The organism is Stappia stellulata, from assembly GCF_020176715.1.
Taxonomy (GTDB): Bacteria; Pseudomonadota; Alphaproteobacteria; order Rhizobiales; family Stappiaceae; genus Stappia.
The window spans coordinates 454824-570166 of the sequence record NZ_JAIVMF010000001.1; the positions used below are offsets into that span (position 1 = coordinate 454824).

The window sequence follows — 115343 nt, forward strand, 5'->3', positions numbered from 1 at the left end:
ACCCACGGCGTGACCGTCGCCCGCGCCTTCGGCCCGTCCGGCCTGCTGCGCGAACGCATCGAGGGCGGCGAGGCGGCCGAGGTCTATGCCTCGGCCAACATGAAGCACCCGACGACCCTTGCCACGGCCGGCAAGGCCGGTCCCGTCGCACTCTTCGCCCGCAACCGGCTTTGCGCGCTGGCGCAGGCGGATCTGGCGGTGGAGACGGAGACGCTGCTTGCCACCCTGCTCGATCCGCAAGTGCGCGTCGGAACCTCCACCCCCAAGGCGGACCCGGCCGGCGACTATGCCTTCCAGGTGTTCGACAAGGCGGAGGCCTTCTCAAGCGGTGCAACCGAGGCGCTCAAGGCCAAGGCGTTCCAACTGACCGGCGGCAAGGACAGCGCCAAGGCTCCGGAGGGGCGCAACCCCTACGGCTGGGTGATGGAGAGCGACAAGGCGGATCTCTTCCTGACCTATTGCACCAATGCGGTGCTGGCGCAGCGCGATGTGCCCGAGCTGAAGATCGTCGCCCTTCCCGAGGCGCTGAGCGTCGGCGCGAACTACGGCCTGACGGTGGTGAACGACGCGCCTCAGGCCGCCTGGCAGCTCGCGGTCTTCATCCTGTCCCCGGCCGGTCAGGAAATCCTGGCCTCCTACGGTTTCACCGCCGCCGGCGCCCTCTGAGTGGCGCAACCCCGGCCTTGCGCGCCCCAAAACCTGCGGAAACCAGGGGGTGCGCGCGGCCGAAACCGTTGAAAAAAGGCCGCAGACAATAAAAAATTCAAACGATCACGAAAACGTGACGTTTACCATGTCACGATTGCGCCTCATGTCCGTCACATTCCCGCCTTTGAAAAATATCTTTCGATATCAATTCGTTACCTGACCGCTCTCGACACTGGTAAACAGTTCCCTAATGAAATCCGTTCGGTTTGTGATCCATATTACGGTTTCGTCAGGATGTTTGAGCGAGTGTCGCCAGTGTCGCGTCTAGACTATCTGGACGTTGGACACCAAATCTTAACGGTATCGACATTCAGGCGCTCACCGATGCGTAAAAATCGGGTTCGCCAGGCCGTGGGAGGCGCGAATGTTTGGCTTGAAGCGACTTGGGCGACGAACGGCACTTGCGGCCGCACTCGCCATGACAGTTACCGGCGGCAGCGCCCTCGCGCTCGACGCCGCGGCGGACACCACGCTCCAGAAGGAAGACAGGGAAACCTTTCTCCTTCCAAGTGACCGGCTCGCCGTCACGCTTGGAACGCCGGTGGGCGCATCCTCCGGCTCGGACGATTATGCGATCTGGGTCGGCGAAGTCGAGCTCAACGGACGCACCGCCGTCTGGGTCGAGCTGATCGACGAGCACGGCGAGGTCATCTACGACAGTGAAGTGGCGCATAACGAGACCCACCTCCTGCCGAACGGCCGGGCGGTGGTCGTGCGCGCCCTTCTCGACGACAGCCAAGGCGCGACCCAGACGGTCGCCAAGACCGACGAGTCGCGGGTTGCCCCCGATGCCCGGCTGGTCGTGACCCGCCGGGTGGTCGATGCTCCGTCCGTGCAGACGGCGATCGAGTTCATCGAGCAGACGCCGACCGAGGAGCCCTCCGCCATGGAGCGGATCGCCTCCTTCGGCGAGCGGATCTGGAGCGCGATCGTGGCAAGCTTCACCGCCGCAACCGACGGCGTGCGTGTCGCGTGGACCTGGCTGACGGAACCGTTCCGCGCCTGACCCGTTCTTGCTGTATCAGACGCTGCGACAAACCGTCCGCGACCCTCGCGGACGCATGAGACATACAGGTTCCGGCGCGGGCAAGCTTCCCCGCATTCCGACGCCGGCCTCCCGTATCGGGCCACCCGTTTCCGCAGCACCGCGCGCGGCGACGGTTGGCCCGAAACTTTTCCGCCTCCCGCGCGAAAAAACGCTAATCCATCAAGGACACACGGGCGTAAGAAGAAATTGCAAGCGCCCCTGGATCCGGACTTTCATGGATAATGATTGAAAAAGAAATTTCCGCCGCAACCCTCGTCTGGTTCCGTAACGATCTGCGCATAGATGACAATCCTGCCCTGACGGACGCCCTGAATGGCGAGGGTCCCGTCCTCGCGCTTTATGTCCTCGACGACGAGACCGAAAACCTCCGGCCGCTCGGTTCCGCAAGTCGCTGGTGGCTGCATCACTCGCTGACCGCCCTTCGCGACGATCTCGAAAAGCTCGGCGTTGCGCTCATCCTGCGCCAGGGCCCTGCGGCATCGGCAATCGACGATGTCCTGCGCGAGACCGGGATCACCCGCGTGGTCTGGAACCGACGATACGATCCGGGCGGCGTGGCGGCCGACACCTCGATCAAGGCGGAGCTGAAACGCCGGGGCGTGGAGACGGCGAGCTTCAACGCCGCCCTTCTCATCGAGCCGTGGGAGGTGAAGACCGGCAGCGGCGATCCCTACAAGGTGTTCACCCCGTTCTGGCGCGCCGCGCGCGCCCTCGGCGCGATGCAGGCCCCGACCGGCAAGCCCGAGGCCGCGCCGTGTACCACCACCGGCCATGACGATCTCCCCCGTAGCGACCGTCTCGAGGACTGGGCGCTCCTGCCGACCCGGCCCGACTGGGCCGGCGGCCTGCGCGAGACCTGGACGCCGGGCGAGGCTGGCGCCTTCGAGCGGCTGGACGCGTTCCTGTCGGACCGGCTCGCAGATTATGCCGGCCACCGCGACGAGCCGGGTGCCGCCGTCACCTCGATGCTGTCGCCCCATCTCCGGTTCGGCGAGATTTCGCCGCGACGGATCTGGCAGGCGGCGGAGCATCGCGCCGACGACGGTCGCACCGCGGTCGGCGACCAGACGCTGGCGAAATTCCAGGCCGAGCTTGGCTGGCGCGAGTTTTCCCACCACCTGCTCTTCCACTTCCCCGCCCTGCCGCACGACAATTTCCAGCCAAAGTTCGACACCTTCCCCTGGCGCGAGGATGAGGCGGAGTTTCGCGCCTGGACCAGGGGCCAGACCGGCTATCCGCTGGTCGATGCCGGCATGCGCGAGCTCTGGCACACGGGCTACATCCACAACCGGGTGCGCATGGTGGTCGGCTCCTTCCTCGTCAAGCACCTGCTGATGGACTGGCGCAAGGGCGAGGCCTGGTTCTGGGACACGCTCGTCGATGCCGACGACGCCAACAACACGGCCAGTTGGCAGTGGGTCGCCGGGTCCGGCGCGGATGCGGCCCCCTTTTTCCGCATCTTCAACCCGACCACGCAGGGCGAGAAATTCGACGGCGCCGGCGCCTATACCCGTCGCTGGGTGCCGGAGCTGGCGAAGATGCCCGACAAATATCTCTACAAGCCGCAGGACGCGCCCTCTTCCGTGCTGGAGGCGGCCGGCGTGCGACTGGACACGACCTACCCGCGCCCGATCGTCGATCACGGCAAGGCGCGCCAGCGTGCCCTTGACGCATTCCAATCCATAAAAAACTCCGCATAAGAAAAGGACACGCCATGCGCATTGCCGTCATCGGATCGGGCATCGCCGGAAACAGTGCCGCCTGGGCCTTGAGCGAGAGCCACGACGTGACGCTCTACGAGAAGCGCGACCGCCCTGGCGGCCACAGCGCGACCGTGGACATCGACCATGGCGGCACGCCCCTGTCCGTCGACACCGGCTTCATCGTCTACAACGAGTTGAACTATCCGAACTTCACGGCGCTGCTCGATCACCTCGGCGTGGGCACCGAAGCAAGCGACATGAGCTTCGCCTTCTCGCTGGATCGCGGCGTGCGCGAATGGTCTGGCATCAATTTGAACACCGTCTTCGGACAGCGCCGCAATGCCGCCTCGCCACGCTTCCTGTGGATGCTGCGCGAGATCCTGCGCTTCAACAAGCTGGCGGTGCTCGACCGCGCCTCCGGCATGCTGGCCGGGCTGTCGCTGGAGGCCTATCTCGCCAAGCGCCGTTTTTCCAAGAGCTTCACCGGCGACTACCTGCTGCCGATGGGGGCCGCGATCTGGTCGACGCCGCCGGCCGACATGCTGGCCTTTCCGGCGGAGAACTTCATCGCCTTCTTCGAGAACCACCGGCTGGTCAACCAGGACCGGCCGATCTGGCGCACCGTGTCCGGCGGCAGCCGCAGCTATGTGGAGCGGCTGGTCTCGCCGTTTCGCGACCGGATCCGGCTCGCAACCCCGGTCGCCGAGGTCACCCGCCGCGCCGGCAAGGTGCATGTGCGTGATGTCCACGGTCACGAGGATGTCTTCGACCGCGTCGTCATGGCCGCCCACACCGACCAGACGCTGGCGATGCTGGGCGATGCCACGCCGGAGGAGCGCAATATCCTGGGGGCGATCCGCTACCGGCCGAACGCGGTCTATCTGCATCGCGACCGCGCGCTGATGCCGCGCCGGCGGCGGGTATGGGCGTCGTGGAACTATCTCGCCTCCAGCGATTCCGATGCGCCGTTCCGCGATGCCTCGGTCACCTACTGGATGAACCGGCTGCAGAACCTGCCCGAGGACAAGCCGGTGTTCGTCAGCCTCAACCCGGTCGAGCCGCCGCACCCCGACCTCACCTTCGCCACCTTCGAATACGATCATCCGCAGTTCGACGGTGCCGCGATTTCCGCGCAAAACGCGCTCGGCCAGATCCAGGGCAGCGGCAACACCTGGTATTGCGGCGCCTGGTGCGGCTACGGGTTTCACGAGGACGGTCTCAAGGCCGGACTGGCCGCGGCGCAGGCGATCGGTGCGGAAATCCCGTGGCGCATCGACGCCGAAGGCACCGCTCGGGCGGCAGAGGCAGCGGAGTGACCATGCGTCATGTGGCAACGACCTGGCCGGCGAACGGCCCCCCGCCACCGGAAGCGGCAGCGCTTTATCCCGGCAAGGTCATGCATGCGCGGCTGAAGCCCTTCGGCCACCGGTTCAGCTACACCGTCTTCACCCTGCTGATCGATCTCGACCGCTTGCCGGAGGCGGCTGCAAGATCCTGGGCGTTTTCCATCGGGCGCTTCAATCTGCTGAGCTTTCGCGAGGCCGATCACGGCCCGCGCGACGGAACGCCCTTGCGCGCCCATGTCGATGCGCAACTGGCCGCGCACGGTCTGACGATGCCCGCCGCGCGGGTGCTCCTGCTGTGCTATCCGCGCGTTTTCGGCTTCGTCTTCAATCCGCTGTCGGTCTATTTCGCCTATGACGCGACCGACCGGCTGATCGCGCTGGTCTATGAGGTGCGCAACACGTTTGGCGACATCCACACCTATGTGGAGCCGGTGACGGCGGGCCAGAGCGGACCGGAAGGCATCCGCCAGACCCGGGACAAGGCGTTTTACGTCTCGCCCTTTCTCGACATGCAGCAGACCTATCGCTTCCGCATTCTCCCCCCTGGCGAAGCCGTGCGCGTGCGCATCCTTGAAAACGACGCGGAGGGGCCCATTCTCTCTGCAAGTTTCGCCGGCAGATATCGGCCCCTGACGTCGCGGAACGTGGTCGCGGTCTGCTTGAAAATTCCCTTCATGACACTCAAAGTGGTGGCAGGCATCCACTGGGAGGCCCTGAAACTTTGGTGGAAAGGGGCACCATTTCACTCGCCGTCAAAACGCCCAAGCGCCGTTTCGCGCACCACCGCTTCCCCCAGGGCCTGACCGCCCCGGCCGTTTGACGAGGTTTGACCATGTCGACTTCAATTCATCTCACCCCCGACAACGCGCGCAATGCGCTCGCAGGCCTTCCGCGGCTGGCGCGCCTCGGCATGCGCGTCGCGCTCAACCTGAGGGTCGGATCGCTGACCATCGAAACGCCGGAGGGCCACCGCTATCTGGTGCGTGGCGAAGAGGCGGGTCCGGATGCGGACGTCAAGATCCATTCCTGGCGCTTCATCCGCCGCCTGCTGAGCGGCGCGGATGTGGGCGTCGGCGAGGCCTATATGGCCGGGGAATGGACCAGCTCCGACGTCACCACGTTTCTGGAGTTGTTTTGCCGCAACCGCGACGCCACCGCCGACATGCTGCGCGGCACCCGGGTCTACCGCATGCTGATCCGCCTGCGGCACTGGCTGAACCGCAACACCAAGTCCGGGTCGCGGCGCAACATCTCCTCCCACTACGATCTGGGCAACGCCTTCTATCGCGAGTGGCTGGACCCGACGATGACCTATTCCTCGGGGCTGTTCGACGGCGGCGTCAACGACCTGGAGCAGGCCCAGCGGCTCAAGTACCAGGCACTTGCCCGCGAGACCGACATTCGCGCCGACCACCATGTTCTGGAGATCGGCTGCGGCTGGGGCGGTTTCGCCGAATATGTCGCGCGCGAGATCGGCGCGAAGGTCACCGGCCTGACCATCTCGCAGGAGCAATACGACTTCGCCTGCCGGCGCATGCAGGAAGGCGGCCTCAACGACAAGGTCACCATCAAGCTGCAGGACTACCGCGACGAGACCAACCAATACGACCGGATCGCCTCCATCGAGATGTTCGAGGCGGTCGGCGAGCAGTACTGGCAGACCTATTTCCACAAGGTCGCGGGCTGCCTGAAGGACGGCGGGCGCGCCGGCCTGCAGATCATCACGATCCAGGACAATCTGTTCGACGATTATCGCAAGACGCCGGACTTCATCCAGAGACATGTGTTCCCGGGCGGCATGCTGCCGCCGCCGTCCACGCTCGACGAGCTCGGCTCGCGCAGCGGCATGACGCTGGCCGCACAGCGGATCTTCGGCCATGACTATGCCCGCACGCTGGAAGAATGGCGGCATCGTTTCTGGGCCGCCTGGCCGCGCATCCGCCCGCTCGGCTTCGACGAGCGCTTCAAGCGGCTTTGGGAGTTCTACTTCCACTATTGCGAGGCGGGGTTTCGCTCCGGCAACATCGACGTGCGGCAGATGATCTACGTGAAGGCGCCCTGATCCGTGGCAGGACGCCCCGCGGATCGCGGCCTCACCCTCGCGCAGCTTGCGGCCTACGCCGGACCGGCGTTGCCGCTGGCCGCGCTCACCCTGCCGCTCTACGTGATCCTGCCGACCTTCTACGCGGAGAGCATCGGCCTGCCGCTGGCGCAGGTCGGGCTGATCCTGCTGGCCGTCCGGCTGATCGACGCGCTGTCCGACCCGGTCGTCGGCGTTTTGTCCGACCGCTTCCACCCGCCGCTCGGACGCCGCAGGGGCTGGTTTCTCGCAGCCTCCCTGCCAGCGGCCGTTGCCGCCTATATGATCCTCACCCCGCCGGAGGGGGCGAGCGGGCTCTATCTGCTGGGTTGGGGCATCGCGCTGTCGCTCGGCTACACTGCCTGCGTCATTCCCTACACGGCCTGGGGCGCCGATCTCGTCTCCGACTATCACGGGCGCAGCCGGATCGCCGGCGCGCGCGAGGGCATGGTGCTGGTCGGGACCGTGCTTGCGGTCTCGGTTCCGGGGATCGCCGAGGCGCTCGGCGCGAAAGGCCAGGCGCTGTCGCTTCATATTCTCGCGCTGTTCGTTGCCGTGGCGCTGCCGGTGCTGACGCTTGCCGCCGTCTGGCGACTGCCGGAACCGGCCGACACCGGCCGGCCGCCGCCCGCCTTGCGCGCCGGTCTTGCCCATGTGCGCGCCAACCGGCCGTTCCTGCGCCTGCTCGCCGCTTTCGTGCTCAACGGTTTTGCCAACGGCCTTCCGGCAACGCTCTTCCTGTTCTTCGTTGCGCGCGTGCTCGAAGCCCCGCAGATGCAGGGGCCGTTCCTGTTTCTCTATTTCCTGTGCGGGGTGGCGGGCGTTCCGCTGTGGCTGGCGGTCAGCCGGCGTTTCGGCAAGCACCGCACCTGGTCGGTCGCGATGCTCGGGGCTTGCGCGATCTTCATCACCGTGCCGCTGCTCGGCCCCGGAGACCTCTGGGGCTTTGCCGCGATCTGCGTGCTCACCGGTCTGGCGCTCGGCGCCGATCTTGCCCTGCCCTCGTCGATCCAGGCCGACGTCATCGACGTTGACACAGTCTCCTCGGGCGCGCGGCGCTCGGGGCTTTATTTCGCGCTGTGGGGACTGGCGACGAAACTGTCGCTGGCGCTCGCCGTCGGCCTGGCGTTTCCCGTGCTGGAGCTGGCCGGCTTCAGAACCGATGCCACCGGCGGCGGCGCGGCGGGCCTTGGCATGCTCGTCGCGCTTTACGCCATTGTTCCGGTGGGGCTGAAGCTTGCGGCGATCGCCCTGATGTGGCGGTTTCCGCTCGACGCGGGCGAACATGCCCGCCTGTCGGAGAAGATCGCCGCCGCTCAGGCGCGCGTCTGAGACAAACGCCGCCTATTGGGCCGCTTCAGCCACAGTGTCGCGCGGCCTGGCCTCCGGCGGCCCCTTCTTCGACCAGCCGGTCGAGCGCCCAAGAAGCGCGAAATACCAGCGGTAGGGCAAAAGCTGCAGCGCCTTGAGCTGCCAGGTGAAGCGGCGCGGGAAGGTGATTTCGAAATTTCCCCGCCGCTTCAGCCCGTCATGCAACCGGCTGGCCGCGTCCTCGACCTGCATCAGATGGGGCATCGGGAAGGGATTGTCCTTCGTCGCGGGCGTGTCGACGAAGCCCGGCGAGACGATCTGGATGCGCACGCCAATGCGGTCGAGATCGAACTTCAGCGCCTCGGCCAGATTGATCAGTCCGGCCTTCGTCGCGCCATAGGCGGCCGACGTCGGCAGCCCGCCATATCCGGCAACGGAGGCGACAAGGGCAACCTGCCCGCGGCCATGACCGCGCATCGCCTCGAGCAGCGGCACCAGGCAATTGACCGTGCCGCCCAGATTGACGTCGAAGGATTTTTGAAACGCCCTGAGGTCGGGCGCCGTGCCATCGACCGGCAGATAGACGCCGGCATTCAGCACCGCCAGGGCAATCGCGCCGGCATCGGCCTCGATGTCGGCGACGATCTGCGCCATGCGCGCTTCGTCGGTCGTGTCGCCCGGATGAACCAGGATCTTGCCCGGCAGGCCGGCGCACTCCTCGGCAAGCGCGCGCAGGTCGTCGGCCGAGCGGGCCGTCACCGCGACGCGCCAGCCCTTTCCGGCAAGCTTGCTCGCAAGGGCGGCGCCTATGCCGGAACTCGCACCGGTGATCCAGGCCACGCCGTCATCGGGCGTTGCGACGAAGTCGGATGGATTGGGCATTGTTCGGTTTCCTCGCTTCATACTCTTTGTACGAATACGCGCGAGTGCGGATCGTTTCCGATCAGGTGCGAGGTGCGAAAATCGGGCTGAAATCCGGGCTGCCTCGCGTCAACCGCGCAGGAAAGGGGCGAAGAACCGCCCGACCGGACCGGTAAGACGGAGGCTTCCCTCGGTCACCGCGAAACACAGACAGTCCTCGCCCTCGTCGGCGATGGGGCGATGGTCGACGTCGTCGTCGGCATAGGCGACATCGCCGCGGACGAAATGGCCGGAAGAATCGCTGAAGCCGCCCTCGAGAACCAGCGTCAGCTCGGTTCCATGGTGGGTGTGGGTCGGCATCGCCTGCCCGGCGCGAATCCAAAGCAGGCTGGCGTTGCAGCCGTCGATCTCGCCGATACGATATTCGCGCAGACCCGGAAGCTTGGTCTTCCAGGGAAGCTCGTCAAAGTCCTTGCCGATGAAATCGACCAGGGTCGCCGGCAGGCGCGTCTTGGCTGCGGGCTTCGGCGTCACGGAAATGCGCTCTTCCTCGGGACTTGCGAAGATCGCCTCCAGCATTTTATCGCGGTCGGTGAGAGGCATCGGCGCCACGTCTTCGAGCATGCGGCCTCCGGTCGCCTCCAGATCGCGCACGAAGGCGCGATTGACCGGCGACAGGTCGAGATGAGACCGCACCAGGAGCCGGGCCGGCTCCGCCAGCGTTCCTGCGACATAGCCCGCAAGCAACGCATCGAAATGCTGATGTGACTGGTCCATTCCCGCAAACACCCTTGTCTCAAGCGCACACGCACCCCAAAACACACAGTCTCGTGCGGGACCCGTCATAACGGATCGTGGGCATTGCGCCAAATTCCAATTCGCACGGCGACTGACTGGGCTTGTAGCCTGGACTTCGCGCCGTTCTCAACCCGTGCTACGCTCTTCACCTCACGCTAGATCAGCGGGACGTACCTTAATTTCGCAATTCTATGGATTGAATGATCATTGATCGACCGGATTTGAAGAATAGCCAGCCGACCATTGTCAACAAGAGACCGGCCAATCGCCACCTGGCTTGAGACGGGGCGCTCCACCCCCTATCTTCCAGGCCAAGCGCAGACACGGATCCCGCCAGGCGGCATTCCTCCGCCGGCCAAACCGGAATGACGATACGCATGAACATCAAGGCTTCAGTCATCGACGCCATTGGCAACACCCCGCTCATCAGGCTCAACCGCGCCTCGCAGATGACCGGGTGCGAGATCCTCGGCAAGGCGGAGTTCCTCAATCCGGGGCAGTCGGTGAAGGACCGCGCGGCGCTCTACATCATCCGCGATGCGGAAGCGCGCGGCGCGCTGAAGCCTGGCGGCGTGATCGTGGAAGGCACGGCCGGCAACACCGGCATCGGGCTGGCGCTGGTCGGCAATGCGCTCGGCTACCGCTCGGTGATCGTCATTCCCGAGACGCAGAGCGAGGAAAAAAAGGACATGTTGCGTCTTGCCGGCGCGGAACTCGTCCAGGTGCCGGCCGCGCCCTACAAGAACCCGAACAACTACGTGAAGATTTCCGGTCGCCTGGCCGAACAGATGAACCAGAGCGAGCCGAACGGCGCGATCTGGGCCAACCAGTTCGACAATGTCGCCAACCGGCAGGCCCATATCGAGACCACCGGCCCGGAAATCTGGCGCCAGACCGACGGCACGGTCGACGGCTTCATCTGCGCGGTCGGCTCCGGCGGCACGCTCGCGGGCGTCGGCATGGCGCTGAAGGAGAAAAACCGCGACATCAAGATCGGCATCGCCGACCCGATGGGCGCCGCGCTTTTCAACTACTATGCCCATGGCGAACTCAAGGCCGAGGGCTCCTCGATCACCGAGGGCATTGGCCAAGGCCGGATCACCGCCAACCTGGAGGGCGCGCCGGTGGACATGCCCTTCCAGATCCCGGATGCCGAGGCGCTTCCCGTCGTCTTCGACCTTTTGGAACACGAGGGCCTCTGCCTTGGCGCCTCCTCCGGCGTCAATGTCGCCGGCGCGATACGCATGGCGCGCGAGATGGGCCCCGGGCACACCATCGTGACCATCCTGTGCGACTACGGCACCCGCTATCAGTCCAAGCTGTTCAACCCGGAGTTCCTGCGGTCCAAGGACCTGCCGGTCCCCGCCTGGCTGGAGCGCGAGAGCAAGATTTCCGTCCCCTTCGAGCCGGCACCGTGAGCCGACCCCGGTGACGCGCGACTTTGACCTGATCGCTCTCTTTCTGGACAATCTGCCGATCATTGCCGCCCTTACGCTGGCGATCTATGCGCTTGCGGCCGTCTGCGCGGTGCGCGAGGTGCTGCATTCGCGTACGGCGCAAGGCTCCATCGGCTGGCTGTTGTCGCTGCTCTTCCTGCCGTTTCCCACCGCCTTCATCTATCTGGTGTTCGGCTGGAAGCACTTTGGCGACTACGAGGAGGTGCGCGCCTACGCGGGACGCGAAACCCGCGCGGAACGCGCCCGCAACATGAAGCTCGCCGACGCCGACACCAGCACTAGTTGGCCGGTCCTGACCAAGATCGCGCAGATCCCGTTTCTGGCGGGAAACAAGGTGGAAGTGCTGATCGACGGCGTCGACACCTTCGAGTCCATCCTCGCCGGCATCGCCGCGGCCAAACGCACCGTGCTCGTGCAGTTCTTCATCGTGCGCGACGACGGCATCGGGCAGCGGCTCGCCGACTGCCTGATCGAGCGGGCCAAGGCGGGCGTGCGCATCCACCTCCTCTACGACGATGTCGGAAGCAAGGGCCTGTCGAACGGCTATATCCGGAGATTGTGCGACGCCGGCGTCCATGTCGCCGGCTTCAACGAGCGCCACAAGCTGTTGCGCCTCAGCGGACCGATGCGCCTCAACTATCGCAACCACCGCAAGATCGTCGTCGTCGACGGCGAGACCGCCTGGGTCGGCGGGCACAATGTCGGCGACGAGTATCTCGGCCTTTCGCAGACCTTCGGCCATTGGCGCGACACCCATGTGCGGGTCGAGGGACCGGCGGCCAGCGCCTGTGCGCTGTCCTTCGGCGAGGACTGGCACTGGGCGACGGGACAACCGATCGACCCCTGCCTGCCCGATCCGATCCCGCAACCCGGCGACGAGCCGGTGCTAACCATGCCGACGGGCCCGGCGGACACCTTCGAGGATTGCGGCATCGCCTTTGCCGAGGTCATTGCCCGCGCCCGCAAGCGGCTTTGGATCGTCAGTCCCTATTTCGTGCCCGAGCAGGCGATGCAGACCGCGCTGCTTGCCGCCTCCATGCGCGGCGTCGACGTGCGCATCCTCCTGCCCGAGAAGGCCGACCACCGGCTCGTCTGGCTGGCAAGCTATGCCCATGCCGACGACATGACGGAATACGGCATCAAGGTCTATCGCTATACGGCCGGCTTCCTGCACCAGAAAGTGATCCTGGTCGACGACGCCCTGGCCGGGATCGGCACGGTCAATTTCGACGCCCGCTCCTTCCGCATCAACTTCGAGATCATGCTGTGGTTCACCCATCAGCGCACGATCAGCCGGGTGGAAGAAATGCTGGTCGAGGACTTCTCCCGCTCGCGCGAGGCGACGCAGGAGGATCTGGCGTCGCGCTCCTACGCCTTCCGCTTCGTCGCGCAGGCGGCGCGGCTGTTTTCGCCGATCCTGTGACCGCGCTGCCCATCCACGGCATTTGATTGGCGAAAGCGATCGGCTAGTCTGACGGCTCATTCCGGAATCGACTTGGGGATTTCATGACAGAGCTGCTATTCCGCGACGATGCCTATCTGCGCAGCTGCGAGGCAACCGTCACCGCCATCAACGACCGTGGCGGCATCGTGCTCGACCGGACGGTGTTCTATGCCACCGGCGGCGGACAGCCCGGCGATAGCGGCACGCTGGAACGCGCGGACGGTGAGGTGGTGACGCTGGCAACCGCCGTCTATGGCGAGGATCGCTCCCAGATCGTTCATGTTCCGGCGGAAGGCAGCACCCTGCCGCAGGTCGGCGAGAAAGTCGTCCTCCACCTCGATTGGGCGCGGCGCTACCGCTTGATGCGGGTGCATACCGCCTTGCACCTGCTTTCTGTCGTGCTGCCCTATCCGGTCACCGGCGGGCAGATCTCCGACGGCGACGGCCGGCTCGATTTCGACCTCCCCGAGGCCGCCCTCGACAAGGAGGAGATTGCCGCGAAAGTGAACGAGATCTCCGCCGGCGACCATGCCATCACCAGCGAATGGATCACCGACGCGGAGCTTGAGGCCAATCCCGATCTGGTGAAGACCATGAGCGTCAAGCCGCCGATGGGATCGGGCCGCGTGCGCCTCATCCGCATCGGTGCGGATGTCGATCTCCAGCCCTGCGGCGGCACCCATGTCAGCCGCACCTCCGAGATCGGCCCGATCGAGGTTCCCAAGATCGAGAAGAAGGGCCGGCAGAACCGCCGCGTCCGCATTCGCCTTCTCGACTGATCCGCCCTGTCTGTCCGCCGCTTTTTCCGGAGCCCGCCCTTCATGACCCGTTCCCCCCTTGTCTCCCCCGCCTGGCTTGCCGGCAAGCTCGCCTCCCCGGATGTCGTCGTGGTCAACGCCTGGCTGCCGCCGGTCGGCGAACCGGACGCACAACCGGAATACGGCTCGGGTCATATCCCCGGTGCCGTGTTCTTCGACGTGAACGCGATCAGCGATCCGGCGAGCGACCTGCCGCATATGCTGCCGCCGGCGCATATCTTTTCCTCCATGATGCGCAAGCTCGGCATCGGCGACGGCCAGACCATCGTCGTTTATGACGGCGTCGGGCTTTATTCCGCCGCCCGCGTCTGGTGGATGTTCCGCGCCATGGGCGTGGAGGATGTGTATGTGCTCGATGGCGGACTGCCCGCCTGGGTGGCCGCAGGCCATCCGGTCGAGGACATGCCTCCCGCGCCGCGCGGCGACCGGCATTTCACCGCGCGCCTCAACCACGGGCTGGTCGCCGACCACGCCAAAGTCTCCCGCACGCTGGAGGCCGGCGGACAGGTGCTCGACGCGCGCTCGCGCGGCCGCTTCGCCGGCACGGACCCGGAACCGCGCGCCGGCCTTCGCGGCGGCCACATGCCGGGCGCGATGAACCTCCCCTTCACCGAGCTGATGAGCGACGGACGGCTCAAGGATCGCGACCAGCTCGCCGCCGCCTTCGATGCCGCCGGCGTCGACCGGGCCAAGCCCGTCGTCACGACCTGCGGGTCCGGCGTGACAGCGGCGATCCTGTCGCTCGCGCTCTCGGTCACCGGACAGGACAAGGCGCCGGTCTACGACGGCTCCTGGACCGAATGGGGCGGGCGCGACGACACGCCGGTCGCCACCGGCGACAGCTGACCCCGCACGCCTGCCGCGCCTCTCCCGTTCGGCTTGCAAGGCACGGGCAAGCCCGCCACGTCGATTGTGGAACAAGGGCGCGTCGCAATTTCAACACCGCCGGCGCGCCACGTCTTCTAGCCTCGCGTCGGCTCTCACAAAGAAAACCGCCGGGCCCTGTCAAAACCCGGCCGCAGGAGGATTGGGGTTATGGCGAGCGATATCGAGATTGCGCGCGCGGCGACGACACGGCCGATTGCCGAAATCGGCGAAAGGCTCGGCATTCCGTCCGAGGCGCTTGAAAGTTTCGGCTCGACCAAGGCCAAGGTGCGCTCCGACTTCATCAAGGGTCTCGCCGACAAGCCCGACGGCAAGCTCGTCCTCGTCACCGCGATCAATCCGACGCCCGCCGGCGAGGGCAAGACGACCACCACGGTTGGCCTCGGCGACGGCCTCAACCGCATCGGCAAGAAGGCGGCGATCTGCCTGCGCGAGCCCTCGCTCGGTCCCTGTTTCGGCATGAAGGGCGGGGCCGCCGGCGGCGGCCATGCCCAGGTCGTGCCGATGGAGGACATCAACCTCCATTTCACCGGCGACTTTCACGCCATCACCTCGGCGCACAATCTGCTGTCGGCGCTGATCGACAACCACATCTACTGGGGCAATGCGCTCGGCATCGACGTGCGCCGCATCACCTGGCGCCGGGTGATGGACATGAACGACCGCTCGCTGCGCCAGATCGTCTCCTCGCTCGGCGGCGTCGCCAACGGCTATCCGCGCGAGGCCGGCTTCGACATCACCGTCGCCTCGGAGATCATGGCGATCCTGTGCCTGTCCGCCGATCTCGCCGACCTGCAGGAGCGGCTTGGCAACATCATCGTCGGCTACCGCCGCGACCGCACCGCCGTCACCGCCCGCGACCTGGAAGCCGATGGCGCCATGACGGTGCTCCTCAAGGAAGCGATGCAGCCGAACCTCGTGCAGACGCTGGAGAACAACCCCGCCTTCATCCACGGCGGGCCCTTCGCCAACATCGCCCATGGCTGCAATTCCGTCGTCGCGACCAAGACCGCGCTGAAGCTTGCCGACTATGTGGTGACGGAAGCCGGTTTCGGCGCCGACCTCGGCGCGGAGAAATTCTTCGACATCAAGTGCCGCAAGGCGGGCCTGGCCCCGTCCGCCGCCGTGATCGTCGCCACCATCCGCGCGCTCAAGATGAACGGCGGCATCGGCAAGGACGACCTCGGCAAGGAAAACGTCGAGGCCCTGAAGAAGGGCTGCGCCAACCTCGGCCGCCACATAGAGAACGTGAAGCAGTTCGGCGTTCCGGTCGTCGTGGCGATCAACCACTTCGTCACCGACACCGATGCGGAGGTCACCGCGATCCAGGACTATGCCCGGGAACAGGGCGTGGAGGCCATCCTGTGCCAGCATTGGGCCAAGGGCTCGGAAGGAACCGAGGAGCTTGCCCGCAAGGTGGTGGAGATGGTCGACGGCGACAGCGCGCAATTCGCCCCGCTCTATGACGACGACCTGCCGCTGTTTGAAAAGATCCAGACCATCGCCCGGCGGATCTATCGCGCCGACGAGGCGATTGCGGAAAAATCGGTGCGCGACCAGTTGCACAAGTGGGAGGCCGACGGCTTCGGCCACCTGCCGGTGTGCATGGCCAAGACCCAGTATTCCTTCACGACCGACCCGAACCTGCGCGGCGCGCCGACGGGGCATACCGTGCCCGTGCGCGAGGTGCGGCTGTCCGCCGGTGCCGGCTTCATCGTCGCGATCTGCGGGGAGATCATGACGATGCCGGGCCTGCCGAAGGTCCCTTCCGCCAACCACATCCGGCTCGACGATAGCGGGCTGATCGAGGGGCTGTTTTAAAAAAACGCTACGTCAGACAGGGAAAAAGGGTGGCCGAGGCCGCCCTTTTTGCGTTCGGATGCCGGAAAACCCGCGCCGTTCCTTCGGCCTATTCGCAGCGATGAATTCACCCTGACATTTTTATCAATCATACAATTGCCAATTAATCGCCGAGTCCACATTTTTATTTTTGATAAGAATTTTATTCTTATATTTTTCTTTAAAATACATTGAACCTGACAATTCTTGCGATGTTTATCGCGCATTAACCCCCTTCAATCCAAGATTTTGACGATTCGATTTCTTTCGAAAGGCTTGAAGATGCGCTTCCGACTCGCTGCTGTTAGTTTTGCGGTGTTGACCCAAACCGTCCTTGCCGTCGACACGGCGCCGGACGCCTCCGCCCTGATCACGCCGACCGTGGTCGCCGAGGTGCGCTCCTGGCTCGCCAATCCGATCGTCGCCCTTTCGGTGAATGCGCAGAACGACCTGCGCGGCCAGCTCGCCCAGAGCGAGATCGACGCGCTCGACACCCAGTGGCGCAGCGAACGTGAGGCGGAAGACAAGCCGCTGATCGCGGCAACGCTCTCCGCGCCGCTGTCGATCTATCTGCTGCGCATCCAGGCGAAATCGGTCGGCCTCTACCCCGAGATCTTCATCATGGACGCCAACGGGCTGAACGTCGGCCAGAGTTCCATCACCGGCGACTACTGGCAGGGCGACGAAGCCAAGTTCCAGAAGACCTTCCCGAATGGTGCCGACGCGGTGTTCATCGACGAACCCGAATGGGACGACGACAACAAGATCTGGCGCGCCCAGATGAACATGTCGATCGCCGATCCCGAGAACGGAAAGACGATCGGTGCGGCGACCATCGAATTCAACCTGACCGAACTCCAGCGGCGCACGTCCACCGGCTCATAAGGCGATAGCAGACCATGTTTCGAAACTTATCCGTAAGCAAAAAGGGCGCGACCGCCTTTTTCGCCCTCGCTCTCATCGGCGCGGTCTCCGGGATCGTCACCGCCGTCAACACCTCCGGCGCGCTCACGGAAGTGGGCAAGGCCAATGAACTCTCCAACCTCAGCTCCAAGGCCTATTCGCTCGACGCGCTGATCGTGGAACAGGCGCTGGCGGTCAAGACCTTCCTGCTGACCGGCAACCGCGACTGGCTCGCGGAGGCCGACAAGCACCGCTCGATGATCAAGACCGAATTCACCAACATCGGCACGATGGTTGCCACCGACCTTCCGTCGGAACAGGCACGGCTTGCCGATGTCCAGAGCGCCTGGACGGCCTGGAACGACGGGATCGCGGCGAAGCAGATCGAGTTCATGCGCAAGCCCGAGACGGTCGATCTGGCGCGCGCCATCGAGGTCACCAGGGGCAGCACGGAGTTGCTCGAAGCTGTGCGCAACCGCAGCGAGGCCTTTTCCAGCGCCATCGCCGGCCATCGTACGGCCTCCGTTGAATTACAGAACTCCGCGCTTTCGCTTGTGTGGATGATCGCCGTCGCCAGTGCTGCGCTGATCACCACCGTCGCCGTGCTTCTCGGCTTCCTGAACCATGCGCTCGTTTCCCGGCCGCTGACCCAGCTTTGCGACATCACGCAGAAACTGGCGCAGGGCGACACGGATCAGTCCGTCGACTTCGGCAAGCGCTCCGACGAGATCGGCTCGATGGGCCGCGCGCTCGACGTGTTCCGCGACAACCTGATCCGCACCCGCCAGCTTGAGGCCGACACCAGCCAGCAGCGTCTCGACGCCGAACGCCAGAAGCGCGAGGAGATGGAGCAGGTCGCCAGCGACTTCGAAGCCACGGTGATGACGATCTCCGACGAGATCATCGCCATGCTCGACCAGTTGAACGGGTCCTCGACGTCGCTGTCCGACATCGCCAACCAGACCAACGAACAGGCTGTCTCCGTGTCGGCGGCCGCCGAACAGGCGACCACCAACGTCAACACGGTCGCAAGTGCCACCGAAGAGCTGTCCGCCTCGATCCGCGCCATCACCGAGCAGGTCCGCACCTCCTCTGAGATCGCGAGCAAGGCGGAGGTCGAGGTCGGTCGCTCCAGCGAGGCCGTCGGCACGGTGCAGCGGGTCGTCGCGCGCATCGGCGACGTCACCAAGCTGATCACCGACATCGCCGAGCAGACCAACCTGCTGGCGCTGAATGCCACCATCGAGGCGGCGCGCGCCGGAGAAGCCGGCAAGGGCTTCGCCGTCGTCGCCTCCGAGGTCAAGGCGCTCGCCGAGCAGACAGCAAAGGCGACCGAGGAAATCGATCGCCAGATCTCCGAGATGCGCGACGCTGCCGACGCCTCGACCTCCGCGTCGGACGTCGTCGCCGGCCTGGTGCAGGAAATCTCGGAAAACACCAACGCCATGTCGGGCGCTGCCGAAGAGCAGAATGTCGCGACCACGGAGATCGCCCGCAGCGTCGCCGAGGCCGCGCAGGGCACGGCCAGCGTGTCGGAATCGATCGCCCAGGTCAGCCATGGCGCCGGCGAGACCGGCAAGCTCAGCGATGACATGAAGCACTCGGTGGTGCAGCTCCACGAACGCTCCGACAACCTGCAGCGTGCGATGCGCGAGTTCCTGACCAAGGTCCGCGCGGCGTAATTTCCCCGCGCCTCACCCCCGAAGACGACAAAAGGCGGAGCCCCCGGCTCCGCCTTTAAGTTTATGATAAGAATAAGAGAAATTGTCATCCCGGACGCAGCGCAAGCTGCGATCCGGGATCGAGGAGGCACGGTTTCGCGGCGGTCAGCCGATCAACAGGCCAGGCTTCTGGCTCTCCGATACCGGGTCGCGCTTGCGCTTGCCCGGCATGACGCGGGAGAGCATCCCCCTTCGTCATCACTCTCAGGCCGAGCCCCCGCTCCGCCATTTTTGTTTGTGCCCGCGATCCGGACGGTTTCCGCGCAGATGCCCGTCTCACCGCCCGAGACTGGCGCTCACAACGAGATCGGCGGCCGCCGGTGAACAGGCGATCGGTGTGTCGTGCAGGATGGCAAGCCGCGTCAGCGCCATCAGGTCGACGTCGCTGGCATGATGGCCGTGCGGGTCGGCGAAGAAGATTACCGCATCGAGTTCGCCGGTCGCGATCAGCGCGCCGAGCTGCTGGTCGCCGCCGTGCGAGCCGCGTTGCAGCCGGTGGATAGCAAGATCAGGCACGGCCTCCATCAGCATCGCGCCGGTTCCTCCGGTCGATACCAGCTTCTGGTGACGCAAGACGTCGGCATGGCGCGAGACCCAGGCGCGCAGATGCGTCTTGCGCGCGTTGTGCGCCACGAGCGCGATGCGTCGCGGCGCGGTCGAGTGCGCGCGCGCTTTCAGCGTCAGCGCCAGGATCGCGCGCACCTGGGCCGTCAGGCCCTCTTCGGGGGCTGCGAACTGGCCCTTGAGCGCCGCCGTACCGACGGTAAAGCCGGCGGCCCCTGCTTCCGCCACCGCCTCGATGCGCTCCGCCCGGTCGATGCTGCCGGCCATGATCACCGGCTTGTCGACGGCCGCGCAAACGCTGACCATCAGCTCGCGCACGTCGCCGGCAAAGCGATAGGCGAGCAGATCGAGCCCATGCACGCTTTCCAGATCCGCAAGGCGGCGCGCGCTGTCGGTGATCGTCTCCACGGTGCCGGCCAGCACGCTCGGATGGCCGACGATATCGCCGGGAAAGGGGTAGTAGCGCACCGGATGGGGCTTCAGCATCGGCGCGATCTCGGCCGCGCGCGTGCCGCCGAGCAGACAATCCACCTCCAGGTCGATGGCCGCGCGCGCCGAGCGCCGCTCGCTGTCGGCATCGAGGCTGACGACCTCCAGATAGGCGCGCCCGCCGGCGGCGCGGATCTCGCGCGCCAGCGCCTTCAGCTCGGCAAAGGGCAGCCCCACGTCCTTGAACCCGATGTGCCGCGCGCCGCCGGCCAGCACCTCCTCCAGCCGGCTGCGCGCATCCGCAACGGTGCTGTCGTCTTCCGTCAGCATGAAAATGAAATCGAAGGCCATCCGTTCTCCGGTTCTCTCCCCACGTTGCCGGTCGCCGGCGCCATTGGCCGCTGTCGCACCGGCGACCGCGCATGTCGGTTTGACGATATCGGCGCGGGCCGGCTGCACTCACAGTATAGCGACCTTGAATTACATGTCCCTCCCGCATGTGGAGCGCCGAATGTCGGAAGAAGAAGACCTCGATCTCGCGTCCCTGTCCGACGATGACCTCGTCGAGCAGATGCATGACGACCTCTATGACGGCCTCAAGGACGAAATCGTCGAGGGCGTCAACATCCTGCTGGAACGCGGCTGGACCCCTTACGAGGTGCTGACCAAGGCACTGGTCGAGGGCATGCGCATCGTCGGCGTCGACTTTCGCGACGGCATCCTGTTCGTGCCGGAAGTGCTGATGTCGGCCAATGCCATGAAGGCGGGCATGCACATCCTGCGCCCGCTTCTGGCGGAAACCGGCGCGCCCAAGGTCGGCAAGATGGTGATCGGCACCGTCAAGGGCGACATCCACGACATCGGCAAGAACCTCGTTTCCATGATGATGGAGGGCGCGGGCTTCGAGGTGATCGACATCGGCATCAACAACCCGGTCGAGAACTATCTCGCCGCGCTGGAAGAGCACAAGCCGGACATCCTCGGCATGTCGGCGCTTCTGACCACCACCATGCCCTACATGAAGGTGGTGATCGACGCGATGGTCGAGAAGGGCATTCGCGACGACTATATCGTCATGGTCGGCGGCGCACCGCTGAACGAGGAGTTCGGCCAGGCCGTCGGCGCGGACGCCTACGGGCGCGATGCCGCCGTCACCGTCGAACTCGCCAAGGACCTGATCGCACGGCGGCACAACCAGCTGGCGGCGCGGGCCGGATAGGACGCAAGGCTCATGGGCGCGCCCGCACCCGAGATGGTTCCGCCCGGCCCCGTGCCGGGCGATCGCGTTCTGGTCATCGCCTGCGGCGCACTCGCAAACGAGGTGCTGGCGATCACGCGCCAGCACGGGTTGACCCACATCGACCTTCAGTGCCTGCCCGCCCAGCTTCACAACCGGCCGGAAAAGATCCCGGACGCCGTGCGCCGGGCCATCCACGTCGCCCGTCACGACTATGAGCGCATCCTGATCGGCTACGGCGATTGCGGCACGGGCGGGCTGCTCGACAAGGTGCTCGCGGACGAAGGCGTGGAGCGGCTTCCCGGCGCGCATTGCTACGCGTTCTTCGCCGGTCTTGAGGTCTTCGATGCGGAGGCCGAGGCGGAACCCGGCACCTTCTATCTCACCGATTTCCTGGCCCGCCACTTCGAGACACTGGTGATCCGGCCGCTCGGTCTCGACAGCCACCCGGAGCTGCGCGACGCCTATTTCGGCAATTACACGCGATTGCTCTATCTGGCCCAGACCGACGATCCCGACCTCGACGACCGGGCACGGCGGGCCGCCGACCGCCTCGGCCTTGCCTATGCCCGGCGCCGGACCGGCTACGGGCTGCTGGAAACGCGGCTCGGCGCGCTTTCCGCCTGAACGCCTCCGCCATTGCGTCGCGCCCGCGATGGGCGTTTCCGCCCGAGCGACACACCGAAGGGTGCCGGCCGGACCTATTTCCCAAGTGTTCCCACCCCGGTTTTACGGCGGTTTACGGACCACGCGCCTCCCAATACATGGCACCCAAGAAAAACGGCGACGTCATCCTGTCGCATTCAGGATTACGCGTGTCGTCTGTGCGCCGATGAACCGTCGCGCCGAAGGCATCATGACGGGAACGCAATGAGGCGCATGGAGCGGCCCGGTGGCGCAGAAGACAATCGTCTATTGGCGGGATATTCCCGCCCAGGTGCTGGTCAAGGCGGGGCGCAAGACCGCGCGGCGCGAGCTGCCCGCGCGCTTCATCCAGGCCATCGACCGCTGTGCCATGTCCATCGGGGCGAAGGACAGCGACGCCTATCTGGCCGAGTGGCGGCGCGGCGACCCCGAAAGCGTCGGCGACGATCTGGAACACGAGGCCGATGCCGCGGCTGCGAAACTGGAAGCGGACTACACCCCGGAGCGTTTGAAGGCGCTCGTTACCGCCGGAGGGCATGCGACATGACCGACCCCCGTCTGAATGCCCAGGGGCGCTTCACCGCCTCCACCGAAGTCTCGCCGCGCCAGGTGCTGGAAAAGCCGGAGATCCTGGCGCTGGTGCCGCGGCTGACACGGGTCTATCTCACCGATCTCGGCAATGCGAGCGAGGACGACATCGTGCGGGCCGCCCTTGGCATACACGATCAGGGGCTGGTGCCGGTGCCGCATATGGCCGCGCGCCGCTACCAAAGCCTTGCGGCCTTCGACCGGCGGCTGCGCCGGCTGGTGACGGAGGCCGGCGTGCGCGAGGTGCTGGCCATCGCCGGCGAGGCGGAAACGCCGGGTCCCCTCACCTCCTCCGTCGCCATGCTGGAGACCGGCCTTTTCGACGAGCTCGGCATCGAGCGCATCGCCGTTGCCGGGCACCCGGAGGGCGCGCCGGACATTCCCTCCGACACGATCCGCGCCTTCCTGATGCGCAAGCACGAGCTTGCGGCGCAAAGCGACGCGCATTTCCATATCGTCACCCAGTTCGGCTTCGATCCGCAGCGGGTGAACATCTGGCTCGACGAGATCGCCGCCTGGGGCAACCGCTTTCCGGTGCATATCGGCGTCGCCGGTCCGGCGAAGATGACGACGCTTCTGAAATACGCGGCCTTCGCCGGCGTCGAGAACTCGCTCGCCTTCCTGAAGAAGCGCGGCGGCGCGGTGGTCTCGCTTCTGTCGGGCTACGATCCCGAAAGCATGATCGGCCCGCTGGAAACGCGCATCGAGACGCGCCCGCACACGCAGCTCGAGCAGATCCACGTCTTTCCCTTCGGCGGCCTGACCAAGACGTCCGAATGGCTCCTTCAGCGCGGGAGCTGGTCCTATCAGCCCATCCCGCTGCGTCCCTTCCCCGCGGAGATAGCGCAATGACACGCACCATCGTGGCCTCGGCCACAAAAGAGATCATCATCGGCTTCGACCAGCCCTTCTGCGTCATCGGCGAGCGCATCAACCCGACGGGGCGCAAGAAGCTCGCCGCCGAGATGATCGCCGGCGATTTCTCCACCGTCGAAAAGGACGCGCTGGCGCAGGTCGCAGCGGGTGCAACCATGCTCGACGTCAACGCCGGCGTGACCGCCGTCAATCCGAACGAGACCGAGCCGCCGCTTCTGGTCAAGACGCTGGAGATCGTCCAGGCGCTCACCGACGTGCCGCTGTCGATCGACAGTTCCGTAACGGCGGCGATCGAGGCGGGCCTGCGCGTCGCCAAGGGGCGTCCGCTGGTCAATTCCGTCACCGGCGAGGAGGAGAAGCTGGAAGCGATCCTGCCGCTCATCAAGAAATACAATGTGCCGGTGGTCGCCATCTCCAACGACGAGACGGGCATTTCCGAAGACCCGGACGTGCGTTTCGCGGTGGCGAAGAAGATCGTCGAGCGCGCCGCCGACTACGGCATTCCCGCTCATGACATCGTCGTCGATCCGCTGGTCATGCCCATCGGCGCCATGGGCACCGCCGGCAAGCAGGTGTTCCAGCTGCTGCGCCGGCTGCGCGAGGAGCTGAAGGTCAACACCACCTGCGGGTTGTCGAACATCTCCTTCGGCCTGCCACATCGCCACGGCATCAACGCCGCCTTCATCCCGATGGTGATCACAGCCGGCATGACCAGCGCGATCATGAACCCCTGCCGCCCGCAGGAAATGGAAGCGGTGCGCGGCGCCAACGTGCTGACCGGCGCCGATCCCAATTGCCACGACTGGATCATGGCCTACCGCGATCACACCCCGGGCGCGGTGACGGCCGCAGCCCCTTCGGGCGACGCCGGCGGCGGACGCCGCCGCGGCGGGCGCGAGGGGCGCCGGCGCGCAAGCGCGTGACCCCCTTGGCCGGGACAGGAACAGCGACGACAGACATGGCGAAACAGGAGCCGGCCGGCCCGGCCGCGACACAGGATGCCCGCATCGTCTTCCAGCCGAGCGGCCGGCGGGGCACCTTCCCGCTCGGCACGCCGCTGCTCGATGCGGCGCGCGCGCTCGGCGTCTATGTGGAATCCGTGTGCGGCGGGCGCGGCATCTGCGGCCGCTGCCAGGTCTCCGTGTCCGAGGGCGCCTTCGCCAAGGAGAAGCTGACAAGTTCCGCCGATCATCTCGGCCCGGTGACCGAGGCGGAAACCCGCTACGCCCGCTTGCGCGAGCTCAAGTCGGACCGGCGTCTGTCCTGCCAGGCGACGATCCAGGGCGACATGGTGGTCGACGTTCCGACCGATGCCCAGACCAACCGCCAGGTGGTGCGCAAGCGCGCGGAAGCGGTGAAGCTCGACGCCGACAGCGCCATCCGCCTCGTCACCGTCTCGATTGCCGAGCCGGACATGGACATGCCGCTTGGCGATGCCGACCGGCTGCTTGCAGCACTTGCAGCCGAAACCGGCCTTGCCGGACTGACCCTCGACACGCCGCTTCTGTCGCGCGTGCAGTCCGTTTTGCACGTCGGCAACTGGCGGGTGACGGCCGCCATCTGGCAGGACGATGCGGCCCCGCCCTGCGTCATCGCTTTGTGGCCGGGCGAAAAGCGCACCGCCTACGGGCTGGCGGTCGACATCGGCTCCACCACCATCGCCGCGCATCTCTGCGATCTGTCGACAGGCCGCACGGTGACGTCGGCCGGCACCTCCAACCCGCAGATCCGCTTCGGCGAGGATCTGATGTCGCGCGTCTCCTATGTGCAGATGAACCCGGCGCGTCTGCCGGACCTGATCTCCACCGTGCGCGCCGCCGTCGACGCGCTGGTCGCCAAGCTCGTCGCCGATGTCGGCGCGACCCGCGACGATGTGCTCGACGCCGTCTTCGTCGGCAATCCGATCATGCATCACCTGTTTCTCGGCATCGACCCGACGGAGCTTGGCGGCGCGCCCTTCGCGCTGGCCGTCTCCGGCGCGGTGCACACCACGGCGCGCGCGCTCGATCTGGAACTGAACCCGGGCGCACGCGCCTACATCCTTCCCTGCATTGCCGGTCACGTCGGGGCGGATGCGGCGGCCGCCACGCTCTCCACCCGTCCGTTCGAGGCCGAGGCGCTGACGCTTGTCGTCGACATCGGCACCAACGCGGAAATCGTGCTCGGCACCCGCGAGCGGCTGCTTGCAGCCAGTTCGCCGACCGGCCCCGCCTTCGAGGGCGCGGAGATTTCCTGCGGCCAGCGCGCCGCCCCCGGCGCCATCGAGCGCATCCGCATCGACAAGGACACGCTGGAGCCGCGCTACAAGGTGATCGGCCTCGACGAATGGTCGGACGATCCGGCTTTCGCGGAGAAGAAGGATCAGGTCGGCGTCACCGGCATCTGCGGCTCCGGCATCATCGAGGCGGTGGCCGAGCTTTATCTCGCCGGCGTGGTCACGCAGGACGGGCGCATCGACGGGCGGCTTGCCGCCAAAAGCCCGCGCATCGTCCAGAAGGGCCGCACCCACGCCTATGTGGTGGCGAGCGAGGGCATCGAGCTCGTCATCACCCAGACCGACATTCGCGCGATCCAGCTCGCCAAGGCGGCGCTCTATGCCGGCGTGAAGCTCCTGCTCGACAAGCTCGGCAATCCGGAGATCGCGCGCATTCGGCTCGCCGGTGCCTTCGGCAGCTACATCGATACCAAATACGCCATGATCCTCGGGCTGATCCCCGATTGCGAGCTTTCCGAGGTCTCCGGCGTCGGCAATGCGGCGGGCACCGGCGCGCGCATGGCGCTGATCAACCGCGGCGAGCGGCGCACGGTCGAGCGGGTCGTGCGCGAGATCGAGAAGATCGAGACCGCACTGGAGCCGAAATTCCAGGAGCATTTCGTCAACGCCATGGCCTTCCCCAACAAGGTCGACCCCTTCCCGCGGCTGCGCAGCGTCGTCACCCTGCCCGAGCCGGCCGGGGAGGACGACCCTCCCCAGGACGAAGCCGACACGGGCCGCCGGCGTCGTCGACGCCGGGCCTGAGCGGCGTCTACCAGCCGCGCCGGATCCAGATCTTTTCGCCGATGAGGCAGTCGTAGGGCGGCTGGAAATTGAACTGCGCCGGCATCACGCGGGCGTTGCCATCCGGCACGCCCGGCGGCATCAGCCCGCCGATCTCGAGCACCAGCTTGCGACGCACTGCCTCGGCGAACTGGTCCCAGTCGTTGACCGGGATCATGAAGGCGCCCGGCCCGCCGATCACGCAGCGGCGGTAATATTCGTCGAGATCCGGGATATTGAACTGCGAACCGTAACCGCCCTCGGTCATCAGCGGCAGGCCGTTGATGGTGATGCCCTTGGCGACCGCCGCGTCGCGCGCCATCGTCACCGGCAGGCCCTGATTGTTCGGCCCGTCGCCGGAGACGTCGATCACCCGCCGGTCGGGCAGGAACGGAACGGCCTCCAGCAGCTTTACCGCATGCGCGATCCCGCCGGAGATCGATGTCCTCCGTTCGCTCTGGCTGTATTCGCTCAGCAATGTCGCCGCGACGGCTTGCGCGTCCTGCGGACCGCCGATCACCGTCCAGCCGACGATCTCGCGCGCATGATGATCGCCCGCCCATTCAAACAGCGTCACCGCGATGCGCCCGTGCGGTCCTTGCGCAATCGCGCGCAAGACCTGCGAACTGGCAATCGCATCCGCATAGCCACGCCGCTGGATGCGCATTTCCTCATGCGACATCGACCGCGACACGTCGACGGCGAGCACCAGCGCCACATCCACGGCGACCTCGGAGCGTGCGGCAGGGACAATCGCCGCAGACACGATTGCGGTAAGGAAGAAGGCCCGCAGCACCGGGCCGAACTGGCCGAGCATTCGCATGCCCCAAGACTACCGCAACGTCAGTCTGACGCCAGAGCCGATTGACGTTTGCGTGGAACAAGCGGCGCGCGATCCTTGACCCGTCCACCACTCAATGCCCGCCCGCAAGCCCGCTTGAGAGCTGGAAGACGGCGATGCCGAGGCACAGGAGCGCGGCGAAAGCGCCCCACCAGCGAAAGCGGGCAAGGCCCGGATCGTCCAGCTTGGTGGCAAGAGAAAAGAGCGACAGGTTCACCAGCGTGAAGACGCCGAGCGTAACGAGGCTCGTCAGTTCGGCAAGCCGCACCAGCGGGAAGGCCAGCGCCAGCAGCAGGATCAGCGCCGCCACCGTCAGCGTCGCGCGCGCCGGCGTGTGCCTGCGCGCGTCGACCGCCCCGAACCAGCGCGGCGCGATGCCCTCGCGCGCCATGCCGTAGAGCACGCGGCTTGCCATGACGATCTGCACCAGAATGCCGTTGATCATGGCAATCGCGGCCCCCGCCGCGACCGGAGCACCGGGAAGACCCGTGATCTGCTCGAAGAGAACCGCGAGCGGCGCGCTCGACCCGGTAATCGCCGCCCTGTCGGGCGCAAGCACCGCGATCACGGCGAGCAGTACATAGATCCCGACGGTGATCCCGAGCGTCCAGAAGACCGCGCGCGGCGACGCGGTTTCGGGATCGATGGTCTCCTCCGCCATGTTCTCGATGTCCTCGAAGCCGATGAAGGCGAAGAAGGCGATGACGCTGCCCGAGAGGATCGCACCGATCAGCGCCGCGTCGCCCGGCGGCGTGAAGGCCGAGGCGATTTTTGGCGCATCGCTCATGAGCGGCACGCCGAAGGCGATCACCACAAGCAGGATGCCGATCTCGATGCAGGTAATCACGGCCGCGAAAGTGACGCTCTCGCGCACGCCGACCCAGGCAATCGCGGACAGAAGCGAAATCAGCCCGACAAGCAGCAGCCAGCCGGGAACGGGAAGGAGCGCCTGCACATAGCCGACGAAGGCGAGCGCGATCACCGCGCTCGAGACGATTCCGGTAGCGGCAACGCCATAGCCTGCGACCCTGCCCCAGCCGTGCCCGAGACCCCGATTGACGAAGACCGCCTCCCCGCCCGCGCGCGGAAAGCGCTTGACCAGCAGCGCATAGGACAGCCCCGTCGCGCCGGCGATGGCGCCGGCAATCAGGAAGGAGAGCGGCGCCTTGTCGCCGGCAAGCCGCAGGATTTCGCCGATCAGCGCGAAAATCCCCGCCCCGACGGTGACGCCGACACCGTAGAACACCAGCCACGGCAAGGTCAGCGTGCGCCGCAGGTGCGGCGCGCCGTCCGGCGATACATCGGGACGCCTGATGTTTTTCATGACGCCAGACTAGCTGCCTCGACAGCCCCCGCCCATCCGTGGTGTTGCGGGGGCGGTTAGTCCATTTTGGACGGCGTTGCCTCTCCCCCGCCCCCATCGTCTCCGGTCGGCACAGCCGCGCTCCCGTCGCCTGCGGCTTGCCGGATGGTTTCCCTGGAACGTTGCAGATGCTCGGCGATCCTCTCCATCGCCGAATCGATGACCTGACGATAAGTGTCGTCGATGAAGCCGAAGACCTTTTCGTAATCGGCAAATCCGCGCTCGATCTGACCTTGCAGGAAGGCCATCGCGCGCGTCACGGCCTCGTCGTCGGGGTCGCCCAACCGACCGTGCGAGGCCTGAATGCAGCCGAAGGCGGTTCCAGGCGTTCGCGAAAAGCCGAAAGAGCGCGCATCTTCCACCAGGAGGATCGACGGTTTGCGGTTGCGAAGAAAATGGATGTGGCCGTGGAGCCTGTAGCCGATGTGAAGATCGATCTCCGCATAAGCGCCGAGGTTCTCGGCCGGTCCGGCAAGCCGCAGGGAGTGGAAGCCGAGTTGCTTGGCGCGTGCCTCGAGTATCGACAGCAACGGCCCGCCAACGCTGTGGAGAGACACATAACGCGGCGAATCCGGGAACCGTTTCCTAACCGACTTGAGCAACTCGACGCTCTGCTCCAGGTAGCTGACGCCGTGCTGGAGACTGACGACAATGCTCGGCACCTCGGGAACCGGAACCGGGTCCCTGCCAATGCGATCGGCATCGAAGAGCGCCATATCGCCGGAGTAAATGGCGGGAATCCCGTTTCGTTGAAGCCGTTGGACAATCATTTCGTCGCGACAGGGGAACGGACCATGACGTTCGGCCATCCTGCCGAGAAAATTGCGTGTTGCGGCATCCATGGCCACATCGAAAAACGCCGCCGGCGATGCGTCCACATGCTGATAGGCGCAACCGAGCGGAAAGAACCCGTCGATCCTGTCGAGGTCGTCGAACAGCGAATAAAGTCCGGGGTATGTCTTGTTCGTGACCGCAAACCCCGGCGCTATGACGTTGTGGCGGACCTTCTTGGTGAACCCGTTCAGGCTCTTTTCCCGAAAAAACAGAATCGGGTCGAAGTCCGGCCATTTGTTGCGGACGAGCGCAAGGGTTGATGCGGTGATCAGCGCGTCGCCGACGTTTTGAGACTTGTGCTCCGGATAGGTCGTCAGAAGGATGTCGGTCATGGCGCTTTCGTGAAGTGAGGAAACGAATCCGCGCCATCATAGCGCCCAGCACGGCCCTGTCGCCGACAAGCCGCGGCAACGCGCAGTCCGGCGCTGGGAATCTCTCCCCGACGGGGGGGAGTGTAGCGTGGATGGGAGGTTGAGCACCAAAGACGGGCTCCCCCATACACACCGGCCATACAACCTATTGACGAAATGTGTGAATGGTCGACAATTTGGAATCTCAAAACATTTGAAGATTGAGGAGTTTTAAGGTGCGTTGGTTTTTCACAGTCATTCTCGTAACGCTGAGTGTTTCTTCATGGCCGGTCAACGCCGGATTTGATCGCTGGACCGCTGACAAAAAGTCCGACCCGTTTTCGGGAGGCCAGAAGGTTACGGTCACAAACATGTCTTCAATGCGCTCAGGAATTGTCATTTTCTGCGATAGCGCCGAAACCGGGCTGACAGTAAGAGCGATACCCGGCTACGCTTATCAAGCCGCCTTGGCCCTGATCGAGCCGGACATTCAGTTTGCCTTCGACGGCAAGAAGATGCTCAGCCAGAAGGGGGAAACAGGGACCGTCGGCGATAACCTTGCCGTATCGCAAGTCACGCTGTCTCCTGAAAATTCAAGAATTTTTGCGAAAGCGTTCGCCGGAGCTGTCAAGCAAGTCGCTATCCAGGATGGTATCTCGGATCAGCCCCATTTGATGACGGCGCGGGGGTCAACCAAATCCGGACGTGCCCTTATCGAATGCATGCAAAGTCAAGAATAGTCGCCCCCCCTTACACCCGCCTGCGTCTCCCGCGCCGCCCGGCGCCGGTGTCGTCGCCGCTCTCCGCCGCCGGCGGGGAGACGAGCGGGCCGATGCGCGCGACGACCTCGTCGACGCTGGGGCGGGTGCCCGCCTCATGCGCGTCGATGGCTGCACGCATCGCGGCCAGATGGGCGTAGGAGGTGCCGCAGCAGCCGCCGATGATGCGCGCGCCGGCATCCATTGCAAGCCGCGCATAGTCGCCCATCAACTCCGGCGTGCCGGTGTAGACCACCGCGTCGCCCTGAATGACCGGAATGCCGCAGTTCGCCTTGGCGATCACGACGGCCTCCGGATAGGTCTGCGTGATGTCCAGGATCGCGGCGAGCAGATCCGACGCGCCGACCCCGCAGTTGGAGCCGTAGGCCACCGGCGTGCAGGCGAACTCTCCGGCAAGCGCGCCGAGACCGGCCGGTTTCAGCCCCATCATCGTGCGCCCGGCGGTGTCGAAACTCGCCGTCACCACGAAGGGCATGTCGACGGCAGCCGCCGCCTCGGCCGCTGCGCGCATTTCCTCCGCAGCCGACATGGTCTCGATCCACAGCACATCCGCGCCGCCGTCCTTCAACCCTTGCGCCTGTTCGGCGAAGGCTGCGACCGCATCCTCATGGGTGAGCGCGCCGAGCGGGACGAAGAGCTCGCCCGTCGGGCCGATGGAACCGCCGACGATCACCGGACGCCCGGCACTCTCGGCCACCTCGCGCGCCAGACGCGCGGCGGCGGCGTTCAGCTCATTCACCCGCCCCTCCAGCTTGTGCAGCTTCAGCCGGTGACGGTTGGCGCCGAAGGTGTTGGTCAGGATGATATCGGCGCCGGCCTCGACGAAATTTCGATGCAGCGCGCGGATCTTGTCGGGCTCGGTGACATTCCACTCCTCCGGCGGATCGCCGGACGTCAGCCCCATGTCGAAGAGATTGGTGCCGGTCGCCCCGTCGGCGAGCAGCGTGCCCTTCTCCGCCAGAAGATCCTCAAGTCTGTTCACTGGCCTGTTCCTCACGTTTCCACGCGGCTCTGCATCCCGCCGCCGCCACACACGCCACGCAACACAAACTGCGCATGTGCCCGACCCCACACACCGACGTCACCCACGGCTCGACCGGGGTCCATTCCACGGCGCCGCCCAACCCGGGGCGCGTGGAGGCGCAAACGCATTCGCCACCGCTCCGGCCTCCACTCCTGCCGGGGTTGCCAATGGACCCCGGATCTTCGGCTGCGCCTGCGTCCGGGGTGACGTCGGGGGAGATGGCGTCCATTGCGCCCCGCCCGCCGACACCCCAACCACGCACGCACCCAAGGCGGAAGCAGATCGCAAGCCCTGCCTCCCCGCACAACCGGCCTCCCGGCGGAGGAGGCGGGCATGCCCTTCGGCCCACACAGTCCCTGTGCCGCCCCCAGAACCGGGTACGAGCTTCGCCGCACACACCGATGTCATCCCGGCCCCCGAGCCGGGATCCATTCCACATCGCTGCCCAACCTGGCGCGCGCGGCACCGCGACTCCACCCGCCACCGCGCCCCGCGTCCCTCAGCTCCTCGGCTTCAGGTTCTGCGGATCGTAGAGCGGCGCGTAGCCGACGCCGGCGACCTCGACGGGGAAGGTTTCGGAAAAATACTCCACGGTGAGTTCGCGTCCCACTTGCGCAAAGTCCGCCGGCAGATAGGCGAGCGCGATGTTCTTCCCCACCGTCGGACCATAGGCAATCGACGTGGTGTAGGAGCGACGGCCCAGCGCATCGACCAGCGTCTCGCCGGTCGCCGGATCGATCACCGGCAGCGTGCCGACCGGATAGCGAGCCGTGCCGCCTGCATCGGTGTTGTCGGTCATCACCAGCGTGCAGAGCATGGCCGGCTGGCGGTCGCGGGCGCGGTATTCCAGGTGCTTTTGCTTGCCGCGGAAGTCGGCCTCCTTGACCTTGGGCCGGGCGAGATCGGCCTCATAGAGATTGTATTGGGTGAGAAGATCGGCGTTTTGCAAACGCAGCGACTTTTCCAGCCGCCGGGAATTGGCATAGGTCTCCACCCCGACCGCCGTAATGCCGAGGCCACGCAGCGCGTCCCAGACCGCGAGACCGTCCTCATAGGCCATATGCAGTTCCCAGCCCTGCTCGCCGACATAGGAGAGGCGAAGCGCGGTCACGGATTTGCCGGCGATCTCGATCTGGCGGATCGCTGCAAAGGGGAAGTTTTCAGGATCGAGGCCGGCCGGATCGGCCACCACCTTCTTCAGGTTTTCCCGCGCATTCGGCCCCCAGATGCCGATGGTGGTGAATTGCTCGCTGACGTCGGTGACCGTGACGTCGAAGCCCCTGTCCTCGGCCACACGCTTCACATAATGGAAGTCGCGCGGGCCGGCATCGGCGCCATCGACGATGCGGCAGCGGTCGGCCATGCGAAACACCGTGAGGTCGGCGCGCACCATGCCCTCGTCATCGAGGAAATGGGTGTAGATCCCCTTGCCGATGTTGCCGTCGCCGCCGATCTTCGCGGCACACAGCCATTCCAGCAGCGCCACATGGTCCGGCCCCGCAACATCGAACATGTAGAAATGCGAGAGGTTGATCACCCCGCAATCCTCGCTCATCGCCAGGTGCTCGGCATTGGAGACGCGCCAGAAATGGCGGGCGTCCCATTCGTTCTCGCGGACCGGGATGCGGTCGGCGTATTTTTCCAGCAGATGCGCGTTGGCGGCATAGCCATGGGCGCGCTCCCAGCCGCCAAGCTCCATGAAGTGGCCGCCTAGCTCCACCTCGCGTTCGTAGAAGGGCGAGCGCTTGACGCCGCGCCCGCTGGCATAGGGCTCGCGCGGGTGGATCGCGGGAAAGTAAATCTTCTGCGCCGCCTCGTAGCAGCGCCCCTCGATGAAGGCTTCCTCCATCTGATGCGCATAGAAACGGGAATAGTCGATGGCCGCGTGGTCGATCTCCGTGCGCCCGTCGGTGATCCAGTCGGCGAGAAGCTTGCCGTAGGCCGGCGCGTCCTTCACCCAGATGGCGACGCAATACCACAGCCCGCGCACCTTCTGGCTTTCGCCGCAGGACGGCCCGCCGGCGGCGGAGACCTGCAGGAGGCCGTTGAACGACCAGGTCTCGTTATAGCCGAGTTCGCCGAGGATCGGCGTCAGCTCCATGGCGCGCTCGAGCGGTTCCATCACCTGCTCCAGCTCCAGATCGCGTTGGGAGGGCGACAGCCGCGCCTCCTCCTTTTCCAGCAGGTCGCGCGGATGGCACAGGCGCGGATTGTCGGTCTCGTAATAGCCCCACTCGATCTGACCGCCCTCGGTGGTCTTCGGGTCGCCGGTGTCGCGCATATAGGCGGAGTTGCCCTGGTCGCGCATCAGCGGATAGCCGATGTCCTTGCCGGTGCCGGCGAACTCGGTGAAGGGACCGAAGAAGGTCAGCGGATGGTCGACCGGCATCACCGGAAGGTCCTCGCCGACCAAATTGGCGATCAGCCGGCCCCAGAGGCCGGCGCAAACGATGACGTGATCGGCCCGGATCGTGCCGCGATGGGTGACGACGCCCGTGATGCGTCCGCCGTCCACGATCAGCGATTTCGCAGGCGTATTGGCGAAGGCCTTGAGCGCGCCCGTCTTTTCCCCCTCGTCGACGAGTTTGCCGGCGACGGCCTGCGAGCGCGGCACGACAAGGCCGGCATCGGGGTCGTACAACCCGCCCTGGACCTGATCCTCCTCGATCAGCGGGAACTTTTCCTTGATCTCGGAGGGTGTGACGAGGTGCGCGCGTGTCCCGAAGGCCTTGCCCGAGGAGACCTTGCGCCTGATCTCCTCCATCCAGGTGTCGTCGCCGGTGCGCGCCACCTCGAAGCCGCCGCAGCGCTCGTAGTTTCCCATTATGTCGAAGAAATCGATGGAATAGAGCGACGTCCAGGTGGAGAGGAAGTCGTGGCTCGTCGAATAGCAGAAGTCGGAGGCATGCGCCGTCGAGCCGATGTCGGTCGGAATGCCGGACTTGTCGATACCGACGATATCGGTCCAGCCGCGCTCGATCAGGTGATGCGCGACCGACGCGCCCACGATCCCGCCCAGTCCGACGATGACGATCTGTGCCTTGTCAGGAAAAGCCGACATGCTTCAACCCCTTCACTCCCCGCCGGCGCGCGGCGGATCCTGCGTTTCGTGCCGGCAGTATCGCGGGAATTTTCCGGGCCAAGTTGTCCAATTGCGTCATCCTTGTATCGCCGCGCCGACAAGGCGGCGCAAAAGCGGGTCGCCGGATCCATGACGCTTTTAGAGAAGCCGACGACGCTTTCGGGCATCAGCCTCTCGCCCATTGCGCGCACAGTACGCTGGGCGTTCGCAGGAAGACGCGACGAAATCCGGGTGGAGTGCAGGAATGAGCGAACAGGCAGAGCGCGCGGGACGACGCGGACGGGCGGCCCGAACGGAAAAACGACGCGGCGCGGAAGCAGGCGCCAGCATTCCCTATATCTCGCGCAACCTCCCGCTTCTCAACATCCTGAGCGACGAGGGTGCGGAGGTCATCGAGGCCAACGCCGACCGGCTGCTCGCCGAGATCGGCCTGGAGTTTCGCGACGATCCGGAAACGCTGAAGATCTGGAAGGACGCCGGCGCGGATGTCGACGGCGAGCGGGTGCGCTTTCCCAAGGGGATGCTGCAGGAGCTGGTGAAGACCGCGCCGGCGCAGTTCACCCAGCATGCCCGCAATCCGGCCCGCAACGTGGAGATCGGCGGCAACAACACGGTGTTTGCGCCCGTCTACGGCCCGCCCTTCGTCACCGATCTCGACCGCGGCCGGCGCTATGGCACCATCGAGGATTTCCGCAATTTCGTGAAGCTCGCCTATGCCTCGCCCTGGCTGCATCATTCCGGCGGCACCGTGTGCGAGCCGGTCGACCTGCCGGTCAACAAGCGCCATTTCGACATGGTGTATTCCCACCTGAAATATTCCGACAAGCCGTTCATGGGCTCGGTAACCGCACCGGAACGGGCGGAGGATTCCGTCGCCATGGCGCGGCTCGTCTTCGGCGATCAGTTCGTCGACGAGAACTGCGTGATGATCCAGCTGATCAACGCCAACTCGCCGCTGGTGTTCGATGCGACGATGCTCGGCGCGCTGAAGGTCTATGCGGCGGCGAACCAGGCCTGCATCGTGTCGCCCTTCATTCTCGCCGGCGCGATGAGCCCGGTCACGGTCGCCGGCACGCTGGCGCAGGTGCTCGCCGAGGCGCTGGCCGGTTGCGCGCTGACCCAGCTGGTGCGCCCCGGCGCGCCGGTGGTCTTCGGCGCCTTCGTTTCCTCCATCTCCATGCAGTCGGGCGCGCCGACCTTCGGCTCGCCGGAAGGCACGCTGCTGCTCAACGGCGCGGCGAAGCTTGCCCGGCGCGCGGGCCTGCCGTTCCGCTCGGGCGGATCCTTCACCGCCTCCAAGACGCCGGACGCGCAATCGGCGCAGGAATCCACCCAGACCATCATGGCGACCCTGCTGTCGGGCGTGAATTTCGCGCTGCACGCCGCAGGCTGGCTGGAGGGCGGGCTGTGCTCGTCTTATGAGAAATTCGTGATGGACGCCGACCAGCTCGGCATGATGCATGTGCTGGCGAAAGGCATCGACCTGTCGCAGGAGGCGCAGGCCATGGATGCGCTGGCGGAGGTCGGGCCCGGCGGGCATTTCCTCGGCGCCGCCCACACCCAGCGAAATTTCGAGACCGCCTTCTATCGCTCCGCGATCGCCGACAACAACTCCTACGAACAATGGAGTTCGGACGGCGGGCTGGATGCCGGCATGCGGGCGAATCAAAGGTGGAAACAGATGCTTGCTTCCTATGAAGCTCCTCCGCTCGACCCGGCGGTCGACGAGGCGCTGATCGCGTTCATGGCACGGCGAAAGGCGGAATTCCCGGACAGCAACATTTAGCCGAAGGCGCGTCGCAGATCGGGCGGAATACCCGTTCCACCCGCCTTGCGAAAAGCACACTGCATCTGAATGCTGCAGTGCTGAAGTATTGGGCAAACCGTGCAGGCACCCGCCTCACGCAACAGCATGGCTTTGTTTTTCTTTGCAATTTTAATAATTTTTCCGCTCACCCCCTTTCATTGTGAGTCAAATTTTGCTTAGCTGACGCGACTTTCAGGGTCTTGAAACGAACCATAAAGAGTTCGTGGCAGGGGAACAGCGCGTTACGCTCCGTCTTTCAGCCGGAAGAGCGTGCCCCTTGCTATGCATTGCTTAGGGGCACAGATGACAGAGACCAAGGGCGCTGCAGTCCGCTACGAAAACGTACAGAAGAGCTACGATGGCGAGACACTCGTCGTAAAAAACCTGAACCTCGACATTCCGCCCGGCGAGTTCCTCACCATGCTCGGGCCGTCAGGATCGGGAAAGACCACCTGCCTGATGATGCTGGCGGGGTTCGAGCCGGCCACGCACGGCGAAATCTTCCTCAACGATCGTCCGATCAACAACGTGCAGCCGCACAAGCGCGGTATCGGCATGGTGTTTCAGAACTACGCCCTGTTCCCGCACATGAGCGTTGCGGAAAACCTTGCGTTTCCGCTGCAGGTGCGCGGCATGGGCAAGGCGGAACAGGAAGAGAAGGTCAAGCGGGCGCTGGAAATGGTCGAACTCGGCCACTTCGGCTCGCGCCGCCCGGCGCAGCTTTCCGGCGGCCAGCAGCAGCGTGTCGCCGTGGCCCGCGCCCTGGTGTTCGAGCCGGAGTTGGTGCTGATGGATGAGCCGCTGGGCGCGCTCGACAAGCAGCTGCGCGAGCAGATGCAGTATGAGATCAAGCACATCCACGACAACATCGGCGTGACCATCGTCTATGTGACGCACGACCAGACCGAGGCGCTGACGATGTCGGACCGGGTCGCGGTGTTCAACGACGGCGTGATCCAGCAGTTGTCACGCCCGGATGTGCTTTACGAGGACCCGCAGAACTCCTTCGTCGCCCAGTTCATCGGCGAGAACAACAAGTTGAGCGGAACGGTGGAATCCATCGACGGCGAGACCTGCGCGGTGCGCCTGGACGACGGAACAATGCTCAAGGCGGATGCCGTCAATATTGACGGTGTGGGGTCTCGCACCACGATTTCCTTGCGTCCGGAGCGCGTCGAATTCGACACGCATGACGCGATGGACAACCTGGTTTCTGGTCAGATCGAGGAAATGATCTATCTTGGAGACCATATCCGCGTGCGGATGACTGTTGCCGGCAACAACGAATTTGTCGTCAAGGTCCGCAACCGCGGCGAGAAGCGCGATCTGAAGACCGGACAAACGGTCGAGATCGGCTGGGCCGCCGGCGACTGCAAGGCGCTCGACGCCGTCGCATAAGCCGACACGGGCCCGAACGAAGATTGCGGCGCGCGGCACCGCGCCCGCAGCCCTTCCCGGGGCATCGCCTCGGGCGAACACCAAAACGAGGGGACTTACTCCATGAAGTTCAAGACACTCCTGCTTGCAGGCGCGGCCTCCGCGATGATGACGTCGGGGGCCATGGCCATCGATCTCACCATCGTGTCGTGGGGCGGAGCGTACTCCAACTCGCAGAACGAGGCCTATCACAAGCCGTATATGGCCGCGAACCCGGGCGTGAACATCATCAACGATGAATCCTCCGCCGAGGCCGTCGCCAAGCTGCGCGCGATGAACGAGGCCGGCAACGTGACCTGGGATCTCGTCGATGTGGTGGCGTCCGACGCCATCCGCCTGTGCGACGAAGGCCTGGCCGAAGAGATCAACTTCGACGAAGCCCTGGCCCCGGCGCCCGACGGCACCCCGGCCTCCGAGGACTTCGGCGACCTGATCGTCTCGGATTGCTTCATCCCGCAGATCGTTTATTCGACGACCTTCGGCTATCGCAGCGACGTCGAGGCCTGGAACGGCCGCGAGCCGGACGACATCTGCGACGTCTTCGACCTGGAAAACTTCCCGGGCAAGCGTTCGCTCGAGAAGCGCCCGATCAACAACATGGAATGGGCCCTGCTTTGCGACGGTGTCGCGAAGGACGACGTCTATGACGTGCTGGAGACCGAGGAAGGCGTGAGCCGCGCCCTCGCCAAGCTCGAGACGATCAAGGACCAGACGATCTGGTGGACGGCCGGCGCCGAAACGCCGCAGCTTCTCGCCGACGGCGAAGTCGTGATCGGCTCGACCTACAATGGCCGCCTGTTCTCGCTCATCGAGGAGCAGGACCAGCCGGTGAAGATGCTGTGGGACGCCCAGGTGTTCGACCTTGACGGCTGGATCGTTCCCGCCGGTCTTTCGGACGAGCGCAAGGCGGCCGTGATGGACTACCTGAAGTTCGCCACCGACACGCAGCGTCTGGCGGACCAGGCCAAGTACATCTCCTACGGTCCGGCCCGCAAGTCGTCCGCGCCGCTCGTCGGCAAGCATGCGGAGCTCGGCATCGACATGGCACCGCACATGCCGACCGACCCGAAGAACGCCACGAACACCTTCCTCTACAATTACGAGTGGTGGGCTGACTATCGTGACGATCTGGACGCCAAGTTCCAGGCATGGCTTGCGGGTTAACACCCGTCCGGCGGCGGAGCACGCGCTCCGCCGCCTTTTTCACGCTGACGACTTCCGGGCCCTGTGCGCCCGTCAAGACACTCCGAATTCGAGGTGCCCGCACGACAGGGCACCCTGCCAGGCCGGCCGGGGCCGGTTGGCGCGGACAACACACGGCGGTTTCGCGCCGGAGACGCCGGGGGTCCGGTACGGCTTCGACGCCAAGACGCTGATAACAGAAAACTTCCTTCCGACGGGGCGTCCCGATGAACACCCAGAACCCTGCAAGCACTGACACCGGTCCGGATGAGAATCCGCAGGTGCTCACCACCCGCGACGGCATACCGCTCAAGGTCAGCCTGGCGAGGGCGCTTCGACGCGAGAAACTGCGGGCGCTCGTACTGATCGCGCCGCTGCTTCTGTTCGTTCTCATCACCTTCGCCGCACCGATCGCGGACATGCTGTTCCGGTCCGTGGAAAACGGCATCGTCTCCGAAACGCTGCCGAAGACCGTCGAGGTTCTGGCGACGTGGGATCCGGAGTCGGGAGAGATTCCCGACCAGGCGGCCTTTACCGCGCTCTACGAGGACCTCAAGGTCGCGGTGGAGGAGAAGACGCACACCCGCCTCGGCTCGCGGCTGAACTACGAGGCGTCGGGCATGTCGAGCCTGTTCCGCAAGACCGGGCGACGCATCGGCCGGATGGAACCGGCAGACGCGACGGTCGAACGCTTCATCGACATCGACAAGGACTGGGGCACCGTCGAAACCTGGGCTGTGCTCAAGCGCTATTCACCCACGATCACGCCCGGCTACTTCCTGAACGCGGCCGACATGCAGCTCACCGCCGAAGGCGTCGAGATGAAGCCGGAGAACGAGCGGATCTACCTCTATCTGTTCTGGCGCACGCTGTTCCTGTCGCTGACCATCACGTCCACCTGCCTGTTGCTCGGCTATCCGGTGGCCTTCCTTCTGGCCGCCCTGCCCGCACGCTCGGCGAACCTTCTGATGATCCTGGTGCTCCTGCCGTTCTGGACGTCGCTGCTGGTGCGCACCTCGGCCTGGAAGGTGCTGCTGCAGCAGCAGGGCGTGATCAACGACTTCCTCGTGTGGACCGGACTGGTCAGCGACGCGGGCCGACTGGTAATGATCAACAACCAGACCGGCACGATCATCGCGATGACGCACATCCTGCTGCCCTTCATGATCCTGCCGCTCTATTCGGTGATGAAGACCATCTCCCCGTCCTACGTGCGGGCGGCGAAGAGCCTTGGCGCGACCGACTGGACGGCCTTCTGGCGGGTGTATTTCCCGCAGACGGTGCCGGGCATCGGCGCGGGCGCGATCCTCGTCTTCATCCTGGCCATCGGCTACTACATCACGCCGGAACTGGTCGGCGGCACCGACGGCATCTTCATCTCGAACCGCATCGCCTATCACATCTCGACCTCGCTCAACTGGGGTCTGGCGGCGGCGCTCGGCGTGATCCTGCTGCTCGCGGTGATGCTGCTCTTCTATGTCTACGACAAGATCGTCGGCATCGATAACGTCAAGCTGGGCTAAGGAGAACACAGACCATGTCAGCCCTTCCCGCCTATGCATCCACCGGCCAGCGCGTCTGGCACTACAGCTTCCGCACGATCTGCGGCCTGATCTTCTTCTTCCTGATCTTTCCGATCCTGGTGATCCTGCCGCTGTCGTTCAACGCCGAGAACTTCTTCACCTTCACCAAGGAAATGCTGGCCTTCGATCCGGCCGGCTATTCCTTCAAGCACTATGAGGACTTCTTCACCAACCCCGACTGGCAGCAGGCGATGCGCAATTCCTTTGCCATCGCGCCGGTCGCGACGCTGCTGGCGACCTCCTTCGGAACGCTGGCGGCCATCGGGTTGTCGCAGCAGCATGTGCCCTATCGCTCCGCGATCATGGCCATCCTGATCTCGCCGATGATCGTGCCGCTGATCATCTCGGCCGCCGGCATGTATTTCTTCTACTCGCGCATCGGCCTGCAGGGGACCTATATCGGCGTGGTCCTGGCGCATGCAGCCCTTGGCACGCCCTTCGTGATCATCACCGTCACGGCAACGCTGGTCGGCTTCGACCGGAGCCTGGTGCGGGCGGCGGCAAGCCTTGGCGCCAACCCGGTCACCACCTTCTTCAAGGTGCAGATGCCGCTGATCATTCCCGGCGTCGTCTCCGGTGCGCTGTTTGCCTTCATCACTTCCTTCGACGAGGTCGTGGTGGTGCTGTTCCTGGGCTCGGCGGGTCAGAAGACGCTGCCCTGGCAGATGTTCACCGGCTTGCGCGAACAGATTTCTCCGACCATCCTGGCGGTTGCCTCGTTGATGGTGGCGATCTCGGTCGTGCTGCTGACGGTGCTTGAGCTCCTGCGCCGCCGCTCCGAGCGGTTGCGCGGCCTGACGCCGTCCTGACGGCACGGCCCGGCTGTCCGCCCCGGCGGCGGATGGCCTCACATACAGCGGAGCGCTCCGCTTTCCCGAACGGGAACCGGTGACGGAACGCCAGTCACCGGACGGTCAGGACAGGGCCCTCGCCCCTCCCGACCCGGCGAAGCGCAACGCACCGAGTTTGGCCTGGCGGGCCGGTTCCGATGGAGCCGGCCCGTTTTGCGTTTCAACCGCCGTTTCCGGCAAGCCCGAGAGGAACCCGACGTGTCCGACGATCTCATCCGCACCACCCGCTGGCACAATGGCGAGAAAGCCTGGTCGCCCTTTTCGGATGCCGAAATGACCCGCCGCAAGACCGCGCTGCGGGCAACGCTCGCGAAGCGCGCCATCGATGCCGCGCTTTTCACCTCCTATCACAACATCTGCTACTACTCCGGCTTCCTCTACTGCCAGTTCGGCCGCCGCTATGGCCTCGTCATTGACCAGGAGCAGGCGACGACGATCTCCGCCGGCATCGACGGCGGGCAGCCCTGGCGCCGCTCCCATGGCGATGCAGTGACCTACACCGATTGGCGCCGCGACAATTATTTCTTCGCCCTGCAAGGGCTGACGAAGGGGGTCCGCCGGCTCGGGATCGAGTTCGATCATGTCTCGCTGGAGCTGCGCGCCCTGCTCGCCGACGCCCTGCCCGGCGTGGAGTTCGTCGACATCGCCGCCGACGCAATGAGCCAGCGCACGATCAAGTCAGCCGAGGAACACGCGCTCATCCGCGAAGGCGCGCGGATCTGCGACATCGGCGGTGCGGCGGTGGCCGATGCGGTCGCGCCTGGAGTCGCCGAGCACGAGGTCGCCATCGCCTCGACCAATGCGATGATCCGCGAGATCGCCAGAAGCTTTCGCCAAGTCGAGCTGATGGACACCTGGACCTGGTTCCAGTCGGGCATCAACACCGACGGCGCGCATAACCCGGTCACCAACCGGATCGTCGAAGCCGGGGATATCCTGTCGCTCAACTGCTTTCCGATGATCTTCGGCTATTACACCGCCCTGGAGCGGACGCTGTTCTGCGATCACGCGCCGGACGCGCATCTGAAGCTCTGGGAGATCAACTGCGAGGTGCACCGGCGCGGGCTGGAGCTGATCCGTCCGGGCGCGCGCTGCTGCGACATCGCGGCCGAACTCAACGCGATCTACCGGTCGCACGGGCTGCTGCGCTACCGCTCCTTCGGCTACGGCCATTCCTTCGGCGTGCTTTGCCACTATTACGGGCGCGAGGCATCGGTGGAGCTGCGCGAAGACGTCGAGACGGTGCTTGAACCGGGCATGGTCGTCTCGATGGAACCGATGATCATGATCCCGGAGGGGGAGCCGGGGGCGGGCGGCTACCGCGAGCACGATATCCTCATCGTGACAGACGACGGCGCGGAAAATATCACCGGTTTTCCCTATGGCCCGGCGCACAATGTGATCGGCTGATTTTGCGTGCAAGCCGATCAATATTGCCAAGTTCGAGATCAATATCGCTTAAATTTTCGCGATATTGCCTCCGAACTCGGACAAAATCGGCAAAATCGCAGGCGGCGTCTCACCGCCTGCGGGCGCCGGTCAGGATGCGGGACGCGGAACCGCATGGTCGATCGGGTCGCCGACACGGTAGCCGAATTCGGCCGCCGCATCGCGCAGCCAGCACAGGAAGGCATCGGCGAGGCTGGAGGAGACCAGCAGGTCGAAACTGTCTTCGCTGCGGCGCAGGATGACGACCGGAACCTGATCGATCACGGCCTGCGCCAGCGACCCCGGCGGAAACGCCTTGAGGTCGAAATCGATGGCGACTTGCTTGTTGAGCGTATCGATCGCCGCCGCGCCCGACAGGCGCACGCCCCGGCGGGCCGATCCGAGGTCGACCACGGCGGCGTCATTGGTATCGAGCGCCTCGCCGAGCCGCGTCGCATCCTCCTCGGCGTCGGACAGCCACAGGAAGCGGCCGAAAGCGAGCCAGCCGAGCAGCGCCGCATCGCCTTGCGAGAACCGCCCCGGCCGGCCCGGCGGGTCCGCCTGACACAGCGTCGCCAGCGTCTCCGTCACCGCCTCAAGGCGGTTCGGCCAGGCCCCGATTTCGAGCACGGCGGCAAGCTTGAGCTCGCACAGGGTCACCGCCGGATCTCCGGCGCCAACGGTTTCTCCGGGCGTCAATTCGCCGCTGGTCGGTTCAACGTGAAGCTCGGACGGAGCATCGGACATGCAGGCGGCTCCCGTAAGATGATGAAAAGGCGATCATGGCCGACCTGTCCGGGCCTTTCACTTGCCCGGGCGCCGAACGGCATCAGGTGCGACACCGGCGCGTATCGGCCAAAGGTCTGGCCAGCCACGGAAAAGACGTTCGGCACCGGCGAACCGGCACAGGCCGCATCACCCCAGACTCGCCCGTCGCGTCGTCCCGGTCAAGGCCCACCGCGCGGCGCGACGACCGGCGAGCTGCCGACAAGCTCCGCCACCGAGCAACCGCGCAATCGCGCCAGAACGGCAAGGGCATCGGGGTTCGCAAGGCCGGCACGCGACGTCGCCAGCCCGAGCACGGCGGCAAGACGCTCGTCGCCGGGCCCGGCAAAACCGGCCCGCTCGGCGCGCTCCAGATCCTCGACCGTGACATCGTGGCGCAGGTCGAGGAAGCGCTTGCCGCGGCCCTGCGCCGGCACCTCGACCACGCCCAAAGGCAGGTCCGCCGGCTCTCCGGCCTCGACCTGCGGGCAGGCAGGCGCTTCCCCCAGCTCGCCGCCGCAGGCGCGCACCGCCGCCGCGCCCGCCGCGCGGCCGCTGTCGAGGTCGTCGTTGAGCGCGAGAAGGCCTGCGGCGGCGCCGCAGATCGTCCAGTCCCTCGCCGTCTCACTCGGCACAAGGGCGTTGAGCCGCGCATCAAAAGTGGCCGTGGCGCCTGCTGGCAGGCACGGGATCCAGCCGCCCGAGACGAGCAGCGCGTCGCAGGAGGGATGCATGACATTGGGGCCGAGCTGCCCCGAACGCGGATCGAACCCGCGAATGTCGACCCCCTTGATCGCCCGCCGCCCGCGTGCGGCGGCGACGACCGCACCGGCTTCCAGACGAATTCCGCGCACCGCGAGCGCCGTCACCAGCGCGGGGTCGGGACGGCTGCGCATGTCGACCACGGCTTTCACGCCGACGCCGGCCTCATGCAGCGCAAGCGCCGTGCGCGCCCCGCCATCGTTGTTGGCAAAGACAATGACCTTGTGGCCGACAGCAACGCCATGGCGCCGCGCGCAGCCAAGGCCGGCGGAGGCGAGCATCACGCCGGGCAGATCGTTTCCGGCGAAGATCAGCGACCGCTCCCGCGCCCCTGCCGCCCAGACGACATGGCCGGCGGCAATCCGCCAGTCCCGCCGCCCCGACACGCCCTGTTCGACGGCGCGCAACACGCCCCCTTCGCCTGCGGAGCAGACCCGGGTGCGCGGCAACATCGTGACATTCGGGAGAGCACCGAGCGCACGGGCGGTGGCCTGCGCCCAGTCATGGGGTGCCGCTCCATCAAGCCGGCCGGAGGTCTCGACCAGCCGTCCGCCGGCCCGCCGGTTCTCATCGACCAGCAAAACGCGCAGGCCGGCGGCAGCCGCGACCTTGGCCGCCATCAGGCCCGCCGGTCCGGCACCGACCACCAGCACGTCGCAGGCGGCCTCCAGCGTGCCTGTGTTTCCTGTATCCGTCGTCTCCGCGACGCCATCTCCCTCACCGGGGCAAGAGATGCGACGAGGCCCGCGCAAGGCTTCGGCTCCGATCAGGGCGAATGGCAGTGACAGCCAGCCGCGCGATGGACGCCAGACCTCCAGATCCGCTTCAAGATCGACCTCCCGGGCAGCCATGTCCAACGCCCGCGCAGGGCGCCCTGCCCGCGCCACGCGCAGGTCGGTCAGATCATCGTCGGCGCCGAATACGCCGCGCGGCCGGCGATAGCGGGAACTGCGTCCAAACCGCAAAACGCCTGAGGCAAGGAGCGCCGAGGCGAGCGTGTCGCCGAAGAATCCAGTAGCGTCACGCCCATCGACACGAAACCGGATCTCTCGCCCCCGGTCGATCCACACGCCGCCGTCCTTCAGCCGATAGCCGCTCACGAAAACTCCTCAAGGTGACCCTGCTCGGCGAAGCCGCGAGGCCGTCGGCTAACCAGTGGCCGAAACGCCGCGGCCCGTTATGGACAGGGCCTGCCGGGGATGCCAACGAAAAACCGCGCCGGATCGCTCCGGCGCGGCGAAGTTGCTGACAAAACCATGGAGAAAGGCGTCCTCCCGGACGCAGCGTTAGCTGCGATCCGGACACCGGGAGGCACGGTTTCGCGGTGAGCACCCCACAAGACCATAAGCTTCTGGCTCTCCAATACCGGGTCGCGCTTCCGCTTGCCCGGTATGACGCGAGAGAACATGCGCACCCCTCGTCAGCAGTCTGAACCGCGCCGGGTCGCTCCGGCACGGTGCGGTTGCTGGCAAAGCCACGGAAAAGGCGTCATTCCGGACGTAGCGTAAGCTGCGATCCGGAATCGGGGAGGCACGGTTTCCCGGTGACCACCCCACAAGACCATAAGCTTCTGGCTCTCAGATACCGGGTCGCGCTTTCGCTTGCCCGGTATGACGCGGCAGAGCATGCGCCCCCTTCATCAACCGTCCGCACCGCGCCGGGTCGCTCCGGCGCGGTGCGGTTTCTGGCAAAACCTCGGAAAAGGCGTCATTCCGGACGCAGCGTTTGCTGCGATCCGGAATCGGGGAGGCACGGTTTCCCGGTGACCACCCCACAAGACCATAAGCTTCTGGCTCTCCGATACCGGGTCGCGCTTCCGCTTGCCCGGTATGACGCGGGAGAGCATGCGCACCCTTCGTCAACCGTCCGCACCGCGCCGGATTGCTCCGGCGCGGTGCGGCTTCTGGCAAAGCCACGGAAAAGGCGTCATTCCGGACGCAGCGTTAGCTGCGATCCGGAATCGGGGAGGCACGGTTTCGCGGTGAGCACCCCACTAAGACCATAAGCTTCTGGCTCTCCGATACCGGGTCGCGCTTTCGCTTGCCCGGTATGACGCGGGAGAACATGCGCAATCTTCATCAACCGTCCGCACCGCACCGGATTGCTCCGGCGCGGTGCGGTCTCGTGAAGAGCCCCGGCTTTGAGAAGCCGGTCAGGCAAGGCCCGCCTTGGAGAGCGGCAGGACCGACGGGACGCTGCCGGTCGCGGCGCGGATCGCATTGGCGACGGCCGGGCCGATGGGCGGGGTGCCGGGCTCGCCCGCACCGGTGGGCGCGGCCGCCGAGGCGATCACCTCGACCTCGACCGCCGGCATGTCTTCCATGCGCAGCGGACGGTAGGTGTCGAAGTTTTCCTGGTCGACGTGGCCATCGGTCAGCGTGATCTCGTCGAAGAGGATCGCGCCGAGCCCGTAACCGATGCCGCCCTCCATCTGCGCCTTGACGTTGTCGGGATTGACGGCGACGCCGCAGTCGACCGCACACCAGACCTTCTCGACCTTGAAGGTGCCGTCGTCGCGCCGGCTGACCTCCGCGACCTCGGCCACATAGCTGTTGAAAGACTTGTGGACGGCAACGCCGCGGAAGCGGCCTTCGGGCGCACCCTCGCTCCAGCCGGACATCTCGACGACCTTGTCGAGCACGCCGAGCTTGCGGGCGTTGTCGGCATCATGCGCGTCGCTCCCGGTCTTGCGGGTGAGATGCGCCCGGCGGAAGGCGACCGGATCGGCACCGGCCGCCTCGGCGGCGCGGTCGATCATGGTTTCCACCACATAGGCCGTCTGGGTGTGGCCGACAGACCGCCACCACAAAACCGGCACGCCGACCTTCGGCGAATGCAGCTCGCCGTGGAACGCCGACACCGCATAGCTGAAGTCCTCGACGCCCTCGACGGAGGTGGAATCGATCCCGTCCTTGACGGCGAAGGATTCAAACGCCGTTCCGCTCATCAGCGACTGCTGGACGATGCGATGGTGCCAGCCGACCAGATTGCCATCGGCATCGAGACCGACACGCACCTTGTGAACGCCCATCGGCCGGTAGTAGCCGGCGCGCGTGTCATCCTCGCGGGTGTAGACCAGTTTGATCGGCTGGGACTTGCCCCAGATCTTCGCAATGGAGGCCGCCTCGACGATGTGCTTGGCGTCAAACGAAGTGCGCCGGCCGAAGGAGCCGCCGCCGTAGAGCGTGTTGATCGCGACATTTTCCTGCGGGATGCCCAGCACGGAGGCCGCCGTTGCCTGGTCGACCGTCTGGAACTGCGCAGGATACCAAAGTGTCGCCCGGTCTCCCTCGACATGGATGGTGAGCACCATCGGCTCCATCATGCCATGGGCGAGATAGGGAAACTCGAAGGTCTCCTCGACCACATTCGCCGCGCCCTCAAGCTGCGCCGCCGCATCGCCATCGTGCCGGAACACCGGCCCCTCGGCTTGCGCCAGCGTGCGGTATTCGTCGAACAGGGCATCGGAGGACCGGGTTTCGGCCTTGCTTTCGTCCCACTCGATCTCCAGCAGGCCCTGCGCCTTGATCGCCGGCCAGGTGGAGGTCGCAAGCACCGCAACGCCGTGGCCCGGCACATCGATGACGTCGACGACGCCCGCGACCTTGCGCGCCTCGTCGGCGTTGAGCGAAGCGACCGTCGCGCCGAAGGCCCGCGGACGGGTCAAAACGGCAACCAGTTGGTCGTCGCGCTGCACGTCCATGCCGTAGGTATTGGGCGCGCCGACCGTCTTGTTCGCCACGTCGAGCCGCGGGAAGCCCTTGCCGATATAGACCCACTGGTCCGGCGTCTTGAGGGTGACGTCGCCCGGCACGTCCAGCGCCGCTGCCGCCTCGGCCATCTCGCCGAAGGTCGCCGACTTGCCCGAGGGATGCGACAGGGTGCCGGCCTTGACGGAGATCTCGGAGGCTGCAACGCCCCAGGCCTCGGCGGCGGCCGCCACCAGCATGGCGCGCGCAGTGGCGCCGGCCTTGCGATACTGCTCGAAGGAGTTGGCGATGGCGGTCGAGCCGCCCGTCCCCTGAACGCCGAAGAGCAGATTCTGGTACTTCGCATTGTCGGCGGGCGCGAATTCCGCCCGCATCTGCTCCGTCGAGGCATCGAGTTCCTCGGCGACGAGGGTCGCAAGCCCCGTGGCGTTGCCCTGCCCCATGTCGAGATGCTTGTTGAGCACGGTGACAAGATTGTCCGGCGTGATGCGCACGAAGGGCGTGAACATCTGGTCCGAGGCAGCGCCTTCCGCGGCCTGCGCCAGGGAACCCGGCAGCTTGACGCCGATCAGCAGCCCGCCGGCAGCGCCGGCGGAGAGCTTCAAAAAGGAGCGCCGGCTCGGGCGCGGGGCCGCATTGGCCATTCGTTGCATGAGATGCAGCATCGGCTCAGCCCTCCATCGTTTCGGATGCGCGGTGGATCGCCGCGCGGATGCGGTGGTACGTGGCGCAGCGACAGACGTTTCCGCTCATCGCGGCGTCGATGTCGTCGTCGCTCGGCTTCGGCGTCTCGGCCAGAAGCGCGGTCGCCGCCAGAATCTGCCCCGACTGGCAGTAGCCGCATTGCGGAACGTCGAGCTCGCGCCAGGCGGCCTGCACGGCGCTGGCCGCCTTGCCGTCGACACCCTCGATGGTGGTGATCTTCGCGCCTTCGACATCCGACACCCGCGTCTGGCAAGACCGGGTGGGAAACCCGTCCATCTGCACGGTGCAGGCGCCACAGGCTGCAATGCCGCAGCCGTATTTCGTTCCGGTCAATTGCAACTCGTCGCGCAAAACCCACAACAGCGGCGTCTCGGGATCGACATCGACCTCTCGATCCTCGCCGTTCACATTCAAACGGATCATGAAAGCCTCCTGGACGCGGGACCGGCGACTTGCGCGCCGGCCTTTCGAAAACGGAACCCGATTGTATCTGGGGCAGATGCCGTCTATCGTCCAATTGATTTTGGGTATCCTGTGACATTCACCAGATGAATATATCAGCCATCGACCTCAATCTTCTCGTCGCCTTCGACGCGCTGTTCAGCGAACGAAATGTCACGCGCGCGGCGCGCCGGGTCGGCCTGTCGCAACCGGCGATGTCGAACGCGCTGTCGCGCCTGCGCGCGCTGCTCGACGACGAGCTGTTCGTGCGCTCCGGCCGGGGCATGGAGCCGACGGCCCGGGCGCAATCGCTTGCGCTGCCCGTGCGCGAGGCGCTGGCGCGGATCGAGGAGGCGCTGGCCCCGGCACTGGCCTTCGACCCGGCCCGGCTCGACCGGGTGGTGAGGATCGCCATGACCGACAATTCCATGGCGGTGCTCCTGATCGACATGATCGAGCGGGTCCGGGAGACGGCTCCCAGTCTCGATCTTCACATCAAGAACACGCGGACCGTCGGCATGGCACCGATGCTGGACGACGGCGAGATCGATCTCGCCATCGGGGTCGTCGGCGATCTTGAACCCCGCCACCGCGCCGCGCCGCTCTATGCGGATCGCCTGGTCGGGATCGCCCGGCGCGGGCGGTTCGGACCCGACGGTCCGACACTGGAGCAATTCGTCGAAGCCGAACACGCGCTGGTCGCCCCGCGCAACGGTCCGGGTGGCGCGATCGATGCAGCGCTTGCAGCGCGCGGGCTGAAGCGGCGCGTGTTCCTGACCCTGCCGCAGTTCATCTTCGCGCCTTATGCGGTCGCGAAAGCCGATCTGGTCGCCTGCCTGCCGGCGCGCATCGCGCTCGCCAAGGCGGAGCTGCTGGACCTGGAGATCTTCGAACCGCCGATCGAGATGCCGGAATTCACCGTCAAGCTGATCTGGCACAGCCGCGACGACGCGGATCCCGCCCACCAGTGGCTGCGCACGACCATCGCCGCAGTGGCGCAGGACGTCACCCGCCACAATGAAGACGCGCTCTGGGGGATGTGCCGGCCGCAGGTCCGCGCGCCGGCGCGCGAGATCGCGGACACGCCGGCCTGAGCAAGGTGATGCAAAACGGCCGGTCGCGGGATCGCAACCGGCCGTGTTCAGTCGATCAGAAAGCGCAGCGCCTTACGCTACGTTGCGGCGGCGGCCGGCGATGAGGTCGAGCACCGAGCGGGCGGCGTCGAGCACGTTGGAGCCGGGGCCGAAGATCGCCGCGACGCCGGCCTCTTTCAGGAACTCGTAGTCCTGACGCGGGATGACGCCGCCGCAGACGACGATGATGTTGCCGGCGCCGCGTTCCTCCAGCGCCTTGACGAGCTGCGGCAGCAGCGTCTTGTGGCCGGCGGCAAGCGACGACACGCCGACCACATGGACCTTGGCGTCGATGGCGGCCTTGGCCGCCTCCTCCGGCGTCTGGAACAGCGGGCCGGCGAGCACCTCGAAGCCGACATCGCCGAAGGCCGAGGAAATCACCTTGGCACCCCGGTCGTGACCGTCCTGCCCGAGTTTCGCGACCATCACGCGCGGCTTTTCGCCAAGCTCGGCGGCGAGATCGGAGAGACGCGCGACCAGCGTCTGGTACTCCGGCTCGTCCTTGTATTCGCCGGCGTAGATGTCGGTGACGACTTCCGGGGTCGCCGCATGGTCGCCGAAGACGGCGCGCATGGCGTCGGAAATCTCGCCGACGGTGGCCCGCGCCCGGGCCGCTTCGACGGCGCGCTCCAGGATGTTGCCCTTACCGGTGCGCGCGGTTTCCTCAAGCGCCTTGAGCGTTTCGGCCACCGCGTCGGGATCGCGGGTCTCGCGGATCTTCTCCAGCCGGCGGACCTGCGACTTGCGCACCGCCGCATTGTCGATCTGCAGGATGTCGAGCGCGTCCTCGTCGTCGCGGCGGTACTTGTTGACGCCGACGATCACCGCATCGCCCTTGTCGACGGCGGCCTGACGGCGGGTGGCCGCTTCCTCGATCATGCGCTTGGGCAGACCCTTGTCGACGGCGGCCGTCATGCCGCCTTCCGCCTCGATGCGCTCGATGATCTCCCAGGCGCGGGTGGCGAGCTCGTCGGTCAGGCTCTCGACGTAATAGGAGCCGGCCAGCGGATCGACGACATTGGTGACGCCGGTCTCATGGTTGAGGATGAGCTGGGTGTTGCGGGCGATGCGGGCGGAAAACTCCGTCGGCAGGGCAATCGCCTCGTCGAAGGAGTTGGTGTGCAGCGACTGGGTGCCGCCGAGCACCGCCGACATCGCCTCGAAGGCCGTGCGCACGATGTTGTTGTAGGGATCCTGCTCGGCCAAGGACACGCCCGACGTCTGGCAGTGGGTGCGCAGCATCTTCGACTGCGGCTTCTTCGGCTCGAACTCGTCCATGATGCGCGACCACAACAGCCGCGCCGCGCGCAGCTTCGCCGCCTCCATGAAGAAGTTCATGCCGATACAGAAGAAGAACGACAGTCGGCCCGCGAAGGCGTCGACGTCGAGGCCCTTCTTCAGCGCCGCGCGCACGTATTCGCGTCCGTCGGCGAGCGTGAAGGCCAGTTCCTGCACCAGCGTCGCGCCGGCTTCCTGCATGTGGTAGCCGGAGATCGAGATCGAGTTGAAGCGCGGCATTTCCTTGGCCGTATACTCGATGATGTCCGCGACGATCCGCATGGAAGGCTCCGGCGGATAGATATAGGTGTTGCGGACCATGAACTCCTTGAGGATGTCGTTCTGGATCGTGCCGGAAAGCTCGGCGCGCGTCGCGCCCTGCTCCTCGCCGGCGACGATGAAGCTTGCAAGCACAGGGATGACCGCGCCGTTCATGGTCATGGAAACGGACATTTCCTTCAGCGGGATGCCGTCGAAGAGGATCTTCATGTCCTCCACGCTGTCGATGGCGACGCCGGCCTTGCCGACATCGCCGACGACGCGCGGATGGTCGCTGTCGTAACCGCGATGGGTGGCGAGGTCGAAGGCGACCGACAGGCCCTTCTGGCCGGCGGCGAGCGCCTTGCGATAAAACGCGTTGGACTCCTCGGCCGTCGAAAAGCCCGCATACTGGCGGATGGTCCATGGGCGACCGGCATACATAGTCGCGCGCGGCCCGCGCAGGAAGGGATCGAAGCCGGGGAGCGTACCGAGATGGTCGATCCCCTCAAGATCCGCTTGCGTGTAGAGCGGCTTGACGGGGATCCCTTCCGGCGTCTGCCAGACGAGATCCTCCGCGCTCTGGCCCTTGAGTTCCCTGGACGCCAGGTCCATCCAGTCGCGTACGGTCTTTTCTGTCATCTTGTCATCCCTCCGCGGGCCTGTCCTGCCAGGACATGCTCATTCTCGGAAAATGGCTTCAATCTCAGGCGACAGCACCTGTCACCCTGCGTTCTCCGGACGGCCAGTCCCTCACCACGAACAGCCCTGCGACCGCATAGCCGGCCAGAAAAAGATACCCCAGCGACACCGAGGACACGATGCCGAGGATGGCGAGCTGTCCGCCAATCGCGACAGCAGCCAGGCCGAGGCCGAAGAGCAGCGCAAGCCGGCCGATCCGCACGGACCCGAACAGCATCCGCATGCAAAGCCCGTAGGCCAGGCCGCCCCAGGCCCCCCACACACCGGCGTTGAACAGATGAACCCAGAAGGGTCCGCCGCCGAACGCCGGAATTCCCACCAGAGCCGCCTTGGCGAAGAACATTCCGGCTGACCCCGTCGGCGGAAACCGGACCCAGATCGCGCCGTGGGCCACCATCGCCACGCTGGTCGCAAGGGCACCTGCAAGTACGCAACACAGAATCCGGATCTCCTTGCCGGGGTCTATCCGCACTATTCGAATTCCATGATCAGCTCGTCGACGGCGAGACTGTCGCCGGGCTTGGCGTTGACGCTCTTCACAACGCCCTTGCGTTCCGCCTTCAGGACATTCTCCATCTTCATCGCCTCGACGGTCGCAAGCGTCTGGCCTTCTTCCACCGCCTGACCGGCTTCGACCGAGATCGAGACGATCAGCCCCGGCATCGGGCACAAGAGCATCTTGGAGGTGTCGGCCGGGATCTTCTCCGGCATCAGCCGCGCGGCCTCCGCCTGGCGCGGCGTGAGGCAGGTGACGGTGAGATCCGCGCCGCGCATGCGCATGCGATAGCCCTGGATGGTGCGGGCGATCTTGACCGCGCAGGAAACGCCGTCGACCACCGCCTCCACCAGCGGCATGCCCGGACGCCAGCCGTTGAGCGAGACCGCCATCGGCGCGCCATTTGCGCCCTCGATGCGGAAACCGTCGCTCGTCTCGAGCACCTTGACCGCATGTTCGACTTTGTCGAGGGTCACGACCCAATTGGGATTGACCACCCGGCGATGGTTGTCCATCGCGCCGGAAATGCCGGTGGCCCGGGTCTCGGAGACAAAATTGCAGGCGGCCGCGATGGCGACGAGACGCGCGATGCTCGCGTCATCGAGCGTCGCGCCGGCAAAGCCGTCCGGATATTCCTCGGCAATGAAGGCCGTGGTGATGTTGCCCGAGCGGAACCGCTCGTGATCCATCACGGCGGAGAGGAACGGCAGATTGTGGCCGATGCCCTCGACCTCGAAGCGGTCGAGGGCCGCCGACATGGCGTCGATCGCGGTCAGCCGGTCCGGCGCCCAGGTGCAGAGCTTGGCGATCATCGGATCGTAGAACATGGAGATCTCGCCGCCCTCGAAGACGCCGGTGTCGTTGCGCACGACGATGCCGTCCGCGTTGCGGCCCTCCTGCGGCGGACGATAGCGCGTCAGCCGGCCGATGGAGGGCAGGAAGTTGCGGTAGGGATCTTCCGCGTAAAGCCGGCTTTCGATGGCCCAGCCATTCAGCTTGACGTCGTCCTGGGTGACGGAGAGCGTCTCGCCGGCGGCGACGCGGATCATCTGCTCGACAAGGTCGATGCCGGTGATCAGCTCGGTCACCGGGTGCTCCACCTGCAGGCGGGTGTTCATCTCCAGGAAATAGAAATTGCGCTCCCCATCGACGATGAATTCCACCGTGCCGGCGGAGGCGTAGCCGACGGCTTTTGCAAGGGCGACCGCCTGTTCGCCCATGGCCTTGCGCGTCTCGGCGTCGAGGAAGGGCGACGGCGCCTCCTCGATGACCTTCTGGTTGCGGCGCTGGATGGAGCATTCGCGCTCGCCGAGATAGATCGTGTTGCCGTGCGTGTCAGCCAGCACCTGGATCTCGATGTGGCGCGGCTGGGTGACGAACTTCTCGATGAAGATGCGATCGTCGCCGAAGGAACTGGCCGCCTCGTTCTTCGACGACTGGAAGCCCTCGCGGACCTCGCCCTCGCTCCAGGCGATGCGCATGCCCTTGCCGCCGCCGCCGGCCGACGCCTTGATCATCACCGGATAGCCGATCTCGCCGGAGATTTTCACCGCCTCGTCGCCGTCCGCGATCAGGCCCATGTAGCCCGGAACGGTGGAGACGCCGGCTTCCGCCGCGAGCTTCTTCGACGTGATCTTGTCGCCCATCGCCTCGATGGCGTTCGGCGGCGGGCCGATGAAGGCGACGCCCTCCTTCGCGAGCGCCTCGGCAAATTCCGCGCGCTCCGACAGGAAGCCGTAGCCGGGGTGTACCGCATCGGCGCCCGACTGGCGGATGGCGTCCAGGATCTTGTCGATCACGATATAGGACTGGTTCGCCGGCGGCGGGCCGATGTGGATCGCCTCGTCGGCCATCTTCACATGCAGCGCGTCGCGGTCGGCGTCGGAATAGACGGCGACGGTCGCGATGCCCATCTTCTTGGCGGTCTTGATGACGCGGCAGGCGATCTCGCCGCGGTTCGCGATCAGGATTTTCTTCAGCATTCTGTGTCTTTCCGATCTGAATGACGTGCCCGCATCATGTGTGACGCCACCTTCAACTTCGTCTTTTGCTGTCAGGTGGAAGTTGCGCGAGAACCGGGCAACGGATTTTCCACCCTCGAAACTACTCAGCCGCCTCCGCCGGAGGCGTCGCGCCAGGGGCCTTACGGCCCTTCAGCATCCCCTCAATGCTCAGGTCCTCGTCGATCTCCGGCCAATGCACGCCGAAGGGCGACAACTCGATCACGCGGCGCTGCTCCGGTGTCGCCTGGAGGAGCCGCGGATACCACCACAGGGGCGTGACGAGACGAACTCCGTCGGCAAGCGTGACCACGAGTTCGCTCTCGGTGCAGTGAGCCGCGACCGGCTCGAGAAGATCATGATCAATCTCCAAAATATTCATGCCACCTCTCCACGAAAGCGTCTCGGTTTCGGGTCACGACTTTCAGGATCGCCGAAATATCCTGATCGCTACACCGCCTGTTTTTCGCGACCGCAAGGCTCTCCAGCCAGATTTTGACTTCCTTGCGATCCTTGCGAACATGAACATGCGGCGGTTCATGGCCATCGAGACTGTAGAACAGAAACTTCCATCCCTTCCATTCGAAGATCGTCGGCACCCCGGACGCCTCCCCGCCTCACAGCGGAATGTTGTCGTGCTTCTTCCACGGGTTCGTCAGCGTCTTCTTGCGAAGCGCGGCGAAGGCGCGGGCGACACGTTTGCGCGTCGACTGCGGCATGATCACATCGTCGATGAAGCCCTTTTCGGCCGCGACGAAGGGATTGGCGAAACGGTCTTCATATTCCTTGGTGCGCGCGGCGATCTTCTCGGCATCTCCGAGTTCGGAGCGGTAGAGGATTTCGGTCGCGCCCTTGGCGCCCATCACCGCGATCTCGGCCGTCGGCCAGGCGTAGTTGATGTCGCCGCGAATGTGCTTGGAGGCCATGACGTCATAGGCGCCGCCATAGGCCTTTCGGGTGATCACCGTGACCTTGGGAACCGTCGCCTCGCCATAGGCGAACAGCAGCTTGGCGCCGTGCTTGATGACACCGCCATATTCCTGGGTCGTGCCCGGCAGGAAGCCCGGAACATCGACAAGTGTCAGGATCGGAATGTTGAAACAGTCGCAGAAGCGCACGAAGCGCGCCGCCTTGCGCGAGGCGTTGATGTCGAGCACGCCGGCCAGCACCATCGGCTGGTTGGCGACCACGCCGACCGTCTGCCCCTCGATGCGGATGAAGCCGGTGATGATGTTGCCTGCAAACGCCTCCTGGAGCTCGAAGAAATCGCCCTCGTCGGCGATCTTCACGATCAGCTCCTTCATGTCGTACGGCTTGTTCGGATTGTCCGGGATCAGCGTGTCGAGCGAGGGCTCGACGCGCGCCGGGTCGTCGAAGAACGTGCGCACCGGCGGCTTTTCCCGGTTGCTCGCCGGCAGGAAATCCATGAAGCGGCGCAGCGCGATCAGCGCTTCCACATCATTGTCGAAAGCGCCGTCGGCGACCGAGGACTTGCTGGTGTGGGTCTTGGCGCCGCCGAGTTCTTCCGCCGTCACCACCTCGTTGGTCACGGTCTTTACCACATCCGGGCCGGTGACGAACATGTAGGAGGTGTCGCGCACCATGAAGATGAAATCGGTCATCGCCGGCGAATAGACCGCGCCACCGGCGCAGGGCCCCATGATGACGCTGATCTGCGGCACGACGCCGGAGGCCATGATGTTGCGCTGGAAGATTTCGCCATAGGCGGCGAGCGAGGCCACGCCCTCCTGGATGCGGGCGCCACCACTGTCGTTCAGCCCGACGACGGGTGCGCCGTTCTGCATCGCCATGTCCATGATCTTGCAGATCTTCTGCGCGTGCGTCTCCGAAACCGAGCCGCCGAAGACGGTGAAATCCTGCGAGAACACATAGACCTGGCGGCCGTTGACCGTGCCCCAGCCGGTGATGACGCCGTCGCCCGGCATCTGCGTGCCGCTCATGCCGAACTCGACGCAGCGGTGGGCGACGAACATGTCGTATTCCTCAAACGACCCTTCGTCGAGAAACACGTCGATGCGCTCGCGCGCGGTCAGCTTGCCCTTTGAATGCTGGGCGTCGATCCGGCGTTTCCCGCCGCCCATCCGGGTGGCGGCGCGGCGGTTTTCCAGCTCCTGCAAAATCTCCTGCATGGACGGGCCTTTCAGCTACGAGGACGAGGGGTCAGCGCCACGGCAATGGCGGCGGCGAGAAGCGACTTGACGATACCGCCAAGAACGAAGGGATACAGCCCCCAGGCGAGAACCGGCTTGTCGAAACCGAGAAGCAGGCCGAGCCAGAGCAGGCCGGGGACAAAGACAACCGCCTGGGCGATCAGCGCGGCCGGCACGGCGCGCCACAGGTTTTGCGTCCAGCCGCTGAGCGCGAACCAGCCCGCAAGCCAGGCGGAGGCGAGGAAACCGACGAGGAACCCGCCCGTCGGGCCGGCCATATAGGCAAGGCCGATGCCCTTGGCCGGCGTCCCGGAGAAGACCGGCAAACCGGCCGCGCCCTGCGCCAGATAGAGCAGCACGGCGGCGGCGGCGCAGCGCGGGCCGAGCGTGAAGCCCAGCACCAGCAGCGCCAGCGTCTGCAGCGTCATCGGAACGGGATAGAAGGGGATGCTGACCTTGGCGGAGACGGTGAGAAGCAGCGATCCGGCGAAAGCGGTGGCGAGCGTCGCGACAAGGCCCTTCGGCGCGAAGGACAGCGAAGCGCGTGTCGATCCGGCATGTTGCGTCATTGCGAAACCTCCCGATGCAATCGTCCGTGCTCCTACCCGTTTAACGCGGCGAAGTCAGAGTTGAAAAAGCCGCAAAGCGAATTTAATCTGTTTGCAAATTCAATTCTGCAAATTTGCAAACTCGCCGGACAGGCCGTCACGGCGGATCGGGAGACGGACACGCCGGAATGAAAAAACTTTTCCTCGGCCGCCAGATCCGCAGTCTGCGCGAGAAAGCGGCGCTGACGCAACGGGATTTCGCCGAAAGGCTCGGCCTGTCGACCAGCTACGTCAACCAGCTGGAGAACAACCAGCGCCCGGTCTCCGCCCCCGTGCTCTTGTCGCTCAGCGAGAAATTCAGCCTCGATATCTCCTCGCTGTCGGTGGACGACAACGACCGGCTGCTTGCAGCGCTTCAGGAAGTCTTCGCCGATCCGGTGTTCGCGGGCAACGTGCCGGGGCTGCAGGACTTCAAGATGGTGTGCCAAAACGCACCGGACATCGCCCACGGGCTGGTGCGGCTGCATCAGGCCTACCGCCAGACCAGCGAGCAGCTCGCCACCCTCGACGACACGCTGGCGCGCGACGAGAGCCTGGCGCGGCCGACGCCTTACGAGGAAGTGCGCGATTTCTTCCACTTCGAGAACAATTACATCCACGACCTCGACCTGGCGGCGGAAGCTCTGTCGCAGACAATCGCGCCGGCCGGACGGATCTTCGCCCGCGATCTGGTCGACCACCTGGAAACCCGGCATGGCATCACCGTGCAGCGCCGCCGCTCGGGCGAGGACGCGGGCCAGATCCGCACCTATGACAGCGCGGCCAAACGGCTGGTGCTCAACGAGGCCCTGCCGGAATCGACCATCGTCTTTCAGCTCGCCCACCAGATCGCCCTGCTGGAGGCGACCGGGATCATGGACGGCGTGTTGAAGGATGCGAAGTTCCAGTCGGACGACGCCATCCATGTCGCGCGCATCGGGCTTGCCAATGCCTTCGCCGGCGCGCTGGTGCTGCCCTATCGCGCCTTCCTGCGCGCGGCGCAGGAAACCCGCCACGACCTCGACCTGATCGCCGACCGCTTCGGCGCGAGCCTCGAACAGGTCGCGCATCGCCTGTCGACGCTGCAACGGCCCCGCATGAAGGGCATCCCGTTCTTCTTTGCCCGCGTCGACCGGGCCGGCAACATCACCAAGCGGCACTCCGCCACAAAGCTGCAGTTCGCCCGCTTCGGTGCCGCCTGCCCCTTGTGGAACGTCCATCGCGCCTTCGAGACCCAGGGCACGATCATCCGCCAGTTGGCCGAGACGCCGGACGGCTCGCGCTACATCTCGCTCGCCGCGCATGTGATCAAGAAATCGGGCGGCTACAGCGGGCCGGTGCTGCATTACGCCATCGCGCTCGGCACGGAGATCGCCCATGCCCGCGACATCGTCTATTGCGACGACCTCGACCTGACCCGCGCCGCCGCCTTCGAGCCGATCGGCATCTCTTGCCGCATCTGCGAGCGGCTGACCTGCCCGCAACGCTCCGTGCCGCCGCTCAACCGCGCCATCACCATCGACAGCAACGACCGCCGGCTGATCCCCTATACGATTGCCTAAAAGCAGGCGCACCCCGCGAGAACGGACAAATTGAATGGGAGCGCCCGCGATTCGTCGGTATTATCGACGAATCACCGGACCGGAACACGGATTTCATGGCCTCTCCCCGCGATTCCCTCGACAAGAAGCTCCTTGCGCTGCTGCAGATGAACGCGCGCATGCCGACTTCCGAGCTTGCGCGCAAGCTCGGCGTCGCCCGCTCAACCGTGCACGAGCGGATCGCGCGACTGGAACGGACGGGTGTGATCACCGGCTATACGACCGTGCTGTCGCGCCCGGCGCAGGACAATCCCGTGCGCGCCCTGGTGATGCTCGCCGTCGAGCAGCAGCAGGTGCGACAGACGCTCAAGCGTCTGGAAACCTTTCCGGAAATCCGCTCCTGCCTGACGGTCTCGGGCGAATTCGACATCTGCCTCGTCGTCGAGGCGCCGCAGCTTGAGGATCTCGACGAGGCGCTCGACGACATCGCCGGCATTCCCGGCGTGCAGCGCTCGCGTTCCTCCATCGTGCTCGCCACCAAGTTCGACCGCAGCCCCGTGCCGACGCTCGCCGGCGGCTGATCCGGCAAATCGTCGGAAGTTCTGTCAAATCAACGAAAAACCGGCAACATCCGGCGGAATGGGCCCTCCCCGGCGAACGGACACGGACGTAACCTCCTCGAAATCAAGGCTTTTGAGGAGGATTTACGTCATGAGCACATGGCCGGTACTGATCGTGGGCGCAGGCAAGATCGGGCGCGCGCTTGCCGCGATGCTCGCCGATACGGGCGACTATGCCGTCACCATCGCCGACCGCGATGCCGCCGCGCTGGCGAATGCCGCCCGGCCGGGGGTCGCCACCGAAGTGGTCGACGTCGCCGACGAGGATGCGCTGGTCGCAGCGCTGTCGGACAAGAAGGCGGTTCTCTCCGCCGCGCCGTTCTTCCTCACCGAAACGATTGCCCGCGCCGCAAAACGCGCCGGCGCGCATTATCTCGACCTGACGGAGGACGTCGCCTCGACCAAGGCCGTGCGCGCGCTCGCCGAGGGCGCGGAGACGGCCTTCGCGCCGCAATGCGGTCTGGCGCCGGGCTTCGTTTCCATCGCCGGTCACGACCTCGCCAAGCGCTTCGACACGCTCGACACGCTGACGATGCGCGTCGGCGCGCTGCCGCGCTTTCCCACCAATGCGCTGAAGTACAATCTCACCTGGTCGACCGACGGGCTGATCAACGAGTATTGCGAGCCCTGCGAGGCCGTCGTCAACGGCAAGCCGACGCTGGTCCAGCCGCTTGAGGGCTACGAGAACTTCACCCTCGACGGCGTGACCTACGAGGCGTTCAACACCTCCGGCGGTCTCGGCTCGCTGAGCGAGACGCTGGCCGGCAAGGTCCAGAACCTGCGCTATCTCACCACCCGCTATCCGGGGCACCGCGACATCATGCGCATGCTGCTGCAGGACCTCGGCATGAAGGATCGCCGCGACCTGATGCGCGAGGTGCTGGAAACCGCCGTGCCGATGACCCGGCAGGATGTGGTGCTGATCTTCATCACCGCCTCGGGAACCAAGGGCGACCTGCACGAGCAGGATTCCGCCGTCTACCGGGTGACGGCGCAGGAATTTGCCGGCGACACCTGGTCGGCGATCCAGTGCACCACATCGGCCGGCGTCTGCACCGCGCTCGACCTGATGCGTGCGGGCAAGATCGCGACGCGCGGCCTGATCAAACAGGAAGATATCGCGCTCGACACCTTCCTTGCGAACCGCTTCGGCCGGATCTTTGCAAGCGGCGCGGCAACGCCGGCAAGCGTCGCGACGACCGCACCGCGCGCCGCCGCCTGAGGCGACCGCAATTCGGGCTCAAATTGCCGTATAGTCGGGGGAATTGCACGATTCCCTCGACACGCCCCGACACGGGGCAGGGCCCCGCTGAATGCTCGAAACGCTGAACCTCGTGATCCTGATCGCTGCCGGTCTCGTCGCCGTGTCGGTGTTCACGTCGCTCGTCAGCTTTCGGGTCGGGGCGCCGCTGCTTCTCGTGTTCCTGCTGGTCGGCATTGCCGCCGGCGAGGACGGTCCCGGCGGCATCGCCTTTTCCGACGCGCGCGCGGCCTATTTCATCGGCTCCATCGCGCTTGCCATCATCCTGTTCGATTCCGGTTTTCGAACACGACTGTCGACCTTTCGGCTCGCCGCAGCCCCTGCCCTCGTGCTGGCGACGCTCGGCGTCGGCATCACCTCCGCGGTGGTCGGGACGGCGGCGCATCTGCTGTTCGACTGGTCCTGGGTGGAGGGGCTCCTGCTCGGCGCCATCGTCGGCTCGACCGACGCGGCGGCGGTGTTCTTCCTCCTGCGCGTCGGCGGGGTCCACCTGCGCGAGATGATCTCCGCCACGCTGGAGGTGGAATCGGGATCGAACGACCCCATGGCGATCTTCCTCACCATGACGCTGGTGAGCATGATCACGGCCGGCGCGCTCGACTTCGACAGCGGCACCGCCGGCGGACTTGCCCTGCAATTCGTCCAGCAGATGGGCATCGGCCTGGCCGCGGGTCTCGCCGGCGGCTATGCCATCGTGCAACTGGTCAACCGGGTCAACCTGGAGCCGGCGCTCTATCCGATCGTCGTGCTGGCGCTGGCCCTGGCGCTTTCCGGCGCGACCTCGCTTGCCGGCGGCAGCGGGTTCCTCGCCGTCTATGTCGCCGGCATCACCTGCGGCAATGTCCGCATCCGCCAGCAGCCGGCGCTGAAAAACTTTCAGGGCGGCATGACCTGGCTCGGGCAGATCGGCATGTTCGTGACGCTGGGTCTTCTGGCGACACCCTCGCAATTCGGTGACGTCGCGCTCCCCGGACTGGTGCTCGCCGCCGTGCTGATCTTCGTCGCCCGGCCCGTCGCGGTCTGGCTCTGCCTGCTGCCCTTCGGCTTTACCCGCGCGGAGATCGCCTTCGTCTCCTGGGTGGGCCTGCGCGGCGCGGTCTCGATCCTGCTCGCGATCCTGCCGCTGATCGCGGGACTGCCGAATGCCCAGGCGATCTTCAACGTCACCTTTCTGATCGTGCTGACCTCTCTCGTCCTTCAGGGCTGGACAATCCGCCCGATGGCGAAATGGCTGAAGCTGATCGTGCCTGCAAGGCGCGGCCCCGTCGAGCGGATCGAGCTGGAACTGCCGGGCGGGCTCGATCATGAAATCGTCTGCTACACGGTGCATCCGGCAAGTGCGGTGGCGCGCGGGGCCCGCATTCCCCGCTGGGCCAGGCCGACGCTGATCCTGCGCGACGGCAAGACCATCCGCCTGCAAAAGGCCGGACGTCCCGAGGCCGGCGACCGGGTCTATATCCTCACCAACGCGCGTCAGGTGCCGGTGCTCGACGCACTCTTCGCCGGCGCGCCGGAAGACGAGCACGACCCGGCGCTGTTCGGTGACTTTCCGCTCGATCCGGCAACGCGCATCGCCGACGTCGGCGCGGCCTACGGGTTTCGCGTCGAGCGGCGCGATGCCGAACTGACGCTCAAGCAGGTGATGGAACGCGAGCTTGGCGACGACATCGAGCCGACCGACCGCGTGCCCTACGGCGACATCGACCTCGTCGTGCGCGACATCAACGACGATCACGGAATCACCGCCGTCGGGCTTGCGGTGGAACATGTCGAACCGGAAGAACCCGTGCTGCCGTTCTTCTTCTCGCGGCAGGATCTCGGCAAGGTATCGCGGCGGGCAATGAACAAGGTCAAGATGAGACGTGCGCGCAAGAAAGTCACGGCGCGCAGGCTCAGTTCCTTTGACACTCCGCGCAAGGATGCAGCCCCGGATGGCCCTACCGAGCCCGGGACTGCAGCGAAACCGGACCAGGTGCCGGATGACACCACCCGGCGGTCACAGCCCTGAAGGCAGTTGGCATTATTCCTTGCCGCGCTTCTTGCCGAAGCGCTTTTCCAACGCCGCGCAAGGGTCGCCGCGCTCCGCCCCGCGTCCGGGCGTGAACCAGACATAATCGTAAAGCGCCGCGTCACCGTCGCCGACCGCCGCATAGTCCTGCGGCTGCGTCGCATCCGCGCGCACCTCGACAAACCCGACCGTGACGACGGTGGCCGTCGCGTCGCGCCATGCCAGATAGCGCGGCACGCCGAAATCGGCGCGCACATGCCCGGCACCGGCGATCAGCACCGCGCCGTCGGCGCCATCTGCCGCGATCATCGCATCGGCCAGCGTCGCATCGCGCAGCCGCTGGACCGCGACCAGCGGCGCCAGCGCCGCGCGCGGCATCAGCCCGCAATGACCGTCGAACAGCGTGTCGAGAAGCCTGGCCTCCTCCGCCACACCGAGCGGGGCGTCCAGCGACAGCGTCGCGACCGTCTCCGCGCCAAGGCTCTCCGGCCCCTCCCGTGCCAGCGCGCGGCGATCCGCGCGCGGCGCGTCGCCCGCAACCACGCTCAGGCCGGCCCCCAGGGCGGTCTCAAGGATCGGCCGGTAGATCGCATAGTCGGGCCAGCCAAGCTCGGACCAGCCGACGGCCGCGCCGAACCCGGCCGCATCCGCCGGCCTTGCGGCAAGATGCGCCTCGATCCGGTCCTGCCGGTCGCGCGGGATCATTTCCAGCACCACAGCCGGGCGGCGGCCGTTTGAGGCCGCCTGACCCAGCAAATAGGCCTGCAGGGCATGGTGGTCCGGGTTGTCGTGGATCTCGCCGAGAAGCACATAGCGCGCGTCGCGCACCGCCGTCCCGACCGCGTCGCCCGACACAAAGCCGCCATCCGCGCGCGACCAGACCTTGCCCGAAAGCAGGTGATCCGCGCCGGCCTGCAGCGTGAAGGACGGAGGCTCCGCCCGCGCAGCCTGAACAGGCATCATCGCGAGGCAAACCAGGCCCCAGCCAAAAACAAGCGCGTTTGCCAACCGCATTTCGGCTTCCGTTCGTTGCGTGAGTGTCTCTACCAGTAGATAGGCAGCCAACCCACCCTGACGAGCGGCGGCCCACCGCGCCCGTCGAACGCGCGAGCGAAACGAAAGAAGGCCCGCCAAAGGGCGAGCCTTTCTCCGTTCGGTCAGCTCGCCCGCCTCACGCCGCGCTGAGGTTTTCCAGTGCCAGCGCGATGCCCTGCCCGCCGCCGATGCACATGGTCACCAGCGCATAGCGCCCGCCGGTGCGCTCCAGTTCGTACATCGCCTTGACGGCAAGGATACAGCCCGTGGCGCCGACCGGGTGACCGAGCGCGATGGCGCCGCCGTTCGGGTTGACCCGATTGGAGGGCAGGCCCAGTTCGCGCATCACCGCGCAGGCCTGCGCCGCGAAGGCCTCGTTGGATTCGATCACGTCGAAATCCGCCGCCGTCATTCCGGTCTTTTCAAACAGCTTCTGCACCGCCGGAACCGGACCGATGCCCATGATATCCGGCGACACGCCGGCATGGGCATAGCCGATCAGCCGCGCCATCGGCGTCAGGCCGCGCGCCTCCGCCGCCGATCGTTCGGCCAGAACGACGGCCGCCGCTCCATCGTTGATCCCCGAGGAATTGCCGGCGGTTACCGAGCCATCCTTGCGGAACACGGCCCGCAGGCCGCTCAGCGTCGAGGGCGAGGTGTCCGGGCGCGGATGTTCGTCGGTCGCAAAGGTCACCGTCTCGCGCCCGGCGCGGACCTCGATCGGCAGGATCTGGTCGACGAACCGGCCGTCGCGAATGGCGATCCCGGCCCGTTGCTGGCTGTCGACGGCCAGCGCATCCTGCGCCTCACGGCTGATGGTGTAGCGTTCCGCGACGTTTTCCGCCGTCACGCCCATGTGCCCGCCGCCGAAGGGATCGTTCAGCGCACCGAGCATCATGTCATGCAAGGCGGCATCGCCCATCTTCACGCCGAAGCGTGCACCCGACGAGGCATAGGGCGCGCGGCTCATCGATTCCGCGCCGCCGGCGAGCGCGTAGTCGGTATCGCCGAGAAGGACCGACTGGGCGGCCGAGACGATGGCCTGCGCGCCCGATCCGCACAGGCGGTTCACGGTCAGCGCCGGCGTCTCGACCGGAATGCCCGCCTCAACGGCGGCAACGCGCGCAAGATACATGTCGCGGGGTTCGGTGTTGATCACATGGCCGAACACCACATGGCCAATGTCGGTTGCGGCGACACGCGAGCGCCGGATCGCCTCGGCGGCCACCTTCGCCCCCAGTTCACTGGGCGGCACGCTCTTCAGCGACCCTCCGAAACTGCCAATTGCCGTGCGCACACCCGAAACGAGAACGACTTCACGCTGCGTCATCTAACCCTCTTGGACTGTTGACCTTCCGCGGTCGCGGCGGCCCCGATTTTCGGGGCACAGTATCGGGACTTGCGCGGAACCGCAAACAGGACCGCAACCGAAGGGCTCGCAACCGGCAGATCCGGGCGGCAGACACGAAAAAGCCGGGACGCATGTCCCGGCTGAGGCTGATGAGAAAACCGCGAAAACGTCGTGATCCCTGACGCTGCGTGAGCTGCGGCCCGGAATCGGTGAGGCCCGGTCTTCCGGCGGACAAGTCAGAAAAAGGATAGGCTTTTGGCTCTCCGATACCGGGTCGCGCTTGCGCTTGCCCGGTATGACGCGGGAGAGCTTTCGCCGCCCTCGTCATCGGTCTGGGGCCGGCTGCGGATGCGCAGCCGGCCTTCCCAATTCTGTTTCAGCCAGACCGCGTTCGCCCGACCGGATTGCAGTCTCGGACCACGGGGCTGACGCCCGCTTACCCTCGAGGCGCGTTCGCCCCTTCGATCATGCCACTGGCATGATCGATCCGGCCCTGACGGGCCGGACCGGGTTGCGGTCTCGACGCGGGTTGCGCCCGCTTACTCTCGACTCGCGTTCGCCCCTTCGATCATGCCACTGGCATGATCGATCCGGCCCTGACGGGCCGGACCGGGTTGCGGTCTCGACGCGGGCTGCGCCCGCTTACCCTCGACTCGCGTTCGCCCCTTCGATCATGCCACTGGCATGATCGATCCGGCCCTGACGGGCCGGACCGGGGCTCACTTCATCGTCGGGATGACGAATTCGGCGCCGTCCTTCAGGCCCGACGGCCAGCGCGAGGTGACCGTCTTGGTGCGCGTGTAGAACTTGAACGCGTCCGGGCCGTGCTGGTTGAGATCGCCGAAGCCGGAGCGCTTCCAGCCGCCGAAGGTGTGATAGGCAAGCGGCACCGGGATCGGCACGTTGATGCCGACCATGCCGATGTTGATGCGGCTGGCGAAGTCGCGGGCCGTGTCGCCATCGCGCGTATAGATCGCCGTGCCGTTGCCGTACTCGTGGCTCATCGCCAGATCGATCGCCTCGTCATAATCGGGAGCGCGGACGACCGACAGGACCGGGCCGAAGATCTCTTCCTTGTAGATCGACATGTCCCTGGTGACATTGTCGAACAGGCAACCGCCCATGAAGTAGCCGTTCTCATAGCCCTGCATGGTGAAATCGCGGCCGTCGACGGCAAGTGTCGCGCCTTCCTTCACGCCCTGCTCGACGAAACCGAGTACGCGGTCGCGCGCCTGCGCCGTCACCAACGGGCCGAAATCGACGTCGTCGCCGGCCGTATAGGGACCGATCTTCAGCGCCTCGACACGCGGGATGAGCCGCTCCATCAGCGCGTTGGCGGCTTCCTCGCCAACCGGAACCGCAACCGAGATCGCCATGCAGCGCTCGCCGGCCGCACCGTAGCCCGCGCCGATCAGCGCGTCGGCGGCCTGATCCATGTCGGCATCCGGCATGATGATCATGTGGTTCTTGGCGCCGCCGAAGCACTGCACGCGCTTGCCGTTGGCGCAGCCGCGCGAATAGACGTATTCGGCAATCGCGGTGGAGCCGACGAAGCCGACGGCCATGATGTCCGGATCGTCGAGAATGCCGTCCACGGATTCCTTGTCGCCATTGACGACGTTGAGGATGCCCGCCGGCAGGCCGGCCTCGAGCATCAGTTCCGCCAGCATGATCGGCACGGAGGGGTCGCGCTCGGACGGCTTCAGGATGAAGGCGTTGCCGGCGGCGATCGCCGGGCAGAACTTCCACATCGGGATCATCGCCGGGAAGTTGAACGGCGTGATGCCGGCAACGACGCCAAGCGGCTGGCGCATGGAGTACATGTCGATGCCCGGGCCGGCGCCTTCGGTGAACTCACCCTTCAGCAGGTGCGGCGCGCCGATGCAGAATTCCGCGACTTCCAGGCCACGGATGACGTCGCCCTTGGCGTCGGGAATGGTCTTGCCGTGCTCGCGCGAGAGCGCCTCGGCGAGCTTGTCCATGTCGCGGTGCAGGAGCGCGACGAACTTCATCAACACGCGGGCGCGCTTCTGCGGGTTCTGCGCGGCCCAGGCCGGCTGCGCGGCGGCAGCGTTTTCGACGGCGGCGCGCAGCTCTGCCTGCGAGGCAAGCGCAACCTTGGCCTGCACTTCGCCGGTCGCCGGGTTGTAGACGTCGGCATGACGGCCGGAGGTGCCTTCGACGTGCTTGCCGCCGATGAAATGTCCAATTGTCTTCATGGGTCGTTTCTCCCTTTTGGCCAAGCCGCGGCTTTCGCGCGTGCGGTCCCCTCGTCACTGAGCGGAACGAATTGGCTGAACCTGTATTGCCTTCGTTTTTTGTCGGATGCAATGTGAGGAAAGCCGCATCCGTTGTGCAAAAATCGAAACTCGCGCCTTTTTTGCGATCCAGACCGGAGCCTACATGAACTGGGACGACACGCGCATCTTCCTTGCTGTCGCACGCCATGGCCAGTTGCTGGCCGCCGCCCGCGCGCTTGGCGTCAATCACGCGACGGTTGCCCGCCGGCTGTCGGCGCTGGAGGCGGATCTCAAGGTAAAGCTTGTCGACCGGCGCACCACCGGGTCGGCGCTCACGGAAGCCGGCGAACGGTTTCTCGCCACGGCCGAGCGGGTCGAGGCGGAGATGCTGGGCGCCCGGGCGGAAATCGGCGACGCGGATGTGGCCGTTTCCGGCACGGTGCGCATCGGCGCGCCCGACGGCTTCGGCGTCGCCTTTCTGGCGCCGCGGCTCGGCGAACTGACCGAGCGGCACCCGGAACTGACGCTGCAGCTCGTGCCCGTGCCGCGCGCGGTGTCGCTGTCGCGCCGCGAGGCGGATATCGCCATCACCGTCGAGCGGCCAGACCACGGCCGGCTGGTCGCCAAGAAACTCGTCGACTACACGCTCGGCCTCTATGCCTCAAAGGCCTATCTGGCCCGCGCCGGCAAACCGGACACGCCGCAGGATCTCAAGCGCCACGCACTGGTCGGCTATGTGGAGGACCTCGTCTATTCCGCCGCTCTTGCCTATGCCGACGAAATCGACCGCAGCTTCCGTCCGCGTTTCGAGATCGGCTCCGCACTCGGACAGACGGAAGCGGTGCGTTCGGGAGCGGGCATCGGCATTCTGCACGCCTTCATCGCCCGCAATCACCCGGAGCTTGAGCGCGTGCTGGAGGATCAAAGGATCGACCGAAGCTACTGGCTGGTGCTGCATGAATCCTCGCGCGACCTGCGCCGGGTGCGTGTCGTCGCCGATTTCATCGCCGAACAGGTCGCCCGCGACCGGACGATCTTCACCTGATCAGGCGACCTCCACCCATCCGCCGACCTCGAAAGACCGCGCTGCCGCATGCACCGCACGCTCGATCTCCAGCCCGTCGGCGAAGGAAATCACGCTCGCCGGTTCGCCGGCGATGGCGCGCAGCAGCTCGCGGCACTCGATCACCTTGAGATCGTTGAAACCGAGGCCGTGTCCGGGCGCGGGGATAAAGCGGTCGTAGGGCGGGTGCTGCGGCCCGGTCAGGATGCGGGCGAAGCCCTGCTGGCGCGCGTCGCCCTCGGCGCGGTAGAGCTCGACCTCGTTCATCCGCTCCTGATCATAGAGGATCGAGCCCTTCGAGCCGAAGACCTGAAGCGCGATCCGGCCCTTGCGCCCCCAGGCGCAGCGGTTGACCTGCAGGCTTGCCTGAAGCCCACCCTCTAGGCGCATCAGCAAGTTGGCCATGTCATGGGTCTCGACCGCACGCGCCTCGTCCCCGCCGTCCGGTCGGGTCGCATAAGGCATCGCCATGTCGCAGAAGACTCGCTCGACCCGCCCGAACAGGCGCTGGATCAGCGACAGCGGGTGGACCGCGAAATCGTCGAGCGCGCCATAACCGGACGAGGATGCATTCTTCCAGAAGAACGGCGTGTCCGGATCGGCCATGAAATCCTCGTCCATCTCGGCGCGGATCTGGAACGGCGTGCCGATGGCGCCCTCGCCGATCAGCCGGGCGATCTCCCGAAACGCCGGGTTCTGGATGTAGTTGTACCCCAGCACCGCAACGCGGCCGCTCTCCTCGGCCGCAGCCTTCATGGCGAGCGCATCGGCGAAGTCGGGCGCCATCGGCTTTTCGCACCACACGTGCTTGCCGGCTTTCAGCGCGGCGATCGCCATCTCGGCATGGAACGCGTTCGGCGTGGTGATCGAGACAACATCGATGGCGGGATCCGACACCAACGCGTGCCAGTCGCTGGTTGAACGGGCAAAGCCGAACTCCTCGGCCCGCGCGCTTGCATAGGCCTCGGAGGTTTCGCACAGAAGCTCGAGCCGGGGCCGCGCGACGTCTCCGAACACGGGTTTCACCGCATTCCAGGCCAGCGCATGGCACTTGCCCATATAGCCCGTTCCGATCAGCCCGACACCGAGCGGCGCATTCGAGTTTGCCATGACTTCCTCTTTTCCGGCTTGCGCGGCAGGGTGCGCAGGTGCGACGCCAGTCCCGCCGCGTCTCTCGCCAGGCCCCGTTCAGACGCCGGCAGCGACCTTGCGCGAGTGAAACGTAAATTCTATGCTGCGGTCAATATGGAACATACATTCTCTTTGAAAGGACCAGACGTGCTTTCCATCGCAATCATCGGAGCCGGACGGATCGGGCAGATCCATGCAGCCAATCTTGCCGCACGCGCAGCCGACCACAAGGACGTGGCGCTGGCCGGCATATGCGACGCCAGCGAGGCGGCCGCGCGCACGCTCGCGGGCCGTCTCGACGCACCGGTCATCGATCTCGACGAGGCGCTGGAGGGAAGCGGGTCCAATGCGGTGCTGATCGCCTCGCCCACCGACACGCATTCCGACTTCATCGAGCGCGCGGCCAGGGCCGGCAAGGCGATCTTCTGCGAAAAGCCGGTGGACCTGTCGGCCAAACGCATCGAAGGCGTGCTGAAGACGGTGAAGGCCGCCGGCGTGCCGCTCTTCATCGGTTTCAACCGGCGCTTCGATCCGAATTTCGCCAGCGTCAAGGCACGGATCGACGACGGCCAGATCGGCGAGGTGGAACTGGTGACCATCCTGTCGCGCGATCCCTCCCCGCCGCCGGTCTCCTACATCGAACGCTCGGGCGGCCTGTTCCGCGACATGATGATCCATGATTTCGACATGGCCCGCTTCCTGCTCGGCGAGGAGCCGGTCGAGGTGCATGCGGTCGGCTCCAGTCTGGTCGATCCGGCGATCGGCGCGGCCGGCGATGTCGACACTGCCGCCGTGCTTTTGAAGACCGCAAGCGGCAAGATCGCACAGATTTCCAATTCCCGCCGCGCCACCTATGGCTACGACCAGCGCATCGAGGTGCACGGCCAGAAGGGCCTGCTGCGGGCCGGCAACCAGCATGAAACCACCGTCGAGCTGGCAACGGGCGCGGGTTTCACCGCCGATCCCGCGCAGAATTTCTTTCTCCAGCGCTACGCAACCGCCTATCGGCTGCAACTGGACGCATTTCTGGCGGCCGCCCGCGGCGAGCAGGCGCCCAAGCCGGACGGGCATGACGGGCTGATGGCACAAAGGCTGGCGGACGCGGCAACGGAGTCGGCCAAAAGCGGGCAACCGGTCCGTTTTTGAAATCAGGTCGTTGAGCGGCGGCGCGGCATCAAAGGTCGCCGCCACCGTCTTCGCCGCGCCGCAGCTCGGCGGCAGCGACACAGAGCGCCATCGCCAGGCACAAGGTGCCGGAGAGCGAGCGAAAGGCACCGAGATCGGCTTCCACCACCTCGATCACGGCGCGGGCCGACTGGATCAGCGGCGAGAACGGGGAATCGGTCAGCGCCAGCACCGGCACGCCGCGCTCGGCCGCCGCGTTGGCGACGTCCACTGTGAGCGAGGTATAGGGGGTGAAGCTCACGGCGACCAACAGATCCTCGGGGCCGGCCGCGCCCGCCTGCTCCGGACCGAGCGAGGCCAGATTGTCGACCAGCACCGCCGGCATGCCGAGCTTGGCAAGCGCGTAGGACATATAGGCGCTCACCGGAAACGCGCGGCGCTGGCCGACCAGATAGATCACCCGGGCATCGGCCATCAGCCGCGCCGCCTCCTCCATCGTGTCGCCGGAAATGGAATTGCGCAGTCTGAGCAGCGAGGCGACCGCCGTGTCGACGAAATCGCCGAACAGCGCATGGGCGCCCCGGCTTTCGCCTGACCGCCGCCGCAAGGCCTCCAGCCGTTCGTCATAATCCGGCCAGCGCTCGCGCAGCCTGGCCCGAAACACGTCCTGGAACTCCGAAAATCCCTGATAGCCGAGAGACTGGGCGAAGCGCACCAGCGTCGAGGGCTGGACGCCCGCCTGCTCCGCGATGACGGCCACCGTTCCGAAGGTGACATCGTCGGGACGGTCGACGGCGAAGGCCGCTACCTGCGCAAGCCGCTTGGGCATGGACGGCCGGCGCGCGATCAGGAGCGCACGCAAACTGTCGTAGTCCCGCGGGGCCTCCTGCACATCGCTCATTCCGCATCCCTCTCCTGTCCACATTTGCCGGCGCACAATCGCCGATCTTGTCAAAAACCGCAAAGCCTCCCGACACATGTCGCGTCCGCCGCCGGCCGTTTCGGTTTTCAGCTTGACACCGGCGAAGCGAAAATGGAATAAAAATTCCAGATGTCGATTTTTGGAATGCGACATTCCGGCCGCTTCGATGCCATTGCAATCCTGCACCCGTTTGGGAGCGGGCTGGATTGTCGGTCCGGCGCAGGGATGCGTCCCGGGCGAGGGCATCGCACAGGCGGCCGTCAAGGGAGAATTGCCTGAAATCCCGTTCAACGGGGTCCCCGCTGCGGGGAAACTGGGAGGAAACCAAATGAATCGCTTGTTCACACGCTTGCTGTCGGCGGTCGCCGTCGTGGGGCTGACCGCGGTGGCTCCGGTCGCCCCGGCCTCGGCCGAGGACATCAATATCATCGTGGTCAGCCACGGGCAGGCCTCCGATCCGTTCTGGTCGGTGGTCAAGAACGGTGTGGCCCAGGCCGGCACCGACATGAATGTCGCGGTCGACTACCGTGCGCCGGAAACCTTCGACATGGTGGCGATGGCCCAGTTGATCGATGCCGCCGTCAACCAAGAGCCGCACGGGCTGATCGTCTCGATCCCGGATGCGGATGCGCTCGGCGATTCCATCCGCAAGGCGGTCTCCGCCGGCATTCCGGTGATCTCGATGAACTCCGGCTCCGACGTCTCCGCCTCGCTGGGAGCGGCCCTGCATGTCGGCCAGGAAGAATATGACGCCGGCAAGAAGGCCGGCGAAGAGCTCGCCGCGATGGGCGGCAAGACCGGCCTTTGCGTCAACCACGAGGTCGGCAATGTTTCGCTCGACCAGCGCTGCGAGGGCTTTTCCGAAGGCTTCGGCGGGTCGGTGACCATCCTGCCGACGACCAACGATCCGGGCGAGATCCTGTCGAAGGTCAAGGCGGCAATCGCCTCCGACGGCGACATCGACACCATCATGGCGCTTGGCGCGTCGCTCGCCGGCGAGCCGGTGGTGCAGGCGGTCAAGGACAGCGGTATGATCGGCAAGATCAATGTCGCGACCTTCGATCTCTCGGCCAACTTCCTGCAGTCGGTCGCCGACGGCGAAGCCGCCTTCGCCATCGACCAGCAGCAGTACCTGCAGGGCTACCTGCCGGTGGTGTTTCTGGCCAATCACGCCCGCTACGGCCTGATGCCGGGCGGAAATGTGCCGTCGGGTCCGAACCTGATCACCAAGGACAAGGCGGCCCAGGTGGTCGACCTTTCGGCCAAGGGCATCCGCTGAGCGGATGATCGACCGTTGACCGCCCGGGGGCGCGGCCTTGCGCCGTGCCCCCGTTTCGTTTCCGCTACCGATCGCGGCCTGAGCCGGCGCACCCTGGCGCCCCCCCCCGCGACGTAGGCTTGCGAGGCCACACGATGAGCGATGCAGACGCGGTGCCTGCCACGCCGGCACAGCCGGATGAACGGCTCAAGCAAACCACCCTGATGACCCGACTGCTGCGGCGCCCGGAACTCGGCGCGCTGGCAGGGCTCATTCTGGTGACGGCGTTTTTCATGACCGTCGCCAATCCGGCGATGTTCTCGCTCGCCGGCATCATGAACTTCATGGCGCCCGCAGCCCAGCTCGGCATTCTCGCCATCGGCGCGGCGCTGTTGATGGTCGGCGGCGAGTTCGACCTCTCGGTCGGCTCCATGGTTGCCTTTGCAGGCCTTGCCTTCGGCACGGTGCTCGTGACCTGGGAGATGCCGCTCATCGTCGCCATCGTCGCCACGCTGATCTTTGCCGGCGGCATCGGCGCGATGAACGGCCAGATCGTGCTGCGCACCGGCCTGCCCTCCTTCATCGTGACGCTGGCCTTCCTGTTCATCCTGCGCGGGTTGACGCTGGTCGGGCTGAAATGGGCAACCGACGGCGCCACCCAGTTGCGCGGCGTCAAGGAAGCGGCCGGCGACAGCCCGATCCTCGAACTCTTCTCCGGCGAGGCCTTCGAGGGGCTGTTCGCCATGCTCGCCGCCAACGGCTGGATCGACACCTTCCGAAACGGCACGCCAAAGGTGACCGGCATGCCGGTGGAGATCCTCTGGTTCGCAGGTATCGCGCTGGTCGCCACCTGGGTGCTCTTGCGCACCAAGTTCGGCAACTGGATCTTTGCTGCCGGCGGCGACGCCAATGCCGCGCGCAATTCCGGCGTACCGGTGCGCCGGGTGAAGACCATCCTGTTCATGGCCACGGCGATGTGCGCGGCGCTGGTCGCGATCCTCACCGTGCTCGACGCCGGATCGACGGATGCCCGGCGCGGCTTCCAGAAGGAATTCGAGGCGATCATCGCCGCCGTCATCGGTGGCTGCCTGCTGACCGGCGGCTACGGCTCGGCCATCGGCGCGTTCCTCGGGGCGATCATCTTCGGCATGGTGCTGATCGGCCTGACCTACACCGACATCGACCAGGACTGGTATCTGGTGTTCCTCGGCGGCATGCTGCTGCTGGCGGTCCTGTTCAACAACTTCATCCGCAAGCGGGCGACGGGGGAGCGCTGAGGCCATGACCGAATCCAACTCCACACCGCTGATCGAGGTGCGCGACCTGGTCAAGCACTTCGGCTCCGTGATCGCGCTCGGCGGCGTCTCGATGAAGGTCCATGCCGGCGAGGTGCTCTGCCTGCTCGGCGACAATGGCGCCGGCAAGTCGACGCTGATCAAGACGCTGTCCGGCGTCCATGCGCCGACGGAAGGAACCTTCCACGTCGAAGGCCGGCCGGTCTCCTTCCAGAGCCCGCGCGACGCGCTCGACGCCGGCATCGCCACGGTCTACCAGGACCTGGCGATGATCCCGCTGATGTCGATCACCCGCAATTTCTTCATGGGCCGGGAGCCGCTGAAGGGATTCCCGCCCTTCCGCCACATGGACATGGCCCATGCCGACACGGTGACGCGCGAGGAGATGCGCCGCATCGGCATCGACGTGCGCGATCCGCAACAGGCGGTGGGCACCTTGTCCGGCGGCGAGCGCCAATGCGTCGCCATCGCGCGGGCGGTCTATTTCGGCGCCAAGGTGCTGATCCTCGACGAGCCGACCTCGGCGCTCGGCGTGGCGCAAACCTCCATGGTGCTGAAGTATATCAACCAGGTGCGCACCAAGGGGCTGGGGGTGATCTTCATCACCCACAACGTGCGCCATGCCTTCGCCGTCGGGAACCGCTTCACCGTGCTCAACCGCGGCAAGACCCTCGGTACCCACGCCAAGGACGAGATCACCATCGACGAACTGCAGAACCTGATGGCCGGCGGCAAGGAACTGCAGGACCTCGGCGCGGAACTGGGCGGGACGGTCTGATCGAAGGGGCCGGCCAACGATGCCCGGAATCGTCACGGCCTTCAGATGGCTGAACGGTCCTGGCGAGAGCGCGCGAGATCGTTCACCCAGACCATACAATCCGTCTTGCGAACGGAGGCTGGAACCGGGCGCGGGATGGATTATCCTTTGAGACAGGACGGGCGCCCGACGCGCCCGACACACCTGCCGAGGAGACAGCCATGACGTGGATGCCCGATCTCGACCCGACGCCCGGCGACGCAAAATCCTGCGACATGATCGACACGATCATCGTGCCGCGCGCCCGCGATCTCGGCGGCTTCGAGGTGCGCCGCGCGCTGCCCTCGCCCAAGCGGCAGATGATCGGCCCCTTCATCTTCTTCGACCAGATGGGACCAGCGGAGTTCCTGCACACCGGCGGGATCGACGTGCGCCCGCATCCGCACATCGGCCTGGCGACGGTGACCTATCTGTTTGAGGGCGAGATCCACCACCGCGACAGTCTCGGCTCCGACCTGCCGATCCGGCCCGGCGAACTCAACTGGATGACGGCCGGCTCCGGCATCGTCCATTCCGAGCGCGAGGACCCGGAGCAGAAGGCGCGCGCCCGCAAGCTCTTCGGCATCCAGAGCTGGGTGGCCTTGCCGAAACACGCGGAGGAAACGGCACCCGCCTTCGAACATGTCGGCAAAAGCGACCTCCCGGTCCTCACCGATCAGGGCGCAACGGTGCGGGTGATCGCCGGGGAAATCTATGGCGCGCGCTCGCCGGTGAAGACGGCGTCGGAGACGATCTATGCCGATGTCACGTTGGAGGACGGGCGCCGTCTGCCGGTCGACGCCACCCATGAGGAACGGGCGATCTACACCGTCGGCGGCACCATCGAGATTGCCGGCGACACCTTCGAGGAAGGGCAGCTTCTCGTCTTCAAGCCGGGCGACGCCATCACCGTGACGGCGCGCGGACCGGCGCGGTTCCTGATCCTCGGTGGCGAGCCGATGGACGGGCCGCGCCATATCTGGTGGAATTTCGTCTCCTCGTCGAAGGAGCGGATCGACCAGGCCAAGGAAGACTGGAAGCAGATGCGTTTCGACACGGTTCCAGGCGATGCGGAAGAGTTCATTCCCCTTCCCGGCCGCTGACCCCGCGGGTATCGCGCGTCTGCGGGTCTGCCCCGCCGACCGGCCGGTTGCGCCGGCGCTCGCCCGCCCTCTCCGCCTCCCAGGCGAAGGGGGCGAAGAGTTCCGCAGGCGCCACAAGGTCGACGACGGGGAACTCGACGATGACATTGACCCGCACCACGCCGGGCAGGTCCCCGGTCAGGTCCGGGTCCTCCGGCAGGATCGTCACCGTCATGCCGTATTGCTCGAATGTCGCCGCGCGATTGTCCGTCACCGCCTGCTGCACCCCCTCCGGCCAGGGCCAGCCGTAGCGCGAGCCGACCGCATCCAGAACCCGCAGCAGCGAGGCCCGCGCCCGGCTCACCGTTGCCGGGTTTTCCGCATTCAGCTTGACGCGCACGGTGTTGAGCGACGTTTCGCTTTGCCCCCGCAGATTGACGAAAAGCGTGGCGTGCCGTCCGTCCGGCGCGGTGCGTCCAAGCACGACCAGCTCGCTCGCGCAGTACCAGAAACCGGCGACAAAAGGGTCCGGCTTCCAGTCCGACATCGGCACGCCGAGACCGGAGATCGCCGCGCAGAGATCCGCCGGATGACCGCCATAGACACGCTTGAAGACCGCGGGCCGGTCGAGCATGGGGCGCAACAGCCGCATCCGTTCCTCCGGCGGAAGACCGGCCAAGGCATCGGCCGGCAGGTCCACGGCCCTCTCGCCGGTAATCGGCAAGGGCGGCGCGTCTCCCATGATCATGCGGGCAATCGCGAGGGCAAAGGCAACGGCTACGAGCACGCCGAAAAGCCCGAGAAGACGGCGGCCCATCTGCAGCCGATGCAGGCGGGCGAGCGCCTGGCGCCCGCTTCCGCCATCCGTCGGGGACGCCCCGGACCTGCCTGACGCGGCGTCTTCGGTGTTTTCCCAAATCGTCTTCGGCACGTCCCGCCCTTCGATCCGCAAAACGCCGTCAGCGCGCTGGAAAGTCGCCGCCCGGTGGTGCACCATGTGCACGGACAACCGGTGCAAGTTCGTGGTCGCCCGGCTCTGTCCTATCACGGGAGGCGACATGCTGGAGGCGCTTTTTCGGCGCGTCGACGACAAGCGCGACGAGCTTGTGCGGTTGACCCAGGACCTGATCCGCATACCGACCGTCAACCCTCCGGGCGAAGCCTACACGCCCTGCGCGGAGTTCATCGGCACCCGGCTCGCCCGGCGCGGCTTCCAGGTGAGCTACATGCGCGGCGAGGACACGCCGGGCGACAGCGCCCGCTATCCGCGCACCAATGTGGTGGCCCGCATCGAGGGCCGGCGCCCCGGCCCCTGCGTTCATTTCAATTCCCACATCGATGTGGTCGAGGCCGGTCACGGCTGGAGCGTCGAGCCTTTTGCCGGCGTCGTGCGCGACGGCAGGGTTTACGGGCGCGGCGCCTGCGACATGAAGGGCGGACTCGCTGCCTCCATCATCGCAATCGAGGCTCTTCTGGAAGCCATGCCGGAATTTCCCGGCGCCATCGAGATTTCCGGCACGGTCGACGAGGAATCCGGCGGCTTCGGCGGCGTCGCCTATCTGGCCTCCAAAGGGCTGTTCTCCAAGCCGCGCGTCGACCACGTGATCATACCCGAGCCGCTCAACAAGGATCGAATCTGCCTCGGCCATCGCGGCGTGTGGTGGGCGGAGATCGAGACGCGCGGCTCCATCGCGCATGGCTCCATGCCGTTCCTCGGCGATTGCGCCGTGCGCCACATGGGAGCCGTGCTGGAGCGCTTCGAGCGCGATCTCTACCCCAAGCTTGCCGCCAAACACACCGACATGCCCGTGGTGCCCGAAGGCGCGCGCTCCTCGACGCTCAACATCAACTCGATGCATGGCGGCCAGCCGGAAGGCTTCGACGGTCTGCCCTCGCCTTGCGTGCCCGACAGCTGCCGGATGGTGATCGACCGCCGCTACCTGATCGAGGAAAGCCTGGAGGAGGTGAAGGGCGAGGTGATGGACATTCTCGACGACCTCGCCCGCACGCGGGAAAAATTCGACTACCGGATCCGCGACCTGATGGAGGTGATCCCGACGATGACCGACCGGGACGCTCCGGTGGTGCGCGCGGTCGCCGACGGCATTCGCGATGTGCTGTCGAAGGCGCCCGACTATGTGATCTCGCCCGGCACCTACGATCAGAAACACATCGCCCGCATCGGCCATCTGCACGATTGCATCGCCTATGGCCCGGGCATTCTCGACATGGCCCACCGGCCGGACGAATTCGTCGGCATCGACGACATGGTCGACAGCGCCAAGGTGATGGCGCAGGCGACCGTGGCGCTTTTGACCGCCGGGCGCTAGGCTCGCACGCACGCGCGACGCAGTCATGCGACGGCACGGCGCCCGACCTCGGGCGCCGCACGAAAACGGGAGGTTTTTCGATGATGGCATTCTTCAACCGGCGCGCGGCACTCGCCGCCGGCCTCGTGATCGGCGCGGCAGCGGCCTTCGCCCCGCTGCCCGCCGAGGCGGCCCGCACCGATATCGTGCTCGGCGTCCAGCTGGAGCCGCCGCATCTCGACCCCACGGCGGGCGCGGCCGCGGCAATCGATGAAATCACCTATGCCAACATCTTCGAGGGCCTGACCCGCATCGACAGGAACGGCGCCGTGCAGCCCTTGCTCGCCAAGAGCTGGACGATCTCCGAGGACGGACTGACCTATACCTTCCAGCTTCAGGACGGCGTGACCTTCCATGACGGCACGAGCTTTGACGCGGAGGATGTGAAGTTCTCGCTCGACCGCGCCCGCGCGGAGGACAGCACCAACGCGCAAAAGCCGCTGTTTGCCGGCATCGAAGCCGTCGAGGTGGTCGATCCCGCGACCGTCCGGATCACGCTTTCCAAGCCGAACGGCGGTTTCCTCTTCAACCTCGGCTGGGGCGACGCCGCCATGGTGGCGCCGGAAAGCGCGGAGACAAACAAGACGAAGCCGGTCGGCACCGGTCCGTTCCGCTTCTCCAACTGGGCCCAGGGCGACAACGTCGAGATCGTGCGCAACGATGCCTATTGGGGCGACCCGGTGGCGTTGGAGAAAGCCACCTTCAAGGTGATCGCCGATCCGGGCGCAGGGCTTGCCTCGCTGCTGGCCGGCGACATCGATGCCTTCCCGGTCTTCCTGGCGCCGGAAAACCTGCCGATGCTGGATGCCGATCCGCGCTTCACCGTCGCCGTCGGCACCACCGAGGGCGAAACCATCCTGGCGATGAACAACAAGGCCGGACCGCTCGCCGACCTGCGGGTGCGCCGGGCGATCTCCCATGCGATCGACCGCCAGGCGATCATCGACGGCGCGATGTTCAGCATCGGCACGCTGATCGGCACGCATTTCGCCCCGCATCATCCCGCCTATGTCGACCTCACCGACACCTATCCGCTCGACCTCGACAAGGCGAAGGCGCTGCTTGCCGAGGCCGGCTATCCGGACGGTTTCAAGGCGACGATCAAGCTGCCGCCCCCGGTCTACGCCCGGCGCGGCGGCGAGCTGATCGCCTCCGACCTGAAGAAGATCGGCATCGAACTGGAGATCGTTCCGCTGGAGTGGGCGCAGTGGCTGTCGGAGGTGTTCAAGGGCAAGGACTTCGATTTCACCATCGTCTCCCACACCGAGCCGATGGACATCGGCATTTACGGCCGCAAGGACTATTATTTCCAGTATGACAGCGCCCGGTTCGACGAGACCATGGCCAAGCTGGACACCGCTTCGGCGACGGACGAACGCTATGCTCTGATGGGCGAGGCACAGCGGATCATCACCGAGGATGCGGTGAACGTCTATCTGTTCCAGCTCGCCAAGGCCGGCGTCTGGGCCTCGGGCCTGAAGGGCTTATGGGTCAATTCCCCGATCCAGGCGAACGACCTGACGGGCGTTTCCTGGGAGTGAGCGGGCCTCGGCCTGCATGACAAGCGATCAGGGAGCCGGGGCAAGACGCCGCCGCTCTTCTGATGTGTGAAGCCAGGTGTTCAAGGGACGCGGGAGCGAGCAACTTGCAGGAACGAAACCGTCCCGCGCCCTGTCGTCCTTCCGGCCACTTGGCCGGTACCCAATCCACGTCGCAGCAGGCGCTGATCCTCGGCATTCCGAACTGATCGGCCGCACCGCGCCCGACACCGGCTGAGGGTGCCAATGGATCCTTGATCGAGTCGGAGATGACGGCTGCGGCGGGTGGAAACGCCCCAGCAGAAACAATCCCGGGATCGCCTGGGGTTTGCAAAGCGCAGCGAGACCGCGCCACTCTCCGCCGTCATCCCGGGCCCCGACCCGGGATCCAATCCACGCCACCAAGCGCTCGGGCGCGCGCAGGAGGCATTGCGTTTCCCAACCGTACCGCGTCTCACTCCGGCCAAGGGCACCAATAGACCCCGGCTCGCGCTGTCGCTTGGCCGGGGTGACGGCGGTGCGTGCGGCGGAGGGCCCTGCACGACGCGAAATCGGCACGGTGAGCGTTTCTTCGCTTCACCGTCCCTCACACGAAGAGCAGCACCCCGCCGCCGGCGACAAGTACGGCGCGCAGCAGCGGGCTGAGCGGGGCGATGACGCCGAAGGAGATCGCGCCGAGGCCCGCCCCGGACTTGAGGGCGGCGAGAAGTGCGGCGACGGGCGTATCGGCGAGCGCGATCAGCGCCGGATTGGCGATCATGCCGAGCGGCACGAGATAGAGGCCGAGGCCGAGCGCCATGGCGGAGAACGCGACCTTGAGCCAGTTCTCGCCGACCATGCCGGCGGCGATGAAGACCGCGCCGCAGACCGGGGGCGTGATGGTCGACAGGAGCGCGTACCAGAAGACGAAAAGATGCGCCTGCAAGGGCTCCAGACCGAGCGCGATCAGCGCCGGTCCCGCGACCGATACGCAGATCACATAGGCGGCCGTTGTCGGCACCTCCATGCCGAGCACCAAACAGGCAACCGCCGTGAGCAACAGCGCCGGCCACAGGTAGCCGCCGGAGCCGGAGAGAATGAGCGAGGTGATCTTCACGCCGAGCCCGGTCATGCCGAGCACGCCGATGATGATCGAGGCGCAGAGGATGATCGCGGCGATGGTGCCGATCTGCTTGCCGCCGTTGATGCAGGCCTCTTCCAGCCGGAGCAGCGTGCGCTTCCAGTCGAGCGTGAGATTGGCGTCGAGCGCCAGAAGCGCCGCACCGGCGAGGATCGCAAGCGAAGCGGCATATTGCGGCGTCACCCCGGTGACGAACATGCCCCAGAGCAGCACGGTGAAAGGCACCAGGAAAAACGCCGAGGTGATCGCGACCGCGCGCAGGGACGGCCGGTCCTCCACCGCCAGCCCCTTGAGCGAATGGCGCAGCGAGAAGGCGTCGATGCCGATCCAGACGGCGAAGAAATAGAGGAACGCCGGCAGCAGCGCCGCCATGACGATGTCGGAATAGGGCGTGCCGGTCAGCTCGACCATGACGAAGGCGCCCGCCCCCATCAGCGGCGGCATGATCTGCCCGCCCGAGGAGGCGACCGCCTCGACCGCGCCGGCAAGCGCGCGCGGATAGCCGAGCCGGGTCATCGCCGGCAGCGTGATCGCGCCGGTGGAGGCGACATTGGCGGAGGCGGACCCGGAGATCGAGCCGAAGAGCGCAGACGACAGCACGGAGACCTTGGCGGCGCCGCCGCGCAGCCGGCCGGCCGCGGCGGCCGCGACATTCATGAAGCCCTGCCCCGCCTCGCCGGCGTTCAGCACCGCGCCGAAGATCACGAAGATCGCCACCACATTGACCGACACGCCGGTGAGCTTGCCCCAGATGCCCCCCTCGGCAATCGTCAGCGTGCCGAAAAGGCTCGCCATCGGCAGGCCCGGATGGCCGAATTCGCCCGGGATTGCCGCGCCCCAGACCGCATAGGCAAGCGCAAGCGCCGCCACCAGCGGCAACGGCCAGCCAATGGCGCGGCGCGCCATTTCCAGCACCACGGCCAGAAGCGTCAGCGCGACCGCCATCTGGAAGGGGCCGCCGAGATAGCCGTATTGATCGCCAAGCGCGTCGGCGTTGACCGCGACCCACAGGCAGGCGGCGATCCCGACGGCCGCGATCGCCGCGCCGGACCAGCGCTCTGCCGGCGTTCTTGCCAGAAGCACCAGCACGAAGGGCAGCGCCAGCGCCATGTGCAACGGCCGGCTGACGAGGTTCGGCACCAGACCGGAGAACACCAGAGCCAGATGGAAGGCGATGGAGACGGCGCCAAGGACGGCCCAGAAAAGGCGCGCGGATGGGGACATGAGACCAAACCCGGGAGGCCGGGCCACAGCCTGACAACACAGGCCGGCCGGCACGATGAAATGAGACGGAAACGGCCCGGACACTGACGTCCGGGCCGTCGATCTCGCCTATCGGTCCTGCGCCAAAAGCGCAAGCGCTTACTTCTGCGCGTCGGTCAGTTCGACCCCGCGTTCGGCGTAGTAGCGCTGCGCGCCGGGGTGGATCGTGCCGGTGATATTGGCAATAAGCGCATCCGACACGCCGTTCCACCAGGGGGCGTCGGCACTCATCTTGTCCTTCTGTTCCCAGAAGGTCTTGGTCAGTTCATAGGCGGTGTCGTCGTCCATCGCCGTCGTGGTGAAGGCGACGACGGGAAGCGAGGTCGTGACGATGTCCTCGCTCTGACCCGCATAGGTGCCGGCCGGAATGACCAGCTTGGTGCGCTTGGTCTCGGCGATCTGCTCGTCGCTCAGCGACAGGATCGACACGCCGGTGCCGGCCGCCGCCTCGATCACATTGGGCGCGGGATAGGAGCCAGCGGTGACGAAGCCGTCGATCTGGCCGTTCTTCAGCGCGGGTCCCGCGTTGGACAGCTCAACGTCGGCGAGCGTCACCTTGTCCTTCAGGCCGAAGAGTTCGAGGTATTTCTCGCCCTCGCGCGCGCCGAAGCTGCCCTTGCCGAGCAGGATGGTCTTGCCGGCGAGATCGTCGAAGCTTTCGATCCCCGCATCGTCGCGCACGACGAAATGCATGGTCAGCGAGGGGATCGGGAAGAGCGCGCGGATCTCGGCGAACTTCGGGTTTTCCTTGCCCTTAAACATCGCCTTGCCGCCCTGTGCGAGCGAGACGAGAACCGGTGGCGTGGTGAAGACATAGTTGCCCGGACGCACGGCGGCTTCCATGACGTTCTGCACGGAGCCCTGGCTTTCCTCGACAGTGAGGATGATCTCGCCATTCGAGCCGGCCTTCAGGCCTTCCGCAATCTGGACGGCCATTTGATAATAGGATGACCCGGCCGAGGCCGACTTGTAGGTGACCCGCGTTTCGGCCGCGGCCGACAGCGGAAGAAGCGCCAGCGCGGAGGCGGCGAACGCCAGTTTGCTCCAGATGTTCATGGTCCCTCCCGGGGAATTTCTCGTTGCGTCGATGGGTGTGGCCCGCCCGCCGGAGCCGGAGGCTGCCAACGGCGCGGGACGCCGAGACTAATGCCACCGGCCGCGCCTTGCACGCAGGAAGATTGCGGAACCACAACAGGTGAGAAAAAACACACCCCGCAGGCGCAGCCGGCGGGGTGTCGCCTGTCCGCTCGCCATATCAGGCGGCGTGCTCGGCCTTGCGGGGGACGAGCGCGCGCATGATGTCGGGCATCAGCAGCGTGCCGACGGGCTTGCCGTCGCGCATCACGCGAAAACGCGGCGACAGCGACCCTTCGGCCTTTTCGATCACGCTTTCCAGATTGTCGTTGTGGTCGATCTCGCCGGCGATCTCGCCGTCGACAGGCTCCGTGCGCATCACCGAACGCGCGCGCAAAACGCGCGCCCGGTAGATGTCGGCGACGAAGTCGGCGATGTAGGCGTCCGCCGGATTCAGCAGGATATGCTGCGGCTCGCCCTGCTGCACCACCGCCCCATCGTTCAGGATCACCAGATGATCGGCGAGCTTGAGCGCCTCGTCGAGATCGTGGGTGATGAAAACGATGGTCTTGCGCAATTCGCCCTGAAGTTCGATCAGGAGATCCTGCATGTCGGTACGGATCAGCGGATCGAGCGCGGAGAATGCCTCGTCCATCAGCATGATCGGCGCATTGGACGTCAGGGCACGGGCAATGCCGACGCGCTGCTGCATGCCGCCCGACAGTTGATGCGGGAACTGCCCGCCAAGACCGCCGAGGCCGACACGCTCCAGCCAGCGCTCTGCCTCCGCCTCATAGTCCTTGCGTTTCCGGCCGCGCGTGGCCAGGGCCAGGCCGGCGTTGTCGAGCACCGTTCGATGCGGCAGGAGGGCAAATTTCTGGAAGACCATCGACATGGTTTCGCGACGCATCTGGCGCAGCCGCGCCTCGTCCCACTCCAGAATGTTCTCCCCGTCGACAAGCACCTCGCCTGCGGTCGGTTCGATCAGCCGGTTGAAGTGGCGGATCAGGGTCGACTTGCCCGATCCCGACAACCCCATGATCACCGTGATCTCGGTCTCGCGGATGTCGACGTTGATGTCGCGCAGGCCGAGCACATGGTTGTGGGTCTCGAGCAGGTCCGCCTTGCTCATGCCCTCGCCAACCGCCTCCATCGCGGTCACGGGATCGTCCCCGAAGATCTTGTAGAGGTGGCGGATCGACACTTTTACCTGATTGGTCATCGCAGGCTCCTATCGGCTGGACTGGCTAGCATCGACACGGGCGAGCGCCGCCTTGGTGACGCGGTCCAGCAGGATGGCGATCATCACGATGCCGAGACCGGCAACCAGGCCGACGCCGAGTTCCAGGTTGCGAATGCCGCGCAGCACCAGGACGCCGAGGCCGGGCGCGGAAACGAGCGAGGCGATCACCACCATGGCGAGGCTCATCATGATGGTCTGGTTCACACCGGCCATGATGTTGGGCAGGGCCAGCGGGATCTGCACGCCGAAGAGCTTCTGCCGGCTGGTCATGCCGAAGGCGTCGGCGGCCTCGACCACGCTCTGGTCGACCAGACGGATACCGAGATCGGTCAGGCGAATGACCGGAACGATGGCGTAGAGAATAATGGCGATGCCGTAGAGCTTCGGCTCGGTCACCGAGAAGAGAAAGATCAGCGGAATCAGATAGACGAAGGGCGGCAGCGTTTGCAGCATGTCCAGAATGGGGATCCCGATGCGTTGCATCCTGTCGGAGCGAGACATCGCGATGCCGATAGGGACACCGAAGAGAACGCATATGAAGGCGCAGACGAAGATGATGGCAAGCGTCTCCATCGCCGGCTCAAAATGGTCGATGAACGCCAGCAGACCGAGCGTCGCGGCGACGAAGCCCACCACCTTCCAGGAGCGCGCCACGAAAAAGGCCAGGAGCAGAAGGGCGGGAATGACGATCCACCAGGGTGTGGAGGTCATCACCCAGATCATGTCGCTGAGCATCCAGCTCAAGGGTTGCGTCAGCGGGTCGATGACAATGCGCAGACCGTCGCGAATGGCCAGGAAACCCTGCTCGAGGCCGAGTGTCAGGTCGCGCGACTGCGGGATCGCGCCGCAGGCTTCGTGAAGCGCATCGAGGGAGGGAAAGGGAAGATCGCGAAGCGAGCCCGCTCCGGCGTCGTCTCCGCCGGTCCGGGCCATCAGGTCGGCCATGGACATCGGCCCGTCGTTGCCGGAGGCATCGCACCATGCCCTCAGCCCGAGCGTATCGAACACACCGTCATAAGTTGCCATTGATTGTTCCGGACCGGATCGGTCCGCCCTTGTTGTTGTTGCAAGACAAGGTGTTGCAATGAAAAGGACGGAGCCGGTTCCGGCTCCGTCCGCAGGGTCGAAGGGGGGCCTTCGCCGTCGCTCCGGATTACTGGAGCAACTTTGCCAGGCGCTCGCGCGCCGCGTCGCTGAGCCAGGGACCCCACTCGTCCTGATGATTGGTGAGGTAGTAGACCGCGGCCTCCTCGGCGGAGGCGTTGTTCTCGTCCTTCCAGGCGAGCAGTGCGCTCATCGTGTCGGTCTTGAAGGTCATCTTCGACATGAGTTCGGCGATAGCCGGCTCCCGCTTTTCCAGATCGGTCAGGATCGCGGTGTAGATCTTGGCCGTGGGGAAGCCGGACGGCTTGGGGTTCGGATTGTCTTTGTTCTGATTGGCGGCATGGGCCGCCTCATCGTACTCACCGAGGTCCACCTTCACCATGTCGAACTTGCCGAGCGGAACGGTCGGGCCCCAGTAGTAGCCGAACCAGGGCTCGTTGTCCGCGTAGGCCGCGGCCATGGAGGAGGCCAGGGTCTCACCGGAGCCGTGGTTGAACACCTCGATGCCCGACGATTCCAGATCGAAGGCACGGATCAGATTGTCGCTGACAACCCGGCAGCCCCACCCTTCCGGGCAGTTGTTGAAGCGGCCGCCAACGAGCTCGGGATTGGCCATCACGCCGTCGATGGTCGCGAGCTCGGGATGCGCCTCGACCAAATAGGCCGGCAGCCACCAGCCCTCGATACCGCCCGGCGCCAGCACTTCGCCGGCCTGCTTGAGCTTTTTTTCCGCGATGAGGCGTTCATAAACGTCGCCCACGGAGTTCTGCCAAAGCTCGGTCACGATGTCCGGCTCGCCGTTTTCGGCAACCGAAGCCATCGCCGGAACCGTGTCGGAGGGAACGGCGGAAACGGTGCAGCCGTAGCCCTGTTCCATGATGAACTTCGCGACGGTGGTCACGATTTCGGCCGATGCCCAGTTCATCTGGGTGATCGACACCTCACCGCAAGATGCCTCCTCAGCCTGCGCCGAAAGCGGCAGGAGACACGAAGCCGCGAGAGCGGCCGCCGTCAAGGTCAGTTTCCGCATGAAATCATCCTGAATTTTTGGGGAGAAGAAGAAACGATCGGGACAGCAAGCAAGGCCGGCAAGCGGCGCATGTCGACGCCGGCACACCGGCGCCGCATCGCTCTGGACAACGTCTTTTGATTTTCCCGATCATTGCGGGGTCGTATAACCGAGCGTAATTAAAAACTCAAATCCAGCAAAATGACCTGAACGTCACAACGATGACAACTTACATTAAAAAAACACCCTGAAATTGAGGTCATATTGCCTTTTTCAACCAGAGTCTCAAACCTCAAAAACACCCGAAATACTGCGGTTGGACCCTACGTTAACTTTATCTAACACCGCAAGGCCTCAACACGTCTTGAGATCCGGCCGATTTCTTGCGCTGCAGCCTGTGGAAGACTCGACCGGAACCGCAGGACCAGAACATGGTACCGGACGACAATCTGGCGGCCTGCGCTGATGTCTTTGCTTGTGCGCGGTTCCGCGCTAGGCTGTTTTCGTTGTTCGTGCCCCGCATTCTCATGCTCCCTCACACCGCGCGACGAAGGTCCGCTCCTGGATGCTGGTCTATGCCGCCAAACGCTTCGCCAGCCTGGCTGCGACGCTCCTCGTCGCGACGCTTCTGGCGTTCGTGGTGCTGGAGATCCTGCCGGGCGATCCGGCACAGCTGATGCTCGGGCTGAACGCGCAGGACGACACGCTGGCGGCCCTTCGCCAGGAGCTCGGCCTCGACCGGCCCGCCTGGGTCCGCTATCTCGCCTGGATCGGCGGCTTTGCGACCGGCGACCTCGGCACCTCCTATACCTATTCCGTGCCCGTTGCCGATCTGGTGGCGGATCGCGCCGTCGTGTCGCTGCCCCTGGCGTTGATCGCGCTGGCGCTTTCCACCGTCATTGCCATTCCCGTCGGCGTCTATGCCGCGCGCCATCGCGGCGGCTGGCAGGACGGCGGCATCATGGCGCTGACGCAGATCGGCATCGCGATCCCGAATTTCTGGTTCGCCATGCTGCTGGTCTATGTCTTCGCGGTGACCTTGCGCCTCGTCCCGTCAGGCGGGTTTCCGGGCTGGGGGGGCGGCATCGGTCCGGCACTTCTAGCGCTGACCCTTCCCGCCATCGCGCTGGCGCTGCCGCAGGCGGCAATCCTTGCGCGCGTCATGCGCTCCGCCCTGATCGACGCGCTGCATGAGGACTATGTGCGCACGGCGCGCGCCAAGGGGCTGACCCGCAACGCGACGCTGTGGCGGCACGCGGTGCGCAATGCCTTCATTCCGGTGCTGACGATCCTCGGCCTGCAATTCTCCTTCCTGATCGCCGGCACGATCATCATCGAAAACGTCTTCTATCTGCCGGGACTGGGACGGCTGATCTTCCAGGCGATCACCCAGCGCGACCTGATCGTGGTGAAAAGCGTCGTCGTGCTTCTGGTCGGCACCGTCATTGTGGTGACCTTCCTCGTCGACATGGCCTATGCCGCGGCCGATCCGCGGCTGAGGAAACGGTGAACCCGTGAGCCAGACCCCGCCCGCCCTGCCGCTCGTCTTTCTGCTCATGCGCCACCGCACGCTGCTTGCCGGCGGCGCCATCGTCACGCTGGTGTTGGTGGCGGCCCTTGTCTCGCTGGTGTGGACGCCCTATGCCATCGACGCGCTCTCCGTCGCCGACCGGCTGAAGGGATCGTCGCTGGCGCATCCGCTCGGCACGGATCAATACGGCCGCGACATGCTGTCGATGCTGATGGTCGGCGCGCGCACATCCATCGCCGTCGCGCTCTTGGCGGTCGGGATCGGCGTTTGCCTCGGCGTGCCGCTCGGACTGATCGCCGCCGCGCGCGGCGGCTGGCTCGACGAGGGGCTGATGCGGGTCAACGATCTCATCTTCGCCTTTCCGACGCTCCTGTCGGCGGTGATGATCACTGCCTTGTTCGGCGCCGGCGCGATCAACGCCATCATCGCCATCGGCATCTTCAACATCCCGGTTTTCGCGCGCGTCGCACGCGGCGGCGCGCTCGCCACCAAGTCGCGCGAATTCGTGCTGGCGGCGCGGGTTTCGGGCAAGGGTGAAATCCGCATCATCGCGGAGCACATCCTGCCGAATATCGCGAACCTCCTGATCGTGCAGGGAACCATCCAGTTCTCGCTCGGCATTCTGGCGGAAGCCGGGCTGTCCTATGTCGGCCTCGGCGCGCAGCCGCCGCTCGCCTCCTGGGGCCGCATGCTGAACGAGGCGCAGACGATGATGATGCTGGCGCCGACGCTTGCGCTCTATCCGGGGCTGGCCATCGTCGTCACCGTGATCGGCCTCAACCTGCTCGGCGACGGCCTGCGCGACCTGCTCGACCCGCGCCTGAAGCGACGGGCGGCCTGACATGCTGTTCCAGGCGCGGGACCTGAGGGTCGAAATTCACGGAAAACAGATCCTGAAAGGTGTCAGTTTCGACATTGCCGCCGGCGAAACGCTCGGCCTCGTCGGCGAGAGCGGCTCCGGCAAGTCGATGACGGCGCTCGCCGCCATGGGGCTTCTGCCGCATGGCGCGACGGTGGCGGGACAGCTACCGCTGAACGGGCAGGACCTTCTGCAATTGCGCGAAGCGGAGATGTGCAAGTTGCGCGGCCGGCGCATCGGCATGGTGTTTCAGGAGCCGATGACCGCGCTGAACCCGGTCAGGACCATCGGCGACCAGATTGCCGAAGGGATCTTCTGGCACATGCGCGTGTCCCGCGCCGTTGCGGCGGAGCGCGCCCGCACGCTGCTCGACCGGGTGGGACTGACGCGGGCGCGGGTGACCGGCGAGCGCTACCCGCATCAGCTCTCCGGCGGTCAGCGCCAGCGCGTCGTCATCGCCATGGCGATTGCCTGCCGCCCGGACCTCCTGATCGCCGATGAGCCGACAACCGCGCTCGACGTCACCATCCAGGCGCAGATCCTTGCCCTCATTCAGGAAATCGTGGACGAGAACCGGATGGGCTGCCTGCTGATCAGCCACGATCTTGCCGTGGTGGCGCAAATGGCGGACCGGGTGGCGATCATGCGGGAGGGCGAGATCGTGGAAAGCGGGCCGACGGTGTCGCTCTTCGCCAATCTCACGCATCCCTATTCCAGGGCGCTGATGGCGGCCTCCAATCATGTCCCGATCCGCGCACGGCGGCCGATCCGCCCGGGCCGCGCCGCCTCCGACGAATTGCTCCTGAGCGTGCGCGACCTGGTGCGCAGCTACCCCCAGCCGCGCAAGCGCTTCTTCGAAAAGCCGCGCCGGCTGACCGCCGTCAAGGGCGTGAGCTTCGATATCCGCGCCGGGCAGAGCGTCGGGTTGGTCGGGGAATCCGGCTGCGGCAAGTCCACGCTGGCGCGCACGCTGCTTGCCCTCGAAGCCCCCGACAGCGGCACGCTGTCGGTTCTTGGCCGCGATCCGTTTTCCGCGCGCGGCGATGCCCGCGAGGCCGTGCACCGCGCCGTGCAGGTGGTGTTTCAGGACCCTTACGGCAGTTTCAATCCGCGCCATCGCATCGGCCGGGTGGTGGCGGAACCGCTGCATCTGATGCGCGGCGAGATCGGCCCGAGCGAAAAACGCGACCGCGTCGCACAAGCCTTGAGCGAAGTGGGCCTGAGCGCCGAGGATGCGAGCAAATATCCGCATGAGTTTTCCGGCGGCCAGCGCCAGCGCATCGCGATCGCGCGCGCATTGGTCACCCGGCCGCGGCTGATCATCGCCGACGAGCCGGTGTCCGCGCTCGATGTCTCGATCCGCGCGCAGGTGCTCGACCTGCTGGCGAGCTTGCGCGCGAAGCTCGGCCTCGCCTATCTGTTCATCTCGCACGACCTCAGCGTGGTGCGGGCGATCACCGACGAGGTCATGGTGATGAACGGCGGAAAGATCGTGGAGCGCGGGCGCACGGCGCGCGTGTTCGACCATCCCCGGCATCCGTATACGCGCATGCTGGTCGCCGCCGCCCCGGATCTGAAAACGGCGCTGGCGGCGCGCCGGGCACGGGACGCCGAGCGACAGGGAGACACCAAAACGCCATGACGCAGGACACCTCACGGCGGCTCAGGATCGGCATCGACTGGGGCGGAACCAAGATGGAGGCGATCGCGCTCGCAGCCGACGGAACGGAGCGCTTCCGCCAGCGGATCGCGACCCCGCGCGACGACTACGACGGCTGCGTTCGCGCGGTCGCAGCCCTTGTGAAGGCTGCCGAGGCTGCGACCGGCGAAACCGGCAGCGTTGGCCTTGGCATTCCCGGATCGCTGTCGCCGGCGACCGGGCTCGTCAAGAACGCCAACTCCACCTGGATGAACGGACAGCCGCTCGACCGCGATCTCGAGGCCGCGCTCCAACGGCCCGTGCGCATCCAGAACGACGCGAACTGCCTGGCGGTCTCGGAGGCGACCGACGGGGCCGGCGCCGGCGCGCGGGTCGTTCATGCGATCATCATCGGCACCGGATGCGGGTCGGGGATCGCCATCAACGGCGTGGCCCATCGCGGCGCCAACGGCATCGGCGGGGAATGGGGCAACATCCCCGTGCCGTGGATGAGCGAGGACGAGTTTCCCGGCCCCGAGTGCTGGACCGGGCATCGCGGTACCATCGACCGGATGTGCTCGGGAACCGGGTTCCAGTGGGACTACGAACGGGTCACCGGCGCGGCCGCCACCGGGCATGAGATCGTCGCCCGCGCGCGCAGCGGAGAGGTCGAGGCGCAAGAGGCGCTGGAGCGCTACATCTCGCGGCTTGCCCGGGCAATGGCGATGGTCGCCAACATCCTCGATCCGGATGTCTTCGTGCTTGGCGGCGGCATGTCGAACGTCGACGAGCTCTATGCGCGACTGCCGGAGGCCATGGCGCCCTACATCTTCTCCGACCAGTATGAAGTGCCGATCCGCAAGGCGAAACACGGCGACAGCTCCGGCGTGCGTGGCGCCGCCTGGCTGTGGAACGACTGACGGCCTCCCCCTCGCCGCGCGCCAAAGGCTTGCCTATATCCTTGGTTGCGGCCCGGCATGCGCCGATACCCCGCAGGTCTACAAAGGGAGGTCAGAATGCGTCGTTACGGAACTCTCGCAGCCCTCGCCCTCGTTGCGGCATGGATCGCGCCGGCCGATCCGGCGCGCGCGGACCCGCGCGATTTCAGGATCGATCCGGCGCATTTTTCGATTGTCTTCAACGCCGACCACATCGGCTACGGGCCGACCTGGGGCCTGTTCCTGAAGGGCGAAGGCTCCTTCACCTACGACGAGGAGACCCGCACGCTGTCCGATCTCACGGTCACCATCTTGGCAGACAGCGTGTTTTCCAACAATGAGCGGCGCGACGAGCATCTGCGCTCCGACGACTTTCTTTCAGCCGAAGCGCATCCCGACATCACTTTCCAGATGACCTCGAACGCGGAAGAAACACCGCGCAGCGGCATGGTGACCGGCGACCTCACCCTGCGCGGCGTGACGCAGCCGGTGACCCTCGACGTCACCTTGAACAAGGTCGGCCCCTATCCCTTCGGCGGCACCTATGTGATCGGCATCAGCGCGACGACGACGCTGAAGCGCTCCGATTTCGGCATGACCTATGCGGTGGAAAACGGCCTTGTCGGCGACGAGGTGCCGATCCGCATCGATCTCGAAGCGATCCGGCAGTAGGGCGCGGGGAGCGCTCAGCCGCCCGTCGGCGCGGTGACCTCCCGCAGGTGGCCGGTCTTGACGAGGACGCGCGCGCCCTGCGCTCCGGCGACAGCCTGCAGCCGCGCGCCGACCGGAAGACGGATCCAGCCGTTGCGGCCGAAGATCTCGTCGCCGTGGCGCAAGCTTCCGTCGAGCACGAGCAGTTCCGCCCCGCCGGCGACATCGAGGCCGACCTCGGAATCCGGCTCCCAATGCTCGACGCGCACGTCCTCATGATCGTCGGCAAACAGCGGCAGCACGCAGACGCCCGGCCGGTCGCGATGGGGCACTGGCGCGGCCTTGTTGGTGTCGACGATCACATGGCTCTTGTCGGCGGGGTCGAACTGCCAGAGCTTGACGAAGATGACGCAGCCGTCCTTCGAGGCGGGCGTGTGGCTCGATCCGGGTGGATTGCGCACATAGGTGCCGGCCGGATAGTCGCCATGCTCGTCCTGGAACACGCCCTCCAGCACGAAGAACTCCTCACCGCCGCCGTGGGTGTGGGCGGAAAAGGCACTTCCCGCGTCGTAGCGCACGATGGAGGTGGCGCGGGCCACCTCGTCGCCGATCCGGTCGAGCATGCGCCGGCTGACGCCCGGCATGGGCGAGGCACGCCATTCCAGCTCGCCGGCATGAACGGCGACCGGCTGTTCGAAGTCGGCGTTGAGGTCCATCGTGATCGTCTCCTTCGAGCGCCCGCAGGCGTCTTGCAGACGCTTCAGGATGGGGCGCTCGCGACTGCGGTCAAGGGCCGCGCGCCTACACCCGGTTGAGCAGCCGCGCGCGGATCGTGCCCGACAGCTTGCGGATTTCCTCCAGAAGGGTGACGGCGTCCTCCACCGGTCCGTCGGCGTCGAGCACGACGTAACCGATCTCGCCGTCGGTCTGATAATGCTGCGCGGCGATGTTGACCTTCCACTTGGCGAAGAGGTCGTTGAGCTTGCCGAGTTCGCCGGGCGCATTGCGCTGCACCTGGATGAAGCGGGTGTTGTTGGTTCCCTTGGGCAGCTGCACCTGGGGGAAATTCACCGCACCGATGGTGGAGCCGACGTCGGAATATTCCACCAGCCGGCGGGCGACTTCCTCACCGATGCGCTCCTGCGCCTCTTCGGTGGAACCGCCGACATGCGGCGTCAGGATGACGTTGTCGAGCCCGCGCAGCGGCGACAGGAATTCCTCGTCGTTCGACTTCGGCTCGCTCGGGAAGACGTCGACGGCGGCTCCCGCCAGATGGCCCGACTTCAGCGCATCGGCGAGTGCGTCGATATCGAGCACCGTGCCGCGGGCGTTGTTGATGAGATAGGCGCCCTTCTTCATGGCGGCGATCTCGGCGCGTCCGATCATGCCGCGCGTCTCCGGCGTTTGCGGCAGATGCAGGGACACGACATCGGAGGCTTCCAGAAGCGCGTGCAGCGTCTCGGTCGGCTCGACATTGCCGTGGCGCAGCTTGTCGGTCTGGTCGAAGAAGATCACCCGCATGCCCATCGCCTCGGCGAGCATGGAGAGCTGCGAGCCAATGTTGCCGTAACCGACGATGCCGAGCGTCTTGCCGCGCACCTCGTTGCTGCCGGCCGCACTCTTCAGCCAGCGGCCGTTGTGGGCGGCCATCGACTTCTGGAAAGTGCCGCGCATCAGCATGACGATCTCGGCGAGGGTCAGTTCGGCGACGCTGCGCGTGTTGGAAAACGGCGCGTTGAACACCGTGATGCCGCGCCGGTTGGCCGACACCAGGTCGACCTGATTGGTGCCGACCGAGAAGCAGCCGACGGCAACCAGCGTCTGCGCAGCTTCCAGGATCTCCGCATCAACCTGGGTGCGCGAGCGGATGCCGAGGATGTGCACGCCCTGCAGCGCGTCCTTCAGGGCTTCCTTGTCGAGCGCGGTCTTGAGCAGTTGAACGTTGGTGTAACCGGACGCGGCGAGTACGTCGGTCGCTGACGGGCTGATGCCCTCAAGCAGCAGCCAGCGGATCTGGTCCTTGGGGCGAGACAGACCGGTGTTCATGGGCGTTTCCGTGATCCTGGGGCAGGCGCGCGGAAGCCCGCGCGTGACAGATTGCGCTCTCCTGCCCTGTCCGCGTCCAAAATTCAACTGTCGCCAGGTGGAAATGCGGGTCTAACGTGCTGCGACCCAGTCGCGCAGCTCGCGCAGGAACCGGGTCAAACGCTCCTGCGTGTTCGAAAAATCCGCCGTCTTTTCAAAGCTCTCGACGTCCATGTAGAGAGCGCGATTGACCTCGATCTGCAGGCTGTGGACACCCGCGTCCGGATTTCCATGCTGACGCAGGATCTCCGCCCCCTTGAAGGGATCGTTGATCGCAACCGAGAACCCGAGGTCGAGAAGGATCCGTCGGGCTTCCGCAATGAAGCCGGCGGAACAGGTCCGGCCCTCGCGGTCGGACAGGACCATGTCGGGGCGCAAGCCTCCGGTCTCGTCTTCATGCATGGCATTGGCCACGGGCTGCATCGAATGGAGATCGAGATGATAGACCCCGCCGGCCGCGCCCCTGGTCTCGGCAAGCAGGTCCGCGAGGGCGGCGTGATAGGGCCGCCAGCAGCGCTCCAGGCGCACCTCGTAGTCGGAGCGCGGCAACGCCGATGCGAGCAGCGGTGCGCCGTCCGGCGGCGTCGCGGTCCAAACGACGCCCTTGCCGAGCCGGGCCTTGGCGCTGGGCGCCAATACCAGTTCGTCGCCGTCGGCCAGCGTTTCGGGCGCCAGATCGTCGAAGGCCCGGTTCACGTCGCAGTAGATCCGGCCGAAGCGGGCGGCGAGCAGAGGCATGCCGAGGTCGGGCGCTGCCGAAAACAGCTCGTCGACATACATGTCCTCCGCCCGTCGGTAGCGCGACGGAGGCTGCAGCGGATCGAAATCCTCCGGATAGACCGTGCCGGAATGCGGGCTGTCGAGCACCAGCGGCGCCAGCACCCGTGCCGGCCGGCGGATCTCGATCATCTCGGCCCCGACGCGCCCACCGTCCGCCATCTCCCGCTACCCGTCGTTCAGGTGGCAGGCCGACAGACGACCCGGCGCGATCTCGCGCAGGGCTGGCGCTTCCTCACGGCAGCGCGCGAAGGCATGCGGGCAGCGCGGATGGAAATGACAGCCCTTCGGCGGATTGATCGGCGACGGGATCTCGCCCTTGATCGGCTGGAACACCCGCTTGCGCGTGTCGATGCGCGGGACCTCGTCCAGAAGGGCCTGTGCGTAAGGGTGGTTCGGTCCGGCGAAAAGTTCTTCGGTCGGCGCCACCTCGACCACGCGGCCGAGATACATGATCACCACCCGGTCGGAGAGATGCTCCACCACGCCAAGATCGTGCGAGATGAACAGATAGGTGAGACCGAGGTCCTCGCGCAGGTCCATGAACAGGTTCAGCACCTGGGCCTGGATCGAGACGTCGAGCGCGGCGATGCTTTCGTCGCAGACAAGAAAATCCGGTTCCACCGCCAGCGCGCGGGCAATGCCGATGCGCTGGCGCTGGCCGCCCGAGAACTGGTGCGGATACCGCATGCGGAAGTCCGGATCGAGACCGACCCGCAGCAGCATCTTGTCGACATAGTCATCGACCTCGCCGGCCGAAATCAGCCCATGAACGCGCGGCGCCTCGCCGACGATATCGCGCACCCGCATGCGCGGATTGAGCGAGGACATCGGGTCCTGGAAGATCATCTGGATCTTCAGGAGGGCGTCGCGGCGCTCGGCCCCGCTCAAGGTGGAGACATCCTTGCCGCGCCAGTAGACCTTGCCGTCGCTTGCCGCATGCACGCCGGCGACGACACGCCCGAGCGTGGATTTGCCGCAGCCGCTTTCACCGACGAGGCCAACGACCTCGCCGTCGGCGATTTCCATCGAGACGCGGTCGACCGCATGCACGACCTCCTCGCGCCGATCACCGCCAAGGAGATTGACGATCTTCTCGGCGGTGTCCAGCCGCTTGGCGAAGCGTTTGGAGACGCCCTCAAGGCGCAACAGGGGCTGCTTGCTCATGCCGAGCCTCCTTCATAGGCCGGCTCGTCCGGTCGGTGCGGATGGTGGCAGCGCACCCCGCGGCGATCGCTTGCGGACACCAGCTCCGGCATTTGCGTGCAGGCGGCATCGGCGCGCGGACAGCGCGCGGCAAAACTGCACCCGGGCGGCAGGGCAAGCAGCGACGGCGCCATGCCGGGGATCTGGGTCAAGCGCCGGCCGCGCTGGTTGTGGCTGGGCACGGAGCCGATCAGTCCGCGCGTGTAGGGATGAAGCGGCCCGTCGAGCACCTCGCCGACCGGCCCCTCCTCCACGATGCGTCCGGCGTACATCACCGCAACGCGGTCCGCGAGGCCGCCGACAACGGCAAGATCATGGGTGATCCAGATCATCGCGAGCCCCGTCTCGGCGCAGAGTTTCTGCACCTCGTAGAGGATCTGCGCCTGGATCGTCACGTCGAGCGCGGTGGTGGGCTCGTCGGCGACGATCACCTCCGGCTCGTTCAGGAGCGCGATGGCAATCGCAACGCGCTGGCGCATGCCGCCGGAAAACTGGTGCGGATAGGCGACCAGACGTTCGTCCGGCGAGGGAATGCCGACCCGTGCGAGCGCGGCGCGGGCGCGTTCCCGGGCGGCCTCTTCCGACACATGCTCATGCGCGCGGATCGCCTCGATCATCTGGGTGTCGACCCGCAGCACCGGATTGAGGGTCATCATCGGATCCTGGAAGATCATCGCGATCTTGCGCCCGCGCAAGGAACGCCAGTCGCGTTCCGACTTGCCGACCAGTTCCTCTCCCGCCAGGCGGATCGATCCGCCGACGACCCGTCCCGGCGGGTCGACCAGACCCATCAGCGAAAAGCCGGTCACGGTCTTGCCGGAGCCACTCTCGCCGACGAGGCCGAGCACCTCGCCGCGTGCCAGCGAAAACGACACGCCGTCAACGGCTCGGGCAACGCCGGCCTTGGTGAAGAAATGCGTCTTGAGGTCCTCGACCTCCAGGACGGGTGACTTGCTCATGCCGTCCTCACTTTTGCAGTCGGGGGTTCAACACGTCGCGCAGTTGGTCGCCGACCATGTTGATGGAAACAATGGTGATCAGGAGGGCAACGCCCGGGAAGACCGCGATCCAGTATTTGCCGGACAGCATGTAGTCGAAGCCGTTGGCGATCAGCAGCCCGAGCGAGGGTTCCGTCGGCGGCAGGCCGACGCCGAGGAAGGACAGCGTCGCCTCCAACGCGATCGCATGGGCCGTCTGCACCGTGCCGACGACGATCAGCGGTGCGACGCAATTGGGCAGGATATGGCGGAAGATGATGCGCGCGTGCCCGAGGCCGAGACAGGCGGCGGCCTCGACATATTCGCGCCGGCGCTCGACCAGCGCGGAGGCGCGCACGGTGCGCGCATAATAGGCCCACTGTGCGACGACCAACGCGATAATGATCTTGTCGACGCCCTTGCCGAGAATCGCCAGCAGGATCAGCGCGATCAGAACCGCCGGCAGCGACAACTGCAGGTCGACCACGCGCATGATCAGGTTTTCGGTGCGCCCGCCCGCATAGGCGGCGGCGAGCCCGACGCTCATGCCGACGATGATGGCGATGATGCCGGACGCGACGCCCACCGACAGCGAGATGCGCAAGCCGTAGAAGATCGCGGACAAGAGATCGCGGCCCGCGCCGTCGGTGCCAAGCAGGAACGGCGTACCGTCCATCGCGTAGCTGCCCGGCGGCATGCGCGCGTCGAAGATCGACACGGTTGCGAGATCATAGGGGTCCTGCGGCGAGATCCAGGGCGCGAAGATCGCGATCAGGATGATCAGGAACAGGACGGCCGCCGCCCCCACCGCAAGCGGGCTGTCGGCGTAATCCGACAGGAAACGCCGCAGGGGCGTGTCGACCTTGGCGGGCAAAGCCGCTGTGGTGTCTGTCACGGTTGGTGTGTCCAATGGATCGCTGGCGCTCATGGGTCCACTCAGTTTCCGCGGTCTGCGAGCCGCACGCGCGGGTCGAGAAGCGAGTAGACGATGTCAACCAGGAGGTTGATGACGACGAAGAGGAAGACGATCATCATCAGGTAGGCGACGATGACCGGCCGGTCGAGCTGCTGGATCGACTCAATCAGGAGCTTGCCCATGCCGGGCCAGGCAAAGATGGTTTCCGTGACCACCGAGAAGGCGACCAGCGAGCCGAACTCCAGCCCGAGCACCGTGACCACGGGAATGAGGATGTTCTTCAGCAGATGCACGCCGACGATGCGGCTGCGCGACAGGCCCTTGGCGCGGGCGAACTTGATGTAGTCCTGCAGCATCGCCTCGCGCGTGCCGGCCCGCGTCAGGCGGATGACCAGCGAGATCTTCAACAGCGCCAGATTCAGCGCCGGCAGCGCCAGATGCTGCAACCCGTCGAGGGTCAAAAAGGAAAGCTCGATGCCGAAGACGTCGACGGTCTCGCCGCGACCGGTCGATGGCAGCCAGCCGAGCACCACCGCAAACACCATGATCATCATGATGCCCACCCAGAAGGTCGGCAGCGAAAAGCCGAGGATCGAGCCGGCCATGATCGTCTTGGAGGTCTTGCTGTCGGGATAGAGACCGGCATAGAGGCCGAGCGGGATGCCGAAGACGATTGCCAGGAACAGGGCCGCGAAGGCCAGTTCCAGCGTTGCCGGCATGCGCTGGACGATCAGGCCCAGCGCGGATTCGCCGAAGACGAAAGACTGGCCGAGGTCACCCTGGATTGCGCTCGTCATGAACGCCCAGAACTGCTCCCAGATGGGCCGGTCGAGGCCGAGCGCGCGGGTCACCTTCTCGATGTCCGCCTGATCCATGTCGGGAGAGACGAACATATAGACCGGATCGCCGACCATATGGATGCCGAAAAACACGATGCTGGCCATGGCGACCATCACGAGCGCGCTTTGCAGCAGGCGACGAAGAATGAAAACGCTCATGGGCCGGTGTGTCCTGGCGCGAGATGTACTGAAACATGGTGGCCGGCGGTCGCGACCCGGGAACAGACCCGGACCGTATGACAGGTGCGGGGGCGGCCGGGAAATCCTGGTCGCCCCCGCACTCGCGGGATCAGTCCTTCACCACACCCTGGGCGACGGTGTATTCGTCCGTGCGCGGGATGTAGCTGATGCCGTTGCGGCTCGCCCAGGTGTTGACCTGATAATGGATCGGAATGATCGCGAGATCCGCAATCGCCATTTCCGTCGCCTTGGCGAGCAGATCCTGACGCTTGGCGTCGTCGACCTCCGCAAGCGCGGCTTCGATCACCGCATCGACTTCCGGATTGGAATAGCGGCCGCGATTGGCGGTGCCCATGCCCTTGTCCTTGTCGAAGGTGGCGATCAGCGCGCGCAGCGGCGAGGACGCCTCACCCGAGCCCGCACCCCAGCCAACCAGGATCAGCGAGAACTCCGGCAGGCCATCGGCTCCGCGCGAAGCGCGGGAGAAGTAGACCGACCGCGGCAGCGTCTCGACCTGTGCCTTGATGCCGATCCTGTTCAGCATCTGCGCGATGCCCTCGACGATCTTGGCGTCGTTGACGTAGCGGTCGTTCGGGCCGTGGATCGTCAGCTCGAAGCCGTCCGGAACGCCGGCCTCGGCGAGGAGCGCCTTCGCACCTTCCGGATCATAGGGTTCCGGCTTCAGGTTCTCCGACACGCCGAAGAAGCCTTCCGGCAGAAGCTGTCCGGCGGGAATGGAAAGCCCTTCCATCACGCGGTCGCGGATCAGCTCGCGCGAAATCGCCTTGGAGATCGCCAGACGCACCTTCTGGTCCATCAGCGGGTTCTTGATGTCGCCGCCGCCATTGGCCTTCACGAAGGGCGAGTTCTCGCGGAACTGATCGATGTGCAGGTAGATCACGCGGTTCGACACGCCCTGCGACAGGGTGACGTCGTCGCGCGCCTTCAGCGTCTCGATATCGGTCGTCGGAACGCCGCTGATGACATCGACGTCGCCGGCGAGGAGCGCTGCAACGCGCGACGGGCCGGACTTGATCGGCTTGAGCGTGACCGTGTCCCAGATCGGCTTCTCACCCCAGTAGTCGTCATTGCCCTCAAGCACGATCCGGTCGCCCGGAACATATTCGACGAACTTGAAGGGCCCGGTGCCGGCGGCCGCCTTGCCGGAGTTGAATTCCTCCGTCGTGCCGTTGCAGCCGCCCTCGTTGGAGATGATCGCGACGTTGCCGAGATCGTTGACCATCAGCGGATAGGGCGCCTCGGTTTTCACGTGAACCGTGTAGTCGTCGATTTTCTCGAAGCTCTTGCCCTTGGTGTAGGTCGAGAAGCCCGCCGGGGAATTCGGCACCTCCGGCGCACGCTCGAACGTGCAGATCACATCGTCGGCATTGAAATCGCTGCCATCGTGAAATTTCACGCCTTCCCGCAGCTTGAATTCCCAGGTGGTCGGGTTCACCGGTTTCCAGGACACGGCAAGGCCCGGCTCGAAGCTCTGGCGCTCATCGGGATTGGCGAGACGATCGAAGATCATCAAGCTGAGCTGGTTGTTGGGACCCAGATTGTGGAAATGCGGGTCGATCGATGTCGCTTCCGAGGCCATGCCGATGGTGATGCTCTCAGCGGCGGCCGGCCCGGCCAGGGCAACGGCGGAACACGCCGCGCCAAACATCACGCGCATCAATGGCGCCTTGATGGATTTCATCTGGATAGTCTCCCCTCCGGATCCCTCTGGATTTTTCGAACAGCCGGAGCGGGATCGGACGGATCTCCGGCTGCATGCAACCGTCATCGTTTTCGTGACGGCTTCAGCTTGTTCAGGAGGCTATTATGCGATTATATGATGGACAACGTAAAAACGATAACAAGAACGCATAGTCCTATTCCTGTCGTAAATACCTATCCCTGAGGTTTCCCATGACGCGCCCCGCGGGCGACGGCGGCCACCGAAACGGCCCCACCCTTCGCGAGCTTGAGGTTTTGCGCGCGGTGATTACCGAGGGCAAGACAACGGCGGCCGCGCACAAGCTTGGAATCTCGCAGCCGACGGTCAGTCGCGCGATCCAGCAGCTCGAAATCCGGCTCGGACGCGAATTGTTTCATCGCTTCGGCAACAAGATCCAGCCCACCTCGGAGGGGCTGGCCTTCAACGAGCAGATCGAGCCGATCTTCGCAACACTTGCCCGTCTCGAGACCACCAACAGCGACGAGGGCAATGCCAAACGGCTTCGCATCGCCGCGCCGCCGACGCTGAGCCACCATTTGCTGACCGGATTGTTCGCGGGCTTCCTCAAGGACCACCCGGGCGCCAGCATTCACCTGGAAATCGGCATGTCGACGACGGTCGCCGCGGCCGTCGCGGATGAAAACGCCGATCTCGGCATCAGCGACCATCTGATCCGGCACGACGGGCTGCGCATGCACCCGTTCCGTCACGCCATCGCCCATGCCGCGATTCCCTCCGGCCACCGTCTTGCGAAGAAAACGGAAATCACGCCGGAAGACATGGCGGGCGAGCCCTTCATCGCCCTTACCCGCCGCTTTCACCAGCGCAATGTCTACGACCGGATCTTCGCCGAACGCGGCATTCACCGCGAAATAAGGGTCGAAACGGCCACCAGCATCGCCATTTGCGAGCTGGTGCGATCCGGCATCGGGCTTGGCCTCGTAAATCCCTTCCCGGTGGGTCAACGCCGGTTCGAGGGTGTCGAGTTTCGCCGGTTCACGCCCCGCGTGGACTATCTCACCCAGTTCTTCATGCCATCCGGCAAGGTGACCCCGATTGCGCAGCGTTTCATCGAACACGCCCGCCGCGCGGTCCCGGCCGACGCCTATTCACACCCGGCCTGACGGCCGTGAAAGGACGACTGACATGCTAACCTCAGCAAGACCCGTTGCGGCGCAGATCCTGGCCGACCTCGTTGCCTTCGACACCACCAGCCGCAACTCGAACCTGGCCCTGATCGCCTATGTCGAGGACTTTCTGGCAAGGCGCGGCGTCTCGTCCACCCGAATTCCGGACGAGACCGGCGAAAAGGCCAACCTGCTTGCGACCATCGGCCCGCGCGACGTGCCGGGCTTCGTGCTGTCGGGGCATACCGACGTCGTGCCCGTCGACGGTCAGGACTGGGCAAGCGATCCCTTTTCGCTGGAAGACCGCGACGGCAAGCTCTACGGGCGCGGCGCCTGCGACATGAAGGGGTTTCTGGCCTGTTGCCTTGCCAAGGTCGACGACATGCTGGCCCGCGACCTGACGGCGCCGATCCACCTCGCCTTCTCCTATGACGAGGAAGTCGGCTGCAAGGGCGTGCCGAGCCTGATCCGCAAGCTGGTCGATACCGTTGCCATGCCGCGCGCCTGTTTCGTCGGCGAGCCGACCGAAATGCAGGTGATCGTCGGCCACAAGGCGAAGCGCTCCTACAAGGCCATCGTTACGGGCCGAACCTGCCATTCCTCGCTGGCGCCGCAGGGCGTCAACGCGGTCGACTATGCCGCCATGCTGGCGCTGAAGGTGCGCGAAATGGGCAAGACGCTCGCCAAGGGCATGAGCGACGATCTCTACGACGTTCCCGTCACCACCGCCCACACCGGCATCCTGCAGGGCGGAACGGCGCTCAACATCGTGCCCGACCGCGCCGAATTGTCCTTCGAGTTCCGCGCGCTCCCGGCCGAGGATGTCGATGCTCTGGTCAAGGAGGTGATGCGCTACGCCCGCGAGGAACTGGAGCCGGAGATGCAGGCGATCGCGCCGGAAACCGGCATCGCCTTCGAGGAGATCTCCAGCTTTCCCGGCCTCGATACCGAGATCGACGCCGAGGTGACGCGGCTTGCCAAGCGTCTCGCGGGGCGCAACGACCACGCCAAGGTCGCCTATGGCACCGAAGGCGGCCGCTTCGTCGAGATCGGCGCCGTGCCGACCGTCGTCATCGGCCCCGGGTCCATCGAGCAGGCCCACAAGGCGGACGAGTTCATCGCCCTGTCGGAACTGGTGAAATGCGAGGCCTTCCTCGACAAGGTTCTGGACGAGGCCAGCGCCTGACCGCCCGCCCCTTCCTTCAGCCTTCCAAGCACGACTAAAAACGGATCGAACCATGACAGCAGTTGCCGCCGACACGCCGCCCGTCGAACTCTCCAAGGTCGACATCACCCCCTATCTTGCCGGCAACACCGGCATTGAGGGCGTGACGACCTTCGACAGCGGCAAACCCGGTCCGCATGTGGCGATTTCCGCCATCGTGCATGGCAACGAGCTTTGCGGCCCGATCGCGCTCGACTGGCTGTTCAGGCACGATGTCCGGCCGGTCAGGGGCAAGCTGTCTCTGGTCTTCGTCAATCTCGACGCCTACGCCCGCTTCGATCCGGCCGACCCCTTCGCCTCGCGCTGGGCGGATGAGGACATGAACCGGCTGTGGCAGGCGGAAACGCTTGACGACGACGCCACGCTGGAACGGCGGCGGGCCCGCGTGCTCCGCCCGTTCTTCGACACCGTCGATCTTCTGCTCGATCTCCACTCCATGCAGAACGCGACGCCGCCGCTGATGCTGGCCGGTCCGCTTGCCAAGGGACGCGATCTCGCCCGAGCCATCGGCGTTCCGGAGCTGGTGGTGAGCGATGCCGGTCATGCGGCCGGCAAGCGGCTGCGCGACTACGCGGAGTTCATCGATCCCTCGAGCGAGCGAAACGCGCTCTTGGTGGAGTGTGGCCAGCATTGGGAGGCGGAGGCCGCCGATGTCGCCATCGAGACAAGCCTGCGCTTCCTCCATGCGACAGCCACGGTCGCGCCGGAGTTCGGCGCGGACTATCTCGCATCGCGTCCGGCCCCCGCGCCCCAGCAGTTCATCGAGATCGCCGCGCCGATCACGATCACGACGGACACCTTCCGCTTCACCCAGCGCTTCATCGGCGGCGAGGTGATCGAGCGGGCCGGAACCGTGATCGCCCATGACGGCGGCGTGTCCGTCGCGACGCCCGAGGACAACATGATGCTGATCATGCCGACGCGCCGTCTCGACAAGGGGCTGACCGCTGTCCGGCTGGGGCGGTTGGTCGACGGCACGCAGGATCCGAACCCGGCCCCTCCGCTGACGGCATGATTTGCACGTTGCGCGCGCGCACGCCTTGCGCTACTGAAAACACATGAGCGACATTCGGATCCTGAACAGCGGCTGGTGGTGGCGCGCCCTTTAAAGGCGGCAATCGACAGCGCGTGACCGAACGTCACTTGAAGCAAATCGAAAAGCCGCCGCGGGGTCCCGCCGGCGGCTTTGTCATGTCTGGCGGCGGGAAAGGGTCCGGCGGCGCGGCAAGGGAAGAGACGGACATGTACACCGGACGCGAAATCAGCCTCGTCACCGAGGGCGGAATCGGCATCACCACGCGGGTGCGTGCCGCCGACTATTCGCAAGGCACTGCGCCCTGGATCGACCGGCTGGATGCGGAACGCGGCGCCGTCTTCTCCTCCTCCTACGAATATCCCGGACGCTACACACGCTGGGACATGGCGCTGATCAATCCGCCGCTGGTGCTGGAATCGCTCGACCGCGACGCGCATATCGAGGCGCTCAACGACCGCGGCCGCATCCTCCTGCCGGCCATCGAGACGCATCTGCGCAAGCTTGAAGACCTCGAAAGCCTGACGCGCGACGGCGACCGGCTGGACATGCGCATCGCCCGCCCGACCCGCGCCTTCACCGAGGAGGAACGGTCCCGCCAGCCATCGATCTTCTCCGTCATTCGCGCGATAAATGCGCTGTTTGCCTGCGACGACGAGCATATCGGCCTTTATGGCGCCTTCGGCTATGACCTCGCGTTCCAGTTCGAGCCGATCGAATTGTCGCTGGAGCGCCCCGAAGACCAGCGCGACGTCGTGCTCTATCTGCCGGACGAGATCCTGCTGGTCGACCACTACGGCCGCAAGGCGCATGTGGTGGAATACGAGTTCACGGTCGACGGCCAAAGCACCGAGGGACTGCCGCGCGACGGCAAGTCGGAGGGCTATCGTCCCGCCGCCGGCGATCCGGGGCGCGGCGATCATGTGCCAGGCGAATATGCCGAGCTGGTGCGCGCGGCGAAGGATCACTTCAAGCGCGGCGATCTCTTCGAGACCGTTCCGGGCCAGACCTTCTACGAGGCCTGCCCGGCTGCCCCTTCCGCCGTCTCCCGCCGGCTCACCGAGATCAATCCGTCTCCCTATGGCTTCTTCATCAACCTGGGGAACCAGGAGTATCTGGTCGGCGCGAGCCCGGAGATGTATGTGCGGGTGTCCGGCGGACGCCGCGTCGAGACCTGCCCGATCTCCGGCACGATCCGGCGCGGCAAGAACGCCATCGAGGACGAGGCGCAGATCCGCAAGCTGCTGAACTCCGCCAAGGACGAGGCGGAGCTGACGATGTGCTCCGACGTCGACCGCAACGACAAGAGCCGCATCTGCGTGCCGGGCTCCGTGCGCGTGATCGGTCGCCGCCAGATCGAGATGTATTCGCGGCTGATCCATACCGTCGATCACATCGAGGGCATCCTGCGTGACGATCTCGACGCGCTCGACGCCTTCCTGTCGCACACATGGGCCGTCACGGTAACCGGCGCTCCGAAACGCTGGGCGATGGACTTCATCGAGCGCAACGAGAAAAGCCCGCGCGCCTGGTATGGCGGCGCCATTGGTGCCGTGCTCTTCAACGGCGACATGAACACCGGTCTGACGCTCAGGACCGTGCGCATCAAGGACGGTGTCGCGCAGATCCGCGCCGGCGCGACGCTGCTCTACGACAGCATCCCGGAAGAGGAAGAGGCAGAGACCGAACTCAAGGCGGAGGCCATGCGCGCCGCCGTGCGCGAGGCCGGACAGGGCCGCGCCGCCATTGCCGGAGCCGAGGCATCGCTGCCGGGCAAGGGGCTGAAAATCCTGCTGGTCGACCATGAGGACAGTTTCGTCCATACGCTGGCCAACTACTTCCGCCAGACCGGCGCGGAGGTCGTCACCTACCGCTCGCCGGTGTCGGACAGCGTCTTCCATGATGTCGCGCCGGACCTGGTGGTCCTCTCCCCCGGCCCCGGCAGCCCGAAGGACTTCGACTGCGCGGCCACCATCGGACGCGCCCGCGCCCGCGGCCTGCCGATCTTCGGCGTCTGCCTCGGTCTTCAGGCGCTGACCGAAGCGCTCGGCGGAAAACTGGCGCAGCTCGACGTGCCGATGCACGGAAAGCCGTCGCCGGTGCGCTTCGAGGCGGGATCGATGCTGTTCGACGGCCTGTCGTCACCGGTGACCGTCGGACGATACCATTCGCTGCATGCGGTCAGGGAGGCCCTGCCGGACGGCTTGCGCATCACGTCCGAAACGGCGGACGGGGTGATCATGGCGCTGGAACATACCGAGGAGCCGATTGCGGCCGTGCAGTTCCATCCCGAATCGATCATGTCGCTCGACCAGGATGCCGGCCACCGCATCATCCACAATGTGGTGACGCGGCTGGTGCGCAGGCAGACGGATCAGGCCGCACGGGGAAGCGCGGTCGCCTGAGCGGTTGCTCAGGCGGTCTCGCCGAAACCGGAAAAGCGGGTGAAATCCTCGACCGCGGCCCGCTCCGTGCGCAAGCCGTTGATCGGCGCCGCCTCATCGGCATAGCCGAGCGCGACGGCGCAAAACAGCATGTGCACGGCCGGCGGCTTCAGATGGTCCGCGACCAGCGAATGCCACTGCGCCCAGGCCTCCTGGGCGCAGCTGTGCAGTCCATGCGCACGCGCCGCCAACATCACGCTTTGCAAAAACATGCCGCAGTCCGCCCACTGCGGCGGTCCCATGGTCCGGTCGAGATAGACGAAAAGCCCGACCGGCGCGCCGAACAGCTCGAAATTCCGCCGGAATTGCCGCCCGCGCGCCACCTTGTCCTCGCGGGCGACACCAATGGTTGCATAGAGATCCTCCCCGGCCCTGAAGCGACGGGAGGCATAGGGCTCCTTGAGATCCGGCGGATAGACGCGGTATTCGCCCGGTTCGCCGCGCGGCATCTCGCTCATGCGCTCGCGCACGGCCCCGACCAGCCGCTGAAGCGGGTCACCGGCAAGCGCATGGACGTGCCAGGGCTGAAGATTGCCGCCGGAGGGCGCGCGCGATGCCGCCTGGAGAATGTCGCGCACCACCTGCTCCGGGACCGGGCGGGACAGAAAGGCGCGGCAACTGAAGCGGCTGTCGAGGGCGTTCAGGACATCCATGGACGGCTTTTCCTCGCAGGTCGGAGACACGGGAACGCCAGACTAGCCTGTCGCTCTCCGCCGGCAAGTCCGGGGTGGCTCCCGGTGCCGGCTCACTCCGGCAGGATCGCCGTGCCCTCGATTTCCACCATGGCCTCCGGCTCGACCAGCGACAGCACCTGCACCACCGCCATCGCCGGGAAATTGCGCCCCATGACGGAGCGATAGGCCGGGCCGAGGTCCTTCAGGCAATTGCGGTAGGCCTCCATGTCGGTGACATACCAGGTGAGCCGGGCAATATGCTCCGGGCCGCCGCCTGCCGCCCGCACCACGGCCACGACGTTTTCCAGCGTCTGGCGGACCTGCTCGACGAAGACATCAGAGAATTTGCCGTCCGGCGTCCAGCCGATCTGGCCGCCGGTGAGCGCCATGCGCCCGCGTCCCGCCATGCCGTTGGCATAGCCGCGAGGCTGCGGCCAGCCCTCCGGCTGAAGCGCTTGCAAAAGCGACGGCGAGGCTGCCGGTGCGGCACCGGTTCCGGGTTCGATCCTTGCGGTTTCGGCTGTCTTGGTCATTCGGTCATTTCCATGTTCAGGAGGCGGCGCGCGCGGAACCCGCGTCGCCCGATTCACTGGCCGCGATCTCGCGCAGGGCAAAGCGTTGCAGCTTGCCGGTTTCGGTGCGCGGCAGTTCGCTGACAAACTCGATGGCGCGCGGGTACTTGTAGGGAGCGAGCTCGGCCTTGACGTAGTCCTGCAATTCCTTCGCGAGCGCCGCATCGCCGGTCACGCCCGGCTTCAGCACGATATAGGCCTTGACGATGCGGCCGCGGTCGGGGTCCGGGGCGCCGACCACGCCGCATTCCGCAACGACCGGATGGGCAAGCAGCGTGCCCTCCACTTCCGGCCCGGCGATGTTGTAGCCCGACGAGACGATCATGTCGTCGGAGCGCGCCTGATACCAGAAATAGCCGTCGGCATCGCGAATATAGGTGTCGCCAGTCACGTTCCAGCCGTCGATGACATAGTCAGCCTGACGGCGATCGGCGAGATAGCGGCAGCCGGTCGGTCCGCGCACGGCCAGACGTCCGGGCGTGCCGTCCGGCACCTCCTTGCCATCGGGACCGATGACCTTCGCCTCATAGCCCGGGACCGGCTTGCCGGTCGCGCCCGGGCGCACCTCGTCTTCGCGCGCGGCGATGAAGATGTGCAGGAGCTCGGTCGCGCCGATCCCGTCGAGGATCTTGATGCCGGTCGCCGCATGCCAGTCGTCCCAGGTCGCCTTGGGCAGCGCCTCGCCGGCCGACACGCATTTGCGCAGGGACGAAAGATCCGTGTCACCGCGCTTGGCAAGGATCGCCCGATAGGCCGTCGGCGCGGTGAAGACCACCGTCGGCCGCATCTTCGGGATCGCGGCCAGAAGCTCGTCCGGCCCCGCCTTTTCCAGAAGGATCGCGGTTGCGCCGGCGCGGAAGGGAAAGAGCACCAGGCCGCCGAGGCCGAAGGTGAAGGCAAGCGGCGGCGAGCCGATGAAGACATCGCTTTCCAGCGGACGCAGGACCTCGCGCGAATAGCAGTCGCAGATCGCCAGCATGTCGCGGTGAAAATGCATGGTCGCCTTCGGCTCGCCGGTCGTGCCCGAGGTGAAGCCGAGCAGGCAGACATCGTCGGCCGCCGTGTCGCAGGCGGTGAACTCGGGCGATGCGCGCTCCATGCGCGCTTCCAGCGTGTCGTCGCCCTCGCCTCCGCTGTAGAGGATCTGCTCCAGACGGTCCGTGCGCCTGCGGGTCAGCTCCATCTCCTCGGCCAGGCGATGATCGCAAATGGCGAGCGACAGCTCCGCCTTGTCGGTGATGACCGCCAGCTCCTTGGCCCGCAGCAGCGGCATGGTGGCAACGACGACGCCGCCGGCCTTGAGAACGGCGAAATAGACCGCCGTCATCATCGGCGTGTTGGGAAAGCGCAGCAGAACCCGGTTGCCGGGCTTCAGTCCGAAGTCATCGACCAGCACATTGGCGATGCGATTGACCTTTTCGGCAAGCTCGGCGTAGGTCCAGCTCGTCGTCGGGGACACCAGCGCCGGCTTGTCGCCGCGGCCTTCCGAGACATTGCGGTCGAGCAGTTCGCTCGCGCAGTTCAGCCGCTCGGGATAGCCGAGCCGGTCGAGATTGATGAACTCCGGCCACATCTCCTGCGGGGGAAGATTGTCCCGGGTGAAGGTGTCGAGATGCGCTGACTTTGCCATGCGGCTCTCCTCTGGATGGGTGTCAACGGCCGGTTGTCCGGCGCTTCGTCTTGGCTTTATTCGGCGGCGGCTGCGCGCGACTGGGCGCGCGCGGCGTGATCGGCAATCGCCTGGCGGGCGATCACCACCTTCTGGATTTCCGTCGCGCCCTCGTAGATGCGAAGGGCGCGGACGTCGCGGTAGAGTTCCTCGATCTTGGTGCCGACGCGCACGCCGTTGCCGCCATGAAGCTGCACCGCGCTGTCGACGACCTTTTGCGCGTTTTCCGTCGCCACCATCTTGGCAAGGGCGGCCTCGCGGGTGACGCGGGCAGCCCCCATGTCCTTGGTCCAGGCGGCGCGATAGACGAGAAGGGCTGCCGCATCGACGTCGGCGATCATGTCGGCAAGACGCCCCTGCGTCATCTGCAGGTCGGCGAGCGGCGCGCCGAAGAGCTCACGCCGCGTGGTGTGCTCCAGCGTCTCGTCCAGCGCCCTGCGGGCGAAGCCGAGCGCGGCCGCGCCGACGGTGGAGCGAAAGATGTCGAGCGTTGCCATCGCCACCTTGAACCCCTCACCGCCCTTGCCGAGGCGGGCGGAGACGGGAACGCGCACGCCCTCGAAACCAAGTGTCGCCAGCGGGTGCGGCGCGACGGTGTCGATCCGTTCGCGAATGCTGAAACCGGGAGCATCGGCATCGACGACGAAGGCGGACAGGCCGCGCGCGCCGGGCGCCTCGCCGGTGCGGGCGAAGACGACGTAATGGTCGGCGATCCCGCCGTTGGAGATCCAGGTCTTCTCGCCGGTGATCAGGACATGATCCGGCCCGTCCGGTTCCGCAACCGTTGCAAGGGCGGCGACATCGGAACCTGCTTCCGGCTCGGACAAGGCGAAGGCCGCGAGCTTTTCCCCGCGCCCGACCGGCGGCAGATAGCGCCCTTTCAGATCGTCCGAGCCGAAGAGCGAGATCGAGCCGGTGCCCAGCCCCTGCATGGCGAAAGCGAAATCGGCAAGCCCGGCGTGGCGGGCCAGCGTCTCGCGGGCGATGCAGAGCCGGCGCACGTCGAGCTTCTGGCTCAAGCCGCCATAAGCCGCCGGCACCGCTGCCTTGAGGATGCCGGCCTTGCCCAGCGCCGCGACCAGCCGGCGGCAGGAGCCGTCGACGTCATGGTGATCGACCAACGCTTCCGCGTGTTCGCCCGCCCAGGCGTCCACCTCGGCGGCGAAGGCACGGTGGCTGTCATCGAAGAACGGCCAGTCGAGAAAGCTTGTGTCGGTCATGGCGAAATCCTTGCGAAAAGCGCGGCCTCAGTTGCCCTGAAACACCGGCGTCTGCTTGGCGGCGAAGGCCTCGAAAGCACGGCGATAGTCCTCGGTCTTCATGCAGACCGCCTGGGCCAGCGCCTCGGCCTCGATCGCCTGGTCGACCGACATGTCCCATTCCATGTGCATCATCCGCTTGGTCATGGAGTTGGCGAAGGTCGGACCGGCGGAAAGGCTGTCGGCGAGCGCACGCGCGTCCGACAGCACCGCATCGCTGTCGACCAGCCGGTTGAAGAAGCCCCAGCGCTCGGCCTCCTCGCCGCTCATGACGCGGCCGGTGTAGAGAAGCTCCGACGCCCGGCCGTGACCGATGATGCGCGGCAGGATCGCGCAGGCGCCCATGTCGCAGCCGGCAAGGCCGACGCGGTTGAACAGGAAGGCGACTTTCGCCTTTTTCGTTCCGACGCGCAGGTCCGAGGCCATGGCGATGATCGCGCCGGCACCGACGCACACACCATCAATGGCGGCGACGATCGGCTGCGGACAGGCGCGCATCGCCTTGACCAGTTCGCCGGTCATCGTGGTGAACTGCAGGAGGCCCGGCATGTCGCGCGACAGCAGCGGCTCGATGATCTCGAAGACGTCGCCGCCGGAGCAGAAATGGCCGCCCGCCCCGGTCACGACGATGGTCTTGATCTCCTCGTCGAACTGAAGCGCGCGAAACAGGTCGCGCAGCTCGGCGTAGGACTGGAAAGTCAGCGGGTTCTTGCGGTCCGGCCGGTTCAGCGTGATCGTCGCCGTCTTGCCGGCCACATCCAGCAGGAAGTGCTGCGGGGTGTAGTCCCGCACGGGCAGCGTGATCGCGTAGGTTTCCTGCGGGGCGACGTCAGCCATCGGCGGTGTCCTTTTTCGCCAGTGTTGCTTGTGTGGAAACGTGCGGCGCGCCCTCGGCCGCCACGCGCGCGGAGGCCTTGGCTTTGGCAAGCAGACCCATCAGCGCGTCGATATCGCCGGCGTCCAGGCCGGCAAACAGATCCGCCACCCAGTCGGCATGGGCCGCAGCCATCGTCTCGAAGCTCGCCCGGCCGCTGTCCGTCAGGCTGACGAGCGCGGACCGCCGGTCGCCCGGCGCCGGGCGCCGCTCGACGAGACCGTCCTGCACCAGCCGCTCGACAAGGCCGGTGACATTTCCGGCCGACACCATCATGCGGCGCGACAGGTCGCCCAGCGTCATGCCGTCCGGCGCGCGTTCCAGCTGCGCCATCAGATCGAAGCGCGGCAGCGTCACGTCGAAACGCGTACGCAGCAGCGAGCGGATCTCGCATTCGATCAGGTTTGTGCAGGTGAGCATTCTCAGCCAGAGCCGCAGCTCGGCGTGGTGATCGCCGCTGCCCTGCACCCGGGTTTCGGCATCGACCGTCTCCGGCAGGTCCTCGTCGACGAGCTTTTCCATCAGCGCCTCACATCACTTCGCCGCCGGCAACCGCCAGCGACTGGCCGGTGACCGACCGCGCACCGTCGCCGGTGAGCCAAAACACGCAATCGGCCACTTCCTGCGGATCGATCAGGCGTTTCTGGGGATTGTCGCGCACCATGTCGGCGACGATGTCCGCCTCCTCGCGCCCGGTCTTCTCGCGAATTCTCGCAACGCTCTCGCGGACAAGGTCGGTGTCGGCAAACCCCGGACAGACCGCATTGACGGTCACCCCGGTTTCCGCCGTTTCCAGCGCCAGCGCCTTGGTCAGACCGACCACCGCATGTTTCGCCGCAACATAGGCGGAGACATAGCGATAGCCCTTGAGGCCGGCGGTGGAGGCGATGTTGACGATCCGGCCCGTTCCGGCCGCGATCATGCCGGGCAGCACCGCATGGCAGGCCGTCACCACACTGTCCAGATTGACCGAGAGCATCCGCTGGAACTGCTCGGGCGGGGTCTTGAGGAAGGGAGCGCTTTCGGCAGCCCCGGCATTGTTGATCAGGATCGACACGCCGCCGTGGCGCTCTTCCGCCGCGCGGATCGCCTCGCTCAAGCCGTCCCGGTCGGTCACATCCGCCGAGACGAAGCCGGCTGCGCCAAGGGTCTTGGCGACCTGTTCGGCGCGGGTCGCATTGCGCCCGAGAATCGTGACGAGCGCGCCTTCGGCGACGAGGCGCTTTGCAATCGCCACGCCGATACCGCGGCCTCCCCCGGTCACAAGCGCATGACGGCCGTGCAGCGGTCCCTGTGTCATGAGATGCGACTCCTTTGATGCCTGCGCCGGCCGGCTCAATCCGTTTCACCTAACGTCCACGTAAGGGAAACAACGACCATTGCGCCCCGAATTATTTTAAGTTTAAAATATCTCCAGCACGGACGCAAGCGCCAGCTCCCGGTGAAATGGGTCGGCCGGCGCACAAGGAGAGGAACGGTCATGCGTATCGAGGTAATCGGCGGCGGCCCGGCGGGCCTGTATTTCGCGATCCTGATGAAAAAGGCGCGGCCGGACACACGCATCACGGTGCACGAGCGCAACAAGGCGGACGACACATTCGGCTTCGGCGTGGTGTTTTCCGACCAGACGCTGGAGACCTTCGAGCGCTACGACGCGGAGAGCTACCGGGCGATCACCGAGAATTTCGCCTATTGGGACGACATCGCCATCCACTACAAGGATGACGTCTTCCGCATCGGCGGCAACGGGTTCTGCGGCTGTTCGCGCCGCACCCTCTTGCTGCTCCTCCAGGAGCGCGCAAGCCAGCTCGGCATCGAGATGCACTTCGAGGCGGACATCAAGGGCATCGAGCAGTTCGCCGATGCGGACCTGATCATCGCCGCCGACGGCATCAATTCCGCCGTGCGCGAAGCGCATCGCGACCACTTCCAGCCGAGCGTCGACCTGCGTCCCAACAAGTTCACCTGGATGGGCTCGACCAAGCCGCTCGACGCCTTCACCTTCTATTTCAAGGAAACCGAGCACGGCATCTTCATCGCCCACACCTACCAGTATGAGCCGGGCCTCTCGACCTGGGTGCTGGAGACCGACCCGGAGACCTTCGACAAGGCCGGTCTGGAACACATGAGCGAGCAGGAGTCCGCGACCTTCCTGGAAGGCGTCTTCGCGGAGGAACTCGACGGCCACAAGCTCAAGATCAACCGCTCGATGTGGCGCAACTTCCCGATGATCCGCAACGCCCGCACGACGATGGACAATGTCGTGCTGCTGGGCGACGCCAAGTCGACGGCGCATTTTTCCATCGGCTCGGGCACCAAGCTCGCCATGGAAGACGCCATCGCGCTTTATGAAAGCGTGATGCGCACCGCCGACGTGCCGGCCGCCCTTGCCGACTTCGAGGACACCCGCCGCGAGGAAGTGGAAAAGACCCAGCACGCCGCCGACGTGTCGCTGGTGTGGTTCGAGCACGTCAAGCGCTACTGGCACATGGATCCGGTCACCTTCGCCTTCGGCGTGATGACCCGCTCCAAGGCGATCACCTACGACAATCTCGACCTGCGCGCGCCCGATTTCGTCGCCAAGGCGACCCGCGCCTTCGCGGAAAAGGTCAAGGCGTCGGGCTTCGACGTCGACACGCAGGATCCCGTCGTTCCGGCGTTCCAGCCCTACCGCCTTCGCGACATGACGCTTGCCAACCGCTTCGTCGTCTCGCCGATGTGCATGTATTCCGCCGTCGACGGCGTCCCGCAGGACTTCCATCTCGTGCATTACGGCTCGCGCGCCATGGGCGGGGCGGGTCTGGTCTTTACCGAGATGACCTGCGTCTCG

At 65.8% G+C, this 115343-nt stretch carries 95 protein-coding genes (2 of these 95 cut by a window edge); 50 read left to right on the top strand and 45 right to left on the bottom strand.

All coding sequences use genetic code 11. The features are described from left to right. From LC092_RS02110 to LC092_RS02140, 7 genes are all read left to right on the top strand, one after another. Window positions 1–666: the 3' portion of a molybdate ABC transporter substrate-binding protein gene (locus LC092_RS02110; RefSeq protein WP_224804552.1), read on the top strand. Its footprint begins 135 nt before the window's first position; only the last 666 of its 801 coding nucleotides appear in the window; the start codon falls outside the window, past its left edge; the stop codon is at window positions 664–666. A 406-nt stretch (window positions 667–1072) separates the two neighbouring features. Further along, complete coding sequence (locus tag LC092_RS02115) at window positions 1073–1714, top strand: hypothetical protein (protein ID WP_224804554.1); 642 nt, start codon at window positions 1073–1075, stop codon at window positions 1712–1714. A 263-nt stretch (window positions 1715–1977) separates the two neighbouring features. Further along, window positions 1978–3456, top strand: coding sequence for a cryptochrome/photolyase family protein (locus tag LC092_RS02120; protein ID WP_224804557.1), 1479 nt, complete (start codon window positions 1978–1980; stop codon window positions 3454–3456). Window positions 3457–3470: 14 nt separating this feature from the next. After that, on the top strand, window positions 3471–4775 hold the full coding sequence (locus LC092_RS02125; RefSeq protein ID WP_224804559.1) for an NAD(P)/FAD-dependent oxidoreductase: 1305 nt from the start codon (window positions 3471–3473) through the stop codon (window positions 4773–4775). 2 nt (window positions 4776–4777) lie between these two features. After that, a complete protein-coding gene (locus tag LC092_RS02130) occupies window positions 4778–5608 on the top strand; it encodes a DUF1365 domain-containing protein (RefSeq protein ID WP_224804561.1) in 831 nt (276 codons plus the stop codon). A gap of 29 nt (window positions 5609–5637) precedes the next feature. Continuing rightward, a complete protein-coding gene (locus LC092_RS02135) occupies window positions 5638–6867 on the top strand; it encodes an SAM-dependent methyltransferase (RefSeq protein WP_224804563.1) in 1230 nt (409 codons plus the stop codon). A 3-nt stretch (window positions 6868–6870) separates the two neighbouring features. Continuing rightward, window positions 6871–8217, top strand: coding sequence for an MFS transporter (locus LC092_RS02140; protein ID WP_224804566.1), 1347 nt, complete (start codon window positions 6871–6873; stop codon window positions 8215–8217). A gap of 12 nt (window positions 8218–8229) precedes the next feature. Here LC092_RS02140 and LC092_RS02145 read toward each other — a convergent pair whose 3' ends face one another. Both LC092_RS02145 and LC092_RS02150 read right to left on the bottom strand, forming a co-directional pair. Beyond that, window positions 8230–9078 carry an SDR family NAD(P)-dependent oxidoreductase gene (locus tag LC092_RS02145; RefSeq protein ID WP_224804568.1) on the bottom strand — a complete coding sequence of 283 codons (849 nt, stop codon included), beginning with the start codon at window positions 9076–9078 and terminating at the stop codon, window positions 8230–8232. 108 nt (window positions 9079–9186) lie between these two features. Then, window positions 9187–9834 carry a ChrR family anti-sigma-E factor gene (locus LC092_RS02150; protein ID WP_224804571.1) on the bottom strand — a complete coding sequence of 216 codons (648 nt, stop codon included), beginning with the start codon at window positions 9832–9834 and terminating at the stop codon, window positions 9187–9189. A gap of 398 nt (window positions 9835–10232) precedes the next feature. Here LC092_RS02150 and LC092_RS02155 point away from each other — a divergent pair, with 398 nt between their 5' ends. The 7 genes from LC092_RS02155 to LC092_RS02185 all read left to right on the top strand — a co-directional run bounded on the left by LC092_RS02155 (window position 10233) and on the right by LC092_RS02185 (window position 18883). Then, complete coding sequence (locus tag LC092_RS02155; protein ID WP_224804573.1) at window positions 10233–11273, top strand: cysteine synthase A; 1041 nt, start codon at window positions 10233–10235, stop codon at window positions 11271–11273. Between the two features lie 10 nt (window positions 11274–11283). Next, window positions 11284–12735, top strand: coding sequence for a cardiolipin synthase (gene cls / locus LC092_RS02160; protein ID WP_224804575.1), 1452 nt, complete (start codon window positions 11284–11286; stop codon window positions 12733–12735). Between the two features lie 83 nt (window positions 12736–12818). Continuing rightward, complete coding sequence (locus LC092_RS02165) at window positions 12819–13535, top strand: alanyl-tRNA editing protein (protein WP_224804577.1); 717 nt, start codon at window positions 12819–12821, stop codon at window positions 13533–13535. Window positions 13536–13577: 42 nt separating this feature from the next. Continuing rightward, window positions 13578–14420, top strand: coding sequence for a 3-mercaptopyruvate sulfurtransferase (gene sseA, locus LC092_RS02170; RefSeq protein ID WP_224804580.1), 843 nt, complete (start codon window positions 13578–13580; stop codon window positions 14418–14420). Window positions 14421–14609: 189 nt separating this feature from the next. Beyond that, window positions 14610–16280 (top strand): formate--tetrahydrofolate ligase, encoded by a 1671-nt coding sequence (locus LC092_RS02175; RefSeq protein WP_224804582.1) that lies wholly within the window; start codon window positions 14610–14612, stop codon window positions 16278–16280. 333 nt (window positions 16281–16613) lie between these two features. Then, a complete protein-coding gene (locus LC092_RS02180) occupies window positions 16614–17183 on the top strand; it encodes a hypothetical protein (protein ID WP_224804584.1) in 570 nt (189 codons plus the stop codon). Between the two features lie 14 nt (window positions 17184–17197). Next, window positions 17198–18883, top strand: coding sequence for a methyl-accepting chemotaxis protein (locus LC092_RS02185; RefSeq protein ID WP_224804586.1), 1686 nt, complete (start codon window positions 17198–17200; stop codon window positions 18881–18883). A gap of 315 nt (window positions 18884–19198) precedes the next feature. Here the strand turns inward: LC092_RS02185 and LC092_RS21225 are convergent, their stop codons facing one another. Beyond that, a complete protein-coding gene (locus LC092_RS21225) occupies window positions 19199–20266 on the bottom strand; it encodes a methylglyoxal synthase (protein ID WP_318245894.1) in 1068 nt (355 codons plus the stop codon). Window positions 20267–20426: 160 nt separating this feature from the next. On the opposite strand from LC092_RS21225, the gene LC092_RS02200 reads away from it, so the two are divergent. The 6 genes from LC092_RS02200 to LC092_RS02225 all read left to right on the top strand — a co-directional run bounded on the left by LC092_RS02200 (window position 20427) and on the right by LC092_RS02225 (window position 26280). Then, complete coding sequence (locus LC092_RS02200) at window positions 20427–21134, top strand: corrinoid protein (protein WP_224804588.1); 708 nt, start codon at window positions 20427–20429, stop codon at window positions 21132–21134. 12 nt (window positions 21135–21146) lie between these two features. Next, window positions 21147–21779 (top strand): DUF1638 domain-containing protein, encoded by a 633-nt coding sequence (locus LC092_RS02205; protein WP_224804590.1) that lies wholly within the window; start codon window positions 21147–21149, stop codon window positions 21777–21779. Between the two features lie 265 nt (window positions 21780–22044). Next, on the top strand, window positions 22045–22344 hold the full coding sequence (locus LC092_RS02210) for a virulence factor (RefSeq protein ID WP_224804592.1): 300 nt from the start codon (window positions 22045–22047) through the stop codon (window positions 22342–22344). Further along, on the top strand, window positions 22341–23237 hold the full coding sequence (locus LC092_RS02215; protein WP_224804594.1) for a methylenetetrahydrofolate reductase: 897 nt from the start codon (window positions 22341–22343) through the stop codon (window positions 23235–23237). Before LC092_RS02210 ends, LC092_RS02215 begins: the two co-directional genes overlap by 4 nt. Next, on the top strand, window positions 23234–24184 hold the full coding sequence (locus LC092_RS02220) for a methyltetrahydrofolate cobalamin methyltransferase (RefSeq protein ID WP_224804596.1): 951 nt from the start codon (window positions 23234–23236) through the stop codon (window positions 24182–24184). The genes LC092_RS02215 and LC092_RS02220 overlap by 4 nt, the downstream gene beginning before the upstream one ends. A 35-nt stretch (window positions 24185–24219) precedes the next feature. After that, window positions 24220–26280 carry an ASKHA domain-containing protein gene (locus tag LC092_RS02225; protein ID WP_224804598.1) on the top strand — a complete coding sequence of 687 codons (2061 nt, stop codon included), beginning with the start codon at window positions 24220–24222 and terminating at the stop codon, window positions 26278–26280. Window positions 26281–26287: 7 nt separating this feature from the next. Here LC092_RS02225 and LC092_RS02230 read toward each other — a convergent pair whose 3' ends face one another. The 3 genes from LC092_RS02230 to LC092_RS02240 form a co-directional block, all read right to left on the bottom strand. Continuing rightward, the gene (locus LC092_RS02230; RefSeq protein ID WP_224804600.1) at window positions 26288–27115 is read right to left on the bottom strand and encodes a DUF1194 domain-containing protein; all 828 of its coding nucleotides are present in this window, start codon (window positions 27113–27115) and stop codon (window positions 26288–26290) included. 97 nt (window positions 27116–27212) lie between these two features. Further along, the gene (locus LC092_RS02235) at window positions 27213–28463 is read right to left on the bottom strand and encodes an APC family permease (protein WP_224804602.1); all 1251 of its coding nucleotides are present in this window, start codon (window positions 28461–28463) and stop codon (window positions 27213–27215) included. Window positions 28464–28519: 56 nt separating this feature from the next. Continuing rightward, entirely contained in the window at window positions 28520–29668 is a 1149-nt protein-coding gene (locus LC092_RS02240; RefSeq protein WP_224804604.1) for a polysaccharide pyruvyl transferase family protein, read from the bottom strand. Between the two features lie 254 nt (window positions 29669–29922). Between LC092_RS02240 and LC092_RS02245 the strand changes: the two genes are divergently transcribed. After that, window positions 29923–30426: a hypothetical protein gene (locus tag LC092_RS02245; RefSeq protein ID WP_224804606.1), complete on the top strand. Its 504-nt coding sequence runs from the start codon at window positions 29923–29925 to the stop codon at window positions 30424–30426. 10 nt (window positions 30427–30436) lie between these two features. Here the strand turns inward: LC092_RS02245 and bmt are convergent, their stop codons facing one another. Both bmt and LC092_RS02255 read right to left on the bottom strand, forming a co-directional pair. Beyond that, window positions 30437–31447, bottom strand: coding sequence for a betaine--homocysteine S-methyltransferase (gene bmt / locus LC092_RS02250; RefSeq protein WP_224804608.1), 1011 nt, complete (start codon window positions 31445–31447; stop codon window positions 30437–30439). A 541-nt stretch (window positions 31448–31988) separates the two neighbouring features. After that, window positions 31989–34550, bottom strand: a complete 2562-nt coding sequence (locus tag LC092_RS02255; RefSeq protein ID WP_224804611.1) for a GcvT family protein — start codon at window positions 34548–34550, stop codon at window positions 31989–31991. A gap of 265 nt (window positions 34551–34815) precedes the next feature. Between LC092_RS02255 and LC092_RS02260 the strand changes: the two genes are divergently transcribed. From LC092_RS02260 to LC092_RS02285, 6 genes are all read left to right on the top strand, one after another. Next, window positions 34816–36357 carry a trimethylamine methyltransferase family protein gene (locus tag LC092_RS02260; protein ID WP_224804614.1) on the top strand — a complete coding sequence of 514 codons (1542 nt, stop codon included), beginning with the start codon at window positions 34816–34818 and terminating at the stop codon, window positions 36355–36357. A 324-nt stretch (window positions 36358–36681) separates the two neighbouring features. Then, on the top strand, window positions 36682–37776 hold the full coding sequence (locus LC092_RS02265) for an ABC transporter ATP-binding protein (RefSeq protein ID WP_224804616.1): 1095 nt from the start codon (window positions 36682–36684) through the stop codon (window positions 37774–37776). A gap of 102 nt (window positions 37777–37878) precedes the next feature. Then, entirely contained in the window at window positions 37879–38979 is a 1101-nt protein-coding gene (locus LC092_RS02270; RefSeq protein WP_224804618.1) for an extracellular solute-binding protein, read from the top strand. Between the two features lie 245 nt (window positions 38980–39224). Then, entirely contained in the window at window positions 39225–40520 is a 1296-nt protein-coding gene (locus LC092_RS02275) for an ABC transporter permease subunit (RefSeq protein ID WP_224804620.1), read from the top strand. A gap of 14 nt (window positions 40521–40534) precedes the next feature. After that, the gene (locus LC092_RS02280; RefSeq protein ID WP_224804622.1) at window positions 40535–41389 is read left to right on the top strand and encodes an ABC transporter permease; all 855 of its coding nucleotides are present in this window, start codon (window positions 40535–40537) and stop codon (window positions 41387–41389) included. A gap of 240 nt (window positions 41390–41629) precedes the next feature. After that, the gene (locus LC092_RS02285; RefSeq protein ID WP_224804625.1) at window positions 41630–42841 is read left to right on the top strand and encodes a M24 family metallopeptidase; all 1212 of its coding nucleotides are present in this window, start codon (window positions 41630–41632) and stop codon (window positions 42839–42841) included. Between the two features lie 129 nt (window positions 42842–42970). On the opposite strand, the gene LC092_RS02290 is transcribed toward LC092_RS02285, so the two are convergent. From LC092_RS02290 to LC092_RS02305, 4 genes are all read right to left on the bottom strand, one after another. Then, window positions 42971–43606: a sarcosine oxidase subunit gamma gene (locus LC092_RS02290; protein ID WP_224804627.1), complete on the bottom strand. Its 636-nt coding sequence runs from the start codon at window positions 43604–43606 to the stop codon at window positions 42971–42973. Window positions 43607–43806: 200 nt separating this feature from the next. Beyond that, complete coding sequence (locus LC092_RS02295) at window positions 43807–45486, bottom strand: FAD-dependent oxidoreductase (protein ID WP_318245895.1); 1680 nt, start codon at window positions 45484–45486, stop codon at window positions 43807–43809. A 1052-nt stretch (window positions 45487–46538) separates the two neighbouring features. Further along, the gene (locus tag LC092_RS02300; RefSeq protein ID WP_224804629.1) at window positions 46539–48761 is read right to left on the bottom strand and encodes a xanthine dehydrogenase family protein molybdopterin-binding subunit; all 2223 of its coding nucleotides are present in this window, start codon (window positions 48759–48761) and stop codon (window positions 46539–46541) included. A gap of 4 nt (window positions 48762–48765) precedes the next feature. Further along, window positions 48766–49224 (bottom strand): (2Fe-2S)-binding protein, encoded by a 459-nt coding sequence (locus LC092_RS02305; RefSeq protein WP_224804631.1) that lies wholly within the window; start codon window positions 49222–49224, stop codon window positions 48766–48768. A gap of 125 nt (window positions 49225–49349) precedes the next feature. On the opposite strand from LC092_RS02305, the gene LC092_RS02310 reads away from it, so the two are divergent. After that, window positions 49350–50336, top strand: a complete 987-nt coding sequence (locus LC092_RS02310) for a LysR family transcriptional regulator (protein WP_224804633.1) — start codon at window positions 49350–49352, stop codon at window positions 50334–50336. Between the two features lie 72 nt (window positions 50337–50408). Here the strand turns inward: LC092_RS02310 and scpA are convergent, their stop codons facing one another. From scpA to LC092_RS02345, 7 genes are all read right to left on the bottom strand, one after another. Continuing rightward, window positions 50409–52553: a methylmalonyl-CoA mutase gene (scpA, locus tag LC092_RS02315; protein WP_224804635.1), complete on the bottom strand. Its 2145-nt coding sequence runs from the start codon at window positions 52551–52553 to the stop codon at window positions 50409–50411. A gap of 64 nt (window positions 52554–52617) precedes the next feature. Then, on the bottom strand, window positions 52618–52956 hold the full coding sequence (locus LC092_RS02320) for a hypothetical protein (protein WP_224804637.1): 339 nt from the start codon (window positions 52954–52956) through the stop codon (window positions 52618–52620). Between the two features lie 128 nt (window positions 52957–53084). Then, complete coding sequence (locus tag LC092_RS02325) at window positions 53085–55091, bottom strand: acetyl/propionyl/methylcrotonyl-CoA carboxylase subunit alpha (protein ID WP_224804639.1); 2007 nt, start codon at window positions 55089–55091, stop codon at window positions 53085–53087. A 121-nt stretch (window positions 55092–55212) separates the two neighbouring features. Then, window positions 55213–55491 carry a DUF2442 domain-containing protein gene (locus tag LC092_RS02330; RefSeq protein WP_224804641.1) on the bottom strand — a complete coding sequence of 93 codons (279 nt, stop codon included), beginning with the start codon at window positions 55489–55491 and terminating at the stop codon, window positions 55213–55215. Beyond that, complete coding sequence (locus LC092_RS02335) at window positions 55472–55708, bottom strand: DUF4160 domain-containing protein (protein WP_224804643.1); 237 nt, start codon at window positions 55706–55708, stop codon at window positions 55472–55474. The genes LC092_RS02330 and LC092_RS02335 overlap by 20 nt, the downstream gene beginning before the upstream one ends. An 18-nt stretch (window positions 55709–55726) precedes the next feature. After that, window positions 55727–57259: an acyl-CoA carboxylase subunit beta gene (locus tag LC092_RS02340; RefSeq protein WP_224804645.1), complete on the bottom strand. Its 1533-nt coding sequence runs from the start codon at window positions 57257–57259 to the stop codon at window positions 55727–55729. 11 nt (window positions 57260–57270) lie between these two features. After that, window positions 57271–57849 carry a biotin transporter BioY gene (locus tag LC092_RS02345; protein WP_224804647.1) on the bottom strand — a complete coding sequence of 193 codons (579 nt, stop codon included), beginning with the start codon at window positions 57847–57849 and terminating at the stop codon, window positions 57271–57273. Window positions 57850–58016: 167 nt separating this feature from the next. Between LC092_RS02345 and LC092_RS02350 the strand changes: the two genes are divergently transcribed. From LC092_RS02350 to LC092_RS02365, 4 genes are all read left to right on the top strand, one after another. Further along, window positions 58017–59429 carry a helix-turn-helix domain-containing protein gene (locus LC092_RS02350; RefSeq protein WP_224804650.1) on the top strand — a complete coding sequence of 471 codons (1413 nt, stop codon included), beginning with the start codon at window positions 58017–58019 and terminating at the stop codon, window positions 59427–59429. Window positions 59430–59524: 95 nt separating this feature from the next. Continuing rightward, a complete protein-coding gene (locus LC092_RS02355; RefSeq protein ID WP_224804652.1) occupies window positions 59525–59989 on the top strand; it encodes an Lrp/AsnC family transcriptional regulator in 465 nt (154 codons plus the stop codon). Between the two features lie 130 nt (window positions 59990–60119). Next, on the top strand, window positions 60120–61250 hold the full coding sequence (locus LC092_RS02360; RefSeq protein ID WP_224804654.1) for a saccharopine dehydrogenase family protein: 1131 nt from the start codon (window positions 60120–60122) through the stop codon (window positions 61248–61250). Window positions 61251–61341: 91 nt separating this feature from the next. After that, the gene (locus LC092_RS02365; RefSeq protein WP_224804656.1) at window positions 61342–63297 is read left to right on the top strand and encodes a potassium/proton antiporter; all 1956 of its coding nucleotides are present in this window, start codon (window positions 61342–61344) and stop codon (window positions 63295–63297) included. 12 nt (window positions 63298–63309) lie between these two features. Here LC092_RS02365 and LC092_RS02370 read toward each other — a convergent pair whose 3' ends face one another. From LC092_RS02370 to LC092_RS02380, 3 genes are all read right to left on the bottom strand, one after another. Continuing rightward, window positions 63310–64260 carry a ChaN family lipoprotein gene (locus tag LC092_RS02370; protein WP_224804658.1) on the bottom strand — a complete coding sequence of 317 codons (951 nt, stop codon included), beginning with the start codon at window positions 64258–64260 and terminating at the stop codon, window positions 63310–63312. Between the two features lie 208 nt (window positions 64261–64468). Then, a complete protein-coding gene (locus LC092_RS02375) occupies window positions 64469–65662 on the bottom strand; it encodes an acetyl-CoA C-acyltransferase family protein (RefSeq protein WP_224804660.1) in 1194 nt (397 codons plus the stop codon). 740 nt (window positions 65663–66402) lie between these two features. Then, entirely contained in the window at window positions 66403–67902 is a 1500-nt protein-coding gene (locus LC092_RS02380; protein WP_224804661.1) for a CoA-acylating methylmalonate-semialdehyde dehydrogenase, read from the bottom strand. 184 nt (window positions 67903–68086) lie between these two features. Here LC092_RS02380 and LC092_RS02385 point away from each other — a divergent pair, with 184 nt between their 5' ends. Then, window positions 68087–68968 (top strand): LysR family transcriptional regulator, encoded by an 882-nt coding sequence (locus tag LC092_RS02385; RefSeq protein ID WP_224804664.1) that lies wholly within the window; start codon window positions 68087–68089, stop codon window positions 68966–68968. Here LC092_RS02385 and LC092_RS02390 read toward each other — a convergent pair whose 3' ends face one another. Further along, a complete protein-coding gene (locus tag LC092_RS02390; protein ID WP_224804666.1) occupies window positions 68969–70096 on the bottom strand; it encodes a Gfo/Idh/MocA family protein in 1128 nt (375 codons plus the stop codon). A gap of 168 nt (window positions 70097–70264) precedes the next feature. Between LC092_RS02390 and iolG the strand changes: the two genes are divergently transcribed. Beyond that, window positions 70265–71263, top strand: a complete 999-nt coding sequence (gene iolG, locus LC092_RS02395; RefSeq protein WP_224804668.1) for an inositol 2-dehydrogenase — start codon at window positions 70265–70267, stop codon at window positions 71261–71263. A gap of 28 nt (window positions 71264–71291) precedes the next feature. On the opposite strand, the gene LC092_RS02400 is transcribed toward iolG, so the two are convergent. Next, window positions 71292–72143, bottom strand: a complete 852-nt coding sequence (locus tag LC092_RS02400; protein WP_224804670.1) for a MurR/RpiR family transcriptional regulator — start codon at window positions 72141–72143, stop codon at window positions 71292–71294. Window positions 72144–72492: 349 nt separating this feature from the next. On the opposite strand from LC092_RS02400, the gene LC092_RS02405 reads away from it, so the two are divergent. The 4 genes from LC092_RS02405 (at window position 72493) to LC092_RS02420 (ending at window position 76616) form a co-directional block, all read left to right on the top strand. Next, window positions 72493–73443 carry a sugar ABC transporter substrate-binding protein gene (locus LC092_RS02405; protein WP_224804671.1) on the top strand — a complete coding sequence of 317 codons (951 nt, stop codon included), beginning with the start codon at window positions 72493–72495 and terminating at the stop codon, window positions 73441–73443. Between the two features lie 134 nt (window positions 73444–73577). Beyond that, window positions 73578–74699: an ABC transporter permease gene (locus LC092_RS02410; RefSeq protein WP_224804673.1), complete on the top strand. Its 1122-nt coding sequence runs from the start codon at window positions 73578–73580 to the stop codon at window positions 74697–74699. 4 nt (window positions 74700–74703) lie between these two features. Further along, window positions 74704–75495 (top strand): ATP-binding cassette domain-containing protein, encoded by a 792-nt coding sequence (locus LC092_RS02415; RefSeq protein ID WP_224804675.1) that lies wholly within the window; start codon window positions 74704–74706, stop codon window positions 75493–75495. Window positions 75496–75695: 200 nt separating this feature from the next. Continuing rightward, window positions 75696–76616: a pirin family protein gene (locus tag LC092_RS02420; RefSeq protein WP_224804677.1), complete on the top strand. Its 921-nt coding sequence runs from the start codon at window positions 75696–75698 to the stop codon at window positions 76614–76616. Here the strand turns inward: LC092_RS02420 and LC092_RS02425 are convergent. Next, window positions 76594–77526 (bottom strand): DUF6030 family protein, encoded by a 933-nt coding sequence (locus LC092_RS02425; RefSeq protein WP_224804679.1) that lies wholly within the window; start codon window positions 77524–77526, stop codon window positions 76594–76596. The genes LC092_RS02420 and LC092_RS02425 overlap by 23 nt on opposite strands. Before the next feature lie 127 nt (window positions 77527–77653). Between LC092_RS02425 and LC092_RS02430 the strand changes: the two genes are divergently transcribed. After that, window positions 77654–78925 carry an acetylornithine deacetylase/succinyl-diaminopimelate desuccinylase family protein gene (locus tag LC092_RS02430; RefSeq protein WP_224804681.1) on the top strand — a complete coding sequence of 424 codons (1272 nt, stop codon included), beginning with the start codon at window positions 77654–77656 and terminating at the stop codon, window positions 78923–78925. Window positions 78926–79005: 80 nt separating this feature from the next. Beyond that, entirely contained in the window at window positions 79006–80505 is a 1500-nt protein-coding gene (locus tag LC092_RS02435; RefSeq protein WP_412103508.1) for an ABC transporter substrate-binding protein, read from the top strand. Window positions 80506–81088: 583 nt separating this feature from the next. Here the strand turns inward: LC092_RS02435 and LC092_RS02440 are convergent. From LC092_RS02440 to LC092_RS02460, 5 genes are all read right to left on the bottom strand, one after another. Further along, complete coding sequence (locus LC092_RS02440; protein WP_224804683.1) at window positions 81089–82846, bottom strand: TRAP transporter permease; 1758 nt, start codon at window positions 82844–82846, stop codon at window positions 81089–81091. A 138-nt stretch (window positions 82847–82984) separates the two neighbouring features. Then, window positions 82985–83941 (bottom strand): TAXI family TRAP transporter solute-binding subunit, encoded by a 957-nt coding sequence (locus LC092_RS02445; protein ID WP_224804684.1) that lies wholly within the window; start codon window positions 83939–83941, stop codon window positions 82985–82987. A 199-nt stretch (window positions 83942–84140) separates the two neighbouring features. After that, window positions 84141–85181 (bottom strand): quaternary amine ABC transporter ATP-binding protein, encoded by a 1041-nt coding sequence (locus LC092_RS02450; RefSeq protein WP_224804686.1) that lies wholly within the window; start codon window positions 85179–85181, stop codon window positions 84141–84143. A gap of 9 nt (window positions 85182–85190) precedes the next feature. Then, window positions 85191–86228: an ABC transporter permease gene (locus LC092_RS02455; protein WP_224804688.1), complete on the bottom strand. Its 1038-nt coding sequence runs from the start codon at window positions 86226–86228 to the stop codon at window positions 85191–85193. Between the two features lie 127 nt (window positions 86229–86355). Next, window positions 86356–87336, bottom strand: coding sequence for an ABC transporter substrate-binding protein (locus LC092_RS02460; RefSeq protein WP_224804690.1), 981 nt, complete (start codon window positions 87334–87336; stop codon window positions 86356–86358). Window positions 87337–87880: 544 nt separating this feature from the next. On the opposite strand from LC092_RS02460, the gene LC092_RS02465 reads away from it, so the two are divergent. The 5 genes from LC092_RS02465 to LC092_RS02485 all read left to right on the top strand — a co-directional run bounded on the left by LC092_RS02465 (window position 87881) and on the right by LC092_RS02485 (window position 92954). Next, complete coding sequence (locus tag LC092_RS02465) at window positions 87881–88825, top strand: ABC transporter permease (RefSeq protein ID WP_224804692.1); 945 nt, start codon at window positions 87881–87883, stop codon at window positions 88823–88825. A 46-nt stretch (window positions 88826–88871) separates the two neighbouring features. Further along, the gene (locus LC092_RS02470; protein ID WP_224804915.1) at window positions 88872–89687 is read left to right on the top strand and encodes an ABC transporter permease; all 816 of its coding nucleotides are present in this window, start codon (window positions 88872–88874) and stop codon (window positions 89685–89687) included. A gap of 1 nt (window position 89688) precedes the next feature. Then, a complete protein-coding gene (locus LC092_RS02475; RefSeq protein WP_224804694.1) occupies window positions 89689–91347 on the top strand; it encodes an ABC transporter ATP-binding protein in 1659 nt (552 codons plus the stop codon). Continuing rightward, a complete protein-coding gene (gene mak, locus LC092_RS02480; RefSeq protein ID WP_224804697.1) occupies window positions 91344–92264 on the top strand; it encodes a fructokinase in 921 nt (306 codons plus the stop codon). Before LC092_RS02475 ends, mak begins: the two co-directional genes overlap by 4 nt. Before the next feature lie 96 nt (window positions 92265–92360). Beyond that, window positions 92361–92954 (top strand): YceI family protein, encoded by a 594-nt coding sequence (locus LC092_RS02485; RefSeq protein ID WP_224804699.1) that lies wholly within the window; start codon window positions 92361–92363, stop codon window positions 92952–92954. Between the two features lie 14 nt (window positions 92955–92968). On the opposite strand, the gene LC092_RS02490 is transcribed toward LC092_RS02485, so the two are convergent. The 8 genes from LC092_RS02490 to LC092_RS02525 all read right to left on the bottom strand — a co-directional run bounded on the left by LC092_RS02490 (window position 92969) and on the right by LC092_RS02525 (window position 101615). Next, a complete protein-coding gene (locus LC092_RS02490; RefSeq protein ID WP_224804700.1) occupies window positions 92969–93649 on the bottom strand; it encodes a cupin domain-containing protein in 681 nt (226 codons plus the stop codon). 85 nt (window positions 93650–93734) lie between these two features. Next, complete coding sequence (gene serA / locus LC092_RS02495) at window positions 93735–94979, bottom strand: phosphoglycerate dehydrogenase (protein WP_224804703.1); 1245 nt, start codon at window positions 94977–94979, stop codon at window positions 93735–93737. A gap of 111 nt (window positions 94980–95090) precedes the next feature. Beyond that, a complete protein-coding gene (locus LC092_RS02500; RefSeq protein ID WP_224804704.1) occupies window positions 95091–95957 on the bottom strand; it encodes an N-formylglutamate amidohydrolase in 867 nt (288 codons plus the stop codon). 6 nt (window positions 95958–95963) lie between these two features. Next, the gene (locus tag LC092_RS02505) at window positions 95964–96962 is read right to left on the bottom strand and encodes an ABC transporter ATP-binding protein (RefSeq protein ID WP_224804706.1); all 999 of its coding nucleotides are present in this window, start codon (window positions 96960–96962) and stop codon (window positions 95964–95966) included. Then, entirely contained in the window at window positions 96959–97960 is a 1002-nt protein-coding gene (locus LC092_RS02510; RefSeq protein WP_224804708.1) for an ABC transporter ATP-binding protein, read from the bottom strand. The genes LC092_RS02505 and LC092_RS02510 overlap by 4 nt, the downstream gene beginning before the upstream one ends. 7 nt (window positions 97961–97967) lie before the next feature. Next, window positions 97968–98873: an ABC transporter permease gene (locus LC092_RS02515; protein WP_224804710.1), complete on the bottom strand. Its 906-nt coding sequence runs from the start codon at window positions 98871–98873 to the stop codon at window positions 97968–97970. 41 nt (window positions 98874–98914) lie between these two features. Further along, window positions 98915–99892 (bottom strand): ABC transporter permease, encoded by a 978-nt coding sequence (locus LC092_RS02520; RefSeq protein ID WP_224804712.1) that lies wholly within the window; start codon window positions 99890–99892, stop codon window positions 98915–98917. Window positions 99893–100022: 130 nt separating this feature from the next. Next, entirely contained in the window at window positions 100023–101615 is a 1593-nt protein-coding gene (locus tag LC092_RS02525) for an ABC transporter substrate-binding protein (protein WP_224804714.1), read from the bottom strand. A gap of 212 nt (window positions 101616–101827) precedes the next feature. Here LC092_RS02525 and LC092_RS02530 point away from each other — a divergent pair, with 212 nt between their 5' ends. The 4 genes from LC092_RS02530 to LC092_RS02545 all read left to right on the top strand — a co-directional run bounded on the left by LC092_RS02530 (window position 101828) and on the right by LC092_RS02545 (window position 107426). Continuing rightward, on the top strand, window positions 101828–102760 hold the full coding sequence (locus tag LC092_RS02530; RefSeq protein ID WP_224804716.1) for a LysR family transcriptional regulator: 933 nt from the start codon (window positions 101828–101830) through the stop codon (window positions 102758–102760). A gap of 22 nt (window positions 102761–102782) precedes the next feature. After that, window positions 102783–103949 carry an acetylornithine deacetylase gene (gene argE, locus LC092_RS02535; RefSeq protein WP_224804719.1) on the top strand — a complete coding sequence of 389 codons (1167 nt, stop codon included), beginning with the start codon at window positions 102783–102785 and terminating at the stop codon, window positions 103947–103949. A gap of 52 nt (window positions 103950–104001) precedes the next feature. Next, window positions 104002–105003, top strand: a complete 1002-nt coding sequence (locus tag LC092_RS02540; protein ID WP_224804721.1) for a succinylglutamate desuccinylase/aspartoacylase family protein — start codon at window positions 104002–104004, stop codon at window positions 105001–105003. 227 nt (window positions 105004–105230) lie between these two features. Further along, window positions 105231–107426: an anthranilate synthase gene (locus LC092_RS02545; RefSeq protein WP_224804723.1), complete on the top strand. Its 2196-nt coding sequence runs from the start codon at window positions 105231–105233 to the stop codon at window positions 107424–107426. Between the two features lie 8 nt (window positions 107427–107434). On the opposite strand, the gene LC092_RS02550 is transcribed toward LC092_RS02545, so the two are convergent. The 7 genes from LC092_RS02550 to LC092_RS02580 form a co-directional block, all read right to left on the bottom strand. Next, complete coding sequence (locus tag LC092_RS02550) at window positions 107435–108118, bottom strand: nitroreductase (protein ID WP_224804724.1); 684 nt, start codon at window positions 108116–108118, stop codon at window positions 107435–107437. A gap of 92 nt (window positions 108119–108210) precedes the next feature. Then, window positions 108211–108672 carry a RidA family protein gene (locus LC092_RS02555; protein ID WP_224804726.1) on the bottom strand — a complete coding sequence of 154 codons (462 nt, stop codon included), beginning with the start codon at window positions 108670–108672 and terminating at the stop codon, window positions 108211–108213. A gap of 16 nt (window positions 108673–108688) precedes the next feature. Further along, the gene (locus tag LC092_RS02560) at window positions 108689–110341 is read right to left on the bottom strand and encodes a benzoate-CoA ligase family protein (protein ID WP_224804728.1); all 1653 of its coding nucleotides are present in this window, start codon (window positions 110339–110341) and stop codon (window positions 108689–108691) included. 56 nt (window positions 110342–110397) lie between these two features. Next, the gene (locus tag LC092_RS02565; RefSeq protein WP_224804731.1) at window positions 110398–111600 is read right to left on the bottom strand and encodes an acyl-CoA dehydrogenase family protein; all 1203 of its coding nucleotides are present in this window, start codon (window positions 111598–111600) and stop codon (window positions 110398–110400) included. Between the two features lie 27 nt (window positions 111601–111627). Further along, a complete protein-coding gene (locus tag LC092_RS02570) occupies window positions 111628–112476 on the bottom strand; it encodes an enoyl-CoA hydratase family protein (RefSeq protein WP_224804733.1) in 849 nt (282 codons plus the stop codon). Then, window positions 112469–113035: a MarR family winged helix-turn-helix transcriptional regulator gene (locus LC092_RS02575; RefSeq protein WP_224804735.1), complete on the bottom strand. Its 567-nt coding sequence runs from the start codon at window positions 113033–113035 to the stop codon at window positions 112469–112471. The genes LC092_RS02570 and LC092_RS02575 overlap by 8 nt, the downstream gene beginning before the upstream one ends. A gap of 7 nt (window positions 113036–113042) precedes the next feature. Further along, complete coding sequence (locus LC092_RS02580) at window positions 113043–113813, bottom strand: SDR family NAD(P)-dependent oxidoreductase (protein WP_224804737.1); 771 nt, start codon at window positions 113811–113813, stop codon at window positions 113043–113045. Between the two features lie 180 nt (window positions 113814–113993). Here LC092_RS02580 and LC092_RS02585 point away from each other — a divergent pair, with 180 nt between their 5' ends. After that, a protein-coding gene (locus LC092_RS02585) for a bifunctional salicylyl-CoA 5-hydroxylase/oxidoreductase (RefSeq protein WP_224804739.1) crosses the window boundary here: on the top strand, window positions 113994–115343 show its 5' portion. It continues 990 nt past the right edge of the window; the window shows 1350 of its 2340 coding nt (coding positions 1–1350); it begins with the start codon at window positions 113994–113996; the stop codon falls past the right edge of the window.

Coding starts and splice junctions, on each gene's coding strand:
- LC092_RS02150 (WP_224804571.1), bottom strand. CDS start 9,834: ATGGACCAGTCACATCAGCATTTCGATGCGTTGCTTGCGGGCTATGTC.
- LC092_RS02305 (WP_224804631.1), bottom strand. CDS start 49,224: ATGATCCGTTTGAATGTGAACGGCGAGGATCGAGAGGTCGATGTCGAT.
- LC092_RS02530 (WP_224804716.1), top strand. CDS start 101,828: ATGACGCGCCCCGCGGGCGACGGCGGCCACCGAAACGGCCCCACCCTT.
- LC092_RS02340 (WP_224804645.1), bottom strand. CDS start 57,259: ATGCAGGAGATTTTGCAGGAGCTGGAAAACCGCCGCGCCGCCACCCGG.
- LC092_RS02475 (WP_224804694.1), top strand. CDS start 89,689: ATGCTGTTCCAGGCGCGGGACCTGAGGGTCGAAATTCACGGAAAACAG.
- LC092_RS02575 (WP_224804735.1), bottom strand. CDS start 113,035: ATGGAAAAGCTCGTCGACGAGGACCTGCCGGAGACGGTCGATGCCGAA.
- LC092_RS02225 (WP_224804598.1), top strand. CDS start 24,220: ATGGCGAAACAGGAGCCGGCCGGCCCGGCCGCGACACAGGATGCCCGC.
- LC092_RS02215 (WP_224804594.1), top strand. CDS start 22,341: ATGACCGACCCCCGTCTGAATGCCCAGGGGCGCTTCACCGCCTCCACC.
- LC092_RS02145 (WP_224804568.1), bottom strand. CDS start 9,078: ATGCCCAATCCATCCGACTTCGTCGCAACGCCCGATGACGGCGTGGCC.
- LC092_RS02500 (WP_224804704.1), bottom strand. CDS start 95,957: ATGGCGGACGGTGGGCGCGTCGGGGCCGAGATGATCGAGATCCGCCGG.
- LC092_RS02230 (WP_224804600.1), bottom strand. CDS start 27,115: ATGCTCGGCCAGTTCGGCCCGGTGCTGCGGGCCTTCTTCCTTACCGCA.
- LC092_RS02255 (WP_224804611.1), bottom strand. CDS start 34,550: ATGTCGGCTTTTCCTGACAAGGCACAGATCGTCATCGTCGGACTGGGC.
- LC092_RS02130 (WP_224804561.1), top strand. CDS start 4,778: ATGCGTCATGTGGCAACGACCTGGCCGGCGAACGGCCCCCCGCCACCG.
- LC092_RS02350 (WP_224804650.1), top strand. CDS start 58,017: ATGAAAAAACTTTTCCTCGGCCGCCAGATCCGCAGTCTGCGCGAGAAA.
- LC092_RS02360 (WP_224804654.1), top strand. CDS start 60,120: ATGAGCACATGGCCGGTACTGATCGTGGGCGCAGGCAAGATCGGGCGC.
- LC092_RS02470 (WP_224804915.1), top strand. CDS start 88,872: ATGCGCCACCGCACGCTGCTTGCCGGCGGCGCCATCGTCACGCTGGTG.
- mak (WP_224804697.1), top strand. CDS start 91,344: ATGACGCAGGACACCTCACGGCGGCTCAGGATCGGCATCGACTGGGGC.
- LC092_RS02565 (WP_224804731.1), bottom strand. CDS start 111,600: ATGACCGACACAAGCTTTCTCGACTGGCCGTTCTTCGATGACAGCCAC.
- LC092_RS02135 (WP_224804563.1), top strand. CDS start 5,638: ATGTCGACTTCAATTCATCTCACCCCCGACAACGCGCGCAATGCGCTC.
- LC092_RS02390 (WP_224804666.1), bottom strand. CDS start 70,096: ATGGCAAACTCGAATGCGCCGCTCGGTGTCGGGCTGATCGGAACGGGC.
- LC092_RS02430 (WP_224804681.1), top strand. CDS start 77,654: ATGCTGGAGGCGCTTTTTCGGCGCGTCGACGACAAGCGCGACGAGCTT.
- LC092_RS02435 (WP_412103508.1), top strand. CDS start 79,006: ATGATGGCATTCTTCAACCGGCGCGCGGCACTCGCCGCCGGCCTCGTG.
- LC092_RS02455 (WP_224804688.1), bottom strand. CDS start 86,228: ATGGCAACTTATGACGGTGTGTTCGATACGCTCGGGCTGAGGGCATGG.
- LC092_RS02185 (WP_224804586.1), top strand. CDS start 17,198: ATGTTTCGAAACTTATCCGTAAGCAAAAAGGGCGCGACCGCCTTTTTC.
- LC092_RS02580 (WP_224804737.1), bottom strand. CDS start 113,813: ATGACACAGGGACCGCTGCACGGCCGTCATGCGCTTGTGACCGGGGGA.
- sseA (WP_224804580.1), top strand. CDS start 13,578: ATGACCCGTTCCCCCCTTGTCTCCCCCGCCTGGCTTGCCGGCAAGCTC.
- LC092_RS02345 (WP_224804647.1), bottom strand. CDS start 57,849: ATGACGCAACATGCCGGATCGACACGCGCTTCGCTGTCCTTCGCGCCG.
- LC092_RS02510 (WP_224804708.1), bottom strand. CDS start 97,960: ATGAGCAAGTCACCCGTCCTGGAGGTCGAGGACCTCAAGACGCATTTC.
- LC092_RS02300 (WP_224804629.1), bottom strand. CDS start 48,761: ATGCTGCATCTCATGCAACGAATGGCCAATGCGGCCCCGCGCCCGAGC.
- LC092_RS02235 (WP_224804602.1), bottom strand. CDS start 28,463: ATGAAAAACATCAGGCGTCCCGATGTATCGCCGGACGGCGCGCCGCAC.
- LC092_RS02550 (WP_224804724.1), bottom strand. CDS start 108,118: ATGGATGTCCTGAACGCCCTCGACAGCCGCTTCAGTTGCCGCGCCTTT.
- LC092_RS02450 (WP_224804686.1), bottom strand. CDS start 85,181: ATGACCAATCAGGTAAAAGTGTCGATCCGCCACCTCTACAAGATCTTC.
- LC092_RS02325 (WP_224804639.1), bottom strand. CDS start 55,091: ATGCTGAAGAAAATCCTGATCGCGAACCGCGGCGAGATCGCCTGCCGC.
- LC092_RS02280 (WP_224804622.1), top strand. CDS start 40,535: ATGTCAGCCCTTCCCGCCTATGCATCCACCGGCCAGCGCGTCTGGCAC.
- LC092_RS02355 (WP_224804652.1), top strand. CDS start 59,525: ATGGCCTCTCCCCGCGATTCCCTCGACAAGAAGCTCCTTGCGCTGCTG.
- LC092_RS02385 (WP_224804664.1), top strand. CDS start 68,087: ATGAACTGGGACGACACGCGCATCTTCCTTGCTGTCGCACGCCATGGC.
- LC092_RS02275 (WP_224804620.1), top strand. CDS start 39,225: ATGAACACCCAGAACCCTGCAAGCACTGACACCGGTCCGGATGAGAAT.
- LC092_RS02525 (WP_224804714.1), bottom strand. CDS start 101,615: ATGAAATCCATCAAGGCGCCATTGATGCGCGTGATGTTTGGCGCGGCG.
- argE (WP_224804719.1), top strand. CDS start 102,783: ATGCTAACCTCAGCAAGACCCGTTGCGGCGCAGATCCTGGCCGACCTC.
- LC092_RS02410 (WP_224804673.1), top strand. CDS start 73,578: ATGAGCGATGCAGACGCGGTGCCTGCCACGCCGGCACAGCCGGATGAA.
- LC092_RS02420 (WP_224804677.1), top strand. CDS start 75,696: ATGACGTGGATGCCCGATCTCGACCCGACGCCCGGCGACGCAAAATCC.
- serA (WP_224804703.1), bottom strand. CDS start 94,979: ATGAACACCGGTCTGTCTCGCCCCAAGGACCAGATCCGCTGGCTGCTG.
- LC092_RS02365 (WP_224804656.1), top strand. CDS start 61,342: ATGCTCGAAACGCTGAACCTCGTGATCCTGATCGCTGCCGGTCTCGTC.
- LC092_RS02200 (WP_224804588.1), top strand. CDS start 20,427: ATGTCGGAAGAAGAAGACCTCGATCTCGCGTCCCTGTCCGACGATGAC.
- LC092_RS02440 (WP_224804683.1), bottom strand. CDS start 82,846: ATGTCCCCATCCGCGCGCCTTTTCTGGGCCGTCCTTGGCGCCGTCTCC.
- LC092_RS02370 (WP_224804658.1), bottom strand. CDS start 64,260: ATGATGCCTGTTCAGGCTGCGCGGGCGGAGCCTCCGTCCTTCACGCTG.
- LC092_RS02330 (WP_224804641.1), bottom strand. CDS start 55,491: ATGAATATTTTGGAGATTGATCATGATCTTCTCGAGCCGGTCGCGGCT.
- LC092_RS02205 (WP_224804590.1), top strand. CDS start 21,147: ATGGGCGCGCCCGCACCCGAGATGGTTCCGCCCGGCCCCGTGCCGGGC.
- LC092_RS02570 (WP_224804733.1), bottom strand. CDS start 112,476: ATGGCTGACGTCGCCCCGCAGGAAACCTACGCGATCACGCTGCCCGTG.
- LC092_RS02555 (WP_224804726.1), bottom strand. CDS start 108,672: ATGACCAAGACAGCCGAAACCGCAAGGATCGAACCCGGAACCGGTGCC.
- LC092_RS02165 (WP_224804577.1), top strand. CDS start 12,819: ATGACAGAGCTGCTATTCCGCGACGATGCCTATCTGCGCAGCTGCGAG.
- LC092_RS02240 (WP_224804604.1), bottom strand. CDS start 29,668: ATGACCGACATCCTTCTGACGACCTATCCGGAGCACAAGTCTCAAAAC.
- LC092_RS02545 (WP_224804723.1), top strand. CDS start 105,231: ATGTACACCGGACGCGAAATCAGCCTCGTCACCGAGGGCGGAATCGGC.
- LC092_RS02260 (WP_224804614.1), top strand. CDS start 34,816: ATGAGCGAACAGGCAGAGCGCGCGGGACGACGCGGACGGGCGGCCCGA.
- LC092_RS02375 (WP_224804660.1), bottom strand. CDS start 65,662: ATGACGCAGCGTGAAGTCGTTCTCGTTTCGGGTGTGCGCACGGCAATT.
- LC092_RS02115 (WP_224804554.1), top strand. CDS start 1,073: ATGTTTGGCTTGAAGCGACTTGGGCGACGAACGGCACTTGCGGCCGCA.
- LC092_RS02445 (WP_224804684.1), bottom strand. CDS start 83,941: ATGAACATCTGGAGCAAACTGGCGTTCGCCGCCTCCGCGCTGGCGCTT.
- LC092_RS02310 (WP_224804633.1), top strand. CDS start 49,350: ATGAATATATCAGCCATCGACCTCAATCTTCTCGTCGCCTTCGACGCG.
- LC092_RS02290 (WP_224804627.1), bottom strand. CDS start 43,606: ATGTCCGATGCTCCGTCCGAGCTTCACGTTGAACCGACCAGCGGCGAA.
- LC092_RS02175 (WP_224804582.1), top strand. CDS start 14,610: ATGGCGAGCGATATCGAGATTGCGCGCGCGGCGACGACACGGCCGATT.
- LC092_RS02485 (WP_224804699.1), top strand. CDS start 92,361: ATGCGTCGTTACGGAACTCTCGCAGCCCTCGCCCTCGTTGCGGCATGG.
- LC092_RS02405 (WP_224804671.1), top strand. CDS start 72,493: ATGAATCGCTTGTTCACACGCTTGCTGTCGGCGGTCGCCGTCGTGGGG.
- LC092_RS02560 (WP_224804728.1), bottom strand. CDS start 110,341: ATGGCAAAGTCAGCGCATCTCGACACCTTCACCCGGGACAATCTTCCC.
- LC092_RS02125 (WP_224804559.1), top strand. CDS start 3,471: ATGCGCATTGCCGTCATCGGATCGGGCATCGCCGGAAACAGTGCCGCC.
- scpA (WP_224804635.1), bottom strand. CDS start 52,553: ATGACAGAAAAGACCGTACGCGACTGGATGGACCTGGCGTCCAGGGAA.
- LC092_RS21225 (WP_318245894.1), bottom strand. CDS start 20,266: ATGGCCTTCGATTTCATTTTCATGCTGACGGAAGACGACAGCACCGTT.
- LC092_RS02465 (WP_224804692.1), top strand. CDS start 87,881: ATGCTGGTCTATGCCGCCAAACGCTTCGCCAGCCTGGCTGCGACGCTC.
- LC092_RS02265 (WP_224804616.1), top strand. CDS start 36,682: ATGACAGAGACCAAGGGCGCTGCAGTCCGCTACGAAAACGTACAGAAG.
- LC092_RS02320 (WP_224804637.1), bottom strand. CDS start 52,956: ATGTTCTTCGCCAAGGCGGCTCTGGTGGGAATTCCGGCGTTCGGCGGC.
- LC092_RS02220 (WP_224804596.1), top strand. CDS start 23,234: ATGACACGCACCATCGTGGCCTCGGCCACAAAAGAGATCATCATCGGC.
- LC092_RS02400 (WP_224804670.1), bottom strand. CDS start 72,143: ATGAGCGATGTGCAGGAGGCCCCGCGGGACTACGACAGTTTGCGTGCG.
- LC092_RS02155 (WP_224804573.1), top strand. CDS start 10,233: ATGAACATCAAGGCTTCAGTCATCGACGCCATTGGCAACACCCCGCTC.
- LC092_RS02520 (WP_224804712.1), bottom strand. CDS start 99,892: ATGAGCGTTTTCATTCTTCGTCGCCTGCTGCAAAGCGCGCTCGTGATG.
- LC092_RS02270 (WP_224804618.1), top strand. CDS start 37,879: ATGAAGTTCAAGACACTCCTGCTTGCAGGCGCGGCCTCCGCGATGATG.
- LC092_RS02540 (WP_224804721.1), top strand. CDS start 104,002: ATGACAGCAGTTGCCGCCGACACGCCGCCCGTCGAACTCTCCAAGGTC.
- LC092_RS02415 (WP_224804675.1), top strand. CDS start 74,704: ATGACCGAATCCAACTCCACACCGCTGATCGAGGTGCGCGACCTGGTC.
- LC092_RS02490 (WP_224804700.1), bottom strand. CDS start 93,649: ATGGACCTCAACGCCGACTTCGAACAGCCGGTCGCCGTTCATGCCGGC.
- LC092_RS02460 (WP_224804690.1), bottom strand. CDS start 87,336: ATGCGGAAACTGACCTTGACGGCGGCCGCTCTCGCGGCTTCGTGTCTC.
- LC092_RS02380 (WP_224804661.1), bottom strand. CDS start 67,902: ATGAAGACAATTGGACATTTCATCGGCGGCAAGCACGTCGAAGGCACC.
- LC092_RS02120 (WP_224804557.1), top strand. CDS start 1,978: ATGATTGAAAAAGAAATTTCCGCCGCAACCCTCGTCTGGTTCCGTAAC.
- LC092_RS02505 (WP_224804706.1), bottom strand. CDS start 96,962: ATGAGCAAGCAGCCCCTGTTGCGCCTTGAGGGCGTCTCCAAACGCTTC.